Source organism: Streptomyces sp. NPDC059499 (assembly GCF_042749285.1).
Lineage (GTDB): Bacteria > Actinomycetota > Actinomycetes > Streptomycetales > Streptomycetaceae > Streptomyces.
Map to the genome: position 1 here is coordinate 35,632 of NZ_JBHYTT010000008.1, position 109,948 is coordinate 145,579.

General features: G+C 70.2%; 105 protein-coding genes and 2 pseudogenes. 66 read left to right on the forward strand and 41 right to left on the reverse strand.

Annotated features, from left to right (window positions below; translation table 11 throughout):
* Window positions 1-113 precede the first annotated feature (113 nt).
* From ACFW9O_RS19640 to ACFW9O_RS19650, 3 genes are all read right to left on the reverse strand, one after another.
* Window positions 114-1,661 carry an N-acetylmuramoyl-L-alanine amidase gene (locus ACFW9O_RS19640; protein WP_384610872.1) on the reverse strand — a complete coding sequence of 516 codons (1,548 nt, stop codon included), beginning with the start codon at window positions 1,659-1,661 and terminating at the stop codon, window positions 114-116.
* A gap of 192 nt (window positions 1,662-1,853) precedes the next feature.
* On the reverse strand, window positions 1,854-2,585 hold the full coding sequence (locus ACFW9O_RS19645) for a nitroreductase family protein (protein ID WP_351174315.1): 732 nt from the start codon (window positions 2,583-2,585) through the stop codon (window positions 1,854-1,856).
* Between the two features lie 90 nt (window positions 2,586-2,675).
* Window positions 2,676-3,119, reverse strand: coding sequence for a nitroreductase family deazaflavin-dependent oxidoreductase (locus tag ACFW9O_RS19650; protein WP_351174313.1), 444 nt, complete (start codon window positions 3,117-3,119; stop codon window positions 2,676-2,678).
* A 230-nt stretch (window positions 3,120-3,349) separates the two neighbouring features.
* On the opposite strand from ACFW9O_RS19650, the gene ACFW9O_RS19655 reads away from it, so the two are divergent.
* Genes ACFW9O_RS19655 through ACFW9O_RS19665 form a run of 3 tightly spaced genes read left to right on the forward strand, consistent with a single transcriptional unit; the run spans window position 3,350 to window position 5,802 of the window.
* Window positions 3,350-3,583, forward strand: coding sequence for an acyl carrier protein (locus ACFW9O_RS19655; RefSeq protein ID WP_351174311.1), 234 nt, complete (start codon window positions 3,350-3,352; stop codon window positions 3,581-3,583).
* Window positions 3,580-4,854 carry a beta-ketoacyl-[acyl-carrier-protein] synthase family protein gene (locus tag ACFW9O_RS19660; protein ID WP_384610874.1) on the forward strand — a complete coding sequence of 425 codons (1,275 nt, stop codon included), beginning with the start codon at window positions 3,580-3,582 and terminating at the stop codon, window positions 4,852-4,854. Before ACFW9O_RS19655 ends, ACFW9O_RS19660 begins: the two co-directional genes overlap by 4 nt.
* 15 nt (window positions 4,855-4,869) lie before the next feature.
* Window positions 4,870-5,802, forward strand: coding sequence for an alpha/beta fold hydrolase (locus ACFW9O_RS19665; RefSeq protein WP_384610876.1), 933 nt, complete (start codon window positions 4,870-4,872; stop codon window positions 5,800-5,802).
* A 56-nt stretch (window positions 5,803-5,858) separates the two neighbouring features.
* Here ACFW9O_RS19665 and ACFW9O_RS19670 read toward each other — a convergent pair whose 3' ends face one another.
* Window positions 5,859-8,273: an endonuclease/exonuclease/phosphatase family protein gene (locus ACFW9O_RS19670; RefSeq protein WP_384610878.1), complete on the reverse strand. Its 2,415-nt coding sequence runs from the start codon at window positions 8,271-8,273 to the stop codon at window positions 5,859-5,861.
* A gap of 540 nt (window positions 8,274-8,813) precedes the next feature.
* Between ACFW9O_RS19670 and ACFW9O_RS19675 the strand changes: the two genes are divergently transcribed.
* The 8 genes from ACFW9O_RS19675 to ACFW9O_RS19710 all read left to right on the forward strand — a co-directional run bounded on the left by ACFW9O_RS19675 (window position 8,814) and on the right by ACFW9O_RS19710 (window position 19,910).
* On the forward strand, window positions 8,814-10,067 hold the full coding sequence (locus ACFW9O_RS19675; protein WP_384610880.1) for an ROK family protein: 1,254 nt from the start codon (window positions 8,814-8,816) through the stop codon (window positions 10,065-10,067).
* A gap of 299 nt (window positions 10,068-10,366) precedes the next feature.
* Complete coding sequence (locus ACFW9O_RS19680) at window positions 10,367-10,912, forward strand: flavin reductase family protein (RefSeq protein WP_384610882.1); 546 nt, start codon at window positions 10,367-10,369, stop codon at window positions 10,910-10,912.
* 13 nt (window positions 10,913-10,925) lie between these two features.
* Window positions 10,926-11,990, forward strand: a complete 1,065-nt coding sequence (locus tag ACFW9O_RS19685) for an ABC transporter substrate-binding protein (protein WP_384610884.1) — start codon at window positions 10,926-10,928, stop codon at window positions 11,988-11,990.
* Window positions 11,987-12,859 (forward strand): ABC transporter permease, encoded by an 873-nt coding sequence (locus ACFW9O_RS19690; RefSeq protein ID WP_384610885.1) that lies wholly within the window; start codon window positions 11,987-11,989, stop codon window positions 12,857-12,859. Before ACFW9O_RS19685 ends, ACFW9O_RS19690 begins: the two co-directional genes overlap by 4 nt.
* Window positions 12,835-13,602, forward strand: a complete 768-nt coding sequence (locus tag ACFW9O_RS19695; RefSeq protein WP_329206103.1) for an ABC transporter ATP-binding protein — start codon at window positions 12,835-12,837, stop codon at window positions 13,600-13,602. Before ACFW9O_RS19690 ends, ACFW9O_RS19695 begins: the two co-directional genes overlap by 25 nt.
* 19 nt (window positions 13,603-13,621) lie before the next feature.
* Complete coding sequence (locus ACFW9O_RS19700; protein ID WP_384610886.1) at window positions 13,622-14,998, forward strand: LLM class flavin-dependent oxidoreductase; 1,377 nt, start codon at window positions 13,622-13,624, stop codon at window positions 14,996-14,998.
* A complete protein-coding gene (locus ACFW9O_RS19705; RefSeq protein ID WP_384610888.1) occupies window positions 14,995-18,870 on the forward strand; it encodes an ABC transporter ATP-binding protein in 3,876 nt (1,291 codons plus the stop codon). Before ACFW9O_RS19700 ends, ACFW9O_RS19705 begins: the two co-directional genes overlap by 4 nt.
* The gene (locus ACFW9O_RS19710; protein ID WP_384610890.1) at window positions 18,867-19,910 is read left to right on the forward strand and encodes an aldo/keto reductase; all 1,044 of its coding nucleotides are present in this window, start codon (window positions 18,867-18,869) and stop codon (window positions 19,908-19,910) included. Before ACFW9O_RS19705 ends, ACFW9O_RS19710 begins: the two co-directional genes overlap by 4 nt.
* Here ACFW9O_RS19710 and ACFW9O_RS19715 read toward each other — a convergent pair.
* The gene (locus ACFW9O_RS19715) at window positions 19,867-20,295 is read right to left on the reverse strand and encodes a VOC family protein (protein ID WP_351174291.1); all 429 of its coding nucleotides are present in this window, start codon (window positions 20,293-20,295) and stop codon (window positions 19,867-19,869) included. The two genes, ACFW9O_RS19710 and ACFW9O_RS19715, sit on opposite strands and share 44 nt — an antisense overlap.
* Window positions 20,296-20,384: 89 nt before the next feature.
* Here ACFW9O_RS19715 and ACFW9O_RS19720 point away from each other — a divergent pair, with 89 nt between their 5' ends.
* Window positions 20,385-21,875 (forward strand): MFS transporter, encoded by a 1,491-nt coding sequence (locus tag ACFW9O_RS19720; protein WP_384610892.1) that lies wholly within the window; start codon window positions 20,385-20,387, stop codon window positions 21,873-21,875.
* Entirely contained in the window at window positions 21,872-22,900 is a 1,029-nt protein-coding gene (locus ACFW9O_RS19725) for a glutathione S-transferase family protein (RefSeq protein WP_384610894.1), read from the forward strand. Before ACFW9O_RS19720 ends, ACFW9O_RS19725 begins: the two co-directional genes overlap by 4 nt.
* A 7-nt stretch (window positions 22,901-22,907) precedes the next feature.
* On the opposite strand, the gene ACFW9O_RS19730 is transcribed toward ACFW9O_RS19725, so the two are convergent.
* On the reverse strand, window positions 22,908-23,777 hold the full coding sequence (locus tag ACFW9O_RS19730) for a DMT family transporter (protein WP_384610896.1): 870 nt from the start codon (window positions 23,775-23,777) through the stop codon (window positions 22,908-22,910).
* A gap of 105 nt (window positions 23,778-23,882) precedes the next feature.
* Between ACFW9O_RS19730 and ACFW9O_RS19735 the strand changes: the two genes are divergently transcribed.
* Window positions 23,883-25,001: a winged helix DNA-binding domain-containing protein gene (locus tag ACFW9O_RS19735; protein ID WP_384610897.1), complete on the forward strand. Its 1,119-nt coding sequence runs from the start codon at window positions 23,883-23,885 to the stop codon at window positions 24,999-25,001.
* A gap of 27 nt (window positions 25,002-25,028) precedes the next feature.
* Here ACFW9O_RS19735 and ACFW9O_RS19740 read toward each other — a convergent pair whose 3' ends face one another.
* Entirely contained in the window at window positions 25,029-25,847 is an 819-nt protein-coding gene (locus tag ACFW9O_RS19740; protein ID WP_384611289.1) for a response regulator transcription factor, read from the reverse strand.
* A 142-nt stretch (window positions 25,848-25,989) separates the two neighbouring features.
* Here ACFW9O_RS19740 and ACFW9O_RS19745 point away from each other — a divergent pair, with 142 nt between their 5' ends.
* Both ACFW9O_RS19745 and ACFW9O_RS19750 read left to right on the forward strand, forming a co-directional pair.
* Entirely contained in the window at window positions 25,990-27,666 is a 1,677-nt protein-coding gene (locus ACFW9O_RS19745; protein ID WP_384610899.1) for an AMP-binding protein, read from the forward strand.
* Window positions 27,663-29,270: an AMP-binding protein gene (locus ACFW9O_RS19750; RefSeq protein ID WP_384610901.1), complete on the forward strand. Its 1,608-nt coding sequence runs from the start codon at window positions 27,663-27,665 to the stop codon at window positions 29,268-29,270. Before ACFW9O_RS19745 ends, ACFW9O_RS19750 begins: the two co-directional genes overlap by 4 nt.
* 58 nt (window positions 29,271-29,328) lie before the next feature.
* On the opposite strand, the gene ACFW9O_RS19755 is transcribed toward ACFW9O_RS19750, so the two are convergent.
* The 3 genes from ACFW9O_RS19755 to ACFW9O_RS19765 form a co-directional block, all read right to left on the reverse strand.
* Window positions 29,329-29,550, reverse strand: coding sequence for a hypothetical protein (locus tag ACFW9O_RS19755; protein WP_384610902.1), 222 nt, complete (start codon window positions 29,548-29,550; stop codon window positions 29,329-29,331).
* 71 nt (window positions 29,551-29,621) lie between these two features.
* The gene (locus ACFW9O_RS19760; RefSeq protein WP_384610903.1) at window positions 29,622-30,149 is read right to left on the reverse strand and encodes a GNAT family N-acetyltransferase; all 528 of its coding nucleotides are present in this window, start codon (window positions 30,147-30,149) and stop codon (window positions 29,622-29,624) included.
* A 21-nt stretch (window positions 30,150-30,170) separates the two neighbouring features.
* On the reverse strand, window positions 30,171-30,890 hold the full coding sequence (locus ACFW9O_RS19765; RefSeq protein WP_384610904.1) for a hypothetical protein: 720 nt from the start codon (window positions 30,888-30,890) through the stop codon (window positions 30,171-30,173).
* Between the two features lie 241 nt (window positions 30,891-31,131).
* On the opposite strand from ACFW9O_RS19765, the gene gcl reads away from it, so the two are divergent.
* Entirely contained in the window at window positions 31,132-32,916 is a 1,785-nt protein-coding gene (gene gcl / locus ACFW9O_RS19770) for a glyoxylate carboligase (protein WP_384610905.1), read from the forward strand.
* A 79-nt stretch (window positions 32,917-32,995) separates the two neighbouring features.
* Here gcl and ACFW9O_RS19775 read toward each other — a convergent pair whose 3' ends face one another.
* The 9 genes from ACFW9O_RS19775 to ACFW9O_RS19815 all read right to left on the reverse strand — a co-directional run bounded on the left by ACFW9O_RS19775 (window position 32,996) and on the right by ACFW9O_RS19815 (window position 43,832).
* A complete protein-coding gene (locus ACFW9O_RS19775) occupies window positions 32,996-33,754 on the reverse strand; it encodes a hypothetical protein (RefSeq protein ID WP_384610906.1) in 759 nt (252 codons plus the stop codon).
* Window positions 33,755-34,058: 304 nt separating this feature from the next.
* Complete coding sequence (locus tag ACFW9O_RS19780; protein WP_384610908.1) at window positions 34,059-35,516, reverse strand: catalase; 1,458 nt, start codon at window positions 35,514-35,516, stop codon at window positions 34,059-34,061.
* A 186-nt stretch (window positions 35,517-35,702) separates the two neighbouring features.
* Entirely contained in the window at window positions 35,703-36,596 is an 894-nt protein-coding gene (locus ACFW9O_RS19785) for a 2-hydroxy-3-oxopropionate reductase (RefSeq protein WP_351182163.1), read from the reverse strand.
* Window positions 36,597-36,639: 43 nt separating this feature from the next.
* Complete coding sequence (locus ACFW9O_RS19790; RefSeq protein WP_384610910.1) at window positions 36,640-37,473, reverse strand: TIM barrel protein; 834 nt, start codon at window positions 37,471-37,473, stop codon at window positions 36,640-36,642.
* A gap of 156 nt (window positions 37,474-37,629) precedes the next feature.
* Entirely contained in the window at window positions 37,630-39,063 is a 1,434-nt protein-coding gene (locus ACFW9O_RS19795) for a cellulose binding domain-containing protein (protein ID WP_384610911.1), read from the reverse strand.
* Between the two features lie 37 nt (window positions 39,064-39,100).
* Window positions 39,101-40,663, reverse strand: coding sequence for a beta-N-acetylhexosaminidase (locus tag ACFW9O_RS19800; protein WP_384610913.1), 1,563 nt, complete (start codon window positions 40,661-40,663; stop codon window positions 39,101-39,103).
* 51 nt (window positions 40,664-40,714) lie between these two features.
* On the reverse strand, window positions 40,715-41,554 hold the full coding sequence (locus tag ACFW9O_RS19805; RefSeq protein WP_351179824.1) for a carbohydrate ABC transporter permease: 840 nt from the start codon (window positions 41,552-41,554) through the stop codon (window positions 40,715-40,717).
* Complete coding sequence (locus tag ACFW9O_RS19810) at window positions 41,551-42,516, reverse strand: carbohydrate ABC transporter permease (RefSeq protein WP_384610915.1); 966 nt, start codon at window positions 42,514-42,516, stop codon at window positions 41,551-41,553. Before ACFW9O_RS19810 ends, ACFW9O_RS19805 begins: the two co-directional genes overlap by 4 nt.
* Before the next feature lie 50 nt (window positions 42,517-42,566).
* Window positions 42,567-43,832, reverse strand: a complete 1,266-nt coding sequence (locus ACFW9O_RS19815; RefSeq protein WP_384610917.1) for an extracellular solute-binding protein — start codon at window positions 43,830-43,832, stop codon at window positions 42,567-42,569.
* A 248-nt stretch (window positions 43,833-44,080) separates the two neighbouring features.
* Between ACFW9O_RS19815 and ACFW9O_RS19820 the strand changes: the two genes are divergently transcribed.
* From ACFW9O_RS19820 to ACFW9O_RS19855, 8 genes are all read left to right on the forward strand, one after another.
* Window positions 44,081-44,923: a GntR family transcriptional regulator gene (locus ACFW9O_RS19820; protein WP_384610918.1), complete on the forward strand. Its 843-nt coding sequence runs from the start codon at window positions 44,081-44,083 to the stop codon at window positions 44,921-44,923.
* Window positions 44,924-44,993: 70 nt separating this feature from the next.
* Window positions 44,994-45,245, forward strand: coding sequence for a hypothetical protein (locus ACFW9O_RS19825; RefSeq protein ID WP_329206061.1), 252 nt, complete (start codon window positions 44,994-44,996; stop codon window positions 45,243-45,245).
* Between the two features lie 53 nt (window positions 45,246-45,298).
* Complete coding sequence (locus tag ACFW9O_RS19830; protein ID WP_384611290.1) at window positions 45,299-45,619, forward strand: helix-turn-helix domain-containing protein; 321 nt, start codon at window positions 45,299-45,301, stop codon at window positions 45,617-45,619.
* Window positions 45,620-45,785: 166 nt separating this feature from the next.
* Complete coding sequence (gene uraD / locus ACFW9O_RS19835; protein ID WP_384610921.1) at window positions 45,786-46,307, forward strand: 2-oxo-4-hydroxy-4-carboxy-5-ureidoimidazoline decarboxylase; 522 nt, start codon at window positions 45,786-45,788, stop codon at window positions 46,305-46,307.
* A 5-nt stretch (window positions 46,308-46,312) separates the two neighbouring features.
* On the forward strand, window positions 46,313-46,705 hold the full coding sequence (uraH, locus tag ACFW9O_RS19840; RefSeq protein ID WP_384610923.1) for a hydroxyisourate hydrolase: 393 nt from the start codon (window positions 46,313-46,315) through the stop codon (window positions 46,703-46,705).
* 6 nt (window positions 46,706-46,711) lie between these two features.
* A complete protein-coding gene (pucL, locus tag ACFW9O_RS19845) occupies window positions 46,712-47,635 on the forward strand; it encodes a factor-independent urate hydroxylase (protein ID WP_384610925.1) in 924 nt (307 codons plus the stop codon).
* A gap of 158 nt (window positions 47,636-47,793) precedes the next feature.
* Window positions 47,794-49,191, forward strand: a complete 1,398-nt coding sequence (locus ACFW9O_RS19850; protein WP_351179849.1) for an 8-oxoguanine deaminase — start codon at window positions 47,794-47,796, stop codon at window positions 49,189-49,191.
* A gap of 358 nt (window positions 49,192-49,549) precedes the next feature.
* Window positions 49,550-50,965: a nucleobase:cation symporter-2 family protein gene (locus ACFW9O_RS19855; RefSeq protein ID WP_384610927.1), complete on the forward strand. Its 1,416-nt coding sequence runs from the start codon at window positions 49,550-49,552 to the stop codon at window positions 50,963-50,965.
* Between the two features lie 78 nt (window positions 50,966-51,043).
* On the opposite strand, the gene ACFW9O_RS19860 is transcribed toward ACFW9O_RS19855, so the two are convergent.
* Window positions 51,044-51,940, reverse strand: a complete 897-nt coding sequence (locus ACFW9O_RS19860; protein WP_384610929.1) for a chitosanase — start codon at window positions 51,938-51,940, stop codon at window positions 51,044-51,046.
* Between the two features lie 173 nt (window positions 51,941-52,113).
* On the reverse strand, window positions 52,114-52,914 hold the full coding sequence (locus ACFW9O_RS19865; RefSeq protein ID WP_384610931.1) for a chitosanase: 801 nt from the start codon (window positions 52,912-52,914) through the stop codon (window positions 52,114-52,116).
* Window positions 52,915-52,978: 64 nt separating this feature from the next.
* Here ACFW9O_RS19865 and ACFW9O_RS19870 point away from each other — a divergent pair, with 64 nt between their 5' ends.
* Window positions 52,979-53,659, forward strand: a complete 681-nt coding sequence (locus ACFW9O_RS19870) for an alpha/beta fold hydrolase (RefSeq protein ID WP_384610932.1) — start codon at window positions 52,979-52,981, stop codon at window positions 53,657-53,659.
* Between the two features lie 76 nt (window positions 53,660-53,735).
* Here the strand turns inward: ACFW9O_RS19870 and ACFW9O_RS19875 are convergent, their stop codons facing one another.
* On the reverse strand, window positions 53,736-54,344 hold the full coding sequence (locus tag ACFW9O_RS19875; RefSeq protein WP_384610934.1) for a TIGR03086 family metal-binding protein: 609 nt from the start codon (window positions 54,342-54,344) through the stop codon (window positions 53,736-53,738).
* Window positions 54,345-54,472: 128 nt separating this feature from the next.
* Here ACFW9O_RS19875 and ACFW9O_RS19880 point away from each other — a divergent pair, with 128 nt between their 5' ends.
* The 5 genes from ACFW9O_RS19880 to ACFW9O_RS19900 all read left to right on the forward strand — a co-directional run bounded on the left by ACFW9O_RS19880 (window position 54,473) and on the right by ACFW9O_RS19900 (window position 58,794).
* Window positions 54,473-55,465, forward strand: coding sequence for a fibronectin type III domain-containing protein (locus tag ACFW9O_RS19880; RefSeq protein WP_384610936.1), 993 nt, complete (start codon window positions 54,473-54,475; stop codon window positions 55,463-55,465).
* Between the two features lie 102 nt (window positions 55,466-55,567).
* Complete coding sequence (locus ACFW9O_RS19885; protein WP_351179102.1) at window positions 55,568-56,164, forward strand: QsdR family transcriptional regulator; 597 nt, start codon at window positions 55,568-55,570, stop codon at window positions 56,162-56,164.
* A gap of 106 nt (window positions 56,165-56,270) precedes the next feature.
* Entirely contained in the window at window positions 56,271-57,626 is a 1,356-nt protein-coding gene (locus ACFW9O_RS19890) for a hypothetical protein (RefSeq protein WP_384610938.1), read from the forward strand.
* A 128-nt stretch (window positions 57,627-57,754) separates the two neighbouring features.
* Window positions 57,755-58,165 (forward strand): hypothetical protein, encoded by a 411-nt coding sequence (locus tag ACFW9O_RS19895; protein ID WP_384610940.1) that lies wholly within the window; start codon window positions 57,755-57,757, stop codon window positions 58,163-58,165.
* Window positions 58,162-58,794 (forward strand): hypothetical protein, encoded by a 633-nt coding sequence (locus tag ACFW9O_RS19900; protein WP_384610942.1) that lies wholly within the window; start codon window positions 58,162-58,164, stop codon window positions 58,792-58,794. Before ACFW9O_RS19895 ends, ACFW9O_RS19900 begins: the two co-directional genes overlap by 4 nt.
* A 66-nt stretch (window positions 58,795-58,860) precedes the next feature.
* Here the strand turns inward: ACFW9O_RS19900 and ACFW9O_RS19905 are convergent, their stop codons facing one another.
* Entirely contained in the window at window positions 58,861-59,082 is a 222-nt protein-coding gene (locus ACFW9O_RS19905; RefSeq protein WP_384610944.1) for a hypothetical protein, read from the reverse strand.
* 243 nt (window positions 59,083-59,325) lie between these two features.
* On the opposite strand from ACFW9O_RS19905, the gene ACFW9O_RS19910 reads away from it, so the two are divergent.
* Window positions 59,326-59,757, forward strand: a complete 432-nt coding sequence (locus ACFW9O_RS19910) for a hypothetical protein (RefSeq protein WP_384610946.1) — start codon at window positions 59,326-59,328, stop codon at window positions 59,755-59,757.
* A 31-nt stretch (window positions 59,758-59,788) separates the two neighbouring features.
* Here the strand turns inward: ACFW9O_RS19910 and aceB are convergent, their stop codons facing one another.
* Together aceB and ACFW9O_RS19920 are read right to left on the reverse strand one after the other, a co-directional pair.
* On the reverse strand, window positions 59,789-61,408 hold the full coding sequence (gene aceB / locus ACFW9O_RS19915) for a malate synthase A (RefSeq protein ID WP_384610948.1): 1,620 nt from the start codon (window positions 61,406-61,408) through the stop codon (window positions 59,789-59,791).
* A 254-nt stretch (window positions 61,409-61,662) separates the two neighbouring features.
* Complete coding sequence (locus ACFW9O_RS19920; protein WP_351179120.1) at window positions 61,663-62,268, reverse strand: nucleotidyltransferase family protein; 606 nt, start codon at window positions 62,266-62,268, stop codon at window positions 61,663-61,665.
* A 313-nt stretch (window positions 62,269-62,581) separates the two neighbouring features.
* Between ACFW9O_RS19920 and ACFW9O_RS19925 the strand changes: the two genes are divergently transcribed.
* Both ACFW9O_RS19925 and ACFW9O_RS19930 read left to right on the forward strand, forming a co-directional pair.
* Window positions 62,582-63,766: a barstar family protein gene (locus ACFW9O_RS19925; RefSeq protein WP_384610950.1), complete on the forward strand. Its 1,185-nt coding sequence runs from the start codon at window positions 62,582-62,584 to the stop codon at window positions 63,764-63,766.
* A 283-nt stretch (window positions 63,767-64,049) separates the two neighbouring features.
* A pseudogene (locus ACFW9O_RS19930) lies at window positions 64,050-64,314 on the forward strand (HNH endonuclease); the annotation flags it as partial.
* A gap of 340 nt (window positions 64,315-64,654) precedes the next feature.
* On the opposite strand, the gene ACFW9O_RS19935 reads toward ACFW9O_RS19930, so the two are convergent.
* Window positions 64,655-64,831, reverse strand: coding sequence for a hypothetical protein (locus tag ACFW9O_RS19935; RefSeq protein WP_384610952.1), 177 nt, complete (start codon window positions 64,829-64,831; stop codon window positions 64,655-64,657).
* Between the two features lie 128 nt (window positions 64,832-64,959).
* Here ACFW9O_RS19935 and ACFW9O_RS19940 point away from each other — a divergent pair, with 128 nt between their 5' ends.
* Window positions 64,960-65,652, forward strand: a complete 693-nt coding sequence (locus ACFW9O_RS19940; protein WP_384610954.1) for a response regulator transcription factor — start codon at window positions 64,960-64,962, stop codon at window positions 65,650-65,652.
* Window positions 65,649-67,100 (forward strand): ATP-binding protein, encoded by a 1,452-nt coding sequence (locus ACFW9O_RS19945; protein WP_384610956.1) that lies wholly within the window; start codon window positions 65,649-65,651, stop codon window positions 67,098-67,100. The genes ACFW9O_RS19940 and ACFW9O_RS19945 overlap by 4 nt, the downstream gene beginning before the upstream one ends.
* 194 nt (window positions 67,101-67,294) lie before the next feature.
* Here the strand turns inward: ACFW9O_RS19945 and ACFW9O_RS19950 are convergent, their stop codons facing one another.
* From ACFW9O_RS19950 to ACFW9O_RS19960, 3 genes and pseudogenes are all read right to left on the reverse strand, one after another.
* A complete protein-coding gene (locus ACFW9O_RS19950) occupies window positions 67,295-69,445 on the reverse strand; it encodes an MMPL family transporter (protein WP_384610957.1) in 2,151 nt (716 codons plus the stop codon).
* 100 nt (window positions 69,446-69,545) lie between these two features.
* Window positions 69,546-70,413, reverse strand: a pseudogene (locus ACFW9O_RS19955) (transposase).
* Window positions 70,414-70,813: 400 nt separating this feature from the next.
* Window positions 70,814-71,290, reverse strand: coding sequence for a lamin tail domain-containing protein (locus tag ACFW9O_RS19960; RefSeq protein WP_384610959.1), 477 nt, complete (start codon window positions 71,288-71,290; stop codon window positions 70,814-70,816).
* 656 nt (window positions 71,291-71,946) lie between these two features.
* On the opposite strand from ACFW9O_RS19960, the gene ACFW9O_RS19965 reads away from it, so the two are divergent.
* Both ACFW9O_RS19965 and ACFW9O_RS19970 read left to right on the forward strand, forming a co-directional pair.
* Window positions 71,947-72,432: a hypothetical protein gene (locus tag ACFW9O_RS19965; RefSeq protein WP_384610961.1), complete on the forward strand. Its 486-nt coding sequence runs from the start codon at window positions 71,947-71,949 to the stop codon at window positions 72,430-72,432.
* An 881-nt stretch (window positions 72,433-73,313) separates the two neighbouring features.
* A complete protein-coding gene (locus ACFW9O_RS19970) occupies window positions 73,314-73,616 on the forward strand; it encodes a DUF5955 family protein (RefSeq protein ID WP_329214973.1) in 303 nt (100 codons plus the stop codon).
* Between the two features lie 54 nt (window positions 73,617-73,670).
* Here ACFW9O_RS19970 and ACFW9O_RS19975 read toward each other — a convergent pair whose 3' ends face one another.
* Entirely contained in the window at window positions 73,671-74,303 is a 633-nt protein-coding gene (locus ACFW9O_RS19975) for a response regulator (RefSeq protein ID WP_384610962.1), read from the reverse strand.
* Window positions 74,300-75,505 (reverse strand): sensor histidine kinase, encoded by a 1,206-nt coding sequence (locus ACFW9O_RS19980; RefSeq protein WP_384610964.1) that lies wholly within the window; start codon window positions 75,503-75,505, stop codon window positions 74,300-74,302. The genes ACFW9O_RS19975 and ACFW9O_RS19980 overlap by 4 nt, the downstream gene beginning before the upstream one ends.
* Window positions 75,506-75,615: 110 nt before the next feature.
* On the opposite strand from ACFW9O_RS19980, the gene ACFW9O_RS19985 reads away from it, so the two are divergent.
* Both ACFW9O_RS19985 and ACFW9O_RS19990 read left to right on the forward strand, forming a co-directional pair.
* Window positions 75,616-76,695, forward strand: a complete 1,080-nt coding sequence (locus ACFW9O_RS19985; protein WP_384610966.1) for an ABC transporter permease — start codon at window positions 75,616-75,618, stop codon at window positions 76,693-76,695.
* Window positions 76,692-77,372, forward strand: a complete 681-nt coding sequence (locus ACFW9O_RS19990; RefSeq protein WP_384610968.1) for an ABC transporter ATP-binding protein — start codon at window positions 76,692-76,694, stop codon at window positions 77,370-77,372. The genes ACFW9O_RS19985 and ACFW9O_RS19990 overlap by 4 nt, the downstream gene beginning before the upstream one ends.
* Before the next feature lie 29 nt (window positions 77,373-77,401).
* Here the strand turns inward: ACFW9O_RS19990 and ACFW9O_RS19995 are convergent, their stop codons facing one another.
* On the reverse strand, window positions 77,402-78,202 hold the full coding sequence (locus tag ACFW9O_RS19995) for an IclR family transcriptional regulator (RefSeq protein WP_384610970.1): 801 nt from the start codon (window positions 78,200-78,202) through the stop codon (window positions 77,402-77,404).
* A 373-nt stretch (window positions 78,203-78,575) separates the two neighbouring features.
* Between ACFW9O_RS19995 and allB the strand changes: the two genes are divergently transcribed.
* The 3 genes from allB (at window position 78,576) to ACFW9O_RS20010 (ending at window position 81,463) form a co-directional block, all read left to right on the forward strand.
* Window positions 78,576-79,904 (forward strand): allantoinase AllB, encoded by a 1,329-nt coding sequence (gene allB, locus ACFW9O_RS20000; protein ID WP_384611291.1) that lies wholly within the window; start codon window positions 78,576-78,578, stop codon window positions 79,902-79,904.
* 2 nt (window positions 79,905-79,906) lie between these two features.
* Window positions 79,907-81,022, forward strand: a complete 1,116-nt coding sequence (alc, locus tag ACFW9O_RS20005) for an allantoicase (protein ID WP_384610972.1) — start codon at window positions 79,907-79,909, stop codon at window positions 81,020-81,022.
* Between the two features lie 111 nt (window positions 81,023-81,133).
* Window positions 81,134-81,463 carry a putative quinol monooxygenase gene (locus ACFW9O_RS20010; protein ID WP_329214970.1) on the forward strand — a complete coding sequence of 110 codons (330 nt, stop codon included), beginning with the start codon at window positions 81,134-81,136 and terminating at the stop codon, window positions 81,461-81,463.
* A 57-nt stretch (window positions 81,464-81,520) separates the two neighbouring features.
* Here ACFW9O_RS20010 and ACFW9O_RS20015 read toward each other — a convergent pair whose 3' ends face one another.
* From ACFW9O_RS20015 to ACFW9O_RS20035, 5 genes are all read right to left on the reverse strand, one after another.
* A complete protein-coding gene (locus tag ACFW9O_RS20015) occupies window positions 81,521-82,357 on the reverse strand; it encodes an aldo/keto reductase (protein ID WP_351174072.1) in 837 nt (278 codons plus the stop codon).
* Window positions 82,358-82,434: 77 nt separating this feature from the next.
* Complete coding sequence (locus ACFW9O_RS20020) at window positions 82,435-82,878, reverse strand: hypothetical protein (RefSeq protein ID WP_384610973.1); 444 nt, start codon at window positions 82,876-82,878, stop codon at window positions 82,435-82,437.
* Window positions 82,879-82,936: 58 nt separating this feature from the next.
* Window positions 82,937-83,674, reverse strand: coding sequence for an SDR family oxidoreductase (locus ACFW9O_RS20025; RefSeq protein WP_384610974.1), 738 nt, complete (start codon window positions 83,672-83,674; stop codon window positions 82,937-82,939).
* Window positions 83,675-83,932: 258 nt separating this feature from the next.
* Window positions 83,933-84,382 carry a hypothetical protein gene (locus ACFW9O_RS20030; RefSeq protein ID WP_384610976.1) on the reverse strand — a complete coding sequence of 150 codons (450 nt, stop codon included), beginning with the start codon at window positions 84,380-84,382 and terminating at the stop codon, window positions 83,933-83,935.
* A 94-nt stretch (window positions 84,383-84,476) separates the two neighbouring features.
* On the reverse strand, window positions 84,477-85,121 hold the full coding sequence (locus tag ACFW9O_RS20035; RefSeq protein ID WP_384610978.1) for a TetR/AcrR family transcriptional regulator: 645 nt from the start codon (window positions 85,119-85,121) through the stop codon (window positions 84,477-84,479).
* Window positions 85,122-85,346: 225 nt separating this feature from the next.
* On the opposite strand from ACFW9O_RS20035, the gene ACFW9O_RS20040 reads away from it, so the two are divergent.
* Entirely contained in the window at window positions 85,347-86,276 is a 930-nt protein-coding gene (locus tag ACFW9O_RS20040; protein ID WP_384610980.1) for a DMT family transporter, read from the forward strand.
* On the opposite strand, the gene ACFW9O_RS20045 is transcribed toward ACFW9O_RS20040, so the two are convergent.
* A complete protein-coding gene (locus tag ACFW9O_RS20045) occupies window positions 86,266-86,469 on the reverse strand; it encodes a hypothetical protein (RefSeq protein WP_384610982.1) in 204 nt (67 codons plus the stop codon). The two genes, ACFW9O_RS20040 and ACFW9O_RS20045, sit on opposite strands and share 11 nt — an antisense overlap.
* A 145-nt stretch (window positions 86,470-86,614) precedes the next feature.
* Between ACFW9O_RS20045 and ACFW9O_RS20050 the strand changes: the two genes are divergently transcribed.
* The 3 genes from ACFW9O_RS20050 (at window position 86,615) to ACFW9O_RS20060 (ending at window position 89,061) form a co-directional block, all read left to right on the forward strand.
* Complete coding sequence (locus tag ACFW9O_RS20050; RefSeq protein WP_384610984.1) at window positions 86,615-87,835, forward strand: sensor histidine kinase; 1,221 nt, start codon at window positions 86,615-86,617, stop codon at window positions 87,833-87,835.
* A complete protein-coding gene (locus tag ACFW9O_RS20055; RefSeq protein ID WP_384610986.1) occupies window positions 87,832-88,551 on the forward strand; it encodes a response regulator in 720 nt (239 codons plus the stop codon). Before ACFW9O_RS20050 ends, ACFW9O_RS20055 begins: the two co-directional genes overlap by 4 nt.
* Window positions 88,552-88,659: 108 nt before the next feature.
* On the forward strand, window positions 88,660-89,061 hold the full coding sequence (locus tag ACFW9O_RS20060) for a PaaI family thioesterase (RefSeq protein ID WP_384610988.1): 402 nt from the start codon (window positions 88,660-88,662) through the stop codon (window positions 89,059-89,061).
* A 2-nt stretch (window positions 89,062-89,063) separates the two neighbouring features.
* On the opposite strand, the gene ACFW9O_RS20065 is transcribed toward ACFW9O_RS20060, so the two are convergent.
* A complete protein-coding gene (locus tag ACFW9O_RS20065; protein ID WP_351174099.1) occupies window positions 89,064-90,068 on the reverse strand; it encodes a Gfo/Idh/MocA family oxidoreductase in 1,005 nt (334 codons plus the stop codon).
* Between the two features lie 93 nt (window positions 90,069-90,161).
* On the opposite strand from ACFW9O_RS20065, the gene ACFW9O_RS20070 reads away from it, so the two are divergent.
* The 11 genes from ACFW9O_RS20070 to ACFW9O_RS20120 all read left to right on the forward strand — a co-directional run bounded on the left by ACFW9O_RS20070 (window position 90,162) and on the right by ACFW9O_RS20120 (window position 100,878).
* Window positions 90,162-90,923: a GntR family transcriptional regulator gene (locus ACFW9O_RS20070; protein ID WP_351174102.1), complete on the forward strand. Its 762-nt coding sequence runs from the start codon at window positions 90,162-90,164 to the stop codon at window positions 90,921-90,923.
* Window positions 90,924-91,044: 121 nt separating this feature from the next.
* Window positions 91,045-92,043: a sugar ABC transporter substrate-binding protein gene (locus ACFW9O_RS20075; RefSeq protein WP_351174105.1), complete on the forward strand. Its 999-nt coding sequence runs from the start codon at window positions 91,045-91,047 to the stop codon at window positions 92,041-92,043.
* 182 nt (window positions 92,044-92,225) lie between these two features.
* Complete coding sequence (locus tag ACFW9O_RS20080) at window positions 92,226-93,209, forward strand: sugar ABC transporter substrate-binding protein (RefSeq protein ID WP_384610991.1); 984 nt, start codon at window positions 92,226-92,228, stop codon at window positions 93,207-93,209.
* Window positions 93,206-94,258 (forward strand): ABC transporter permease, encoded by a 1,053-nt coding sequence (locus tag ACFW9O_RS20085; RefSeq protein WP_384610993.1) that lies wholly within the window; start codon window positions 93,206-93,208, stop codon window positions 94,256-94,258. The genes ACFW9O_RS20080 and ACFW9O_RS20085 overlap by 4 nt, the downstream gene beginning before the upstream one ends.
* Window positions 94,255-95,115, forward strand: a complete 861-nt coding sequence (locus ACFW9O_RS20090) for an ATP-binding cassette domain-containing protein (RefSeq protein ID WP_384610995.1) — start codon at window positions 94,255-94,257, stop codon at window positions 95,113-95,115. Before ACFW9O_RS20085 ends, ACFW9O_RS20090 begins: the two co-directional genes overlap by 4 nt.
* A 131-nt stretch (window positions 95,116-95,246) precedes the next feature.
* On the forward strand, window positions 95,247-96,413 hold the full coding sequence (locus ACFW9O_RS20095; protein ID WP_383186360.1) for an ROK family glucokinase: 1,167 nt from the start codon (window positions 95,247-95,249) through the stop codon (window positions 96,411-96,413).
* A gap of 76 nt (window positions 96,414-96,489) precedes the next feature.
* Window positions 96,490-97,098, forward strand: coding sequence for a hypothetical protein (locus ACFW9O_RS20100; RefSeq protein WP_351174120.1), 609 nt, complete (start codon window positions 96,490-96,492; stop codon window positions 97,096-97,098).
* A 36-nt stretch (window positions 97,099-97,134) separates the two neighbouring features.
* Window positions 97,135-99,138 carry an alpha/beta fold hydrolase gene (locus tag ACFW9O_RS20105; RefSeq protein WP_384610998.1) on the forward strand — a complete coding sequence of 668 codons (2,004 nt, stop codon included), beginning with the start codon at window positions 97,135-97,137 and terminating at the stop codon, window positions 99,136-99,138.
* 12 nt (window positions 99,139-99,150) lie between these two features.
* Entirely contained in the window at window positions 99,151-99,798 is a 648-nt protein-coding gene (locus ACFW9O_RS20110; RefSeq protein ID WP_384610999.1) for an MBL fold metallo-hydrolase, read from the forward strand.
* Between the two features lie 58 nt (window positions 99,799-99,856).
* The gene (locus ACFW9O_RS20115; RefSeq protein ID WP_384611001.1) at window positions 99,857-100,636 is read left to right on the forward strand and encodes an exodeoxyribonuclease III; all 780 of its coding nucleotides are present in this window, start codon (window positions 99,857-99,859) and stop codon (window positions 100,634-100,636) included.
* 20 nt (window positions 100,637-100,656) lie between these two features.
* Window positions 100,657-100,878, forward strand: a complete 222-nt coding sequence (locus ACFW9O_RS20120) for a hypothetical protein (RefSeq protein WP_351174129.1) — start codon at window positions 100,657-100,659, stop codon at window positions 100,876-100,878.
* A gap of 12 nt (window positions 100,879-100,890) precedes the next feature.
* On the opposite strand, the gene ACFW9O_RS20125 is transcribed toward ACFW9O_RS20120, so the two are convergent.
* Window positions 100,891-101,172, reverse strand: a complete 282-nt coding sequence (locus ACFW9O_RS20125) for a mycoredoxin (RefSeq protein WP_384611003.1) — start codon at window positions 101,170-101,172, stop codon at window positions 100,891-100,893.
* A 125-nt stretch (window positions 101,173-101,297) separates the two neighbouring features.
* Between ACFW9O_RS20125 and ACFW9O_RS20130 the strand changes: the two genes are divergently transcribed.
* The gene (locus ACFW9O_RS20130) at window positions 101,298-102,050 is read left to right on the forward strand and encodes a Clp protease N-terminal domain-containing protein (protein ID WP_384611005.1); all 753 of its coding nucleotides are present in this window, start codon (window positions 101,298-101,300) and stop codon (window positions 102,048-102,050) included.
* Window positions 102,051-102,258: 208 nt separating this feature from the next.
* On the opposite strand, the gene ACFW9O_RS20135 is transcribed toward ACFW9O_RS20130, so the two are convergent.
* Window positions 102,259-103,038 (reverse strand): SDR family NAD(P)-dependent oxidoreductase, encoded by a 780-nt coding sequence (locus tag ACFW9O_RS20135; protein WP_384611007.1) that lies wholly within the window; start codon window positions 103,036-103,038, stop codon window positions 102,259-102,261.
* A gap of 108 nt (window positions 103,039-103,146) precedes the next feature.
* On the opposite strand from ACFW9O_RS20135, the gene ACFW9O_RS20140 reads away from it, so the two are divergent.
* The 7 genes from ACFW9O_RS20140 to ACFW9O_RS20170 form a co-directional block, all read left to right on the forward strand.
* Complete coding sequence (locus ACFW9O_RS20140; RefSeq protein WP_384611008.1) at window positions 103,147-103,608, forward strand: DUF6278 family protein; 462 nt, start codon at window positions 103,147-103,149, stop codon at window positions 103,606-103,608.
* A 101-nt stretch (window positions 103,609-103,709) separates the two neighbouring features.
* Window positions 103,710-104,453, forward strand: a complete 744-nt coding sequence (locus tag ACFW9O_RS20145; RefSeq protein WP_351174141.1) for an amino acid ABC transporter ATP-binding protein — start codon at window positions 103,710-103,712, stop codon at window positions 104,451-104,453.
* A gap of 11 nt (window positions 104,454-104,464) precedes the next feature.
* Window positions 104,465-105,379, forward strand: a complete 915-nt coding sequence (locus tag ACFW9O_RS20150) for a glutamate ABC transporter substrate-binding protein (RefSeq protein ID WP_351174144.1) — start codon at window positions 104,465-104,467, stop codon at window positions 105,377-105,379.
* Window positions 105,380-105,392: 13 nt separating this feature from the next.
* Complete coding sequence (locus ACFW9O_RS20155) at window positions 105,393-106,037, forward strand: amino acid ABC transporter permease (RefSeq protein ID WP_384611010.1); 645 nt, start codon at window positions 105,393-105,395, stop codon at window positions 106,035-106,037.
* Entirely contained in the window at window positions 106,034-106,903 is an 870-nt protein-coding gene (locus tag ACFW9O_RS20160; protein ID WP_384611012.1) for an amino acid ABC transporter permease, read from the forward strand. The genes ACFW9O_RS20155 and ACFW9O_RS20160 overlap by 4 nt, the downstream gene beginning before the upstream one ends.
* Before the next feature lie 855 nt (window positions 106,904-107,758).
* Window positions 107,759-108,286: a hypothetical protein gene (locus ACFW9O_RS20165; protein WP_384611014.1), complete on the forward strand. Its 528-nt coding sequence runs from the start codon at window positions 107,759-107,761 to the stop codon at window positions 108,284-108,286.
* 393 nt (window positions 108,287-108,679) lie between these two features.
* Window positions 108,680-109,948: N-acetylmuramoyl-L-alanine amidase (locus ACFW9O_RS20170; RefSeq protein ID WP_384611016.1), on the forward strand; the 1,269-nt coding region annotated here is incomplete at its 3' end.

A 109,948-nucleotide genomic window follows, 5' to 3' on the forward strand; every position in this document is an offset into this window, starting at 1 on the left:
TTTTTGCTGTTTTTTATGTTTAAACCGAGGCTGTTGGGGGGGTGGGGGGGGGGGGGGCGCGCGCGCCGGGCCCCCCCCCCCCCCCCCGCGGAGGTTGCGGAGGACCGGAGGAATCAGAGCCCGGCCTGCAGTGCCTTCCAAGTGTCGGGGCCCACGCTGCCGTCCGCGTCCAGACCCCTGCCGTCCTGGTAGAGACGCACGGCCGTTTGCATCCCCGAGCCGAAGCTTCCGTCTACGGCGACCGTCGACCCGAGCGCCGCGGTCAGGGCCCGCTGCAGCCGCTTCACGTCAGCGCCGCTCGCACCCTTGCTGAGCGTCGGTGTGGTCCCGGCCGACAGCAGAGCCGTCCACGTCTTCGGGCCGACCGCCCCGTCGGCGGAGAGCTTCCGGGTCGTCTGGAACGCCTTGACGGCGTTCTGCGTGGTCTGTCCGAAGACACTGTTCTCGGCACCCGCGTCGTACCCCTGCTGGTTGAGCAGGTGCTGGACGGCCTTCACCTGGGGACCGGTCGACCCCGACCGCTGGGTCGCGTACGAGGTGAAGTCCAGCTGGACGCCGGCGCTGCTCGCGCCGCCCCCGACCAGCTGCATGTAGTAGGTCCAGTTCCAGTTGACGCCCGGGTCGGTGTGGTCGTTCCCGGGGGCCTCGCTGTGCCCGATGATGTGGGACCGGTCCTTCGGGATCCCGTACCGGTTGCACAGGTACGCGGTCAGCGCCGCCGAGGAGCGGTACATCGAGTCGGTGAACCACGACGCGTCGTCGATGAAGCCCTCGTGCTCGATGCCGAGCGACGAGGCGTTGGCGGTCTTGGCGTGCCAGCCGGTGTCCTTGTCGCGCACCGTCTGGGTGATCTGGCCGTCGGAGGAACGGACCACGTAGTGGGCGCTGACCTGCGAATCGGGGTTCTGGAACCAGCTGATCGTGCCGGCGTACGAGCCCTGCGCGACGTGGATGACCACCTTGTCGATGGTCGCCGTCCGGTTGACCGCGTAGTTGGCGGTACTGGCGGGGACCCACAGCGCCGAGGGGTAGTCGGGGCTCGGGGCGGTCACGCCGGCCGAGGCCAGGGCGCCCTTGTCGGGGGAGACCGGGCGGGAGGTGACCGAGATCCGTTCGCCACCGGGCACCGTCGCCCGCAGCCCCTGGGCGAGGAAGGCGTAGACGTTGTCCGCGTAGAGCGCGGACACGGTGCCCTTCGCCCCGCTGTAGCGGGCGACGGCCGGGTACCAGGCATCGATGTCACGGCGCTCGGCGCCGTCCAGGCCGAGTGCGTCGGCGTGGCTCCGCAGGAGGGCCGCGCCGCCCAGGATGTTGGCCTCGGTGTCCTGGCGCAGATCGGCCGCGGATTCGCCGGTCAGGGCGGAGGCCTTCTCCAGGGAGCGGTTCGTGGGGTTGCTGACGAGGTGCATCACGCCGTAGCCGCCCGCCTGGCTCGGGCGTCCGTCGTGCCCGTCCAGGTGGGTTTCGCCGTAGCCCACGGCGGCGAGCAGGTCGCGCGGTACGCCGAACTTCTCGGCTGCCCGGGTGAAGGCCTGGTTCATGGGATCCGGCGCGGCCGGGGCGGCGGGGGCCGGATGGCCGGCGGCGACGACGGCGGTGACGGTGAGAGCCGCCAGAAAGGCTGCGCGACCCCGGGTGTGGCCGGCGGGGCTTCTGGGCATACCTGCTCCTGGTCTGTGGGGAGAGGACTGACCCCCGGGCCCGGGTGGGGTGGGCCGAGGGCGCGAGCCCGCACAGGCTATCGACGCGATCAGGGCATGACAGCACGGCGCAAGCGTGTCCAAATCCCTTTCACTCCAATGGAGTTGGAGTGATTCCGGCACCCCCGACGGGGGTGCCGGAGCCCCGTGCGGCTACCAGCGGTCCCGGTGGATGACGTCCGCCACCGGGCGGCGCCGGACGGGCCCGAAGTTGCCCTGCGGCCACCCGACGGGAATGGCGGCGAAGGTCTCCATGTCCTCGGGGATCCCGAGCGCCTCCTTCCACTCCTGCTCCAGCATCAGATGCCAGATGGTCAGGTTGGCGGCGAGCCCCAGGGCCCGTGCGGCGAGCAGGATGTTCTGGACGCCGGGATAGACGCACGAGCCCTCGGCGAGTGCCTGGAAGCGCGTCTGCGTGTCCGTCATGTGCGCCAGCCCCGCCGGGCCGAGCGACTCGGCGTAGACCTGGAGGCCCTCGTCGTCGAACTGCGGCTCCGGGAACCGGTAGCAGGGGATGATCAGCGCCGGTGTGTCCGCGAAGTGGTCACGCTGGTACTCGATGGCCGCCACCATCCGGCCGTACGCCGCGTCGTCCATGCCCTTCGGCGCGTACTTGCCCGTGGTCGCCAGGTACGCGTCCACGCAGCGCTTCCACAGGGGCGCCAGACGGGCCATCACCTCGCGGTCGGTGACGACGACGTACTCGTAACACTGCATGTTGCCGCCGCTGGGTCCCCAGACGGCGGCCTGTATGAGCTTCTCGATCGTCTCGTCCGGCACGGCGTCCGGCTTGAGACGGCGCATGGCGCGCATGGTGGACATGGTCGGGAAGAGTGCGGGCCCGTCGAGGGCGGACGCGTCGGACTGAACCGTTTCGAAGGTCATGATCGCGGAGTGTACGCATCAGCAAGCCCTGCAGGGACCCCTGTTGGAGGCCGGCTCGGCCAGGCCGGTCGGCCGGACCGTCCGGGCAGGTCAGCGCCGCCGGAGCCGTACCACGGGGATGTCGCGGCCGGTGCCCTCCTGGTACTGCGCGTACCGGGGGAAGGCCGCCACCAGGCGCGGCCACACCCTGGCCTTCTCCTCGGGCGAGAGGGTCTCGGCGAGTGCGGGGAAGCGCTCCGTGCCGACCCTGAGCTCGACGGCGGGCTCGGACAGCAGGTTCAGGTACCAGAGCGGATGGCTGTCGGAGCCGCCGTTCGATCCCACGATCAGGTAGTCGTCGCCGTCGCGCCCGTACATCAGGACCGTGCGCCGTACCGCCCCGCTGCGCCTGCCCACGCAGTCCAGCAGCAGGCACGGGACGCCGAGCTGGGTGGTGCCCTTGGTCCCGCCGGACGACTCGTACAGCTCTGCCTGCTTGGCCACCCAGTTCGTCGGGCTGAGCCGTACCGGACCGTCGTGCCGCTCCGTCGCCATGACCGCTTCTCCCTCTCGAGGCTCCCTGTGCGCACCCATCGTGTCACCCGTTCCGGCGGCACATCGGATTCGCACACCTGGCCGTCCCCCCTCCTCACGGGGGAACGGGGGCCGGAATCCCGGCCGTGAAGGCGTATAAAGGGTGCCTCCGGAGCAGCCGGCGCCCCCGATGGCCGTCCCCAACCCCACGCGGCCGGCGTCACCGCGTACGAGAGCGGAGGAGCGTCCCCATGAGCACCTCGGAAGAGATCAGCGCCTTGCTCGTCACCACATTCGGAACGGATCCCCTGGCCATCCGGCCGGAGGTGCCCCTCCGTCAACTGCGCCTGGACTCGCTCGCCCTGGAGGAACTCCGGCTCCTCATCGAGGACCGGATGGACATCGATCTCGAGGATGTCGTCCTCTCGTCGCGCGACACCGTGGGCCAACTGGTCGCGGCAGTGCGCAGCAAGGCCGGCGCGTGACGGCCCGGCGGCCGTTCGCGCACACGTCCGCCCGTCCGGGGGCCGAACCGTTCAGTGCCGCTGTCACCGGGATCGGCCTGGTGACCGCCGCCGGTGTCGGGATCGAGGCGGCATGGCGCGGGGTGTGCGACACAAGCGTCGCCCCCTCGGTCATGCACCGGCCCGAACTCGCGGGTCTGCCCTGCGACTTCATGTACTCGATCACGGACCTCGACACCAAGGCCGTACTCGGCGTCGCCGCGCAGCGGCTGATGGACCGCTTCTCGCAGCTCGCGGTGATCGCCGCACGGGAGGCCGTCGCCGACGCCGGACTCGACCCGGCGGTCTGGGACAGCGGCCGGGTCGCCGTCGTCATCGGCTCGGCACACGGAGGGCTGCCCTTCTACGACGCGCAGCACACGACCCTCACCGAGCGCGGCGCGCGACGTGTCTCCCCGAAGCTCGCCCCGCTGTCCGTCGTCAACGGCGCCGCCAGCAGCGTCGCCATGGACCTGGGTGTCCACGGCCCCAGCCAGGCGGTCTCCACGGCCTGTTCCTCCGGCACCGTCGCCATCGGCACCGCCCACCAGATGCTCCGCACCGGAGCCTGCGACATCGTCGTCGCGGGCGGCGCCGAATCGGTCTGCTCCCGGCTGCTCATCGCCAGCGCCTGCCAGATGCGTGCCGTCTCCACCCGCCGTGACGACCCTCAGGCGGCCTGCCGGCCCTTCGACACCCACCGCGACGGCTTCGTCGTCGGCGAGGGCGCGGGACTCCTCGTCCTGGAACGTCCCGAGCACGCACGGGCCCGCGGGGCCACGGTCCGCGCCCGCGTCGCCGGCTACGGGGCATCGAGCGACGCCCACTCCGCCGTCGCCCCCGACCCGGACGGGCTCGGCATCGAACGGGCATTGCGCACCGCCCTGGCCGACGCGGGCCTCGACGCCTCCGACATCGGCCACGCCAACGCCCACGGCACCTCGACCGTCGCCAACGACCTCATCGAGGCGACCATGCTGCGCCGGGTCCTCGGCGAACACCCCCTGGTCACCTCCACCAAGGCGATGACCGGGCACACCCTGGGAGCCGCGGGGGGCATCGAGACCGCGCTGACCGTCCTGGCGCTCCAGCACCAGCTCGTACCGCCGACGGCCAATCTCGACGCACCCGACCCCGCGATCCCCCTCGACGTGGTGAGCAAGGAGGCCAGACGGGGCGCGTTCGACTGCGCGGTCAAGACCTCGCTCGGTTTCGGCGGTCACAACGCGGCGCTCGTCCTCACCAGGGCCTGACGGGAAGGGAGCACCATGCCCGAGGAGATCATCCGGTCCCTGTCCGTCCAAGGGCTGCGGTACGGCTATCGCATCCTGCCCCGTGCCGAACCCGTCCACGGCCCGGGCACCGAACCCGTACTCGTCCTCGGCGGCGCGCTGCAGGGCATGTTCGGCTGGCCGCAGATGGACGAGCACCTCGGCCCCGTGGCCGACGTGGTGACCGCGGACCTGCCCGGCATGGGCGGTGCGGACCCGCTGCCTGCCGGCGACTGTGCGGGCATCCTGCGTGCCGCGGTCACCGGGATCATCGACGACATCGGCGCGCCCCGGGTCAACCTGTTCGGCTTCTCCTACGGCGCGGCCATCGCCTTCGGCTGCGCGCGGCACGACCCCGGCCGCATCGCCCGGCTCGTCCTCGGCGGCGTTCCCGTCCACATCGGCGCCGCCCAGCGGAGTTACTGGCACCGGGCCACGGAGCGGCTGGCCGAGGGTGACGCGGAAGGATTCGCGGAGCTGGCCGCCGACGGCCTCATGTGCCTGGACCCGGACCGTCCGGTGCACCGCAGGGAACTCGCCAGGCGCTACGTACGCCGCTCGTTCCTGCACGCACTCAGCCACTCGCCGCACGCCGCCGACTCGCTGCACCGGGCGCTGGGGGACCGGCCCGACTTCTCCGGGGGACTGACCGGCGTACCGGCCCTGGTCTTCGCCGGGGAGCACGACACGGTGACCTCGCCCCGGCGGCAGCGGGAGTTCGCCGCGACGATCGAGGGGAGCCGCTTCCTCACGTTGCCGGAGTCCGACCACTGGGTGGTACTGGAACGCTCCGACGAGGTCGCCGCACTCGTCACCCGCTTCTTCACCGACGGACCGCAGGACCGACCACCGGGTCCGCCCGCAGCCCGCGCACTTCCGCGTCAGATCCCGGCCCCGGACGGCGCGGCAGCGACCCGCGCGGGCGCCTGAACGGGTTTGCCGAACGGGATCCGGGGACGGCCGGTGCCGGCCGTCCCCGGAGGCGGTCAGTGCTTGTGGCCGCCGTTGCCGTGCACGTCGACCCGCACGATCTGCGGGTCGTGGTCGCTCGCCTGGTCGGCGAACTCCGCGTTGATGTGCACCACGTCGTAGTCGAAGCGGCGGATCGCGGGGCTGGTCAGAATGTGGTCCAGCGTCTGCGAGTTGCCGTCGAACACGTAGCTGTACTGCTCGCTCCTCGGCAGCGTCGTGATCAGTGGCTTGAGTACCTTGCCACCGGTCAGCGCGTCCATCGTCGGCGAGAACGCGAAGTCGTTCAGGTCGCCGAGCGTGATCACCTGCGCCGACTTGTCCGCCTTCAGGAGCGAGCGGACGAAGGTGTTGACCTCCGCCGCCTGCTGGACCCGCTTCGTCTCCGAGCTGCGCACCGGCTCCTGGTAACGCCCGTGCAGGGGCTGGTCGCCGCCCTTGGACGCGAAGTGGTTGCCGATGACGAAGACCGGCTTCCCGCGGAAGCGGAACTCGCCCACCAGGGGCTTGCGGCTGTCGTCCCAGGCGGCGCTCGTCGGGTTGATCCGGCCGGGCGAGACGGAGAGCGTGGCACCCTTCCTGGTCTTCACGGCCGTCACGGCCGTGGTCGCGTCGCCGCCCGCACGGTCCACGAAGTCGACCCGCTGGGGGTTGAAGAGGAAGACGTTGCGGATGTTGCCGCCGGGCTCGCCGCCGTCCTTGCCGTCCTCGGGTGCGACGTAGCGCCACGCGTAGCGCGGTCCGCCCGCGGCGACGATCGCGTCGGTGAACCGCTGCAGTGTCGCGTCGGAGCCGACCGTGCCGTCGTTCGCCGCGCCGTTGTCGTCCTGGATCTCCTCCAGCGACACGACGTCGGGGGAGGCGAGGCTGACCGCGACACCCTCGGCGAGCGTGTCGAACTTGGCCTGCTCGTCGAGCGCGTCGAGGTTCTCCACGTTGTACGTGGCGACGGCGAGCTCCTTGCGCTTCTGCTTCCGTGTCACCTCGCGCCGCAGCCCGTTGTCGGTGAGCGTGCCGAGCTCGGTGGCCTGGAGGTTGTACCCGCCGAACGACGCGTAGTCGATGACGCCCGTGGTGGAGCCGGAGAGCTCGTCGCCCACGTCCGCCACCGGGACCGGCTGCGCGGCGTTCAGCGACATCACCTTGATGCGGCCGGTGTTCTGGTCCTCGTACGAGGCGTAGAGCGTGCCGCCGCGCCGGGTGCGGTTCTCCTCCGGCTTGACGGTCACCCAGACCTCGTCGTACGCGGTCGTCGCCCCCGTCACCCGGGTGTCGGCGATCGTGACGCGGGCACCCTCGACCGACTCGTACAGGTCCAGGGCGTACGTGGCCGGGTCCAGGGCCAGCGCGTCGATCGACCCGCCGCCCGCCGTCGGCACGTACGCGTCGGGCACTGAGTCCGCGTCGAGGACGAGGGGCGCGGGCAGTGCGTTGCCGGAGGACAGGACCGTGGTCTTCGGGGCGGTGAGCTGGGTGAGCGACTGGGTGGTGGAGGACGGGTAGTACTCGGCCACCTTGCCGCTGACCAGCACCGAGTCGCCCACGGCGACGGTGGGGGCGGCGGAGCCGGTGTACACGAACAGGCCCTCGCTCGTACGGGCGTCGGCGTCCGGTGCGTCCTGGATCCAGAAGCCGCGCGAACCGCTGGTCCGTACGCCGGTGACGATGCCGGGAACACCGGTCACCGCCTGGCCGACGAGCGGCGAGACACGGGTCGTGCCCTGGATGTCGTGCACCCGTACGGTGCCGGGCTCGGTCGGTCCGCCGGGCTCTCCGGGGCCGGATCCGCCCGACGTCTCGCCGGCCGCGTTGACCGGCGTCGGGGTGCCCGCGGCCAGGTCCGCCGCGTTGTCGTCGGTGTCCGCGAGGGATGTGCCGCGGGCCACGGAGGCGGTGGCGGAGGTGCCCGTCGCCGGGCCGGTGCCCTCACGTACGACCGCCGAGCCGTAGCCGACGAGGTCCACGATCCGGGTGTCGACGGCACAGTCCGCGGCCGTCTTGCAGGTCAGCGGTGTCGTGCCGGAGACCAGCGCGACGGTGCCGCTCGCAGCGGACATCGCGACCGTACCGGTGGCGTCAGCGGTCGGCAGTGCCACCGTGCCGCCGGTGCCGGCGGCCTGCGCGACGAGGTAGCGGCCACCGGGCGCGACCGCGCCGGACAGCTCGGAGACCTGCCACAGCGAGCCGGCGGACGGGGTGCCCGGCAGGTACTGGACGCTGAAGCCCGACAGGCCGAACGGGCTCGAACCGGCATTGGCCAGCTCGATGAAGTCGCGGGTGAGCGTCGCACCGGAGTTGCCGCCGCCTCCGTACACCTCGGAGATCACGGCGGTGGAGGACGGGGCCGCGAAGGCGGCGGGCAGCGCGGTCACCGAGAGGGTTACGGCGACGGCGCCGGCCAGCAGGGCGGAGCCGGGTCTGGCTATGTGCACGGGAACTGCCCCCAAGTTGTAGTGAGGTGGCAAAAACTATGCGCGTAGACCAGGAGTGACAAGGCATCAAGAGGTTAATTCCTGGAAACGCCCGGGTATGCGGATGCCGCGGCCGTCCGTGTCAAGCGCCGAAACGGTGCCGCCACATGCTCTCAACACCCTTTCAACGTGGCGCAACACGCGTGCAACACACGTTCTTGGACAGTCGTCCCAGCATGCGGGCAGTGGTTTGACCGGCTTACGCCGCTCCGGCTACGTTGCGCGGCATGCAGCGATCCGCACACCTGACGACGCGAGGTCATGTCGACCTGAAGCGCGTGTGCTCCGCGGCGTGTCACCGGGCCTGAACACACGGAGCCCGCGCGAGGCACCCACGGGGACACACTCCCCCTGCCTGCCGCGGGCGCCCCGCCGCACGGGATGAGCGGAATCCGGACCGGACCTGTACCGGCCGGTTCCGCCACGAGGACCCCCCGCACCTTCGCCGGGGCGGGACCGCACCCGTACCGCCCGCTGCCACCGAGGACCTGGAAGACACCTGTGAAGAGTCTGCCTGCGCCCGCCCGCCGCACCGGTCCGCTGCGCCGCTCGGACATTCCCGTGGCCGGAGCCGCCCGCCGTGTCTCCGGCACGGGATCCGTGCTGAGCGCCATCCTCGACCACGGCCCGGTGGCCCGCTCCACCGTCGCCCGCGTCACGGGCCTGTCGCCCGCCTCGGTGACCGGACACGTGGGACACCTCCTGTCCCGCGGTCTGGTCCGTGAGAGGGAGGAGACCACCGGACCACGAGGGCTCGGACGCCCCCACATACCGGTGGAGATCGACACCGGAAGGTTCCTGGTGGCCGGGGCCCATATCGCCGTCGCGCACTCGACGGTCGCCCTGATGGATCTGCGCGGCCGGGTGGTGGCCGAGGACCGCCGGCCGCACCTCAGTACCGAACCCCGCGGGATTCTGGCCGACCTGGCAGCCCGGCTGCCCCGGCTGACGGCCGCTCACGCGGCCGGCCGGACCGTGCTGGCCCTGGGCGTGGCCACCGGCCACCGCGTGGACTCCGCCGCCGGAGTGGTCGTGGAGCACCCCCATCTCGGCTGGCGCGCCGTGCCCGTACGGGAGATCCTGGCCGCCGCCACCGGGCTGCCCGTCCATGTGGACAGCCACTCAAGGGCCTTGGCGCGGGCCGAGCAGATGTTCGGTGAGGTCTCGACACGGGCCAGCACGGTGCTGCTGTTCATCGGCGCGGTCGTCGACGCCGCCTTCGCCACCGCGGGCGAACTGCACCGGGGCCCGCGCTCCGGAGCGGGCAGCGTGGCCCATCTGCCGCTCGGGCCGGGGGGATCGGGCGACGCGGAGCCCTGTAGCTGTGGCCGTACCGGATGCCTCCAGTCCGAGGTCTCCGAGCGTGCCATGATCCGCCGGGCCGCCGAACAGGGCCTGCGCGTCGCGTCGTTCACCGAACTGCTCGACCACGCGATGGCGGGCGAGCCGCGCGCGGTGGCGCTGTTCCGCCGCCGCGCCCGGCTGGTGGGCCGGGCAGCCGCACTGCTGCTGGACATGTTCGACCCGGAGTGTCTGGTGGTGGTCGAGCCCGGAGCGGGCAGGCTGCCGCACTGCCTCGCCGACCTGCGGGCGGAGGTGGCCGAACGCTCCGTCGTGTGCGACGACCCCGAACGCGCGGTGGTGTCGAGCAGCTTCACGGGATCGGTCCTGGCCACCGCGGGTGGCGCGGTCGCGCTCGGCGCGCTGTACACCGACCCGCTGGGGCCGTGGCCCGCACTGCCCGCGGTTTCCTGACGCTCGGCAATACCCGACTTAATTCAGATCGTTGCATTGTTGACCCGCCCTCACCCCGAACGGGAAGATGGATTCATGACCAGCCGACAGCGGAATTCGAGGAACGTGCCCCAGGTGGCACCTTCCTGCCGCGCGGCCGCGCCGGTGAGCGATATCGCCCGGCGTTCCTGTTGTCGCCCCTGTCCGGGTAACCGATAACCCTCAGCTGATTTTCCGGGCGGTCCGCACCACGTGCGTGTCCATTTTCCGCCCGCCTGTTTCGTGCACCCATTTTCCGCCTTTCCGACCGGGGAGAGACGTTGACCGTCACTGTGTCTTCGTATGCCGCTGTCCAATCAACCGAAACCACCGCGCCAGGAATTGCCCCGGAACGCTTCAAGCAGGCATTCCGCAGGTATCCCGCAGGTGTGGTCGTCGTCACCGCCGACGCCGGCCACGGGCCGGTCGGCTTCACCGCGACCTCGCTCACCTCGCTGTCGCTCGCCCCGCCGCTGGTCTCCTTCGGCATCGGGACATCGGCCTCGTCCTGGCCCCACATCGAGCGGGCCGCCACCGCGGTCGTGAACTTCCTCGGTGTCGAACAGGAGGCGCTGGCCACCACGTTCGCGACCAGCGGCATCGACCGCTTCGCCGCGCCGACCCGTTGGAGCCGGCTGGCGGGCGGTGAGCCCGTGCTCGACGGCGTGACCGGCTGGCTGCGGCTCACCGTCCAGCACATCGTCCCGGCCGGCGACCACCGCATCGTCGTCGCCCGGGTCGAGGAGTCCTGGCTCGACGAGGGGCGCAGCCCGCTGCTGTTCCACGACGGCTCCTACCACTCCATCCGCCCCACGCACGATCACTGATCAGGAATTCACCATGACACGCAAAGAAACACAGCGGATCCTTGCCCGCCGGTCCTTCCTCGCGCTGGGGGTCGGAACCGTTCTGAGCCTCGCCGCCTGCTCTCCGCAGACCAAGGCCGTGGCCGGTGCGGAACCGGCCGGCGCCCTGCCTTCGGGAGATCCGCCGCCCGGAACGAAACTGACCGTCGCGGTCCGTACGGCTCGACTCCAGCTGGAGCCGGCCGGGCTCGCGAAAGAACTGAACTTCACCGTTACGGAATGGCCGAACCTCTCCGCCGGGCCCGACATCATCCAGGGATTCCGCGCGAAATCGATCGACCTGGCCACCAACGCGGGGATCCCGCCGATCCAGGCGCACGCCATCGGTGTCGGAGCGAAGATCGTCGGGGTGCAGGTCCGTAAGAAGCCGACGTACGTCTTCGCCACGGCACCCGGATCGTCCATCAGGAAGGTGGAGGACTTCCGGGGCAAGAAGATCGGGTTCTCCCAGGGGCAGGCCCAGGGCGTGGTCGTCCTGCGCGCACTGAAGGCGGCGGGTCTCAGCAACAGCGACGTCGAGCTCGTCGCCCTGCCCAGCACCCAGTTCCTGACCGCCCTGCAGTCCAAGCAGGTGGACGTGGCCCCGCTGGGCGAGCCGACCATCACCAAGTACCTCAGCCAGTACGCCAAGGACGGCGCCCGCGGGGTGAAGACGGAGGTCGTGGACCTGCTGACCGTGCTCTGGGCGCCGAACGAGGTCCTCAACGACCCGGCCAAGGCGGCGGCGGTGCGCAGCTTCGTACCGCTGTGGGCGCGGGGCCAGGTATGGGCGTGGGAGAACAGCGACGAGTGGATCGACACGTACTACGTGAAGGACCAGGGCGTCACCAAGGAGGACGGCAAGCGCATCGTCGCCTCCCTCAACAAGCCGCACTTCCCGGCGAACTGGGACGAGGCCATCGCCTGGGAGCAGGAGACCGCGGACCTGCTGGCCGAGGGCGGCTTCGTACCCGAGCAGAAGGCGTCCGAGCTGTTCGACCGCCGCTTCGAAGGGCTGGCGGCCGCGGCCGTGGCCGCCGAGTACCGGGAGGGGTCATGACGGATCTGCTGGCCAAGGCACGCGAGGCCCGGCCGCAGGCCGTGGAGGCTCCACGGGCCGCCACGGAGGCCGCGCCCGCATCCCGCGGCACCCGGCGGCGGCTCGGCCCCGGCCGGTCCCTGCCCTTCGGGCGGCTGATCGGGCCCGTGCTGCTCGTCGCCGCCTGGTGGGCGGCGTCCGCATCCGGCTATCTCGATCCCCGCATCCTGTCCTCGCCCGGCACCGTGCTCGCCACCGCGGGCGACCTGGTCTCCACCGGCCGGCTCCAGGACAACGTCCTGATCTCGCTCCAGCGCGCCGGACTCGGCCTGTTCTTCGGGGTGTCGGCCGGCGTGATCCTGGCCGTGGCGGCCGGACTGAGCCGCAGCGGTGAGTACCTGCTGGACGGCCCGCTCCAGATCAAGCGGGCGATCCCGTCCCTGGCCATGCTCCCGCTGCTGATCCTCTGGCTCGGCATCGGCGAGCAGATGAAGGTCACCGTGATCGCGCTCGGCGTCGCGGTGAACATGTACATCAACACGTACGCCTCGCTGACCGGCATCGACAGCAAGTACGTGGAACTCGCCGAGGGACTCGACCTGGGCCGCTGGCAGTTCATCCGCAAGGTCGTCGCCCCGGGCTCGCTCCCCGGCTTCTTCGTCGGCCTGCGCCTCGGAGTCACCTCGTCTTGGCTCGGCCTCATCGTGGTCGAGCAGATCAACGCCACCAGCGGTATCGGCTACATGATGTTCCAGGCCCAGCAGTACGCCCAGTCCGACGTGATCATCGTGGGGCTGGTGGCCTACGGGATCTTCGGCTTCGCCTCCGACGCGGCGGTACGCGCAGTCGAAAGGAGGGTCCTGTCATGGCGACGCACACTGGCGGGCTGACGGAGGTCCTGCCCGGCACCGAGGGCGAGCGGCCCGCGGTACGCACGACGGGGCTGGTACGCAGGTTCGGCGACCGGGTCGTCCTGAAGGACCTCGACCTGACCGTGGCGCCGGGGGAGTTCACCGCGCTCCTCGGCCGCAGCGGCTCCGGCAAGTCCACCCTGCTCCGGGCCGTGGCCCGCCTCGACCACACGGTGGAGGGTTCCGGTGAACTCCTCGTACCCGAGCGGGTGTCCCTCTCCTTCCAGGACTCACGCCTGCTGCCCTGGCTGCGTGTGCTCGACAACGTCATCCTCGGTCTGCGCGGCCCGAAGGCCCGCGAGCGGGGTCTGACCGCGCTGGCCGAGGTCGGCCTCGAAGGCCGCGACCGCTCCTGGCCCCACGAGCTGTCGGGCGGCGAACAGCAGCGCGCCGCCCTGGCCCGGGCGCTGGTCCGTGACCCCGAACTCCTGCTGGCGGACGAGCCGTTCGGAGCTCTGGACGCGCTGACGCGGATCAAGATGCACGGCCTGCTGCGCGAACTGTACGAACGCCACCGCCCCGCGGTCCTCCTGGTGACCCACGACGTCGACGAGGCCGTCGAACTGGCCGAGCGGGTGCTGGTACTCGAGGACGGCCGGATCTCGGTGGACCTCAGGATCGACCTGCCGTCCCCGCGCTCCCGTCGCGACCCGCGCTTCCAGGAGTACCGCGACACGCTGCTCGGCGCCCTCGGTGTGGCGCAGCCCCAGCTCACGAACTGACTTCCGAGGAGAAGACACGATGCCGCGCAAGCAGCTCCATCTGAACGCCTTCCTGATGTCCACCGGCCACCACGAGGCGTCCTGGCGGCTCCCCGAGAGTCATGCCGCAGCCAACTCCGACCTGGAGCACTACAAGAACCTCGCCCGCATCGCCGAACGCGGCCTCCTGGACTCGCTGTTCCTCGCCGACGGTCCCGTCCTCATGGGTGACCCCGGCCGCCGGCCCGCCGCCAAGCTGGAACCCACCGTCCTGCTCACCGCCCTCGCCGGGGTCACCGAGCGCATCGGCCTGATCGCCACCGCCTCCACCAGCTACAACGAGCCGTACAACCTGGCCCGCCGCTTCGCCTCGCTGGACCACGTCTCGGGCGGCCGGGCCGGCTGGAACATCGTCACCACCGCCGGTGCCGACGCGGCTCGCAACTTCGGTCTCGACGACACACCCCTGCACCGCGACCGCTACCGGCGCGCGGTCGAGTTCGTCGAGGTGTCCACGAAGCTCTGGGACAGCTGGGCGGACGACGCGGTCGTGGCCGACAAGGAGGCCGGGGTCCACGCCCTGGCCGACCGGGTACGCAGCATCGGTCACACCGGCGAGTTCTTCCGGGTCGACGGCCCTCTCAACGTCGAACGGCCCCCGCAGGGTTACCCGTTGCTCGTGCAGGCGGGTTCCAGCGAGGACGGCAAGGACTTCGCGGCCCGCTACGCGGAGGCGGTGTTCACCGCGCAGCAGACCCTCGAGGAGGGCATCGCCTTCTACAAGGACGTCAAGCAGCGCACCGAGGCGCTGGGCCGTAACCCCGACGGCATCAAGATCCTTCCCGGCATCGTCCCGGTCATCGGTGACACCGAGGCCGAGGCGCTGGAACTGGACGCCGAACTCGACCGGCTCATCGTCCCGGAGTACGCCAAGCGCCAGCTGGCCAGGACGCTGAAGCTCGACCCGGCCGAGCTGCACCTCGACAGGGAGCTTCCGGACGGCCTTCCCGACGAGGACGAGATCGAGGGGGCCAAGAGCCGCTACACGCTCGTCGTGGAGCTCGCCAGGCGGGAGAGGCTGACCGTACGTCAGCTCATCGGCCGGCTCGGCGGCGGGCGCGGCCACCGCACCTTCGCCGGAACGGCCGAGCAGGTCGCTGACACCATCGAGCACTGGTACGACAGCGGGGCTGCCGACGGGTTCAACATCATGCCCGCCGTGCTCCCCTCCGGTCTGGAGGTCTTCGTGGACCGGGTCGTCCCCATCCTCCAGGAGCGGGGTCTGTTCCGCACCGAGTACACCGGCGCCACCCTGCGCGAGCACTACGGTCTGCCGCGCCCCGTCAACCGGCTGTTCGACACCGTCGACACCTCCGAGGGCCACACCGGCATCGGCCTCGCGGCGGCGGCCCGGTGACCGACTGTCCGCCACCGCAGACCGGCACGTCCGCGCCGCAGACCGAAACGTCTCCGCGACCGGACCTGTCCCCGCAGCCGCCGCCCGGCTGGGCCCGGCGGCTGCTGGGGTACTGCCTGCGCCACCGCACCGACCTGCTCCTCGCGTTCGGAGCGGCCCTGGTCGCGGCCGTCGCCACCGCCACCCTGCCCCTCGTCCTGCGCCATGTCGTGGACGGGGTGGCAGGGGGCACCACCGGGTCGCTCCTCCCCTGGACCGTCCTGCTCGCCGGCCTCGGCGCGATCCGCTTCGCGGCGAGCTTCACCCGCCGCTACCGCTCCGGCCGGCTTTCCCTCGGCGTCCAGTACGACCTGCGCAACGACGCCTTCGCCGCACTGCTGCGGCTCGGCGGCGCCCAGCAGGACGACCTGCGCACCGGGCAGGTCGTCAGCCGGTCCATCTCCGACATCACCCTGATCCAGACGCTCCTGCAGTTCCTGCCCAACCTCACGGGCAACGTCCTGATGTTCCTCTGCTCCGTGATCTTCATGGCGGTGCTCTCGCCGCTGCTGACCGTGGTCGCCCTGGTCGTCGGACCGCTGCTCTACCTCATCGCCCTGCGCAGCCGACGCGACCTGTTCCCCGCCAACTGGCACGCCCAGCAGGAGGCCGCCGAAGTCGCCTCCGCCGTGGAGGCCACCGTCACAGGCGTCCGCGTGGTCAAGGGCTTCGGCCAGGAGAAGCGGGAACTGAACGGCCTCGAGGAGCGCGCCCGCACCCTGTTCGCCTCCCGCCTGCGGGTCGTCCGCTTCACCAGCCGCTACAACCCCGCCCTCCAGGCGGTGCCCGCACTCGGACAGGTCGCCGTGCTCGCCCTCGGCGGCTGGATGGCCCTCCACGGCCGGATCTCTCTGGGCACCTTCCTCGCCTTCACCACCTACCTCGGCTCCTTCGTCACCCCCGTACGCCAGGTGGCGACGCTGCTCACCGTCTGGCAGCAGGCACGAGCCGGAGCCGAACGCGTTCTGGAGGTCGTCGACGAAGCACCGGTGATCACCGACGCCCCCGGCGCCCGCGACCTCCCCGACCGGCCACCGGCCCTCTCCTGGCAGGACGTCACCTTCGGCTACGGGGACGGCGCCCCGCTGCTGGACGGCTTCACCCTCGACGTGGAACCGGGCGAGACCCTCGCCCTGATCGGCTCCGCCGGCTCCGGCAAGTCCACCGCGGCCGCCCTGCTGCCCCGGTTCTACGACGTGCCGTCCGGATCCGTACGGGTGGGCGGCACCGACGTCACCGAACTGACCCTGGCCTCGCTGCGCTCCCGTATCGGCTTCGTCTTCGAGGAAAGCCTGCTGCTCTCGGACACCGTGCGCGCCAACATCGCGTACGGCGTCCCGGACGCCACCGACGAGCAGATTCGCCGGGCCGCCCGGACCGCCCGCGCCGACGAGTTCATCGAGCGGCTGCCCCACGGCTACGACACCGTCGTCGGCGAACAGGGGCTCACCCTCTCCGGCGGCCAGCGCCAGCGCCTCGCCCTGGCCCGCGCCCTGGTCGGCGACCCCGCCGTACTCGTACTCGACGACGCCACCTCCGCCATCGACGCCCGGGTCGAGGCCGAGATCCACGCGGGCCTCCACGAGGCAACCCGTCGCCGCACCACCCTGATCGTCGCGCACCGCAGATCGACCCTGGAGCTCGCCGACCGGATCGCCGTGCTGGACGGCGGCCGGATCACGGACACCGGCACCCTGGACGAACTCCGCTCGCGTTCGGCCCTGTTCCGTACGCTGCTGTCGACTGCCGAGAGCCCGCAGGCTTCGGAGCAGGCGGCCGACGCACCCGCGGGCCCCGTGGCCGGCGGGGTCACCGCGCACCTGTGGCACCGTGCCGAAAGCGCCGACACCGCCACCGAGGAAGGCACCGCGGTGCGGGCCGCCCAGGCCCTCGCCGAAGCGGCGGCCACCTCAGGACCCGGCAGGGGCGGCCCCGGCGGCGGAGTGCTCGGCTCCGCCCCGCCGAGCGCCGAACTGATGGCGGGCCTCGCCAGGCTGCCCCTGCCCGCCGCCGACCCGAAGGTGCCCACCGCACAGGCGGTCGCCGCCGACCCCGACTTCCACCTGGGCACCCTGCTGCGGCCCTTCCGGCTGCCGCTGCTGCTGGGGCTGCTCCTCGTCGCCCTGGACGCCGCAGCACAGATCGCGGTGCCCGTCCTCGTACGGCACGGGGTGGACCACGGCGTGGCACGCCAGGCCGGAGGCGTGCTGCTGGCCGCCGCCGCGGCGGCCGCGCTCGTGGTGGCCGTGAACTGGCTGATCGGAGTCGCCCAGGTCCGTACGACGGGGCGTACCGGGGAACGCCTCCTCTACACCCTTCGTGTGAAGACCTTCGCGCAGCTCCAGCGCCTCGGCCTCGACTACTACGAGCGGGAGCTCGGCGGCCGGATCATGACCAGGATGACCACCGACGTGGACGCCCTGTCGAACTTCCTGCAGACCGGGCTGATCACCGCCGTCGTCAGTCTGCTGACCATCCTCGGCGTCCTCGTCGCGCTCCTCGTCATCGACGCGGGCCTGGCCGTCGTCCTGCTCGTCGCGCTTCCCGTACTGATCGGCGCGACCGCACTGTTCCGCCACCACTCCGTCCCCGCCTACCGGGAGGCCAGGGAGCGCATCAGCGCCGTCAACGCCTGCCTCCAGGAGAACGTCACCGCCATCCGCGTCACCCAGGCGTTCGGGCGTGAACAGCGCAACGCACGCGACTTCGCGGAACTGGCCTGGTCCTTCCGCACCTCGAGACTGCGCGCCCAGCGCTACATGGGCACCTTCTTCCCCTTCGTCGAATTCCTCGGCACCCTCTCCACCGCGGCCGTGCTCGTGATCGGTGCGGGACAGGTCAGGGCGGGTGAGCTGAGCGCGGGAACCCTCATCGCGTTCCTGCTCTACGTCGAACTGTTCTTCTCACCGATCCAGCAGCTCTCCCAGGTGTTCGACGGCTACCAGCAGGCCGTCATCGGCCTCGGCCGGCTGCGCAGCCTGATGCGGACCCCGGCCGGCACCCCGCCGGCCGAGAGCCCCCGGCCCGTCCGGGAACTGCGGGGGGACGTCGAATTCGACGGGGTCTCCTTCGGATACGCGGGCGGCGGCGGCCAGGAGGTGCTGCACGGGCTCTCCCTGCGCATCGCCCCGGGTGAGAGCGTCGCCCTGGTCGGCGCCACCGGCGCCGGGAAGTCGACGGTCGTCAAGCTCCTTGCCCGGTTCTACGACCCGACGGCCGGCACGGTACGCGTCGACGGCCAGGACCTGCGCGACCTCGATCTGCCCGGCTTCCGCCGCAGGCTCGGCATCGTCCCGCAGGAGGCACACCTCTTCAGCGGCACCGTCCGCGACGCCATCGCCTACGGGCGCCCCGACGCCACCGACGCCGAGGTGGAGGCGGCGGCGCGCACGGTCGGCGCGCACGAGATGGTCGCAGGGCTGCGGCTCGGATACCTCCAGCAGGTGGGGGAGCGGGGCCGGGGCCTGTCCGCCGGGCAGCGACAACTCCTCGCGCTGGCACGCGCCGAGCTCGTCGACCCCGACATCCTGCTGCTCGACGAGGCCACCGCCTCGCTGGACCTGGCGACCGAGCGCCGTGTCGTGGCGGCGACGGAAGCACTGGCCAGGCGGCGGACCACCGTGGTCGTCGCCCACCGGCTGACGACCGCCGCACGGGCCGACCGGGTCGTCGTCATCGACGCCGGAACCGTCGTCGAGTCGGGCACGCACACCGAACTGCTCGCCGCGCGCGGCGCCTACCACCGCCTCTGGGAAGCCTTCCGGCAGACCGGGAACCCCGCACCGGCGGACCACCTCACCACCGATGAACTCGTCAAGGAGAACGCAGGATGACCGAATACCGCACCCTCGGACGCACCGGCGTCCAGGTAAGCCCGCTGGCCCTGGGCACCATGATGTTCGGCGCCCGTGGCAACACCGACCACGACGACAGCGTCCGGATCATCCACCACGCCCTGGACTCGGGCATCAACTTCGTCGACACCGCCGACGTGTACTCCGCCGGTGAGTCCGAAACCATCGTGGGCAAGGCACTGGCCGGCGGGCGACGCGACAACGTGGTGCTCGCCACCAAGTTCCACGGCAGCCTCGGCGAGGACCCCAACGAGCGTGGGAACAGCCGCCGTTGGATCATCCGCGAAGTCGAGAACAGCCTGCGCCGGCTCGGCACCGACTGGATCGACCTCTACCAGGTGCACCGCCCCGAACCGGACACGGACTTCGACGAGACCCTCGGCGCCCTCTCCGACCTGGTGCACCAGGGCAAGATCCGCTACATCGGCACGTCCACCTTCGAGCCCTCCGCGATCGTCGAGGGCCAGTGGCTCGCCGAGCGCCGGGGCCGCGAACGCGTCGTCGCCGAACAGCCCCCGTACTCCCTGCTCGCCCGGGGCATCGAGCGAGAGGTACTGCCCGTCGTCCAGCGGTACGGACTCGGAGTCCTGTCCTGGAGCCCGCTGGCCGGCGGTTGGCTCTCCGGCCGCTACCGCACGGGCGCCGTGCAGCCCGCCTCCAGCCGCGCCGCACGCCAGGCCGCCCGCTTCGACATCACCGCGCCGGAGAACGCCGCCAAGCTGGCCGCCACCGAAGCCCTGGCCGAGCTCGCCGAAGAGGCCGGACTCACCCTCGTACAGCTCGCCCTGGCCTTCGTCCTGGAGCACCCGGCCGTCACCTCGGCGATCATCGGCCCGCGCACGTTCGAGCAGCTGGACAGCCAGCTGGGCGCGGACAAGGTGAGGCTCAGCCGGGACGTCCTCGACCGGATCGACGAGATCGTCCCGCCCGGCACCAACCTGTCCGCCCGCGACTCCGGTTACGTCCCGGCCGTGCTCACCGAGTCCTCGCTGCGGCGCCGTTCGGAGCTTCGGGCCTGAAGGAGGGATAGACGGCCAGCGAGAAGGAGTGACCGGCCGGATCCGTGTAGACGCGGACGTCGCGGGGACCGCTGTTGCTGTCCTTCGTGTCCACGGGCCGGGCGCCGAGGCCTATCGCCTCGCGCTCGGCCTCGTCCATGTCCCCCTCGTCGACCAGGATGCGCAGGTGCGCCTGCTGCGAGTCCTCGGGGCGGGGCCAGCTGGGGGGCGCGTACCCGTGGTCGCGGCGGACGGCCAGATGGACACCCGCGTTGCCGACGATCTCGACGAAGTCCGGATCGCTTCCGACCCGCGCCTCCGCGTCCAGCAGAGCGGCGTAGAACCCGGCGAGATCCATGGGCTCGGCACAGTCCAGGACCAGAACACTCGTTTTCCCGACAGTCATGTCCCGCGAATACCCCCGGAAGGGCGGAACACGCCGGACGCCACCGACGGGTCCGCCGGAATCAGGGACCGCCGCCTAGGGTGCGAATCATGGCAGAGAGCGTGGTGCACCGGGACCCTGGCTCTCCCGGACCTTCCGATCCCCGTCGCTGGCGCGCCCTCGCCGTCTGCCTGGTGGCGGGCTTCATGACGCTCCTCGACGTGTCCATCGTCAACGTGGCGCTGCCGTCCATCAAGGAGGGCCTCGACACCCCGGAGTCCGACCTCCAGTGGGTCCTGTCCGGTTACGCGCTGGCGTTCGGGCTCGTCCTCATCCCCGGCGGACGGCTCGGCGACGCCCGGGGGCGGCGCACGATGTTCATGTGGGGCCTCACCCTGTTCACCCTGGCCTCCGCCGCCTGCGGGGCCGCCCAGTCCAGCCTCTGGCTCGTCATCGCCCGGCTGCTCCAGGGCGCGGCGGGCGGGCTGCTCTCGCCGCAGATCTCCGCCCTGATCCAGCAGATGTTCTCGGGCCGCGAACGGGGCCGGGCCTTCGGCATGTTCGGCACCGTCGTCGGCATCTCCACCGCCGTCGGCCCGCTCCTGGGCGGGCTGCTGATCCAGGGGGCCGGGGCGCAGGACGGCTGGCGCTGGGTGTTCTACGTCAATCTGCCGATCGGAGCCGTCTGCCTCCTGCTGGCCCACCGGCTACTCCCGGACACCCCGTCCGCGGGCCGGGTCGGGCCGCGCGACCTCGACCCGGTCGGGGTGCTGCTGCTGGGCGCGGGCGTACTGGCCCTGCTGCTGCCGTTCGTCCAGGAGCAGCAGTGGCCGGGCAACGAGAAATGGCTGCTCGTCGTGGTCGCCCTGATCCTGCTGACCGCCTTCGTCGGCTGGGAGTCCCGCTGTACGAGGAAGGGCGTCCAGCCCGTTCTGGACCTCGCGCTCTTCCGGCTCAGGTCCTTCTGGCTGGGCTGCCTGATGATCCTGCTGTACTTCGCGGGCTTCACCTCGATCTTCTTCATCAGCACCCTGTACCTGCAGTCGGGCCTGGGTTACAACGCGCTGGAGGCGGGCCTCGCGATCACCCCGTTCGCGCTCGGCGCGGGTGGTGCGGCGACCATCGGCGGCCGGCTCGTCGGCCGGTTCGGCCGGCCCCTGATCGTCGTCGGACTGATCATGGTGGCCGTCGGGCTCGGCCTCACCGCACTGGCCGCGCACCTGGTGCCGGGCCGGGGCGCCGGACTCGCGATGGCGGCGCCCCTGCTGCTGGCCGGACTCGGCAGCGGACTCGTCATCGCCCCCAACCAGACGCTGACCCTCTCCCAGGTGCCGGTGCAGAACGCGGGCAGTGCCGGGGGAACCCTCCAGACCAGCCAGCGGGTCGGATCGGCCATCGGGATCGCCGCGGTGGGTTCGGTCTTCTTCGCCCAGCTCGGTCCCGGCCGCTGGGCGGACGCGCTGGACCACGGGCTGGTCGTCTCCGTGCTCTTCGTCCTGGCCGCGCTGGTCGTGGCCCTGGCCGATGTGGGGGCGGGCCGGCGGGGCAGAAGACAGCAGGAGACATCCCGAGCCCCCGACCCGCAGAGGGAAACACGATGAGCGACGAGGAAGCAGGGCCCGGCGGAAACACCTCGTACGGCCACAAGCCCTTCAAGCGGTCGCGCAGCCACTTCGCCGACCGCGTCACCGCGGACGGCCGTGACGGCTGGCCCGTCGAGGCGGGCCGCTACCGGCTCGTCGTCAGCAGGGCCTGCCCCTGGGCGAGCCGCGCACTCGTCTCACGGCGATTGCTCGGGCTGGAGGGCGCCCTCTCGCTGGCCGTCGCCGACCCCATCCAGGACGACCGCAGCTGGCGCTTCACCCTGGACGAAGGCGGCCGCGACCCGGTGCTCGGCATCCGCTACCTCAGCGAGGCGTACGACGCGCGGGAGCAGGGGTACCCCGGCGGGGTCAGCGTCCCCGCGATCGTCGACGTACCGAGCGGCAGGCTCGTCACCAACGACTACCAGCGGATCACGCTGGACCTGGCCACCGAATGGACGGCGCTGCACCGCCCCGGCGCCCCCGACCTCTACCCGGAATCGCTGCGGGAAGAGATCGACGAGGTGATGGAAGGCATCTACCGCGACGTCAACAACGGCGTCTACCGGGCCGGATTCGCCGACGGCCAGCACGCGTACGAGGCCGCGTACATCGATGTCTTCCGCCGTCTGGACAACGTCTCGGAGCGGCTCGCCGGCCGGCGCTACCTCGTCGGCGACACCCTCACCGAGGCGGACATCCGGCTCTTCACCACCCTCGTGCGGTTCGACGCCGTCTACCACGGACATTTCAAGTGCAACCGCTCGAAGCTGGCCGAGGACCCCGTCCTCTGGGCGTACGTCCGCGATCTGTACCAGACCCCGGGCTTCGGCGACACCGTCGACTTCGACCACATCAAGCAGCACTACTACCGCGTGCACACGGGCATCAACCCGACCGGCATCGTGCCGCTCGGCCCCGACCTGTCCGGCTGGCTGACCCCGCACCACCGGGAGCAGCTGGGCGGCCGCCCGTTCGGCGACGGCACCCCGCCGGACCCGGTGCCGCCCGGCGAGGAGGTACCGGCCGGGGGCCGCCCCTGACCCGCCCTCACTCCACGCGCGGCGCGGGGGCGGGGTTCGCCGAGGCCAGCGGGGAACGGGCCAGCACCACACAGCCCACGGCGATCAGCGCCACACCGGCCAGCTGCGGCAGCAGCCACCAGCCGGTGCGCAGGACCTCGCCGAACAGCGTCACCCCGTACGTGATGCTGATCAGCGCGTCCCCGAGCGTCAGCATCGGCTGTACGGCCGCCAGACTGCCGGCGTGCAGCGCGTTCTGGAGGAGGAACAGCGCTCCCACTCCGGCCGCAGCCGTGGCGTACAGCTGCCAGGCCGTCAGCAGGGCGGTCACACCCCCTTCGTCCAGCTGCGCCATGGCGTCCTTCATCAGGGCCGCCGTCAGCGCGTACCCGCATGCCGCCGCCAGCCCCAGCAGCGCGGCCCTCGCGTTGCCGCCGGTACCGAGCGCGGCGGCGATCAGTGCGGCCTCGAAGAGGCCGGTGACCACCAGGGCCGGGATCCAGTCCTCGCCCGGCACACTGTCATGGCCACCGACCGGCGCGGCGGCGGCCATGCCCACGGCCAGCCCCAGCGTCACGGCGGCCACCCCGTACCAGACGGTCCGCGACACCCGGACCCGCATGACGACCCCGGCGAGCAGCAGCGTCGCGGGCAGCTCGATCACGAAGATCGGCTGGACCACGGCGATCGGCCCGGTGGCCAGCGCGACCGCCTGGCAGACGGCGGCGACGATCACCAGGGCGATCCCGCACAGCCACACCTTCTGACGCAGCAGATGCCCTATCAGCGACAGGCGCATGGCCTCGTCGGCGGGCACGTTCAGGGCGGCGCGGCGCTGGAGTACCGAGGCGGCACCGTTGCTGAGTGCTGTCAGAACGGCGAAGAGGACACTGATCACGGGCACCATCATGAGGGCGCGGGGCCCCCGGTCCGCGGTGCCGCCGCCCGGCACGTGTGTCGGACTCGACCGCCGGTGTACACCCTGCCGCGTAGCGTGCGGTCCATGGTCGCGAAAAATGCCCCCGTGCTCTCCAGCCGCGCGCTCAACCGGGCAACCCTGGAGCGCCAGTTGCTCCTCCGGCGTACCGCCCTGCCGGCGAAGGACGCGGTCACCCGCCTGGTGGGGCTGCAGGCGCAGAACACCCGACCGCCGTACTTCCAGCTCTTCGCCCGGCTCGAAGGATTCGATCCCGCCGAGCTCTCCGCGCTCATGGAGTCCCGCGAGGTGGTCAGGATCGTCACCCTGCGCTCCACCATCCACACGCACACCGCCGACGACGCCCTGACGCTGCGTCCCCTGGTCCAGCCGGCCCGCGACCGGGAACTGAAGGTATTCCGGCGCGGACTCACCGGGGTGGACCTGGACCGGCTCGCCTCCTTCGCCAAGGAGCTCGTCGAGGAACGGCCCCGCACGATGAAGGAGCTGCGGGAGGAGCTGACGGTGCACTGGCCGGACGCCGACCCGCCGTCCCTGTCGGTGGCCGCCCGCTGCCTGCTGCCGCTCGTCCAGGTCACCCCGCGCGGAATGTGGGGACGCAGCGGACAGGTCGCACTGACCACGGTCGAGCACTGGCTCGGCAGGGCCACGCAGCCGGCCGCCGCGCCCGACGGGACCGTGCTGCGCTACCTCGGCGCCTTCGGACCGGCCTCCGTGAAGGACATGCAGATGTGGGCGGGCCTCACCCGGCTGCGCGAGGTCTTCGAACGGCTGCGACCCCAGCTGGTCACCTTCCGCGACGAACACGGCGTCGAGCTCTTCGACCTGCCGGACGCCCCGCGTCCCGGCCCGGACGTACCGGCGCCGCCCCGCTTCCTGCCCGAGTTCGACAACGTACTGCTCGGCCACGCCGACCGGACACGGATCGTCCCGCCTGCGTACAAGGGGCGCAACGGCGTCGGCAACCAGGCCTACGGAACGGTCCTGGTGGACGGTTTCCTGGCCGCGATCTGGCGCCTCGACGAAACGGCCGACGACGCGACGGTCACCGTCCAGCCCCTCGGCAGACTCGGCCGGGCGCAACGCGAGGAGATCACGCAGGAGGCCGTGGACCTCATGGCGGTGATGTCGCGGGCAGGCGCGTACGACGTAAGGTTCGCCCCGTTCGTCGACTTCGGCGACTGAGCGCGCCAGTCGGTGCGGCCGGGAGCTCTACGGCAGCAGCCCTGCCCGGCGCGCGGCCACCACCGCCTCCAGCCGGGTGTGCGCCCCCAGCTTCCGCATCGCGGAGCGCAGATACCCCTTCACGGTCTCCGGCCGCAGTCCCAGCCGTTCGGCCGCCGCCGCGTTCGTCGCCCCCGCCGCCACACAGGCGATCACATCCGTCTCGCGCGGCGCCAGCCTCACCTGCCGGGCCGCCGGGTGCCGGTTGGCCCCCGCAGCCGAAGCGAGCCGCCCGCACACCACGAGGAGCTCGTCGCGCAGGGCCGGGTCGACGATCCTCGGCGCCAGGGCCCGCAGCTCGCGATGCGCCTCGCGGACGTCCTCCCAGGTGCCGTGATCCGCGTGCGGACCGGTCATCTGCTCCAGGGCCGTCGCCAGGAGCTCCTGCACCTCGTCCCGCACGGCCAGCGCCTGCTCCACGTCACGGGCCGCCGACACCGCCGCGTCGAACGTGCGGTCGCCGAGCGTGAGCGGCTCGCGCAGCGCCCCGTACAGCACGCCCCGCACCTTGCGGCGTACGACGACGGGCACCGCGACGACCGAGCGCAGACCCTCCGCCGCGACAGCGGTGTCGTACTCGTGGCTGATGTGGCGCGAGGAGGCGTAGTCGGTCACCGCGCACGGCCGCGACAGCGCGATCGCCTTGCCGCCGAGCCCGCTGCCCGCGGAGATGACGAGCCCGCGCAACGCGCCCGTCTGCGCCCCGTTCAGCTCGGCGATCCGTGCGTGGCGCGGGTCGGACAGCAGCCCGCCGAAGACCACCGGCAGCCCGCTCGTGCGGCGCAGCCTCAGCAGAGCCGCCTGCATCTCCGTCGCCTCGGCCGGTTGTGGCACGCCGATGTCTCTCCGCCCCGTGGGGTCCTGCCCGCACCACCCCCGTTCGGGGGTGGTGAGATCCGGGTCACTGTTCACATGATGTTAGAGGACGGGTCCGCAACGAGGAGGGCACATGCCGGCAACCAGCGCGACGGAGACGTTCCGGGCCGCTCGGGACTTTCTGCTGGAACACCGCGAGGACTACGCGAAGGCCTACGCCGGCTTCGCATGGCCCAGGCCGGCCCGCTTCAACTGGGCGCTGGACTGGTTCGACGTCATCGCCGAGAACAACGAACGGACCGCCCTGCACATCGTGGAGGAGGACGGCCGGCGCACCGAGGTGTCCTTCGCCCGGATGGCCGCCCGCTCCAACCGGGCCGCGAACTGGCTGCGTGCCCAGGGGGTACGGGAGGGCGACCGGATCCTGGTCATGCTCGGCAACCAGACCGAGCTGTGGGAGACCGCCCTCGCCGCGATGAAGCTGCGCGCCGTCGTCATCCCGGCGACCCCGCTGCTCGGCCCCGTCGACCTGCGCGACCGGGTCGAGCGCGGCAAGGTCCGTCACGTTCTCGTACGGTCCGAGGACACGCCGAAGTTCGACGAGGTGCCCGGCGACTACACCCGGATCACCGTCGGCGAGGACGTGGCGGGCTGGCTCCCGTACAGCGGGGCCGACGCGGCGCCCGACACCTACACCGCCGACCGTGAGACCGACGCCGACGAACCGCTGATGCTGTACTTCACCTCCGGTACGACAGCGAGCCCCAAGCTGGTCGAGCACACCCACGTCTCGTACCCGGTCGGCCACTTGTCGACGATGTACTGGATCGGTCTCAAGCCCGGCGACGTGCACCTCAACATCTCCTCGCCCGGCTGGGCCAAGCACGCCTGGTCGAACCTCTTCGCGCCCTGGAGCGCCGAGGCCACCGTCTTCATCTTCAACTACACGCGCTTCGACGCGGCCCGGCTGATGGCGGAGATGGACCGCTCCGCGGTGACCAGCTTCTGTGCGCCGCCGACCGTGTGGCGGATGCTCATCCAGGCCGACCTCGCACAGCTGAGGACGCCGCCGCGCGAGGTCGTCGCGGCCGGCGAGCCGCTCAACCCCGAGGTCATCGAGACCGTCAGGCGCGCCTGGGGCGTCACCATCCGGGACGGCTTCGGCCAGACGGAGACCGCCGTCCAGGTGGCGAACACGCCTGGCCAGCGGCTGAAAACCGGCTCGATGGGACGCCCGAGCCCCGGCTTCGAGGTGGAGCTGCTCGACCCGGTCTCCGGACGGGCGGGCGTGGCCGAGGGCGAGATCGCCCTCGTCCTGTCGGCCGCCCCCGTCGGCCTGATGACCGGCTACCACGGCGACCCCGAACGTACGGCCGAGGCCATGGCGGGCGGCTACTACCGCACCGGGGACATCGGCGCCCGGGACGAGGACGGCTACATCACGTACGTGGGCCGCGCCGACGACGTGTTCAAGGCCTCCGACTACAAGATCTCGCCGTTCGAGCTGGAGAGCGCCCTGCTGGAGCACGAAGCGGTGGCCGAGGCCGCGGTCGTGCCCGCACCCGACCCCGTGCGCCTCGCCGTACCCAAGGCGTACGTCGTACTCGCCGAGGGCTGGGAGCCCGGCCCGGAAACGGCGAAGGTGCTGTTCGAGCACTCCCGGGCGGTCCTCGCCCCGTACAAGCGCATCCGTCGGCTGGAGTTCGCAGAGCTGCCCAAGACCGTTTCCGGCAAGATCCGCCGGATCGAACTGCGGGAGCGTACGGCCCAGGGCGCGGGCACCGAGTTCGATGAAGGGGACCTGCGATGAGCGAGCTGTCCTACGCGCACGGCACCGGCGGTACCGCACTGCTCGGCGACACCATTGGCCGCAACCTCGACCGGGCGGTCGACGCCTTCCCGGAGCGCGAGGCCCTGGTCGACGTGGTGTCCGGGCGCCGCTGGACGTACGCCGAATTCGGCGCCGCCGTCCAGGAACTGGCCCGCGGACTGATGGCGTCCGGGGTGTCCAAGGGCGACCGGGTCGGCATCTGGGCGGTCAACTGCCCGGAATGGGTGCTCGTCCAGTACGCGACGGCCCGCATCGGTGCCGTCATGGTCAACATCAACCCGGCCTACCGCGCACACGAGTTGGAGTACGTGCTCCACCAGGCCGGGATCTCCCTGCTGATCGCGTCGCTCGCCCACCGCACCAGCGACTACCGCGCCCTCGTCGGCCAGGTCCGCGCCAACTGCCCGGACCTGCGCGCGGTCCACTACATCGGCGACCCGACCTGGGACGAACTGACGGCTGCGTCGGCAACCGTGACGTCAGAGCAACTCGCGCTCCGTGAAGCTGAGTTGTCCTGTGACGACCCGATCAACATCCAGTACACCTCGGGTACCACCGGCTTCCCGAAGGGGGCCACGCTCTCCCACCACAACATCCTGAACAACGGCTACTTCGTGGGGGAGACGGTCGGCTACACCGAAGCGGACCGGGTCTGTCTGCCGGTCCCCTTCTACCACTGCTTCGGCATGGTCATGGGGAACCTGGGCATCACCTCGCACGGCGCCTGCATCGTGATCCCGGCCCCGTCCTTCGAGCCCGCCGCCGTGCTCTCGGCCGTCCAGCAGGAGCGCTGCACCTCCCTCTACGGCGTCCCCACCATGTTCATCGCGGAGCTGAACCTCCCCGGCTTCGCCGACTACGACCTCTCCTCGCTCCGCACCGGCATCATGGCCGGATCGCCGTGCCCGGTCGAGGTGATGAAACGGGTCGTCGCCGAGATGCACATGGACGAGGTGTCGATCTGCTACGGGATGACGGAGACCTCGCCGGTCTCCACCCAGACGCGCCGGGACGACGACCTGGAGCGCCGTACCGGGACCGTCGGCCGGGTGCTGCCGCATGTGGAGGTCAAGGTGATCGACCCGGTGACGGGCGTGACCCTGCCGCGCGGAGGGCCCGGTGAACTGTGCACCCGCGGGTACGGCGTGATGCTCGGCTACTGGGACCAGCCGGAGCGGACCGCGGAGGTGATCGACGCGGGGCGCTGGATGCACACCGGGGACCTCGCGGTGATGCGGGAGGACGGATACGTCCAGATCGTCGGCCGGATCAAGGACATGATCATCCGCGGCGGTGAGAACGTGTACCCGCGGGAGATCGAGGAGTTCCTCTACGGTCATCCGAAGATCGCCGACGTTCAGGTGGTCGGGGTGCCGGACGCCACGTACGGCGAGGAGATCCTGGCCTGCGTCATCCCCCGCGACCCGGCCGATCCGCCGACGCTGGACGAGGTGACGGCGTACTGCCGTGAGCAGTTGGCGCACTACAAGATCCCGCGTCGGCTGCAGATCCTGGAGACCTTCCCGATGACGGTCAGCGGGAAGGTCCGGAAGGTCGAACTGCGGGAGAACTACGGCGCGTAGGGCACCGCTTGGACGGTGCGCGTCGCGCACGGCGCCGGGTGGGGCGGTAGGGCAGGGGTCAGGCGGCTTCGATGACGTCGCAGTCGATGCCCTTGGTCGCGGCCGCCCACTCGATCAGAAGCACCTCGTACGTCGCCGACTCCACGGACGACCAGTCCTGGCCCGCGCGGGCGTCCACGAGTGCGCGAATCGCCTCGTTCGCCTCGACGGCGGACGGGTGGGTGGGCTGGGTCGCGAAAACAGGGGTGGAGTGAGGTGAAAGCCGAGGAGTTAAGACCATGCCTTCACTGTACGTCCCCATACTGACAACGGTCCGAACATATGAGGCTCGCGGGGCACACGTGACCGAAATCATTTCGATGTCACGGTGGGGAGATCGCGGCGCATGCAGACCCTCGGCCAGCGGTCCAGGCCGTGTTCGGCTTCCTGCGACCTGATCCCGCGGAGCCCGTCGCCGAGCTCGTCGTCCGCCAGTGTCCGAAAACCGAGGCGCGCGTAGTATGGCGCGTTCCACGGAACCTCGGCGAAGGTCGTCAGGGTGAGTGCGGTCAGTCCCTCCGCCTCGGCCCAGCCGGCGAGATGGTCGATGAGGGCGCGTCCGACACCCCGGCGGGCGGCTGCCGGATCGACGGAGATCTGCTCGATGTGGGCGGCGCCGTCCACGCGGTCGGCGATCAGGTACCCGACCGGGAGGTCCGAGGTCTCGTCCGCGGAGACCCAGCAGCGTCCGTCGCGGCGGTAGTTCTCCAACAGGGCGAGCGGCGGCGGCTCGTCATCGGCGACGGCCGGCATGCCGACCTCGCGGAACGGCTCGCCCGCGGCGCTCTCGATGTCCTGGAGCAGCGGGAGTTCCGGGCGCCGGGCCGGGCGGATGCGCATGGGCCCCAGTATGACGGGTGGTCAGGGTCCCGTGCTGATGAGTTCGTCCGCGGGGCTGTTCACCGGCTGCGGTGTCCCCGTGAGGTCCATGACGAAGAGCGGGATGGCGAGACCGTCGGCGCGTGAGCGGGCGTCCTCCGCGTATCCGGCCAGGGAGAAGAGCACGCCCGACACCGAGGCGTTGAGGGCGTTGAGCCAGAGGCACTCGACATCGCGCAGAACGGTCGGCCGGGTGGTGGAGTCGACCTGCGCGATGAGCCCGGACGCACGGAGGTCGATCCGGGACGCGGGGCGCACCTCGGGCTGGACGACCTCGCGGTAGCCCAGCCACTTCAGATAGAGCGCGGCGGCGCTCACCGCGTCGCGCGCGGTGCGGATCACCATCGGCCGGAACGAGGGGCGCGGGTGCGCGGCCGTGCGCGGCAGCGGGATGTGGGTGGGTCCGGACGGCCGGGCCGCGGCGGGTGGTGTGCCGTGCGGGGTCACCGGGCGCACGGGTATCCGCAGCACGGTGCCGCAGGGGCAGCACAGCTCGGGATGCGGCCACTGGTCGCGCCGCCCGCAGGCGGAGCAGCGCACGCTCACCCAGTCGTCGTTCCAGGTGCGGTGGGTGATGGGTTCGACCGGTGCGCCCCGCATCAGCGGCGGGGCCGTCGGGGAGCCGCACGGGCACGGGTAGACGGGCGGGATGTACGCGTGGTCCCGGCCGCAGGCCGGGCAGTGCACCGGTAAGGACTCCACCGTCCGCCCCCTCCTGCCGTCATGGTCGCGGCGACTGCGCTCCGTACCCCCATGGTCTACCAGGAGCGAGGTCCTGGGGGAGGAGGTTGGCGCACTTCGTCCCGGCGTCCTCCCTTGACGACCGTACGACTCCGTCCTAGATTGATTCCACATAGCAGAACAGAACTTCCGTAATGCGGAATTGGTGCTCTCAGGTGGCGCGACAGAGCCCGAATCCACCAGGTCCGAGCAGGAGCACTCAATGCCTCGTATGACCGCTGCCCGAGCGGCAGTTGAGATTCTCAAGCGCGAAGGCGTCAGTAACGCGTTCGGTGTGCCGGGTGCGGCGATCAACCCGTTCTACGCGGCACTCAAGGCGTCCGGCGGGGTGCACCACACCCTCGCCCGCCACGTCGAGGGCGCCTCCCACATGGCCGAGGGCTACACCCGGGCGGCGGCCGGCAACATCGGTGTCTGCATCGGTACGTCCGGTCCGGCCGGCACCGACATGATCACCGGCCTCTACTCCGCCATCGCCGATTCCGTCCCGATCCTCTGCATCACCGGCCAGGCCCCCACGGCGGTGCTCCACAAGGAGGACTTCCAGGCCGTCGACATCGCGTCGATCGCCAAGCCGGTCACCAAGGCGGCCACGACCGTCCTGGAGGCCGCCCAGGTCCCCGGCGTCTTCCAGCAGGCCTTCCACCTGATGCGCACCGGCCGTCCCGGCCCGGTCCTCATCGACCTGCCCATCGACGTGCAGCTCACCGAGATCGAGTTCGACCCCGACCTGTACGAGCCGCTGCCGGTCCACAAGCCCGCCGCGACCCGCAAGCAGATCGAGCGCGCGGTCGAGATGCTCAACGCCTCCGAGCGTCCGCTGCTCGTCGCGGGCGGCGGGATCATCAACGCCGACGCCGCCGAACTCCTGGTGGAGTTCGCCGAGCTGACCGGTGTCCCGGTCGTGCCGACCCTGATGGGCTGGGGCATCCTCGCCGACGACCACGAGCTGAACGCGGGCATGGTCGGCCTGCAGACCTCGCACCGCTACGGCAACGCGAACTTCCTGGAGTCCGACTTCGTCCTCGGCATCGGCAACCGGTGGGCCAACCGCCACACCGGCAAGCTGGACGTCTACACCCGCGGCCGGACGTTCGTCCACGTCGACATCGAGCCCACCCAACTGGGCAAGATCTTCGCCCCGGACCTCGGTATCGCCTCCGACGCCAAGGCCGCCCTGGAGCTCTTCGTCGAGGTGGCGCGCGAGCTGAAGGCCGCCGGCACCCTGAAGGACCGGTCGGCGTGGGCGGCGTCCACGCAGGAGCGGCGGGCCACGCTGCAGCGCCGCACCCACTTCGACAACGTGCCGCTGAAGCCCCAGCGGGTGTACGAGGAGATGAACAGGGCCTTCGGGCCCGAGACCCGGTACGTGACGACGATCGGCCTCTCCCAGATCGCGGGCGCGCAGATGCTGCACGTCTACCGGCCGCGCCACTGGATCAACTGCGGCCAGGCAGGGCCGCTGGGCTGGACGATCCCGGCCGCGCTGGGCGTCGCCACGGCCGACCCGGAAGGATCGGTCGTCGCACTCTCCGGCGACTACGACTTCCAGTTCATGCTGGAGGAGCTCGCCGTCGGCGCGCAGCACCACATCCCGTACGTCCATGTGCTGGTGAACAACTCCTACCTGGGGCTCATCCGCCAGGCGCAGCGCAACTTCGACATCGACTTCCAGGTCAACCTGGAGTTCGAGAACATCAACTCCCCGGAGCTGGGCGTCTACGGCGTCGACCACGTCAAGGTCGTCGAGGGCCTCGGCTGCAAGGCGATCCGGGTCACCGAGCCGGACCAGCTGCTGCCCGCGTTCGAGGAGGCGAAGAAGCTGGCCGCGGAGTTCCGGGTGCCGGTGGTCGTCGAGGCGATCCTGGAACGCGTCACGAACATCTCGATGAGCGGGACGGACATCGCGTCGGTCAACGAGTTCGAGGACGTGGCGACGGAGCCCGGCCACGCGCCGACGTCGATCCGTGCGCTGACGGTTTCCTGACCACCCGGCCCGCCCGTCCGGAGCTCCGGCCCCGGGATTCCCGACCCTGTCGGTGAGTCCCGGGGCCGGCATGGTGTTTCTAGCCGTCCTTGAAAACCACGTGGTAATCAGAGGCCGAAATCCTCAGCTCGAACACCATCCCGTACCGCTTGCGCATGTCCGCGACCGTTCCCGCTGCCGGCTCACGCAGGCACCGTGTGACAGGCGGATCGCCCTTCGCGCACCGCCCCCTCTCCCCGACCAGTGTCTGCGGGCTGCTGCGCAGGGTGTCCCAGGACAGGTCCTGCGGAGGGGCGAAGAGGTGGGCCGGTTCCGGGGTGTTCGGGCCCGTCGGGTTCGCGCCGTGTCCCCGGTAGTAGTCGACGAGGCGTCCGCGGTAGTCGTCCCGGCCGAACGGGATCGGGCCCGGGGGAGACGCGGATACGTCATGGGAGCCGGCGGTGAGGACACCTTCCAGGACGTCGCCGATCCGCTTCGGGTCGGCGCCGTAGTAGGCGGTGATGTCCATGGAGCAGCGGATCCTGTACCGGTCGTCGCCGGACTGGAAGAACCACTCCTTCTCCGCCCCGCCGATGCACGTGTCGTTCACAGCGACCAGCCCGAGGGTGAGAGGGGTGTCCGTGTCGTAGGCGCGCACTGCGGTCCGGAGATGCCGCTCGGCCACGTTCCGGTCCTCTCGCGCCTGCGTTCCGGCCGCCAGTTCGCGCACCTCTTCGGGACTCGTGGCGCGGTACTCGGCGGAGCAGGCGGGGACGGCGAGGACGAGGAGGAGGCCGAGGAGGCCTCTGACGGCGCCGCGCGGGCCGGACGGGGCGGGCCGCACCCGCGTCGTAGTCATGGGGCCATCCTCGGTGCGCCGTCGGCGGTGTCCCATCCGTACGCGTACTCAGATGACTCGCCCGGAGGCGCCAAAAAGGGGCGCTGCGCACGGAGTCGTCCGTGCGCAGCGCCCCTGTGAACAGGGGGCCGCGGCGGCGGTGACCGGTCCGGTGGCCCGGCTTCTTCAGGTCAGAAGCCGGGCCGTCCGGGCCTTCGCCACCGCACTGGCGTCGTCCGCCGCCGCGGCCTCGTCCTGCCCGCACGCGCACGACCCCTCATCCGAGTGTGCGCGGCACGGGCAGGGCCCATGGGGGAGGGAGGGCTCAGTCCTCGCGCAGGGCGCGGACCGCCTCCTCCACACGGGTGCCGTAGTCGGCATCCGCGGCATGGAAGTGGGCCAGGTTCTTCTCGATCACGTCGTCACGGGTGACCTGGGAGAGGCCGCCGGCGATGTTGGCGACCAGACGGTCCTTCTCGTCCGCCGACATCAGCCGGTAGAGCTCACCCGCCTGGAAGAAGTCGTCGTCCTTCGTGTGGGCCGGCGCCTCGTGCGTACCCGTCCAGCCGTGGACGGCGAACGGGGCGGCCAGGGCCGCGCCGGTCTCCGCGGGACCGGAGTACGAGTTGGGCTCGTAGTTCTTGTCCTGGCGCGAGCCGTAGCGCGTCGCGTGCAGTCCGTCGCGGCCGTAGTTGTCGACGACGGCCGCCTTCGGCGCGTTGACCGGCAGCTGGGTGTGGTTGATGCCCAGCCGGTAACGGTGCGCGTCGGCGTACGCGAACAGCCGGCCCTGCAGCATTTTGTCCGGCGACGGGCCGATGCCCGGCACGAAGTTGTTCGGGGAGAACGCGGCCTGCTCGACCTCGGCGAACACGTTGTCCGGGTTGCGGTCGAGGACCAGGCGGCCCACCCGCTGCAGCGGATAGTCGCAGTGCGGCCACACCTTGGTGACGTCGAACGGGTTGAAGCGGTAGTCGGCGGCCTCCGCGGCCGGCATGACCTGCACGTGCAGCGTCCACGACGGGTTGACCCCGCGCTCGATGGCCTGGAGCAGATCCGTCTGGTGCGAGGCGGCGTCCTTGCCGGCGAGCTCGGCGCCCTGGTCGGCGGAGAGGGAGCGCACGCCCTGGTTCGTCTTGAAGTGGTACTTCACGAAGAAGGCCTCGCCCGCCGCGTTCGTCCACTGGTAGGTGTGCGAGCCGTAGCCGTTCATGTGGCGGTACGAGGCGGGGATGCCGCGGTCACCCATCAGCCAGGTGATCTGGTGCGTCGCCTCGGGGGAGTGCGCCCAGAAGTCCCAGACGTTGTCCGGCTCCTGGCGGCCCGTGAACGGGTCGCGCTTCTGGGAGTGGATGAAGTCGGGGAACTTGATCGGGTCCTTGATGAAGAACACCGGGGTGTTGTTGCCGACGAGGTCGTAATTGCCCTCGTCCGTATAGAACTTGAGGGCGAACCCCCGCGGGTCGCGTACGGCGTCCGCGCCGCCGAGGGAGTCGGCGACCGTCGAGAACCGGATGAACGTCTCGGTGCGTCGGCCCACCTCGGAGAGGAAGTCGGCGCGGGTGAAGCCGGTGACGTCGTCCGTCACCTCGAAGTAGCCGTACGCGCCGGAGCCGCGGGCGTGGACGACGCGCTCCGGGATGCGCTCGCGGTTGAAGCGCGCGAGCTTCTCCAGCAGGTGCTGGTCCTGGAGGAGGATCGGCCCACCGGCGCCGGCCGTGGCGGAGTTCTGGTTGTCGGCGACCGGGGCGCCTGACTCGGTCGTGAGCACACGCTTCGACATGGAGACCTTCCGTACTGGGGCTGCTGACGGCCCCAGGAGCGTAGATTCGCCGGGAACGGAACGTCAACAGTTTGTTGAAATTGGAGGAGATGGTTCCGGGCCGCGGCGGCGCCTGGGCGCGACAGGACAGGTGTCAGCGCCACCGCGACCCGGAGTTTCGGGGGCCCTCTGGCGGGGCCGGGGGTGTCAGACCTGGGAGCCGGAGAGGCGCTCGACGGCTCGCAGCAGCGCCGAGTGGTCCAGGCCGCCGTCGCCCTGTGCGCGCAGCGAGGCGACCAGTTGGGCCACGACCGCGCCGACGGGCAGGGCGGCACCCACGTTGCGGGCGGCGTCCGTGACGATGCCCATGTCCTTGTGGTGCAGGTCGATCCGGAAGCCCGGAGCGAAGTCCCGCTTGAGGAAGTTGTCCTTCTTGCGGGTCAGGACGGTCGAACCGGCGAGCCCGCCGTTCAGGACGTCGAGGGCCGCGGCCAGGTCGACGCCGGACTTCTCCAGGAAGACCACGGCCTCGGCGCACGCCTGGATGTTGACCGCGACGATGAGCTGGTTGGCGGCCTTCACCGTCTGGCCGGAGCCGTGCGGTCCGCACAGCACGATCGTCCTGCCCAGGGAGTTCAGGAGGGGCTGCGCGGCGTCGAAGTCGGTCTGCTCGCCGCCGACCATGATGGACAGCACGGCCTCGATCGCACCGGCCTCACCACCGGAGACAGGGGCGTCCAGTACGCGGATGTCCTTGGCCTTCGCGTTCTTCGCCAGGTCCACGGAGGTCTGCGGCGTGATCGAGGACATGTCGATCAGCAGGGCGCCGGGCCGCGCGTTCTCCAGGATGCCGTCGGGGCCGTACGCGATGGCCTCGACCTGCGGCGACGCGGGGACCATCGTGATGACGACGTCGGCGTCGCGCACCGCGTCCGCGATCGAGCCGGCACCCTTGCCGCCCGCCGCGACCAGCCGGTCGATCTTGTCCTGCTCCAGGGTGTAGCCGGTGACGTCGTAACCGGCCTCGATCAGGTTCTCGGACATGGGCGAGCCCATGATGCCGAGCCCGATCCACGCGACCTTGGGGAGGTTGTTGCTCATGAGGGTGCCTTCCGATAAGCGTGTGTACGAGAGGGTCGGGGCCTCAGGGCCGGGCCGCGGCCGGGAGCCAGTCGAAGGACTCCGCGCTCGGCCGGTCGCCGGGCTTGTACTCCAGGCCGACCCGGCCCTCGTAGCCGGCCTGCGCCAGCTCGTCGAGGAGCTGCTCCAGCGGGAGCGATCCGGTGCCCGGGGCGCCGCGCCCCGGGTTGTCGGCGATCTGGACGTGACCGGTCTTGGCTGCGTAAGCCTTTATCACCTGGCTGAGGTCCTCGCCGTTCATCGACAGGTGGTAGAGGTCCAGCAGGAAAGCGGCGTTCCTCAGCCCCGTCGCCTCGTTGACCCGGTCGATGACCTCGATCGCCGCCGGTGCGCTCACCAGCGGGTAGAGCGGCGACTCCGGCTTGTTGAGGGTCTCGATCAGGAGGGTGGCCCCGATTCCGTCGGCCGCGCGGGCGGCGGCGGTCAGGTTCTCCAGGGCGAGCGCGTCCTGTGCGGCCGGGTCGACGCCTTCGACGCGGTTGCCGTACAGCGCGTTGAGCGCCCGGCAGCCGACCGAGGCGGCGAATTCGGCCGCCACCGCGATGTTGGCGCGGAAGCGGTCCGACTCCGCGCCGGGCACGGACAGTGCGCCGCGGTCGGGGCCGGGCAGCTGCCCCGCGTAGAAGTTCAGCCCCACCAGCTGCGTGCCGGCGTCGTCGAGCGCCCCCTTCAGGGCGTCGAGCTCGGCCTGCGCCGGGGTGGGGGTCTCCGTCCAGGGCCACCAGAGCTCGACCGCGGTGAAGCCCGCGGCGGCGGCCGCCGCGGGGCGCTCCAGGAGCGGGAGTTCGGTGAAGAGGATCGAGAGGTTCACATCGAAGCGCTGGTCCGAGTAACCCATAGTGCGCTCCTTCCGTATTGCGGAAGTTAGTTTCTGCTTAACGGAAGATTGCCCGGAAGGTGGCGGGGCTGTCAAGAGGCGTCCTGGCTTCCGGACATGCCGAAGCGGGGTGGAGGCCACCCGCCTCCACCCCGCCACCGGGTCACACAGGCCGGGTCAGCCGGCCGGCACCGTGTCCTGGAAGGTCGTGCCCGCCGCCCGGTACTGGCCCACCAGCGCGGACACCTGGGCCGGGGACAGGACCTGGTCCTTCACGTGCAGGACGTAGTCCACCTGCTGGTCGTAGGACCGGGGAGTGGTGCTGCTCTGGCCCGCCAGGTCGATCAGCCACTGGTTGAAGTTGATCGACATCGGCCGCTCGGGCAGATACGCCGCCCCGTGCGTGCCGAAGTGCTGCCCGTCGACGTAGTACGTGATGGCGCTGTTGTCGATGGTCACCACCAGGTCGTGCCAGCCCGCATAGCTCTGGCGTGCCTCGCTGTGCTGGTTGACGGCCTCCCACGGGTCGGGGCGGTAGGTCTCCCACGAGGTCGTGTAGAGGATGTTGGCCGGCTCGCCCCAGCCGCCGTTGGGCAGGTACTCGAAGTCGTACTCCGCGTAGTCGTCCGCCATCGGGGCCTTCAGGTCGTTGATGGTGAAGAACGTCTGGACGAGGTGGTCGCCGTCGGGCCCGGACCGGGGGGCGTCGCTGAACTTCACCCGGGCCGCATAGGTGCCGTTACGGAACTTCGTGGCCTGCGTGAGGATCTCCGTGTGCTCCGTCGATGCGCCGGTACCGGCCGTCGACGTCTCCAGGTTCATCACCGAATTGCCGCTCTGACTGCTGAAGGTGACGTTCTCGGGAGCCCACACGGCACCGGGCACCCCCGGACCGCCGGAGTTGGAGCGGACGCTCCAGCCGTGCGCCGCGATGCCCGGGTCCGTGTGGCCGCTGTAGTTGAAGTCGTCGAACAGCCTGGGCCCGTCGGCCGGCGGGTCGGTCGGGGGATCCGTCGGATCGGTCGGGCCGTTGCCGCCGGGAGCCTCGCCCCAGGCCGTGACGCCGCCCAGCTGGGCGGTGATCTTCGGCCAGTCGCCGTACGTGGTCCGCCCGGCGCCGAAGGAGTAGTCGTCGCTCTGCCGCAGCGACTGCCAGTCCGCCCGGTGGAAGCGCAGCTGCATGTCCCCGGTGTCCGCTCCGGGGGCCAGCGAGCCCGCTCCAGAGGTGAACGCGATCTCCAGGTAGCGGTCGGCGTCGGCCGTCGGGTTCGCGAGCGTCCCGAACGTACCCGTGATGTTCCCGCAGCCCTTCACCGCCCAGGAACACGCGAACCGGTAGGCCGTCGAGGCCGAATCGGACTTGAAGTAGTACCGCACCTTGACGTTGCTGAGCGGCACGCTCGTACTGCCGGTGTTGCGCACCTTCAGCCAGGGTTCGCTCTGGTCGGCCGTCGCCCCTGACGCACTCGTGCGGTACTGGACGACGAGCCCGTCGGCGGCGGCAGCGGCGCCGGCGGTCGAGGGCAGGGCGGCGAGGGCGGTACAGCCCAGCGCCACGGTGACGGCGGCAGCCGCGGCCGAACGGATCCGGCTCCTGTCGATCTTCCTCATGGGATGTTCCTCTCCGGAACAGTGGTGGGGGATTGAGCTACCGAGGGGATGGCGCTGTACCTGCGGAGGCGGTCATGAGGGACCGCGGGGTGAGGGGGTGGTAGGGGACACCGAGGGCGTCCAGCCGCGCGGTGTGGTGGCGAAGGCGCTCGACGAACCCCGGCCAGTCACTGCCGCTGCCGGACCAGGCGCGGTCGGCCAGGGCGCACAGGCGGGGGTAGGTGAGGTACTCGATCCGGTCCGGCGTCCGCACGTACTCGGTCCACAACTGCGCCTGGGTGCCCAGGATCAGCTCGGCCTCGCCGGCCTCCCAGTCCTCCGGAACCGGCTCGTTCCCGTACACCGTGTGCAGAGGGACGGGAGCCCCCGGCTGCGTGGGCGGCTCGCCCGGATCCGTGGACTGGGCGTAGTCGAGGTACGTGGCACGGTGGTGCGCGCTCACCACCCGGTGGCCGCGGCGGGCGGCGGCGCGGGCGTGGTCCGGGTCGCGCCAGGTCATCACCGTGAAGTCGAGGGGGAGTTCGGTGCCGGTCTCGGCCCAGCCGGTGGGCCTGCGCCCACGCTCCACGAGGAACGACCCGATCCTGCCCATGAACCAGCCGTGCAGCGCCCCGGGGCCGGGGAGACCCTCGGCCGCCGCCCGCTCACGGGCCGCGGGGCTGTTCTCCCATTCGGTGGTCGGGCACTCCTCGCCGCCGATGTGGATGTACGGGGAGGGGAAGACGTCCATGACCTCCTCCAGCACGGTCCGGCAGAAGTCGAAGACCTGCTCGTGGACGCCCAGCACGGTGTCGCAGACGCCCCATCGGGTCCAGACGTCGAGGCTCCGGCCCGGGTGGTTGCCCAGCTCGGGGTAGGCGGCGAGGGCCGCGCGCACATGACCGGGCATCTCGATCTCGGGTACGACCGTCACCCCGCGGGCCGCGGCATGGTCGACCAGGTCCCGCAGCTCCTGCTTGGTGTACGCCCCCGAGTGCGGGACGCCGTCCGACAGGGACTGGGCCCGGTGGCTCCCCACCGAGGTCAGCCGCGGGAAGGCGTCCACCGGCATGCGCCAGCCCTGGTCGTCCGTGAGGTGCAGATGGAGCGTGTTCAGCTTGTGGAAGGCCAGGAGGTCGACGTACCGGTGCAGATACGAGACGGGCTGGAAGTGCCGGGCCACATCGAGCATCGCGCCGCGCCAGGGGTGGCGCGGCACGTCACTGATCTCGACGCACGGCAGCTCCCAGGACTCCGCCCGCACACCGCCCGAAAGGGCTTCGGGAGGCAGCAGCTGACGGACCGTCTGAACGCCGCGGAGCAGACCCGTCGGCCGGGCGGCGCGCAGCAGGAGCGCCTGTGGTCCGACGGTGAGGCCGTACCCCTCGTCGCCGAGACCGCCGAGCTGCGGGTCGAGCGCCAGGACGATCCGGCCGTCGGCCGCCGGTGCGAGCGGGAGGCCGGTGGCGGGGCCCACGAGCGTACGCAGCAGCTCGGCCGCCGCTTCCGCACCCGGCTGGGCACGGACACAGGTGCCGGCGTCGAGGACGAAGCGGCCGGGGCGGGGCGAGACCTTGCGGGGCCGGGGTACGAGGGAGAGCTCGGGGCGTGATGCGGGCATGGGGGCCTCCGGAATCGGATCTCGGGCGGTTCGCGGGTACGGCGAGCGGGGTCAGCCCTTGACGGCGCCGGCCGCGAAGCCGGAGGTGACGTGGCGCTGGAGGAGCAGGAAGATGACCAGCGCGGGCAGGGCGAAGAGCGTGGAGGCGGCCATGGTGGCGCCCCAGTCCGTGCCGAAGGTGTTCTGGAAGGACGACAGCCAGACCGGCAGGGTGCGGTTGTCCTGCTGTTTGATGATCAGGAAGTTGGCGTACGCGAACTCGTTCCAGGCGGTGATGAAGCCGAAGAGCGAGGTGGCCATCAGGCCGGGAGCGAGCAGGGGCATGGCCACCCGCCAGAAGGCACCGGTCCGGGTGCAGCCGTCGACCTGCGCCGCCTCCTCCAGCTCGGGCGGAATGGTCGCGATGAAGCCCCGCAGCACCACGATCGTGAACGGCAGCGTGATCATGAAGTAGACCAGGGTCAGCGTCGGGAGCCGGTCGAGCATGTCCGTGTCGCGGGAGATGATGTAGATGGGGATGATCAGCGACTCCCAGGGCGCCATCTGGGCGATGAAGACCAGGAGCATGAACTGCCGCCGGCCCTTCCACCTCATCCTGGCCACGGCGAACGCTGACCCCAGCGCCACGACCAGCGCCAGAAGCACCGCGCCGAGCGTGACCAGGATGCTGTTGCGCCAGAACAGCTCGAACCCGTCGGCCTGCACGGCCCGGCGGAAGTGGTCCAGCGTCCAGGTGTACGGAACGAGCTGAGGGTCGGCCGACTGGATGTCCCGTGACGGCTTGAAGGCCGTCGAGATCATCCAGTACACCGGGAAGAGGCAGACGACGACGGTCACCACAGCGGCGGCGTTCAGCGGGATCCGCCGGATCCGGGGGCGTAGCAGGGTCATCGGAGTTCGTCCTCCTGGCGGAACATCTGGCGGAAGTAGAGGACGAGCACCCCGGACATCAGCACCACGGTGACCATCGAAGCGGCGGACCCCAGGTCGTAGCGCTGGCTGGAGAGCGCCGTCTGGACCGCGTACACGGGCAGGATCGTGGTGGAGTCGCCGGGACCGCCGCGGGTCATCACCCAGATCTGGACGAACGCCTTGAACGTCCAGATCACTTCCAGGGAGAAGACCAGCATGAAGATCGGCCGAAGCATCGGGAAGGTGACCGAGCGGAAGATCCGGACGCCGGACGCACCGTCCAGCCGGGCCGACTCGTACAGCTCGGCCGGGACGGTGGTGAGTGCCGAGTAGAGGGTGATCGCCGCGAACGGCACGGACTGCCAGACGATCAGTACGACCAGGATCACGAAGGCGGCCGTACCGTTCGCGAACCACGGGTAGCGGTCGAAGGAACCGAAGCCCAGCGAGGTCAACGACCAGTTGACGATGCCGAATTCGGAGTGGAACAGCCACTGGAAGACCGTGGTGGCCGCGACCACCGGCATGGCCCAGGCGAGCACCAGCGCACAGAGCACCGCCGTGCGCCCCGCCCGGCCGAGCCGCTCCGTCATCAGCGCGACCAGGGTGGAGATGACCATGATCAGTACGACGTTGACGGCCATGAAGACGAAGGTGCGGCCGACCACCTCCCAGAACCGCGGGTCGGACAGCAGCGTCCGGTAGTTCCGCAGTCCGACGAACTCCGCGTCCCCACTGATCAGCTGGCGGAGACGGAAGTCCTGCAGGGAGATCAGCACGGCCCGCGCGAGCGGGTACACGAGCAGGTAGAGCATGCCGCCGATCGCGGGGGCGATCAGGGCGTACGGCCAGAGGTTGCGCGAGGGGCGGGGCCGCCGCCCCGGCGGTGCTCCCGCGGGATGATGGACGTGTGGTGCGGTCCGTTCACGGACGACCGGCACGGCAGGCCTCCTTTCGGTGAGGGGAAGGGCGGGCGGAAGCGGGGACGGGATCAGGAGCCGGCGTTCATGGCCCTGGTGATGTCGGCCGAGGCCTTGGCGGCCTCCTCCGCGGCGTTCCTGCCGGTGAGGACCGCGGTCATGTAGTCCTTGATCGGGTTCTCGGCCTCCACCGCTGCCCAGCCGGGGGTGTTGGGCGTCGCGTGGCCGTTCGCCGCGCCGACCGCCATCGCGGAGGCACCTGGGTCACCGGCCACGGACGAGGCCAGCGTGGTCCGGTTGGGCACATAGCTCATGGCCACGGCGAGCTTCTTCTGCCAGGCGTCGCCCGTGAGTTCCTTGATGAACGTCAGTGCCTCGTCGGGATGACCGGCCGCGGCGGGCACGACCAGATCGGATCCTCCGGTGAACACCGCGCCCGGAGTGCCGGCCGTCTTGCCCGGGATCGGGAAGAAGCCGAGCTTGCCCTTGAGTTCGGGGTTGTTCTCCATGACCACGTTCGCCCCGCCCGGCGTGGAGATCACCTGGGCCACCTGCCCCTGAGCCATCACCTCGGCCTGCGGCGGATCGTCCTCGTCGGAGTCCTTGGGGCCCTTGCCGAGGGCCTGGAGCTGTGCGTAGAACTCCATGCCGCGCAGCGCCTCGGGCGAGTCCAGCGCGCCCTTCCAGCTGCCGCCGGACTCGGTGGCGAAGTCGCCGCCCTCGTCCCAGATGAAACCGCCCAGCGCGTACCAGAGCTGGCCGGGCAGATAAATGCCCTGTGTACCTCCCTTGTTGAGCTTGGTCGTGGCAGCGATCCACTGTTCGCGTGTGGTGATGGAGGCGGCGTCGATCCCGGCCTTCTCGAACAGGTCGGTGCGGTAGATGACGACACGGTTGGCCGCGTAGTACGGGATGCCGTACTGCTTCCCCTTGTACGAGCCGGGCTCGGCCAGGCCCTTCAGCCAGTCCTTGCCGTTCAGCTCGTCCTTCTTGTCGCTGAGGTCGAGCAGCCCGCCGCTCTCGGCGAACTGCGCCACCTGGGTGTTGCCCGCCTCGATCACGTCCGGGGCGTCGTTGCTGGCCAGTGCGGCGGTGATCTTCTGCCCGATGCCGTCCCACTCCTGGATCTGGACCTTGACCTTGATCTCCGGGTGCTGGGCCTCGAAGCCCTTGACGAACTCCTTCTGGAACGCGGCCGAGACGCTGTCACGCATCAGCCATACGTCGACCGTCGTCACACCCCCGGCCTCGTCGGCGCCGTCCGAGGAGGAACTACAGGCACTGAGTGCGGCGGCCATCACCAGCGCGGAACCACATGCGAGCAAGCGGTACTTCACGGTTCACCTCAACGAGAACGAGACCTGACCACCTGACCAGTGAAGCCCACTGGACAGCTCACCTCTTGATGGTGGATGAAGGTGGCATAGACCAATGGGGCCGTCAACCCCTTGTGTACAAAGGGCCCTTGGAGATCTTTGAGTGCTGGAGACCTCCACCCTCATCGCGAAGGGCGGCTACACTGCCCTGACCAGTAACCACCAGTTGGTCAACTGGTAAGGAAACCTGACGTCAGGAGGGTGAAGGCATGGCAGACGACGTACCGGGGACGGTGCTCAAACGGGAGCGGGCCCGCGACGCCGTCCTCGAGCTCATCGAGTCACGCAGGCCGGGGGACGCCATTCCCTCCGAGCGCGCCCTCTGCACCCTGCTCGGCGTGTCCAGGCCCACGGTGCGCGCCGCGATCGACGAGCTGGTGGCCGCCGGACTCCTGGTCCGCGAACACGGCCGCGGCATGTTCGTCGCACCCGAGAAGATCACCCAGGAGCTCGTCTCCGCCGACCTCGCCCTGGGCGTCCCGCAGGCGGCCGGAGCGTGGTCGAGCCGCCTGCTGGAGTTCACCACCCTCCAGGCCGGCGCCCGGGTAGGCCGCAAACTCCGGATGTCGCCCGCCGAGGACATCGTGTACGTCGCCCGGCTGCGCCTCGTCGACGGAGCGCCGATGGCCATCGAGCACCTGCACATCAGGGCGGCACTCGTCCCGGGCCTCTCCGCCCAGGAGCTGGAGAACGGCGACCTGTACGAGCATCTGCGCGACACCCACCACGTGCACGTCCACGAGGCGGTCCAGGCCATCGAGCCCACCGTCGTCACCCGGGCGGAGGCACGGCTCCTGGAGGTTCCGGAGCTGTCCCCGGCGCTCCTCTTCGAGCGGCTGACCTCGGACACCGGCGGCCGGCCCGTGGAGTACGTCCACTCGCTCTACCGGGGCGACCGGTACCGGATCGTCTCCCGGCTCGCGCTCGGTCCCGCGGCTGCCGCCGCGGGGCTGGTCAGGGACGGGCACCACCCCGGGATCCCGCCCGGCGACTTCGCGCACGGCGACCCGATCACCTCCTCCACCCGGGGGGACATCCAGTCGGGCTCCTGACCGCCGTGCCATAGGGTCGGGAGCCAGCCGTGCGAGCCGACGACCGCGGCGGCGACATGAGGGAGGCACTGTGCGCTTGAGGGTGGAATTCACCACCGAGCCCTTCGATCTCGACGAGGCGCCCGCCCACGCGGTGGTGGCCCGCGAGGTGATCCGGACGGCCGAACTGGACTCGGTGGACGTCGGCCCGTTCGGCAACACGGCCGAGGGCGGCGCCGACCAGGTCCTCACCGCCGTGGACTCCCTGCTGCGCAAGGCGCTGGCCTCGGGTGCCACCCGGGTGTCGCTCCAGGTCAACGTGATCGGGGAGGACACCCCGTGACCGGACAGGGGGAGCACCCCCTGGTCGCCGCGGTGAAGCCGCTCGTGGACGCCATGGGCGCCGAGCTGCTGGGGCCCGAGCAGGCGCAGGCCGACGACGTGGTGCTCGCCTGGGAGGGGGAGGACGTCATAGCCGTGCGGCTCCCGCAGCTCTCCGACTCGCTCGACCACATCCTGGCCGGAATGGAGCGGCGGCACGGGATGCCGCTCGCCGACCTGGACCGCAAGACCAAACAGCGGATCGTCCGGACTCTGGAGGCACGCGGTGCCTTCGCCGTGAGGCACGGCGTGGAGACCGTGGCGGGCGCCCTGGGCGTCAGCCGCTTCACCGTCTACAACTACCTCAACCGCGAGAACGGCGCCAAGAGTGAGTAGTTGACCCGGAGGTGGGCCGAGCGCACCGAGAGCCGCTGTCCGGATGCCGGGACGGCGGCTCTCCGCGTTCGTGGAATTTCAACAAACTGTTGACGTGATGTTGTGAAAGGCGTTAGCTATCCGCAGCCCGTACAACGCACAGCGAAAAACAGCCACGGAGGCTCCCGTGACTTCGAGCTCCACACCGGGCCTCGCCCGGTTCAACACCCTGGCGGCCGCAGAGGCCGCTGCCGAGCTGCACGAGGTGTGCGCCAGCGCGGCATGGGGGAGCGCGGTTCTCGCCCACCGGCCGTACGCCACCGCGGAAGCCCTGTTCTCCACGAGCGACGCCGCCACGGCCGAGCTCTCCCCGGATGACCTGGCCGAAGCGATGGCGGGCCATCCGCCGATCGGCCGCCCGAAGCCCGGGGATCCGGCCTCCGCCCGTGAACAGCGGGGGATGGCCGGAGCGTCCGAGGAGCTCAGGACCGAGATGCTCGAACTGAACCTGGCCTACCAGGAGCGGTTCGGCCACGTCTTCCTGATCTGCGCCACCGGAGCCACCGGTGAGCAGATGCGCGACGCGGTGAAGTCCCGGATCGGGAACTCGCCCGAGCAGGAGCGCGGACACGTGCGCACCGAACTGGGCAAGATCAACCGTATCCGGCTGACCCGCCTCGTACAGGAAACCCCGGAACAAGGAGTGTGACGGTCTTGAGCACCGACACCACCGCATCGGTGTCCACCCACATCCTGGACACCAGCATCGGCCGCCCCGCCGCGGCAGTCACCGTCTCGCTCGCCGCCCGCAGCGGCGGCGACGCGCAGTACGTGACGCTCGGCGGATCCGCGACCGACGCGGACGGGCGCTGCAAGGACCTGCCGGCCCTGCCGGAAGGCACCACCCACGTACGGCTCGTCTTCGACACCGAGTCGTACTTCACCAGCCAGAAGCAAGCCGAGGCGCAGCAGGACGCCCCCCGCGTAAGGGACAGCGGTGCGTTCTTCCCGGAGGTGGCGATCGCATTCGCCGTCACACCGGGCGAGCACTATCACGTACCGCTGCTGCTCAACCCGTTCGGCTACTCCGTTTACCGAGGGAGCTAGCAGACAATGCCCACGATTCTCGGCCAGAACCAGTACGGCAAAGCAGAGAACCGCGTCGTCAGGATCACGCGGGACGGCGACACCCACCACATCAAGGACCTCAACGTCTCGGTCGCCCTCTCCGGCGACATGGACGACGTCCACTACTCCGGTTCCAACGCGAACGTCCTGCCGACCGACACCACCAAGAACACGGTGTACGCGTTCGCCAAGGAGCACGGCATCGAGTCCGCCGAGCAGTTCGGCATCCACCTCGCCCGGCACTTCGTGACCTCCCAGGAGCCGATCAGGACGGCGCGGATCCGGATCCAGGAGTACGCCTGGGAGCGCATCGCGACCTCGGACGGCAACTCCAGGTTCATCGGCGCCGACGAGGTCAACCACTCCTTCGCCCGCAAGGGCCAGGAACTGCGCACCACCCAGATCACCTTCGACGGCGAGCACTGGGAGGTCATCTCCGGTCTCAAGGACCTCACCGTCATGAACTCGACCAACTCGGAGTTCTGGGGCTACGTCAAGGACAGGTACACGACGCTCAAGGAGGCGTACGACCGCGTCCTGTGCACCGACGTGTCGGCCGCCTGGCGTTACAACTGGACCAGCGACGACGAGCGCATGCCCAACTGGGAGAAGTCGTACGAGCAGGCCAAGAAGCACATGCTGCAGGCCTTCGCCGAGACGTACTCCCTCTCGCTCCAGCAGACCCTCTACCAGATGGGTTCGCGGGTCATCAACAGCCGCAGCGAGATCGACGAGATCCGCTTCTCGCTGCCGAACAACCACCACTTCCTGGTGGACCTGGAGCCGTTCGGCCTCAAGAACGACAACGAGGTCTACTTCGCCGCCGACCGGCCGTACGGCCTCATCGAGGCGACGGTGCTCCGGGACGGCGTCGAGCCGAAGATCCCCGTCGACATGACCAACCTCTGACACAGCGCACCGAGCCGGCCTCCCGCCCGCCCCGCAGCCAGGCGGGTGGCCGGACGTCCTCTTCACACCTCGGCACCCATGGCGTCAACGCTGTGGCACTCAAATCCTCCTAGGGTCCTGCCGTGCCCACATCGCCAGAGACAGAAGAAGGAAGCACCATGGCAGCTTCGGCGGATCCCAGGCCCACACAGCGCATCGTCATCGAGAACTGTTCGATCGCGACCGTCGACGCCCACGACACCGAGTACGCCTCGGGTCATGTCGTCGTGGCGGGCAACCGCATCGAATCCGTCGGTGCGGGCAAGGCGCCCGAGGGCCTCACCGATGTCGTACGACGCATCGACGGCACCGGCCACCTCGTCACACCCGGGCTGGTCAACACCCACCACCACTTCTACCAGTGGATCACCCGTGGGCTCGCGACCGACCACAACCTCTTCGACTGGCTGGTCGCCCTGTACCCGACGTGGGCGCGCATCGACGAGCGGATGGCTGGCGTGGCCGCGCAGGGCTCGCTCGCCATGATGGCCCGCGGCGGTGTCACCACCGCGATGGACCACCACTACGTCTACCCGCAGGGCGCCGGCGACCTGTCCGGCGCGATCATCGGCGCCGCCCGCGACATGGGCGTGCGGTTCACCCTCGCCCGCGGCTCCATGGACCGCAGCGAGAAGGACGGCGGACTGCCGCCGGACTTCGCGGTCGAGACGCTCGAAGGTGCCCTCGCCGCCACCGAGGCGACCATCGACGCACACCACGACGCCTCGTTCGACGCGATGACCCGCATCGCCGTCGCGCCCTGCTCGCCCTTCTCCGTGTCGACCGAACTCCTCAGGCAGGGAGCTGAGTTGGCTCGCCGACGCGGGGTGCGACTGCACACGCACGGATCGGAGACCGTCGAGGAGGAGCAGTTCTGCAAGGAACTGTTCGGCATGGGCCCCACCGACTACTTCGAGTCGACGGGCTGGCTCGGTGACGACGTGTGGATGGCGCACTGCGTCCACATGAACGACTCCGACATCGCCGCGTTCGCCCGCACCGGCACCGGCGTCGCGCACTGCCCGTCCTCCAACGCCCGCCTCGCCGCAGGCATCGCCCGGGTCCCCGACATGCTCGCCGCGGGCGTCCCGGTCGGTCTCGGTGTCGACGGCACCGCGTCCAACGAGTCCGGCGAACTCCACACCGAACTGCGCAACGCCCTCCTCATCAACCGTCTCGGCGCCCACCGCGAGAAGGCACTCAACGCCCGCCAGGCACTGCGCCTGGGGACGTACGGCGGCGCACAGGTCCTCGGCCGGGCCGAGGAGATCGGCTCCCTGGAGGCCGGCAAGCTCGCCGACCTCGTCCTGTGGAAGCTCGACACCCTCGCGCACGCCTCCATCGCCGACCCGGTGACCGCACTCGTCTTCGGCGCCGCGGCACCCGTCACCCTCTCCCTCGTCAACGGCAGAACCGTCGTCGAGGACAACCACCTCACCACGGTGGACGAGGACGCCATCGCCCGCGCGACCCGCGACGAGGCCAGGCGCCTGGCGCAGATCGCCGCCGGAGCCTGACGCTCCGCCGAGGAGCCCGAGGCTCCGCCGTGGGGATCTGACGCTCCGCCGCGGGAGCCCGACGCTCCGCCGCGGGAGTCCGACGCTCCGCCGCGGGAGTCCGACGCTCCGCCGCGGGAGTCCGACGCTCCGCATCCTCCCCCGACTGGCCGGCCGAGGGGGACGGCCCTGGGCCGGCCGCCGTGGCCCCGAACCGGGTCCACGGCAGCCGTTGCGGGGGCGCGTACCCATACGTACGCGCCCTCGCACCGGTGACGAAAGCTGCCGCATCAGCTGCACGACCTGCACCAACGCACCACTCAGCACCACCTCCCTGACACCCGCGTCCCCGACGCGTACCCGACCGGAGGAAGCCGCCGTGGCAGCTACGCCCAGGTTTCGCACAGAGATATCCGAAGGAACCGACCGGAAACACCCGGTCGACGAGACACTCCCCCCACTGAAGATGTTCACCAGCGGTCTGCAGCACGTGGCCGCGATGTACGCGGGTGTCGTGGCCCCGCCGATGATCGTGGGACCCGCCGTAGGCCTCACCGCGAAGGAGACCGCCTTCCTGATGGGGGCGAGCCTCTTCACCGCGGGCATCGCCACCCTCCTGCAGACCCTGGGCTTCTGGCGCATCGGCGCCCGGCTGCCGTTCGTCAACGGGGTCTCGTTCGCGGGGGTCACCCCGATGATCGCGATCGGCAAGGACCGGGGGCACGACGGCATCGCCGTCATCTTCGGCGCGATCATCGTCGCCAGCCTCCTCGGCTTCCTGCTCGCCCCGTACTTCTGCAAACTCGTCCGGTTCTTCCCGCCCGTCGTCACCGGCACCGTCATCACCCTGATCGGCGTCTCGCTGCTGCCGGTCGCCTTCAACTGGTCCCAGGGCGGCAACGCGGGCGCCGACGACTACGGTTCGACGACCAACATCACGATGGCCGCCGTCACCCTCGTGATCGTGCTCGCCCTGCGCAAACTCCTGCGCGGCTTCCTCCAGCAGATCGCGATCCTGCTCGGCCTGGTCATCGGCACGCTGATCGCGATCCCGGTCGGCATCACCGACTTCGGGACCCTGGGGGACGCCGACCTGGTCGGCTTCCCGACGCCGTTCCACTTCGGTGCCCCGCAGTTCGAGATCGCCGCCATCGTCTCGATGTGCATCGTGATGCTGGTCTGCATGACCGAGTCCACCGCGGACATGCTGGCCCTCGGCAAGATCGTCGGACGTCCTGCGGACGAGCGGACCATCGAGGGCGGTCTGCGGGCCGACACACTGGGCAGTGCCGTCAGCCCGCTCTTCAACGGCTTCATGTGCAGCGCGTTCGCCCAGAACATCGGGCTGGTCGCCATGACCAAGGTCCGCAGCCGCTTCGTCGTCGCCGCCGGCGGAGTGATCCTGGTGGTGCTCGGACTGGTCCCGGTCGCCGCGTCCGTCATCGCCCTCGTACCGCTGCCCGTGCTGGGCGGCGCCGGCATCGTCCTCTTCGGCTCGGTCGCCGCGAGCGGCATCCAGACGCTGGCCGCCGCGGCCCTGGAGAAGGGCGAGAACGCGCTGATCGTCGCGACCGCCGTGGGCATCGGCCTGATCCCGATCGCCGCGCCGGACTTCTACCACGCCTTCCCCGAGGACCTGCTCGTCGTCCTCGACTCCGGCATCTCCACGGGCTGTGTCGTGGCGATCCTGTTGAACCTGGCCTTCAACCACCTGGGCCGGAAGCCGGAGGGCGCCGAGGAGGCCGCCGAAAGCGAACCGTCGAAGGATCCGGTGGCCCTGCCCGTCGCCCACTGACCGGACGGCCGGTGCACCCCAGGCGCGTACGACGGACCCTTGCGGGAACCGCCGTACGCGCCTGGGGTGTTGGCGGGATCAGCCGATGTGGAAGCTGTCGCCGTACACGTGCCAGTCCAGCGGCGGATCCAGATTCAGATTGCCGTTCCGCAGGAACACACGCTGGGCGGTGTCCACCCGGCTGGTGTCCGAGTGGGCTTCCTCCTGCTTCATCGCCCAGACCCGCGCGTCCAGGAACGCGTCGAGGTAGGCCACTTCGTCGCCGCCCTGGGACGGCGGCCGTGCCCGCTCCAGAGCCATACGGCGGATGGAGCCGAAGCTCGTGCTGTCGCTGCCGCCGCCGTGCATGACGATGGCGTCGTAGTACGCGAACTGGCCCAGCGTGCCGAGGCCGTCGGACTTGCCCTGGCTCACCGCCGGATCGAAGTACACCCGGTCCCGCTCGTCGTTCTGTGCCTGTTCGAAGGCGGGGTCGGACGCCGCCTCGGCCCAGTCCCCGGTGAAGCCGGGGTCGAGCCCCTCGTGCGAGTCGGAGCCGTCCACCGCGCGCAGGGCGGGCAGGTACTTCGCGAGCACGTTGCCCGGCTCGCGCTCCGTGTACAGCTCGACCAGACCGAGCATGTCGCCGGTGCCGGAGCAGAATCCGATGATGCCGGCGGTGTAGCCGCGGCCGTCGCCGATGTCCTCGATGTAGCCGTACTGGGCCTTCCAGTCCAGTGAGGAGTTCTCCGCGCTGGACACCAACTGCATGGCGATGTCCTTCTTCGCAGGGTCGTCGAGCCCGGTCGCGGCGGCCTCCAGGTGTTGCGCGGCCGACGGCGTGGGGGCGCCGGCCTGAGCGGTGAACGGAATCGCGGTGAGCGTCAGCCCGAGGGCCACTGCGGCGAGACCGAAGGGTCGGGTGAGATGGGAGAGACGCAGGAGACGAGTGAGACGGGTGGTGCGACGTGCGGTGCCATTGTGGGGGTAGTGCACCAGTCCTCCAAACGGGAGTTCGTCGTTCCGGTGTTCTGTTAGGAAGCTTTCCTATCAGGTGGTTGAGCCTGCGGTACAGACCCCGGACACGGATGCGTGGGATTCCTTTTCCGTATACGCAAGAGCCCCGCACCGCGTGCAGACACGCGGTGCGGGGTCCGGAAAGGTGACGCTCAGTAGTCGATACGGTAGCTCTCGCCGTAGACCTTCCACCGCAGGGGCGACTCCAGCTGAAGCTTTCCTTCGCGCACGAACACGCGTTGGGCGGTCTCCACGCGGCTGGTGTCGCTGTGGGAGGGCTCCTTACGGATCGCGGCCACCCGGGCATCGAGGAAGGCGTTGAGATAGGCCTCCTCGTCCCCTCCGGCAGAGGGCGGCTCGGCAGCCGCGACGGCCTGGGCGCGCATCGTGCGGAAGCCGACCGTGCCCACCGCGTCCTCGTAACCGTGCATCACGAAGGCGTCGTAGTAGATGAACTGGCCCAGGGCGCCGAGTCCGTCCTCCTCGCCCTGGTCGACCGCGGGATCGAAGTAGGAACGGTCACGCTCCGTGTTCTGTGCGGCCCGGAACGCCGGGTCCGACGCGGCCTTCGCCCAGGCTTCCGTGAACGGTGCGCCGAGCCCCGCGTGCGAATCGCTGCCCTTCACCGCGCGCAGTGCCGGCAGGAAGCGTTCGAGCGTGTTTCCGGGGCGCGCCGCCCCGTAGCGTTCGACGACCTTCAGCATGTCGCCGGTGCCGGAGCAGAATCCGATGATGCCGGCGGTGTAGCCGCGGCCGTCGCCGATGTCCTCGATGTAGCCGTACTGGGCCTTCCAGTCCAGTGAGGAGTTCTCCGCGCTGGACACCAGCTGCATGGCGACGTCCTTCGTGGCGGGGTCGTCGAGACCCTTCTCCGGGGCGGCGGCGTCCGGACCGGAGCAGCCCGACAGGGCGAGGGCCACGGCAACGGCGAGGGCGCGACATAGGTGCTTCACGCGACAAGCCTGCCAGGCAGGGATCCCGGACCGGACCGCGGCCGACGGCTGTAGCGTGCGAGGCATGGACGATCGGTCTGTTGTGGATGTCGGCGATGTGCGGCTGGCGTACCGGACCTGGGGCGACCCCTTCGGCTCACCGGTGGTGCTGCTGCACGGCCTCGGCGGCTCCGCCGCGAGCTGGGACCCGACGGCACGGCTGCTGGGCGAGGAGTGGCGGGTGTACGCCCTCGACATGCGCGGGCACGGCGAGAGCGACTGGCCCGACGCGTACGCACTCGATCAGATGCGGGACGACGTCCTCGGCTTCCTCGACGAGTGCGACCTCGACCGGGTGGGCGTCGTGGGCCACTCGATGGGCGGAGTCGTCGCCTATCTGCTCGCCGAGGAGCACGCCGACCGGGTCGAGCGGCTGGTGCTGGTGGAGACCCCGCCGCCGTTCGCGGGGCAGGAGCCGGGAGATCGCCCCACCGGCCCCGTGGACTACGACGAGAACGTGGTCGCGGCCGTCAGGGCGCAGATCGCCGCGCCCGACCCGCGGTGGGAGGAGGAGCTGGGGCAGATCGTCGCACCGACGCTGATGATCGCCGGCGGGCCGGAAAGCGGGATGCCGCAGGAACGTCTTCCGGACATGGCCTCCCTCATCCCCGACTGCCGGCTGATCACGCTGGGCGGCGGACACCAGGTGCACCAGCGGTACGCGGACGAGGTGGCTCACCGGATCACCGAGTTCTTCACCAGCTGAGCCGTCCCGGACTCCCGCCCTGTGTCCCGGACTTCCGCCTTCCGTCCCGGACGTCGCCTTCCGCCCCGGACTCCCGTCAGTCGCCCGGCTTCCAGTCGGGCCGACGACCGCTCAGTGCGATCACGCGGTCGAGCAGCGGTGCGTCCGCCGGGACGGGGACCGGCGGGCCGAAGATCGCGTCAGGGCCGGACCTGTCGTCGTCCCCGGGCGCGAGCAGCGCCTCCGACGAGCGCAGGCTCGCCTCGTCCGCCCGGAATTCCTGACCGGTCGACCGGGCCAGGTCCCAGCCGTGCACGAGCAGCTCGTTCGACACGACCATGGCGGCCACCGGGCCGGGCAGGTCCACCCCGCCGGCCTGGGTCATGCCCTCCAGCGCCGCCGGAGCGCGCCACGCCTCGACGAGCTCGTCCAGCAGGGGAGGCAACGACTTCCGCCAGTCGTCGGGGAGGACCGGCAGCGCCTGGCCCGGTGGGGTGCCCGTCGTCGGCCCCAGGTCCTTGCGCGCCGCGTCACGGAAGGCGACGGACAGCCCGAACACATGGGCGAGCAGCTCACGCACCGAATAGTCCGGGCAGGGCGTGGGTCCCGAGAGCTGACGGTCGTCGACGGAGCTGATCAGTTCGCCGATCTGCCCGGCTGCCGGTTCGAGATCGAGGGCGGGTGCGTTCCCGCTGAGCGTATCCATACTCCTCAGACTGCTCCGGCGCCCGGAACTCATCGCACTCATCGCAGGACATTGCGGAACGTTCTGATCCACGCCCTTGTGGACACCCCCACCTGCATGGCATACAGGTCTGGACCAATTGCTGCCGGATGGAAGGCATCACCGTGCAACGCCCCCACGCACGCACCGCGTTGGCCTGCTCCGCCGCTCTGCTCCTCGCCTCTCTCACCGCCTGCGCGGGCGCCGCGGAAGCGGACACCCAGAAACCGACGGCACCCGAGGGGGTGACCGCGCAGGCGGGCAGTGCCACATCCGTCCACGTCATGTGGGACCGGGCCACGGACAACAAGAAGATCACCGGCTACGAGGTCTACCGCGAAGGGAAGAAGGCGGCATCCGTCCCGGCCGCCAAGCAGATGACCGACATCGTCGGCCTGACCCCGGCCACCGCCTACACCTTCACCGTCCGCGCCCGTGACGGCAGCGGAAACCTGTCCGCGCCGAGCGCGGCCGTCCCCGTCACCACCCCCGCTCCCACCCCTGCCGACGAGGAGCCCCCGACTCGCCCGGTGAAGCTGCGCGGCAAGGCCGACGGCAGCCGAACGGCCACCCTCTCCTGGGGTGCCGCCACGGACAACGTGGGCGTCACCGCGTACGACGTCTACCAGGAGGACGCCAGGATCCACACCGTGCCGGGCACGCAGACGACGGCCCGGCTCACGGGACTGCGCCCCGGCACGGTCTACACCTTCACCGTGCGGGCCAGGGACGCCGCCGACAGGTCCTCACCCGACAGCAACGCGCTCGACCTGACCACCGCGTCCGCCCCCGGAGCCCCCGCGAGCACAGCACCCACCGGGCTGCGGACCAGGACGACCGCCGGGAGCAAGGAGTTCCTGGTCGACCTCTCCTGGGACCAGCCGGACACCGGCGGCACGATCCCGGCGTACGAGCTGTACCTGAACGGGAAGCTGACCACCACCATCGTCTGGGGCGGCACCCCGCCCGCAGGCCGCGCGACGTACCGGCTCACCCTCAGCGATCCGCCCGGCACGCGGTACTCGCTCAAGATCCGGCCCAAACTGCCCGACGGGACCTGGGGCGACTTCTCGGCCCAGCGCACGGTCGTGCTCACCGGCTGAAGGTGCCGCCCGGTCGGGGGCGCCCGGCGGCGCGCGCGGTAAGGTACCGGCCGCCGCCCCGGGGCCGCTCGGGGCGCCGGCCCAGGAGGAGGCGAGCCTGCCATGCCGGGTGCGGCACCTGCCCGACGCGTGGTGAGCCGGGGCCATGTCGTGCACAGCGCCTGCCGGTACTTCCTGCGGCACGGCACGGTGGACATGGAAGCGCTCGCCCAGGACCTCGCGATCAGCCGGGCGACGCTCTACCGCGTGGTGGGCAGCCGGGACGGCCTCCTTGCCGACGTGCTGTGGCAGTTGGCGGACCACCTGCTGGACCGGGCGCGGCGCCGGCGCACCAGTGCGGGCGTGGACGGAGTCCTGGAGATCACCCGGTACTTCGTCACGTCCCTGCGTGGCTCCGCCCCCTTCCGGGACTTTCTCCGTGCCGAGCCCGAGACCGCCAGGCGTCTGCTGACGGGCGGTGGCGTGCACCGGCAGGCCGTACTGGCCCAGCGGGGCATCCTGCTGGAGGAGTCGGGGGAGAGCGGACCGCTCTGGCCTGCGGCCGGCATCGACGAGCTGGCCTACCTGTACGTCCGGGTGGTCGAATCCGCCCTGTACGCCGAGCTGCTGAGCAGCCGCCGGCTCGACCCCGCCCTGGCCGAACGCACTGCCCGTGCCGTACTCCACCAAACTCTCCGCACCGCGCCGGGCCGGATCTGAGACCGCGGTCTCACGCTCGCGCCGCCGACTGGTGGGCTGTCGACGCCGGTCGTATTTTCCGACTCCGACGGCACAACGACCCCGCACACGCCACTCGGAGGAGATCATGACCGGTTCCTTACCGGCCCGGACCGTCCTGCTCGCCGCGTTCCTGGTCCTCGCAGGGACGCTCGCCGCCCTGACGACCCCGACGCGGTCCGCGGCCGCACCGCGCACCACGGCCAACCCGGTGATCTTCGTCCACGGCCAGCAGGGTTCGGCGCAGCAATGGCAGTCCCAGGCCAAGCGGTTCTCCGGCAACGGCTACCGCGACGATCTGTTGTACGTCCACGAGTACGACACCTCCATCACCACCGACGACCACGCGATCGCCGGGCTGGAGGCACTGGTCGACTCCGTCCGGGCACGCACCGGAGCGGCGCAGGTCGACATCCTGGCGCACTCGCGGGGCACGAGGGTCGTGCACGCCTACCTCTCCGTGCCGGAACGGGCGGCGGAGGTCGCCAAGTACGTCAATCTGGACGGCCGTACGGCAACCGCGCCTCCCGGCGGGGTGCCCACGCTCGCCATCTGGAGCAGTCTCCAGCCGAACGGATCGATCGGCGGAGCGGTCAACGTCCACGAGCCGCAGGCGGGACACACGGAGAGCGCCACATCCGCCGAAAGCTTCGCGCACATCTACGAGTTCCTCCGCGGCAGGCCACCGCTCACCACTCGCGTGCTGCCCGAACTGCCCGGACTCGTGAAGATCGCCGGCCGCGTCGTGCACTTCCCGCAGAATGCGGGGCTCCAAGGCCGCCTCGAGGTCTGGAGGCTGGACCACGCCACGGGAGCCCGTGCCGGGCACCTGCCGCAGCACATCGTGCGGGTGGGCGCCGACGGCGGCTTCGGCCCGCTCGCCGTCAACGGGCGCGGACACTACGAACTGGCCCTCATCCGCAGCGGTGAGCGCACCAGCCACTTCTACTTCGAACCGTTCGAACGCAGCGACCGCTTCCTACGGCTCCTCGTCTCCCCGCCCGGCGGTGTCGCGGACGACATGGACGCCTGCCCCGGTCACACCGCGCTCACCATCGTCCGCGCCCGCGAGTGGCGGTCGGGCACGGCGGAGGACGACCGGCTCCGCATCGCCGGAACGGACGTGCTCAACCCGGCTGTCGCTCCCCAACTGCGGCAGATCCTCGGTATGTTCGCGTTCGACAAGGACTGCGACCGCGCGAGCCACCTCGACGCGCCCCTCCCGCCCTTCGACCGGGTCCCGTTCCTCACGGCCACCGACCTCTACCTCCCGGCAGACGCCCGGGCCGGCGGAACGATCCCCGTCACCCAGACGATGCGCGGGACCGGCGGGGCGGACGCCACCATCGCGGTGCCCAACTGGCCCTCGGACGAGCACGCGGTGTCGCTCCTGTTCAGGGACTACGCGGACATCCCGTCCGGCGGGATCGCCGGGCCGCGCTGAGCCGGAGACCGTACGCGCGGCCGCTCTGCTCCCGGACCGCCCGGGAGCAGAGCAGCCGGTTTCCGGGCCGCGGCTCGACCGGTGATACTCCCCCTCGGAGACAGTCCGGTCCCTGTGGGGAGGAAGACATGAAGCGCAACGAGCGGGCAAGGCAGGTCCTCGGGAGATTCGGGGATGTGGTGTGGTTCAGGTCACCGGTGGACCGCCACCCCGTCCACGGCTACCGTCAGGTCGCGTTCGTCGGGTGGCGTTTTGCCGAGCCTCACGAAGAGCTGAAGGAAGTATTCGAATCAGCAGTGCGGGAAGCGCCGGACAAGGTCGAGTGGACCTTCAGGTCGGTAAGGAACTGGATGATCGTTCCCACTCGTCTGATTCAAGAGGCCGGACCGAACGCTCAGAATTTCAACGAAGCGATGAATGCAATCCGGGAACGTGACCAGGAGTTCTGTGCAGCAACAGCCGTAGATCTTGAAGGGATCTTCCAGGTGTTGTCGGACAGCTCTGCAAGGGAGGGCGCTCCTGATGAGAAGGGAAAATGACCCGTCACCCAGAAGTCTCTGAAGTATCGCTGGCACGCGAAATCTTTGGCCCGCTCGGGGGGATCGTAGAAATCGGAGCTGTGGTCGACGCAGGGGCGGGTGCAGCACTGGCTCGGATTTCGGTGGGCGACTTCACTGCTCGCAACAAGCCCGAGTTGACTCATATTCTGCGGACGGTGCAGGAGGTCGGAAGTTTCCGTCCCTCGACCATGGATCTCGTGGACGAGCTCGGCTGGCACGCTGATCACGAGATAACCGCTGCTTCCCTTCTGCTGTGGTCCGGTGGAATCGAAGAGTATTCCCCGCACCTCGGCAGTCCTCAGGCGGTGCGGCGCATGGCCGGTGCAGGTGCCGACCTTCAATTGGTGCACTTCAGTCACGCATTGGTAGGAGCGGCCGTGGCCCTGGGCAAACCCGCCGCCGCATCATCCGAACCGATCGTCGAGACCATGCGCCGTGCTGCGAGATTGGCCGGCTCGGATGCACCTCGGGCGGCCTGGGACGTCTACCGAATGTGGCGTGCTTCCCTGCTTCCTGCGGTACTGATGCCGGCAGCCGCATCCCCGCATTCTGTAAGAATCGGCTACAGGTCGTTCGCCCACGCTCTTGAACAACTGCTTTCGGCCTGAAGGAGGCATGGGTATGTGGCAGATGATTGATGACGGAGAGAGCGAGTATCTTCGACCTTGATTGGTTCAGTAAACATGATCGAGCCCAGCAGGTTGCAGATCTACGAGGTTGAGCGCTCCAGTGACCTGGAAGGAGTCTGCGTCGTCAGATGCGTCAGTGGGGTCGTCAGGTGTGGGCAGATCTTCGTGCCCGAGGGTATTACCGAGAAGTTGGCTCCTGATTTTCACCTCACCCTTGTCGAGATCGAGCGATACGGTGAAAATGTAGACTTCTTCGATCCGCCACATTCGGCCAGAGTCTATTTTTCCGGAGGGTCAGTAGGGCATTTGATCCGGGGATCGATGCTGACTGGAACTGCTTCCTGATAGTCGCGAGCACCCACGGTCGACCGGTGCGCGCTGTATTTCCGGCGACGGTCCGAGACCGCTTCCGGAGCGAGTCAACTCCGTGCGGGGGTTCGCCGACCGTCGGTCAGGCGGGCCGCGCTGAGCGCATGCGCCTCCTCGACTCCCGGGTGATAGGTTTCGAACGTGTTCAACTATGGAGCGCGGTCGGTCGATCCGGGCGGCCGCTCCTCGGTGTGCCGTGACGAGAGGCCCGCAGCGATGAGCCGTACCAGCCGTCCCCGTACCGCCCGGACCGTGGCGCTCGTGTATGTCGTCGCCATGGTCGTGGGCGGGTTGGTCATGGGGGCCCAGGGCCCCTCGCACGAGGGGCCGTTGCTGGTCTGGTTGTCGCAGCCCGGGCTGAACTTCCTGTACGTCTTCGTCCTCATGCCGCTCACCGTGGTGTTCGGTGACCTCGGCGGGGGTGGGGGCGACGCCGGTCCGTACAGCCTGGCTCTCTCGTGCGGGCTCGGGGCGGCCGTGAACGTCCTGCTCGTCCGGGCCGTGGTGTGCTGCGCGCGCATGGTCGCCGCCGACCTGCCCGTATGCCGGAAGCGCCGTACCCCGGCGCGGTGACACGCGGGGTACGGCGCTTGCGGGGATTGCGTCAGCGCAGCTGCTCGTACGCCGGCAGGGTCAGGAAGTCCGCGTAGTCCTGGTCCAGGGAAACCTGGAGCAGCAGGTCGTGGGCCTGCTGCCACTTGCCCGACGCGAACGCCTCGTCGCCGACTTCCGCGCGGATCGCGGCCAGTTCCTCGGCGGCGACCTTGCGGGCCAGGTCCGCGGTGGCGTGTTCGCCGTTCTCGAAGACCACGTCCGCGTTGATCCACTGCCAGATCTGCGAGCGCGAGATCTCCGCGGTGGCCGCGTCCTCCATCAGGTTGAAGATGGCGACCGCGCCCATACCGCGCAGCCACGCCTCGATGTAACGGATGCCGACCGCGACGGCGTTGTGCAGGCCGTCGTACGTGGGCTTCGCGTCCAGGGTGTCGATGGCGATCAGGTCGCCCGCCGCCACCGTGACGTCCTCGCGCAGCCGGTCCTTCTGGTTCGGCTTCTCGCCGAGGACCGCGTCGAACGAGGCCATGGCGATCGGGACGAGGTCGGGGTGCGCGACCCAGGAGCCGTCGAAGCCGTCGTTCGCCTCGCGGTCCTTGTCCGCCTTGACCTTCTCGAAGGCGACCTTGTTGACCTCGGCGTCGCGCCGGGAGGGGATGAAGGCGGCCATGCCGCCGATGGCGTGCGCGCCGCGCTTGTGGCAGGTGCGGACCAGGAGTTCGGTGTAAGCGCGCATGAACGGGGCGGTCATGGTGACGAGGTTGCGGTCCGGCAGGACGAACTTCGAGCCGCCGTCGCGGAAGTTCTTGACGATGGAGAAGAGGTAGTCCCAGCGGCCCGCGTTCAGCCCGGAGGCGTGGTCGCGCAGCTCGTAGAGGATCTCCTCCATCTCGTACGCGGCGGTGATCGTCTCGATCAGGACGGTCGCGCGGACCGTTCCCCGGGGGATGCCGACGTAGTCCTGGGCGAAGACGAAGATGTCGTTCCAGAGGCGGGCCTCCAGGTGCGACTCCGTCTTCGGGAGGTAGAAGTACGGACCCTTGCCGAGGTCGATCAGCCGCTGCGCGTTGTGGAAGAAGTAGAGGCCGAAGTCGACCAGCGCGCCGGGCACCGGGGTGCCGTCCAGCTGGAGGTGGCGCTCGTTCAGGTGCCAGCCGCGCGGGCGCGTGACGACGGTCGCGAGCTCCCCGGCGGGCTTGAGGGCGTACGACTTTCCGGACTTCGGGTCGGTGAAGTCGATGTTCCGGGTGTACGCGTCGATCAGATTGAGCTGGCCGGTGATCACGTTCTCCCACGTGGGGGCGGACGCGTCCTCGAAGTCGGCGAGCCAGACCTTGGCGCCCGAGTTCAGGGCGTTGATGGTCATCTTGCGGTCGGTCGGACCGGTGATCTCCACCCGGCGGTCGTCCAGCGCGGCCGGGGCCGGGGCGACCTTCCAGGTGTCGTCCACGCGGATCGCTTCCGTCTCCGGCAGGAAGTCCAGCGTGGAGGTGCGGGCGATCTCGGCGCGGCGCTCGCCGCGGCGGGCGAGCAGCTCGTCACGCCGGGGCGTGAACTGCCGGTGCAGCTCCGCCACGAACGCGAGAGCCGCATCGGTCAGGACCTCGTCCTGCCTCGGCAGGGGCTCGGCATCGACGATGGCCAGCGGGGACGGCGCTGGTGCGGACATGAGCTGTCACTCCTTCAGCGGGTGGTGCGGGCGGCGGCCCGCGGCTGCCGGGTCGCCTGGGACGGCACTGCGTGCCATGGCTCCGGGATGCGGCCGCGGGTGCCGCCCGGGTGCGGAAGTGGTACTCCGCGCTCTGATCAGTGGATATTAGTTTCCTCATGGTGGAAGTTCAATGGTTTGTTGATATCGAGATTCTCCGGGTCGACAGAAGTCGGGAGGAGACGGCGCACCGTGCCAGGGCGGGTACCCTCCGTTCACTCCAGGTGCCCCAGATCCTCCGCGGTGTCGATGTCGTACGCCTGAGCCACATCGGAACACTCGACGAGCGAGATCGCATCGCGGTGCGCTTTCAGATACGCCCGCGCACCCTGGTCGCCGACCGCGGCTTCCCCGACGTCCGCCCACCGCTCGGCACCGAACATCACCGGATGGCCCCGCTGCCCGTCGTACATCGCCGCGACGAGGCTCATCCGGGACCGGTACGCCGACCGCACCCGCGCCACCGCCTCGGCGCCGATACCCGGCTGGTCGACCAGCAGGACCAGCGCCGCGTCCGCGTCCGAACCGGTGAGCGCATCGAGCCCCGCACGCAGCGAGGAGCCCATGCCGTCCTCCCAGCCGGGGTTCACGGTCACCGTGCACCTGGAGAGGTCCGCCCGTTCCCGTGCCTCGTCGGCCGAGGCGCCCAGCACTACATGGACCGGGCCGCACCCCCCGTTGCGCAGCGCCCGGACCGCGTGCTCGACCAGGGGGCGCCCGCGGTGTTCCAGCAGGGCCTTCGGCCGGCCGCCGAGCCTGCGGCCGCCACCTGCGGCGAGCAGTACCCCGGCGACCACGGGGATCCTTTGTTTGTCAGCCATGCGCTCTGGATACCACTGCTCCGGGCCCTGAGCAGACACGGCATCCCCATCCGTCACTCCCGCGCGACCGCCCTGATCCAGCTTGCCGAGGAGATACGCCGGCGGTCCTGGCCCCGCTCCTGGGGCTCCACGTCATCACCGCGCCGCAGTGGCGCCGCCTAGCCGCAACCGACTGGACCGCCTACCTCCAGGCACGCCAACAGGCCATCGGCAGACCTCGTCAGAACACGAGCTGGCTGGCTCTTCCGGCGGGCCGGGGAACGTTGCTCCGTATCGTTGACCCGCCAAGTCGGTTCAACTGTTCGGAGGCTTCGTGCGGGTCGAGGACCATGCCACGTGGGACCACATCTTTCCGGTCAGATACCTCCTGACCCGCCAGAACGCTGACCTTGAGAGCGTCTTCTGGGGGCGGTGCGCCGATGTCGAGGGACTGTTCGCCGACCCGGTACCGCCGCCACGTGAACTCCTGACTCTGCGCGGGTGCACGCCCGCAGGCCCATGGCACGATGTGCTCGCCATTCCCTACGAGGCCACGCGGTCTCTGGGCAACCTGGCCGTCGACATCTCAGATGAGAAGGGCCCCCAGTTCGCGTGGACCCTGGTGGACACGGTCGTCATCTCGCACTCGCCCAACGCGACCGATCCGGACCTCGTCGACATCGTCGTCGGCACTGGCGTGATCGAACACAGCGAGGTCCGGCCCAGCGCAGGCCCTCGCATCATGCCTGCCGTTCCGCGCTTTGCAGTAGCAGAAGAGGACTACAGGGGCGGGCCTATCGGCGAATGCCACAGCATCGACGGTCTCCTCTCCCCGCGCAAGCTACGCCCAGACATCCCCTTGCAGCTCATTGGGTGCGAGCCCGGCGAGCGACTGCTCGCTGCCCTGCGCAACCCGCAAGCCTGGACCCAGGAATGGGGGGCACTGGTGGCACTGGACCGGTTCGGGCGGGAGATGGGGGCGCATGGGGTCCGTCTGGAGATTGCCGAGGTCAGTGCATCCGTGCTGGGCGGGTCCCTGGTCGACATCACGCTCGCCGACGGCGGGGACGACGATCGACCTTCGCTGGGTGCTCGACGCATCTGGGAAACCTGGTACCGGGGCTTCCCGACGATGCCCAACCAGTGGGCCTCACTGGACACGCGGGGCCGAGCTGAGTGGCTCGACCTGATACGCCCTCATCCAGGCAGCGAGCCGGACTGCACGGGGGGAACCCATCACCTTGAGGGGCGATTCATCACTGACAGGCCGGGCTTCTATTGCGCGCTGGGCGAAGCACTCATCGGTCCCGGCCGCTGGTTCGGACGAGGGCTCGACGATCTCACTGACTGCCTGGGCGGCCAACGCGGCGTCATCGGGCCCCTCACCTTGATCTGGCACGACGCCGACATTGCTCGCCATGCATTGAACTTCGCCCTCGAACACGGCGGAAAGCTCACCTACTTCGAGGAAGCCGTGCAACTCCTCGAGAACCACGGCGTCACCGTCGTTCTCCGGTGAATCCACCGACTGGTTCTGTTCACGAGTTCCGGTTCTGGCAACTTCTGCGATGTCAGCTGTCACGCCGGTCTCCGGACGATGCCGTGGCCGGGGCCTTGCAGGTCAGACGAATGGAGTGGTTCCCGGAGGAGACGCTCCTGCTCCGCTTCACAGGAGTTGTGCCAGAACCCGCTCTCGTGAACAGAGCCAACCGACCACCTGGTGAAGACAACCCGTACCATTCTGATGGCGCGACTGAACCAGCCAAACGAATAGCGCCGGGTTCGAATGACGCTCCCCGCCAGCTGGTGCCTCGGTCTGGACGCAGCCCGGCGTGAGGCCTATGCGAACGATCAGGGCGCGGCGGCTTCGTCGGTCGCGGTGACGGCTCGTACGAACAGGCAGAAGTCTGATCAGGATCCGGCCGAGTGGCTACCCGGCCCCGGAGGTGCAGTGCCGGTACGTGGGGGAGTTGGGTAGCCACCAAGCTCCGTTGGCAACTGGCCGCGGACGCCGCCGAACTCGAGGTGCTGCAGGTATTCGCCGACGGCCCCTGCGAGGAAACCGTTCGTCTCCTACACCCCCGCCCATCGTCTCGGCCTGTGCGGTGATCTCGCGTTCCCGCTCCTCCAGCCGCCCCAGCACCGCGCCGAGCGTCAGCTTCCCGTCGGACATGCGGTGCGCCAGGCCGGTGTGGTCGCCCCGGTCGGCCGACGCAGTGTCACCGCGGTCATCGCCCGCTCCACCCGCCACTGCGAACTGCGGGGCAGATGCTCGTAGTCGCGTACCAGCCTGCAGTGCAGCATCAAGATCCCACAGGCGCGCGTTCCATGACCCACCGCTTGGCCTGGGGAACGAACCCGGTCTGCGCGGGATTGGGCTCCATGACCTCCACCCCGATGCCCACCTTCACCCGTGCGCGACGACGGCGTTCTTGAAGCCCTGGTCGACCAGGGTCTTCTCCACGGCGTCGGTGGCGACCATGTCCAACAGCGCGATCCCGACGGTGTTCCGGTGCGCCGGCGCGGAGAATCTACTGTCTGGTTGTCGGGTGCGGTGCTGGTCATCTGATCCTCCCCTGCTCATGAGCCGAAGTAGGTTCCCTTTCTTAGGCATCCGTAAGAGCGCGGTCCCCAGCGACGCTCTAATCCTGGCCTCAGGTTGATCGGAGACAATGAGCGGCAAAAACATGGACTGGAAGGGGGCGGGCCGGCGTGCGGATCATGATCGCGGATGATGACGTGGCCATCCGGGATTCGCTGGAGCGGGTGCTCCAGGTCGAGGGTTACGACACGAGCACCGTCGCCAACGGTCTCGCCGTGCTCGACGGGGTCGGTGGGGCCAGCGGTGACACGCTGGATCTGCTGCTCCTCGACGTGATGATGCCCCGCCTCGGCGGGTTGGAGACCTGCCGGCGGTTGCGGGCCGCGGGTCGGGATCTGCCGGTGCTGATGCTGACCGCCCGTGACCAGGTCTCCGACCGGGTCGCGGGGCTGGACGCGGGCGCCGACGACTACCTGCCCAAGCCGTTCGCCACCGAGGAGTTGCTGGCCCGGGTGCGGGCCCTGCTGCGCCGGCGCACGCCGACCGACGAGGAGTCGCAGATTCTGTCGTTCGCCGACGTCCGGCTCGATCCCGACAGGTTCGAGGCGTGGCGGGGCGGGCGGCCGCTGCGCCTGACCCGGACCGAGTTCTCCCTCCTGCAGGTCCTCATGCGCAACGCGACCCGGGTCTTGACCCGCGACGCGCTGTTCGAGGCGATCTGGGGCTTCGGCATGAGCTCCACCGCCAACAACCTCCAGGTATACGTGAGCTACCTGCGCCGCAAGATGGAGGCCGAGGGTGAGCCGCGATTGATCTACACGCTGCGCGGCCTGGGATACACGTTGCGGGAGACTCCTCCGTGAGCAGGCCCGCCGGCCGGGAACCGCGCCGGCTGACTCGATGGTGGCGCCGGCGGTCCCTGCGGACCAGGCTGACGGTGATCGCGGCGACGGCCATCGCGGTCAGCGTGTTCGTAGCCTTCCAGGTGGCCAGCGAGCTACTGGACTGGGAGCTGAAGGACACCGCCGAGAATCAGCTACGCGCCGACTCCCGCATCCTGGCGACGAACGCGGAGCGCACCGGTCTGGCGCAGGTCCAGCTACCGCCGTATCCCGGATCCGGTCGGCTGGTGCGGGTCATCCTGCCCGACGGCTCGATCCGGACGCCGGCCGGTCAACCCGCGCTGCCCCCGGTCAGCGAGCACGCCGGGCGCGTGGCTCAGGGCGTGTCGGCCGACCTGATGGAGTCGAACGACAGCGACGACGACGGCTACCTCATCCACACGCTGCGGGCGGGCGACGGCGCGGTCCAGGTGGCCCGCGTCGTCGACGACAGCCCGATCAACCGGTTCGGGTTGGGCATGCTGCTGATCGGGCTGCTCTGCGTGGTCGGCGGCGCCCTTGTCGGGCGGACCGTGGCGCGGACCGGGCTGGCGCCGATCGACCGGCTGACCGCCGCCGCGGTACGTGTCGCGCGCACCCAGGATCTCGACGCCGACATCCCGGATGAGGGCGGTGGGGAGATCCGGCGGCTGATCCAGTCGATCAACGACATGCTCGCCGCGCTCCGGAACTCCCGGCGGGCCCAGCGGCTGCTCGCCGAGGACGCCGCCCACGAGCTCAAGACCCCGCTCACCAGCCTGCGCCTCAACGTCGAACTGCTGATCCGGCTCGATCGGCGCGGCACCCTGGACAGCGCGCTGCCGGCGGAGAGCCGGACCCGGCTGCTCAACGATCTCGGCGCCCAGGTAGCCGAGTTGAGCACCCTTGCCGCCGAGCTGACCGACCTGGCGCGCGGTGACATCAGCGACGAGAGCACCGAGGTGCTCGACCTCGCCGACGTGGTGGGGGCCGCCGCGACCCGGGCGCGTTCCCGCGCGCCCGACATCGAGGTCACGCTCGACGTGACCTCCGTGTGGGTGAGCGGGCGTCCCGCTGCGCTCGAGCGGGCGGTGCTCAACCTCATCGACAACGCCGGCAAATGGACCCCCGCGGACCAGCCGGTCCAGGTCCGGCTCCGTGCCGAGGGCGCGTCGGCGGTGCTTGAGGTCGACGACGCCGGGCCGGGCATCGACGCCGCCGACGTACCGCGGGTGTTCGACCGGTTCTACCGTGCCGACAGCGCCCGGGCGTTGCCGGGATCCGGTCTGGGGCTGTCGATCGTGCAGCGGGTCGTCGACGCCCACGGCGGGCGGGCCACCGTCGCCCGCTCCGCACGCGGTGGCGCGCTGCTTCGGGTCGACCTTCCGGCCGCGGCCCCGCCCGCCCCGATCGCGCGGCTCACCGCCGGAGAGGACACCGAGGTGCGCTGACCCGCCCCGGCGGCGCGGCGCAGGACAAGGGACGGCGGCCCTCGGGCATGGCCCTGCGCGGCTCACCGTCGGGGCAGGACACCGCGATGCGCCGACCCCAGCCCCGGCGCGTGGCGCAGGACAAGCGGCCGCGGGCCCATGAATATCCGGGACGGGCCTGGGGCCCGTCCCGGAACTCGTCCGTGCCGCCGCGCTCACCGTTGCAGCGCGGGCTCCTCGTCGTCGGCGAGCGGCCGTTGACCGTCCAGCAGCTCCGCCGCTGGACGGGACAGCCGGCTCGGCCACCACATCCGCCGGCCGATCAGCAAGGTGAGGGCGGGCACCAGGACCGACCGCACCAGCAGGGCGTCGAGCAGCACGCCGAAGGCCACCAGGAACCCGACCTCGATCAGCATCACCAGCGGAAGTGTGACGAGGACCGCGAACGTGGCCGCCAGGACCAGGCCTGCCGAGGTGATGACGCCACCGGTGGCCGAGAGGGCTTTGAGCATGCCCTCTCTGGTGCCGAGACGCACGGTCTCCTCCCGGGCACGGCTGGCCAGGAAGATGTTGTAGTCGACGCCCAGCGCCACCAGGAACAGGAATGCCAGCAGCGGCACCGAATAGTCGACACCCTTGAACCCGAGGATCGTGTCGAAGACGAACACACTGCCGCCGAAGGCTGCGGCGAATGAGACGATCACGGTGGACATCAGGACCAGCGGGGCCACGATCGCGCGCAGCAGCAGCCCGAGGACGATCAGGACGACGGCGAGCACCAGCGGGATCACCAGCTTCTCGTCGCGCTTGGTGGTCACCTCGGTGTCCAGGTTCTCCGCACTCGGCCCGCCGACGATCGCCTCCGCCCCGCTCACCGCGTGCACGACGGTGCGCACCCGCTTGATCGTGTCGTACTCTGCGACGGTGTCCGGCGCGTCCTTCGGGAACACGGAGATGTTGGCCCAGCCACCGCTGGTCTGCTCCGGGATGGCCAGGGCCACACCGCGAGTCTCCCTGACGATGTCGAGCACCCGCTCCTGGTACGCCGGCCGCGTGAAGATCGTCATCGGCTGGCCGCCGAGCTCCGGAAAGTGCTGGCGGAAAACGGTGAAGCCGGTGACCGACTCCGGCGCGGACAGGAACTGGTCCTGCTCCCGCAGGGCGCCGGTGTTGCCCGCCAGCCCGAGGGCGAGCACGCCGAGGACTCCGAGCGAGCCGAGCGTCGCCACCCACCGGCGGCGGCTGATGGCGGTGCCGAGCCGCCCCCACAGCCCCGGCTTCGCCTCCACGGTCGTGCTGAACCGCGGGATGGCCGGCCAGAAGATCCGCCTGCCGAACACCACGAGCACCGCCGGGAACAGTGTCAGCATGGCCACCAGCGCGCACAGGATGCCGGCCGCACCGATCGGGCCCAACCCGCTGGTGCTGTTCAGGTCCGCGACGAGCAGGCAGAGCAGGCCGGCGACCACGGTGGCCGCGGACGCGACGATGGCCGGTGCCGCGCCGCGTAGTGCGTGGACCATCGCGACCCGGACGTTCTCATGGTGGTGCAGTGCCTCCCGATATCGAGCGATGAGCAACAGCGCGTAGTCCGTGCCGACGCCGAATACCAAAATCGTCAGCAGCGCCGAGTTCTGGTCGTTGACCACGATGCCGAAGCCCTTGACGAGCAGGTAGACGGTCCCCATCGCGGTCAGTGCGGCCGCGCCAACGGCCACCAGCGGGATGATCCACAACACCGGGCTGCGGTAGGTGAGGATGAGCAGGAGCGTGACGACGGCGATGGTGGTGAGGAGGACCTGCACGTCGATACCGTCGAAGACGGCATCCATGTCGCCGTCTATCGCGCCCGGGCCGGTCACGTCGAGTTCCAGGCCTGAGGGGCGGTCCTTCGCGGCGTCACGCAACGGGCCGACGATGTCCTCCGGTGCGCCGTAGGCCGTGCTCACCTCGAGGGTGAACATCATCGCCTTGCGGTCGGTGGAAGGGCTCGTCGGTGAGCCCTCGTCGTCCTCGTCGGCCGCCGCCGTCGCCTTCGGCGGGTACCGCTTGGCAAGGGTGTCGTAGTGGCGCTCGACCGTCGCGCGGTCGGCGTCGGTCATGCCGCCGGCGCGGTGGTACACGAAGACGAACGTGTTGTTCTCACCGCCGGGGAGACTGTCGTCCAGCACCGCCACCTTGGTGGACTCGGCACTGGCCGGCATGGTGTCTACGGCGCTGTCGGTGGTGACCGAGCTCAACTTTCCGCTCAACGGCACCATGCCCGCCGCCAGCACCAGCCACAAGCCAATCACCAACCATGGCACCCACCGGCCTGCCAACCGACCGGCCGGCGCTTCCCCGGACGGCGCTGCGTTGACTGCCATCACTAGCCTCCTACATACGGGTTGCATCGCTTGTCTGGACGCCTACTTCCTACCGAGCGAACCTGAGGCGACTGTTAGAGGGCTTGCTGCGGGTGGCCGCTCACGCGCCGCGCCAGGCCAGGGCGGAGGTGCCCGTCAGCCGACGGGCCATCACGTCGCTCAGCGCCCAGTACACCCGTGACTCGGCCGAGGCCGGGCGGTGTTCGTAGTCGCGGACCAGCCTGCGGTGGAGCATCAAGATCCCGTTGGTCTGCTCGACTCTCCAGCGGATCGGTTGCGGAACGAAGCCACGGTCGGCCGGGTTGCGCTCACCAATCTCCACCGCGATGCCCAGGCCGGCGCCGTGGTCAACCACGGTCTTCTTGCATCCCTGATCCACCAGGGCCTTCGTCACCGTGGAGGTGCCGGCGGCGACCTTGTCCAGCAGCGCGGTGCCGAAGGCGTTGTCGTGTACGGAGGCGGCCGGCACCACCACAGCGACCACCAGGCCCAGCACGTCAACGGCCAGTCCACGCTTGCGGCCCGGCACCTTCTTCGAGGCGTCCCGCCCGGTCGTGGCCGCGGGCACTCCGGCGGCGGCATGGAGACTCTGCGTGTCGAGCACCACCCGGCTCGGGTCGGCTAACCGTCCCCGGCCTTCACGCACCTGCCGGCGCAGCAGGTCGTGGATGACCTCGTCAGTGCCATCGTCGTGCCACTTATAGAAGTAGTTCTTCACCGCGCCGGGCGGTGGCAGGTCGTGCGGCAGGTAATCCCACTGACTGGTACAGGAGCGCGTTGACGATCTGGCGCATCTCATATCTGCCCTGATGGCCGCTGACGGAGGGGTGCTTGGCCTTCCATCCAGTGGTCACCGGCTCGATCAGTGCACAGCGTTCGTCGGACAAGTCGCTCTTGTAGGCCTGCGTTCGCTCACCCTGCGACTTGCTGCGCGACCACGGCGTGGAAGACGTCGACGTGGTGGGCATCGCCACCGACCACTGCGCGCGACCGCGCTGGACGCCGTCAAGGCCGGGTTCCGCGCCCGCGTACTTCTCAACCACTCGGTCGGCGTGGCCCCGGACACGACAGCCTCGACACTGGAGGACTTCCGCCAGGCAGGAGTCGCCGTCTCCGGGCAGACACCCGCACCGCGATAGATGGCCCAACGAACAGCGGATGCCGGCGGGTGGAGTTCGACCGGTCACCGTCGTGCTCGGTCCCGGCTGCGGCCGTGGTCGGCATGACGGCCGAACTGCCCGCACCGGACGGACGGTGCGGGCAGTTGATGATGAGGATGGATCCCGGCTCCGGCGGGCCACTTACCTGCTCTCACCCCTCGTGGGGCCCAGCAGGCAGGAGTCGGCTTTCAGCCCGCCGTGCCGTTGATCAGCGGCGGTGGTGGTGGCGGCCTCCCCAGGACTCGGTGTCGACGGTGCGGCCGCGGTCGTTGCGCAGGACGGCGGTGTCGGAGTAGTTGTCCCAGACGTAGGAGCGGCGGTCCTGGAAGAGGTCGGTGCGGGTGTCGCGGCCGATGCCGGTGTGGATGCGGACGGTGGCGCGTCCGGCGAGGCGGACGTTGTCGAAGCGGTAGCGGTTACCGTCCTCGTTGCGCAGGGTCCAGCCGTCCAGGTTGACCGCGCGGCGGCTCTGGTTGGTGATCTCGACCCACTCGGCGTTCAGCGACCGGTTGCTGTGGTTGTCACGGCCCGGGCTGTCGGCCTGCACATCACTGATCACGACGCGGGGGCCGTGGCGGTGGCGGTCGCCGTCGTCGGCGGAAGCCGGCAGCGCGACGGCTGAGACAACGGCACCGGCCGCGAGAACGGTAGCGGCTGCGCGGCGGGCGGTCGAAGAAGCAGACATAGGTGATGTCCCCTCAGTCACAATGCCCCGGGCCCGGTTCAAGGCCCCAGGGTCGGTACGAGTTCCCGACCCGTCCTGGGCCGAGAACACACACTCTGCGGCCCCGACCGGCGCCTCGGCAGACCGAACCGACCCCGGTAACCAATTACGGATATTTCCGTAACCATCGCCTGTATCGGTCAACCGATTGATATCTGCATGAACTCGACATTCGGTGCGAGCTACACCCACCCGGCAATGATTGGCAGCAACCGCTTACGCACCCCCGGCGCACCACCGGTCCACTTGCGGGCGCGTGACCCCCCGGACGCCGGTCAATCGGTAACAAGCGGTCTCCGCTGATTCTCGAACACGTATCACGTGGTCGCGCACACGTGCGAACTGGCATTGGCCACCGTTCAAGCGCTCCGACGCCAAGTCCGGGTGAGCTCGTAGTTGGGGTGCCGGTAGGAACGCTGTCACCGGCCGATTGGTTCGGCTTGAGTGAGTCTGTCTGCGGCGTCCTACCCTCCTCGCAATCTTGCAGGTCAGCGGCATGTTTTTGTCCCAGGCGTTCCATCTCCCGTCCCACCCTTGTGGAGCCTGCGTCCGTGGGGCCACTGTCTGGATCTCCGAACGGCAAGGCGTACGAACACGATCAAGGAATTGGGGTTGTCATGCGCAAAAAATCTCGCCTGAATCGGGCGGCCGGTGCAACCGCCGCCGTTGTCCTCATGGCGTCCGGAATGGTCGTCGCGGGGGCACCCACCGCCTCCGCGGACAACTGTGGCGGTCCCGGTGACTACTTGTGCGGCGCGGTGAAGAACAGGACCGGCCGGACGATGAACTACACGACCAATCTCGGCGCCGGCAGCGGCTGGTGTCAGGTGTGGAACTGGGACGGTGGCACCGGGAACAACTCCAAGCGCGCCTCATGTGACCAGAAGTCGATCGGCAACGGGACCGTGGGCGGCAACGGCACCAACGTCGACGTCGACGCCTTCACGTTCAACGGTTACGGCTACCACGAGCGGTTCTATCGGACTGGCACGTGGCACTGGCGGACGGCAGGCACCTGGACGAAGGTGAGTAGCGGGCAGATCGCCGACTGCGGCATCGGCGACAACAACGAGATCTGGTGCACGGTGCTCTGGCAGGTCTGAGGCTGCCCGTGATGAGGGCGGCGGCCAGGCCTGTGCCGCCGCCGCCTTCATCCGCACTGACCGCGAGAAACAGCACCGCTTCCCACGGAGGGCCTGTCCGACTTGCCCTGCTCAAGCTGTCGTCACGGAGGGTGGTGTGCGGGCCGCGGTGTTGAAGGAAGGACGGCATCCGACAAGCCGCAACTGAACGGTCGGCAGCGTCGACCTGCAAGCCGATGAAGCCCGGCGCAGGTCGTAGTAGCGGGGCACTTCCAGCCCGAAGGTGAACAGCCGCTCCAGCGAGGGGAGCCTGCCAGTGTCTACCCGATCGGCTGGGCGAAGCCCTTCGACCGCGTTGCCGTCGGTCATCTCCACGGACACGGCGTGCAACTGCGTGTTGATGGGGCCAAAGACGGTGCGGCAGATGTTGCCCTCCCCGCTTGACGGGCGAGCGGAAGCACCTTGTCAGTGAGGCGATCCCGTGCCGCCCAAGCCCGGCCGATCCGCGCTTCGGCGACAACCGTGACGAGCTCAAGGACCCCGCGGACGGCAGCGGTCTGCGACGTGGTGAGCGAACGGGCAAGGTCATCCCCGGCAGTCTGCGCGACGTCGGCGGCGTCACCTTCCTGCCCAGGCTGCGCCAGCAGTGGTTGGCCCAGGTTCCCCTTCGCGGCCGCGATGCGCAGCGGGCCGTCGGCGGCTTCGGCTGCTCGCAGGGCCCGGTCGCACTGGCGAATTGGAGGGCACCCTCAGGGAGTACCCTCATTTTCCGGCCGCGGAGTGGCGCACGCCACCTTTGATGGCGTTAACTTACGGACGGCCCCGGGCACTTGACCGCCGCCAGGGACCTGGTCGGGACACCGGCACAGATACGTGCGAGGGGGAGTGCTTTGTTGCGAAGCGTGGGGCAGAAGCGGTTGACCGGCAGTGATGAGGACCCGAGGGTCGCGGAGTTGCGTACGGCCGTTTCGCGGCTCCGCCGTGAACTGGCCGGACACCCCGTGGAGTTCCCCGACCGCGGAATCGCCGAGGACGAGCTGGCCGCGCTGGACGCCATGGCGGTCAGCGGAACGCCCGAGATTCCCCGGCTGCGCCGTTCCCTCCTGCTGGTTGCGGGGGCGATCGGATCGGTCAGCGCACTCGCTCCCGGCCTGCGGGACGTAAGGATCGCCGTGGACCTCTTCGGGGAGCCGCCCCGCCCGTGAGGGCAGCGCGACGGGCCGGGTCCGCCGCCGCGCCCGTGGGGGAAACGCGCCAGGTCAGCGGCGGATCAGACGGCGTGCGGTCGCCGCGGCGACCGCCGAGGTGCGGGAGTCGACGCCGAGCTTGGCGTAGATGTGCACCAGATGGGACTTCACCGTCGCCTGGCTCAGGAAGAGCCGCTTGCTGATCTGCTGGTTCGACAGGCCCTCGCCGACCAGCTGGAGCACTTCGAGCTCACGTTTGGTCAGGGCCTGGGCAGGGGTCCGCATCCGGTCCATCAGGCGGTGCGCGACCGCCGGTGCGAGCGCCGAACGGCCGGCAGCCGCCGTACGCACCGCTGCCGCCAGCTCCGTCGGCGGGGCGTCCTTCAGCAGGTAGCCGCCGGCCCCCGCTTCGACCGCGGCCAGAATGTCCGCGTCCGACTCGTACGTGGTGAGAATCAGCACCCGGGGAGCGCCCGCCACCGCGGTGATCGCGGCCGTGGCCTCCGCGCCGTGCATCCCCGTACCGAACTGCAGGTCCATCAGGACGACGTCGAACCGCCCGGTCGTCGCGAGTGCGACGGCCTCCTCCGCCGTGGTCGCCTCGGCGACGACCCGGAAGTCCGGCTCGGTGTCCAGGAGGGCGCGCAGGCCTGCCCGGACCACCGGGTGGTCGTCGGCGAGCAGCAGCCGGATCGGGTCGGTCATGCGGCGGCGCCCTTCGGCTCGGAAGCCGGCAGCGGCAGCGTGACGGCGACGGCCGTACCCTGCTCCGGCGCCGACTCCACGCTCAGGGTGCCGCCCAGCGAGCGGGCCCGCGCGCGCATGGCGGGCAGCCCGAAGCCCCCGCTCTCCGTGCCGCCCGGCCCCCCACCCACCGCCGGGTCGAAGCCCTTCCCGTCGTCCACGACGTCCAGGGCCACCGTTGTCCCCATGAAGCTGAGGGTGATCTCCGTCCGCCGCGCACCCGAGTGGCGCACCGCGTTGGCCAGCGCCGACTGGGCGGTACGGAGCAACGCCACCTCGTACGGAGTGGGCAGCTCCACCGGCGTACCGCTGACAGCGAACTGCACGGTGAGGTCCGGTGTCGAGGTACGCGACGAGAGACGGGCGAGGGCCGCGGCCAGCGAACCGTGCTCCAGGTCCGGCGGGCTCAGGGCGCGTACGAAGCGCCTGGCCTCGGCCAGATTGTCCTGCGCCGCCTCACGGGCCCGGCGGACGTGTGCGGTGGCCGGAGCATCGTCGGGCAGCGTGCGTTCGGCCGCCCGCAGGAGCAGCTGGATGCTGGACAGGCCCTGGGCGAGGGTGTCGTGGATCTCGCGGGCCAGCCGCTCCCGTTCGGCCAGGGTGCCCGCGGTGCGTTCGGCGTCGGCGAGCTCCGCCCGGGTGGAAACGAGCTCGTGGATCAGCTCGCGGCGTCGCTCGCTCTCCCGGAACAGCGCGTCGTACCCGAGCACGGTCGCCACGGCCACCGCCGCACCGAGCAGCGGCCCGATGAAGGCGCCGGGCGTGACGGCATCGCCGTGCAGGACGAAGCTGGTGATCGCAGCCGCCGCCGTGGCCGCCACGGCGGGCAGGCCCCACCGCGCCGGGAGCAGGTGCAGCTGCAGGAAGTAGAGCGGGAAGGCCACCCACAGGGCATCGGACGACAGCGCGAGCAGGGCGAGCCAGACCGCGCCCAGAGCGGCGAGCCACACGGCGGCGGCGCGGGTCCGCGACTGTACGGCGGGGGCCGACGCACCCGCCGCGTACAGCGCGGCCATCACCCCCGCCACGACGACGACGGCCGTGGAGTGCGTCGTGCCGTCACTCACCGCGCGGGCCGCGGCCAGTGCCAGCAGCCCCATCAGCAGCGCGTGCAGGCAGAGCCGCAGCGCGGCGGTGACGGGGGTGTGCGAACGCGAATCCATGGTTGTTCCAGCCTAGGCGCACCGGACGCGCGGCCGGTCAATCGAAAGGTTGATGTCCACCCCCTCCGGCGCGCGATGTTTCCCGAGGTGCGCGGCCCGAGTCTGGAGTCATGTTCGTTGCATGGAGAGACCTACGGTTCGCCAGGGGCCGGTTCGCCCTCATGGGCACGGTGGTGGTGCTGATCACGCTGCTCGTGGGCCTGCTGTCCGGTCTCACGGCCGGCCTGGCCAGGGAGAACACCTCGGCCGTCACAGGGCTGAAAGCCGATCGTCTCGCGTTCGCCGCCCCGCCGGACGGCCAGTCGGAGTCGTTCACGAATTCGACCGTCGAGAAGAGCGCCTGGGATGCCTGGGCCGGCCTGCCCGGGGTCACCGCCGCCGAGCCGCTCGGGATCCGGACACTGAACGCGGGGACGGCCGACGGCGACAGGACGGCTGCGGTCTCGGCGTTCGGAGCCGAACCGCACGGCGGCCTCGCACCGCGCGGTGTGGGGACCGGCCGGGCCGTGCTCTCCGAGAAGGCCGCGGCCGACCTGGGAGCCGGGATCGGTGACACGGTCCTGCTCGGCGCCGCAGAAGTGACCGTGGACGCGGTCCGGGGCAACGCCTCGTACAGCCATACGCCGGTGGTGTGGACATCCCTCGCAGACTGGCAGCGCATCGGTGGCACAGGCGATCAGGCCACCGTCGTCGCCCTGACCACGGCCCCCGGCGCCGATCTGGCGGCCGGTGACGAGGCGGCGGGCACGAGCACCCTGACCCTCGAAGGCTCCCTCGCGGCCATCGGTTCGTATCAGGCAGAGAACGGCTCGCTCCAGCTGATGCGCGCCGCCCTCTTCGCCATCTCCGCGCTGGTCACCGGCGCCTTCTTCACCGTCTGGACGATCCAGCGCAGCGGCGACGTCGCCGTGCTCAAGGCCCTGGGAGCCTCCACCCCGTACCTGCTGCGGGACGCGCTCGGGCAGGCCGTGGTGATGCTCGTTGTCGGTACGGGAACGGGCACCGCGCTCACCGCGGGCATCGGTGCGCTGGTCGGGGGCCCGGGCGGCACCGTGCCGTTCGTCCTCGACGCGTCGACCGTCCTCGTACCCGCCGCGGTGATGACCGCCCTCGGTGTTCTCGGGGCCGCCCTGTCCATCCGGCGGATCACCGCCGTCGACCCGCTCACCGCACTCGGGAGTGTCCGATGACCCTCGTCCTCAGTGATGTCACCCTGACCTACCCCGACGGTGATGCCCGACTCACAGCGCTCGACCGGGTCTCACTGGACGTCGCCGCGGGCTCGCTGACGGCGGTCGTCGGACCGTCCGGGTCCGGCAAGTCCAGCCTGCTCGCGGTGGCGGCCACGCTCGTCACCCCGGACCGGGGACGCGTCGTCGTCGCCGGTACGGAGACCGCCGGGCTCAGCCGCGCGGACAGGGCGGAACTGCGCCGGGAGCGCATCGGCATCGTCTTCCAGCAGCCCAACCTGCTGCCGTCCCTGACCGCCGCGGAGCAGCTGCAGGTCATGGCCCACCTGTCGCGTGGCTCGGCGCGGGCAGCACGGCGCCGGGCACTGGAGCTGCTGGACGCGGTGGGCCTCGCGGACAGGGCCGACCGCAGACCGCACCAGCTGTCCGGTGGTCAGCGTCAGCGGGTCAACATCGCACGGGCCCTGATGAACGAGCCTGCGGTGCTGCTCGTCGACGAACCGACCAGCGCGCTCGACCACGAACGGGGCGCGGCGGTCCTCGACCTGCTGATCGGGCTGACCCGGCAACGGTCGACGGCGACGGTGATGGTCACCCACGACCGGGCCCACCTGCACCGGGCGGACGGGACGGTGGCGATGGGGGACGGCTGTCTGTCGGTGCCGTCGCGGGTCTGACCCCAGGGGCCGTCACGGCCCCTGGGGGTTCAGGCCGTCGAGCCGTTGCTGGCCAGGGCCTCGGAGAGTTCCTTCGAGATCTGCTGGAGGATCGGCACGATCCGCTCCGTCGCCGCCTCCGTCACCCGTCCCGCCGGACCCGAGATGGAGATGGCGGCCGAGGTGGGGGAGTTGGGTACGGACACCGCGAGGCAGCGGACCCCGATCTCCTGCTCGTTGTCGTCCACCGCGTAGCCCGCCCTGCGCACCTGTTCGAGCGCGTCGAGGAAGCCGTCCGGCGTGGTGATCGTCTTCTCGGTGGCCGCGGGCATTCCGGTACGGGCCAGCAGCGCCCGGACCTCGTCGGCGGGCGTGTTCGCGAGCAGGGCCTTGCCCACCCCCGTGGAGTGCGGGAGCACCCGCCGGCCCACCTCGGTGAACATGCGCATCGAGTGCTTCGAGGGCACCTGCGCGACGTAGACGATCTCGTCCCCGTCGAGCAGCGCCATGTTCGCCGTCTCGCCGGTCTCCTCGACCAGGCGCTGGAGATACGGGCGCGCCCAGGTGCCCAGCAGCCGTGACGCGGACTCGCCGAGCCTGATCAGCCGCGGGCCCAGCGCGTAACGGCGGTTGGGCTGCTGGCGTACGTAGCCGCACGCGACCAGCGTGCGTACCAGCCGGTGGATGGTCGGCAGCGGAAGGCCACTGCTCGCGGAGAGTTCGCTGAGTCCGACCTCGCCCCCGGCATCCGCCATGCGCTCCAGCAGATCGAAAGCGCGCTCGAGAGACTGCACCCCGCCACTGGGACCGGCGGGCTTGGAGTCGGATGTGCTGGCGTGGGACGGCGGCACGTCAACGGTCCTTTCGAAGCGGAGGCAAGGCAGCAGCCTACCGGGCTGTTCCCGATCGGCCCACTGCTCCGGGTGCGGCGTCCTTGCCGGTCAGAACCTGTTCTGTCCCGGTGTCGACGGTCCGGACCCGGGTCTGTCCGGAGTGCGGTGGTGCCACTCCTGGTTCATTCTACGTTCCGCATGACGAAATTAGACTTCTACTTTGTGGAATCCTTCAAGCGGTGCCGTTCTGCGGGCCGCCGGTGGCCCGTTCGGCGCCCTGCGGGGAAGGTGAGGTCTTGACGGGGTGCTTTCCCGAGTGAAGACTCCTTCAACAATTCGTTGAAATCCTGAGTGAGGAGCACGGGTGCCCGGTGCGGACGTGAAGGCGGACATGAAACTGGTACTGCGCTCGACGCGCGTCGTCACCCCCGAGGGGACCCGCGCGGCCGCGGTCGTCGTCGCCGGCGGGACGATCGAGGCGGTCCTGCCCCATGACACCGAGGTGCCCGACGGGGCCCGGACCGAGGACTTCGGCGACGACGTACTGCTGCCCGGCCTCGTCGACACCCACGTCCATGTGAACGACCCCGGCCGCACCGAGTGGGAAGGCTTCTGGACCGCCACCCGGGCAGCCGCGGCAGGCGGCATCACCACCCTGCTGGACATGCCGCTCAACTCCCTCCCGCCGACCACCACCGTCCAGCACCTGCGTACCAAGCAGCAGGTGGCGGCGCCCAAGGCGCACGTCGACACCGGCTTCTGGGGCGGCGCGATCCCGTCGAACACGAAGGATCTGCGTCCGCTGTACGAGGCCGGGATCTTCGGCTTCAAGTGCTTCCTCTCGCCCTCCGGGGTCGAGGAGTTCCCCGAGCTGGACCAGGAGCAACTGGCCCGCTCCATGGCCGAGATCGCCGGCTTCGGCGGACTCCTGATCGTGCACGCCGAGGATCCGCACCACCTGGCGTCCGCACCGCAGCGCAGCGGCCCGGCCTACGCCGACTTCCTCGCCTCCCGGCCGCGCGACGCCGAGAACACCGCCATCGAGGGCCTCATCGCCCACGCCGAGCGGCTGAACGCCCGCGTCCACGTCCTGCACCTCTCCTCCAGTGACGCCCTGCCGCTGATCGCCGCCGCCAAGCGCCGGGGCGTACGCGTCACCGTCGAGTCCTGCCCGCACTTCCTCACCCTCACGGCAGAGGAAGTCCCGGACGGCGCGACGGAGTTCAAGTGCTGCCCGCCCATCAGGGAGGCCGCCAACCAGGACGCCCTGTGGGCGGGACTCGCGGACGGGACCATCGACTGCATCGTCTCCGACCACTCGCCCTGCACCACCGACCTCAAGACACCTGACTTCGCCTCCGCGTGGGGCGGCATCTCCTCCCTCCAGCTGGGCCTCCCCGCCATCTGGACCGAGGCGCGCAGGCGTGGCCACACGCTCGACGACGTCGCCCGCTGGATGTCCGCCGCCCCCGCCGCGCTCGCCGGTCTCACCCGCAAGGGCGCCATCGAGGCCGGGCACGACGCGGACTTCGCGGTCCTCGCCCCCGACGAGACCTTCACCGTCGACCCGGCCGAACTCTTCCACCGCAACCAGGTCACCGCCTACGCGGGCCGGACACTGTACGGCGTCGTCAGGTCGACATGGCTGCGCGGGCAGCGGATCGCGGCCGACGGCGTACTCGGCGAACCCACCGGCCGCCTCCTCGAAAGGAACCACTGACCATGACGGCGACACCCCACTTCACCGGCGACGCGAGCCCGTACGGAGGTGGCGACCCGTACGCCGACTACCGGACCGCGGGCTTTCCCTTCACCCATCTCGTGGACCTCGCGGACCGCCGGCTCGGCGCCGGGGTGATCGCCGCCAACGACGAGTTCTTCGCCGAGCGCGAGAACCTGCTGAAGCCGGAGCCCGCCGAGTTCGACCCGGAGCGCTTCGGCCACAAGGGCAAGATCATGGACGGCTGGGAGACCCGCCGCCGACGCGGTACGGGTGCCGCCGAGCCGCACCCCACCGACGAGGACCACGACTGGGCCCTCGTACGCCTCGGAGCGCCTGGGATCGTGCGCGGACTCGTCGTCGACACCGCCCACTTCCGAGGCAACTACCCGCAGTCGGTCTCCGTCGAAGCGACCTCGGTGCCCGGCTCCCCGTCGCCCGAGGACCTCCTCGCACCCGACGTGAAGTGGACAACTCTCGTGCCCCGTACGGCTGTCGGCGGCCACGCCGCCAACGGCTTCACGGTCGACGCCGGGCAGCGCTTCACCCACCTCAGGGTCAACCAGCACCCGGACGGCGGCATAGCCCGGCTGAGGGTCCACGGCGAGGTGGCCCCCGACCCCGCCTGGCTGTCCGCCCTCGGTACGTTCGACCTCGTGGCCCTGGAGAACGGCGGCCAGGTCGAGGACGCCTCCGACCGCTTCTACTCCCCGGCCACGAACACCATCGCCCCGGGCCGCTCCCGCAAGATGGACGACGGCTGGGAGACGCGGCGCAGGCGGGACAAGGGCAACGACTGGATCCGCTACCGGCTGGCGGCGCAGTCGGAGATCCGGGCCGTCGAGATCGACACCGCCTACCTCAAGGGCAACGCGGCGGGCTGGGCGACCCTTTCGATGCGCGACGGGAGCGGCGGCGACTGGACCGAGATCCTGCCCCGCACCCGGCTGCAGCCCGACACGAACCACCGCTTCGTCCTTCCGGAGCCCGCGCTCGGCACGCACGTCCGGATCGATATCTTCCCGGACGGCGGGATCTCCAGGCTGCGGCTCTTCGGCTCACTGACCGCGCAAGGAGCGGACCTGCTGGCCGCCCGTCACGAGGAGCTGGGCGGGTAGGAACCGCAGGGCCGTCGGCGGCACACGGGTGTGCCGGGCATGCCCTGATTGAAGGCATATGGGACCCTGGTCGACGCCCGCACCGCGGCACGCCGTCGACCAGGAGTCGCCATGATCTTCATCGCCGTCAGGTTCACCGTCCGTACCGCCGAGCGTGACAACTGGCTCCCCGCGGTCGACGACTTCACCCTCGCCACCCGTCAGGAGCCGGGCAACCTCTTCTTCGAGTGGTCGTACAGTGTCGAGAACCCGGACCAGTTCGTCCTGCTCGAAGCCTTCGCCTCGCAGGAGGCGGGCGTGGCGCATGTGAACTCGCAGCACTTCAAGGCGGCGATCGAGACGATGTCCGGGCTCGTCTCCGAGGTCCCGGAGATCATCAACGTCGAGGTGCCGGGCGACGACTGGTCCCGCATGTCGGAGGTCACCCCGCGCAACCGCTGACCCGCCGGGGCGCCCGTCCGTCGCCGGCGGCGACCGTTCGCGGTACCCGGGCCGACGTCAGAACTCCTCGTGCGACTCGGGGTCGCCGCCGAAGCGATGCTGCGGCCGGCCCCCGATCCGTGACAGCTCCTCGGGCGTCAACTCGAACCCGAACAGGTCCAGGTTCTCGCGCTGCCTCCCGGGATCGGCCGACTTCGGGATCGGTACCGCACCGAGCTGGGTGTGCCACCGGAGCACGACCTGGCCCGGTGTCACCCCGTGCGCCCCGGCGGCAGCCACGACCTCCGGAGCCTCGAGCACCTTGCGCCCCCGGGCCAGCGGGCTCCAGCTCTCCGTGACGATGCCCTTCGCGGCGTGCACCGCCCGCAACTCCTCCTGCGGCAGCAGGGGGTGCATCTCGATCTGGTTCACTGCGGGCAGCACGCCCGTCTCCTGCTCCAGTCTGGCCAGATGGGCCGCGGTGAAGTTGGAGACGCCGATGGAACGTACGAGCCCTTCCTCGCGGAGCTTGATCATCGCCTTCCAGGTGTCCACGTACCTGCCGACGCCGGGGAGGGGCCAGTGGATGAGGTACAGGTCGACGTACTCCAGCCCGAGATTGCCCCGGGACTCCTCGAAGGAGGCCAGCGTCTCCTCGTACCCGTGATGCCGGCCGGGCACCTTGGTCGTCACGAAGACGTCCTCGCGCGGTACGCCACTGCGGGCGATCCCCCGTCCGGTGCCGGTCTCGTTGCGGTAGTTCAGAGCGGTGTCCACGAGGCGGTAGCCGAGGCCCAGTGCCCCGGCGACCGCCTGCTCGGCCGCCTCGTCGTCGAGCGGCCAGGTGCCGAGCCCCACCGCGGGAACGGAGCGGCCGTCGTTGAGGGTGTGGACCGGGATCGGGGTCTGGCTCATGGTCTCCCACTTCGTTCGCTGTCGTCCCGGCCAGCGTAGGACCGGCGGCGACACGCGGCAGCGCGGCGCGGCCCCGGTCAGCAGAGGTCGTTGTGCCACCCGCCGTCCTCCAGGACCCAGGTGGACGTCTCGTCGAATCTCGGCTCACCGACGCCGTAGGTCACTTGTGCGGTGTCCTTCGTGACCCTGCCCGCGATCAGTCGCCGCAGGGTGTACGTCGTTCCGAGCTGCCGGGCAGTCGCCGTCGCCCGCTCGGGGAGTCCGGCGAAGAACTCCTCCGTCCACTCGTCCCGGCACGTCGCGGAGAGGAGCCGGTAGGCGGCGGCGGTGTCGGGCTCGTAGTAGGCCTTCACGTAGGCGCGTACGGACGATTCCAGCGCCGCCGTGTCCGCCGGCGGGCTGGTGGGTGCCGAAGCGGGCGCCGGCGGGCGCTGCCCGGGCGAAGTCGCCGCCCCATGCGTGCATGCGCTGAGTGCCAACAGTGCGCAGACTCCGGCGGTGGTGGTGAGTACGGCTCGCATGGAGCCATCCCACCCCACCCCCGTGCGAGCCGCGGCCGAAGTGTTCGATCCGTGACGATCAGGCCGCGTGGCCGCCGTCCACCACCACCTCGGTCCCGGTGATGTACGCGGCTTCGGCGCTCGCCAAGTAGGCGATCAGGGAGGCCACTTCGTCCGTCGTGCCGAACCTGTCCAGTGCGGTGGCGGACCGCTGTCCGGCGGCGAACGGGCCGGACGCCGGGTTGAGGTCGGTGTCCACCGGGCCCGGCTGGACGATGTTCACCGTGATGCCGCGCGGGCCGAGCTCGCGGGCCAGCGGCTTGGTGAGGCCGGCCAGGGCGGACTTGCTCATGGCGTAGAGCGTGCCGCCGGGCCCGCCCGCGTGCCTGCTCAGCGCGGTGCCGAGCGAGATGATGCGTCCGCCGTCCGCCATCCGTCCCGCCGCCGCCCGGCAGGCCAGGAACACGGCGCGCACGTTGACGGCGAGTACGCGGTCCACATCGGCCGGGGTCAGGTCCGCGATGGGGCCGAGGACACCGATTCCCGCATTGTTGACGAGGATGTCGAGCCGCCCCCACGTGTCCGCCGCCTCGTGCACGGCCGCTTCTGCCGCGCCGGCGTCGGCCGCGTCCGAGTGGAGGGCGACCGCACGGCGCCCGTACCCCTCTATCCGGCGGACGACGGCCTCGGCGGCCTCCTTGTCACGGACGTACGTCAGTGCCACGTCGACTCCGTCCCGGGCGAGGCGGAGAGCGGCCGCCGCACCGATGCCGCGGCTTCCGCCCGTCACGAGCGCGGTCCTGTTGGTGCTGTTCATCGCGCACTTCCCTGTCTGCCGGTGCTGCCGCGCCCGTTCGGTGGCGGCATGAACAAGGAAAGCCCTTCGGGGGTCCGCGAACCGGCGGGAAACGGACACCGAGCCCGGGGTGCGCGCCGGGCTCAAGGGGTGGACGGCGGGCAGCCGACGGCCCTCGAGCCGACCGGTGCCCGGACCATCGTGAGCGCATCGCGATCCGTACCTACCGGCCGCGGGCCACCGTCCTCACGGCCCCGGGGCGAGGTCCACGACGCCTTCTCAGCTCCAGGGTTCGGCGCCGGTCAGTATGCGTTCCGCGCAGGCCCAGACCGGGGCCAGTTCAGGACCGGCGGCCGGTCCGGAGGATGCGGCAGCCACGGTCTCCCGGAGGGCTGAGCGCATCACGCCCCGCCCCCGGAACGCCCGGACGACGCGCATGTGGTCCGGCCGGGCGACGAACTTCATCAGGGAGGCCTCGTCGGCCCAGACCGTGACCGAGCCCGAGCGGTTCAGTCGGAGGCCTTTGTCCATCCAGAGCCGGATGGCGACCGCCCCGGGCGTCAGCGGCCAGCTGCGCCGCAGCCGCATGCCCTCGGCGGCGACGGCAGGAGTGCCCCACGCGCGGTGGGTGACGAATTCGGTGACGCTGACGACGAGGGCCGCGCGGGGGCCGGTGCCGGGCGCAGCCGGACCGTAGCTCCAGGACGTCTTCAAGATGCCGTTCGGCATGGCGGGCCCCTCCGTCGAGGTGGACGGGCCGGGCTTGTGCCCGGGCCTCACGCCGACCGTATAACTAAACGAACGGTCGTGCACCTATATCCGTTCAGGGAGCCGCCGGCAGCAGGGACGGGTCGGTGGCGGCCGCTTGCAGCCGCCCCAGGATGGCCCGGGCCGCCTTGGTGTAGCCGGGGGTGTTGTCGTGCAGTACGGATTCGGCGTTGGCCAGTTCCATGAACGCGATGAGCTCGAAGGCCAGTTGCGAGACGTCCGTGCCGGCCTCGAGTTCACCCCGCACCCTGGCCTCCTCGATGGTCTCCTCCACGAAGGTGACCCAGCCCGTCTGCGTGGAGGCCAGCGCGTCGTGGACCTTGCCCTCCCGTGAGTCGAACTCGGCGATGGTCGCGTAGAAGAAGCAACCACCGCTGAACACCCGGCGCTGCGAATAGGAGAGCCAGCTCTCGCACATGCGCCAGACGCGCCCCAGTCCGGGCGGTGCCGCCCTGGTCGGAGTCAGCACGTGCTCGACGAAGACGGTCACGGCGGCGCGCACGGTGGCGAGCTGCAGTTCCTCCTTGGAGCCGAACAGGGCGAACACACCGCTCTTGCTCAGCTTCAGTTCCGTGGCCAGCCGACCGAGCGACAGGCCCTCCAGTCCCTCGCTCGAGGCGACGTGGACCGCGCGCCCCAGCACCAGCTGCCTGGTCTGGTTCCCCCGCTCGACCCGTCCGTCCAGCCGCGCTCCACCCATGTGCCAACTCCGTGTGTCCGAGCGTCCCAGGACCGACATCCTAGGAGGAGCCGGCACCACCGTAGGACCGGTTCCACCGGTGACGACCCCTGCGAACAGGTGGCCGACTCACCCCGTGGACAGAGGTTTTCGAGGGGGCCGCCGTTCGATACGGTGATCGCTCCGCGTGTGAGCCGGCGAAGTCTCCACATCGTTTCCCGCTGTGGAGAACCAGGAGAAGCCGACATGTCCTCCGTCGCCCTGCCCGCCTTCGCCCCGCCCCGCCGCGCGTGGGCCACCGATCTGCCCGTGCTGCTCGTCGCCTTCGTCTGGGGCGCCAGCTACCTCGCGGCCAAGGGCATCACCACCACGCACACCGTGATCGCCGTCCTCGTGCTCCGCTTCGCCATCGTGCTGCCGGTCCTCGCCGTGGCCGGCCGGCGCAAGCTGCGGGCGCTGAGTGCGCGGCAGTGGCGGGGTGCCGGGCTGCTGGGGCTGGCACTCAGCGTGATCTTCCTGCTGGAGACGTACGGCGTCGTGCACACCTCGGCCACCAACGCCGGGCTCATCATCAGCCTCACCATGATCTTCACGCCGCTCGCCGAGGCCGCGGTCACCCGGATCCGGCCGCCCAGGGCCTTTCTCGCCGCAGCCGGCCTCTCCGTCGCCGGTGTGGTGCTCCTGACCCAGGGCGGCGGATTCACCAGCCCCTCGGCGGGCGACTTCCTGATGCTGCTCGCTGCCCTCGCCCGTACCGTCCACGTCCTCGCCATGGCCCGCATCGAAGCGGTCCAGGAGGCGGACTCGCTGTCGCTGACCACCGTGCAGCTCGGCAGTGCGGTCGCCGTCTTCGCCGTGCTGGCCGCGGTTCCCGGGACGGGCCCCGCCCCCTGGACGGTGGCGGCGGACTTCGGCGCCGCCGAGTGGGCCGGGCTGGTCTTCCTCTCCGTCTTCTGCACGCTCTTCGCGTTCTTCGTGCAGGCATGGTCCGTACGCCGCACCTCGCCGTCCCGGGTCAGCCTGCTGCTCGGTACGGAACCGCTCTGGGCGGCAGCGGTGGGTATCTCCCTCGGCGGCGAACGGCTGGGGATCCTCGGAGGGCTGGGCGCGGTGCTCGTCCTGGTGGGAACCGCCTGGGGGCGCCGCAGCGTGGACAGGCCGTCGGCTACGACCTGATGCTGTCCGCCGCGATCATGACCGCCCCGCCGGTCACCACCAGCACGATGCTGACGAAGAGCCCGTAGTCGTCGAGGAAGTCCAGCCGGGCCGCCACCGCCCACAGACGGAACCACCCCGTCCACTCGTGGAGCAGCCCGGCGGCTCCCTGGACGAACACGATGAACCCGGCCGTCTCCACGAATTTCTTCATGATCCGAGCCTGTCGCGCACGGCCCGGTCACGGCATCGGCCACCGGTCGTGCGGGCCCCGCCGAAAGTCTGGGATCGTGCGACTTTGGTCTCTGCCCGGGCCGCAACAGGCCTGCGGCGGGTCCGGCCTGCGTAGCTTTGTCGATATGACGCGCACGGAGTACCGCTGGCTGCTGCCCTCGGCGCTGGCCGACCACGAGCTGTCCGGCGGCGACCGGGGCCGGTCGCGCCGGACCGTACGGGACTGGCTCGACGACATCACGGCCTTCCTGTGCGCGGCCTTCATCGGGGTGCTCGCCCTCGCCGCGATCGACGCGGACCACACCACCCCGGACGGGGTCGTCTTCGTCGACTCCCTGGTCGGGGCCGCGGCCTGCTGCGCCCTGTGGCTCCGGCGCCGTTGGCCCGTCGGGCTCGCGGTGTCGCTCACCGTCGTCGGCATCGTGGAACCCGTCGCGGCCGGAGCGCTGCTCATCGCCCTGTTCAGCCTGGCCGTGCACCGGCCGTTCAAACCGGTGGCGATCGTCGGCGCGGGCGCTCTCGCCGTGGCCCCCCTGCAGCCCCTGCTGCGGCCCGACCCGGCCACCTCCTTCATCGCCTCCACGATCATCGGGGTGCTGCTGGTCCTGCTGGTGGTCAGCTGGGGCATGGTCGTACGGTCACGGCGCCAGCTCGTGGTCACCCTGCGCGAACGGGCGCGCCGGGCGGAGGCCGAGGCGGCGCTCCGGGCCGAACAGGCCCAACGGCTGGCCCGTGAGGCCATCGCCCGCGAGATGCACGACGTCCTCGCCCACCGGCTGACCCTGCTCAGCGTCCACGCGGGCGCCCTTGAGTTCCGGCCCGACGCGCCCCCCGCCGAGGTCGGCAGGGCCGCCGGAGTCATCCGGGACAGCGCCCACGAGGCGCTCCAGGACCTCCGCGAGATCATCGGCGTCCTGCGCGGCCCCGGGGAGGGCGACGAGGGCAACCGGCCGCAGCCCACGCTCGTCACCCTGGACGCGTTGGTCGAGGAGTCGGTCGCGGCCGGGGCGAAGGTCACCCTGGACAACCGCGTCGCCGACCCGGCCCGGGCGCCCGCGGCCACCGGGCGCACCGTCTACCGCATCGCACAGGAAGCCCTCACCAACGCCCGCAAGCACGCACCGGGTGCCCCGGTCACCGTGACCGTGACCGGCGGCCCGGGCGACGGGCTCACGATCGAGGTCCACAACCCCGCTCCCACCGCACACTTCGAGAGGGTCCCCGGATCGGGCCAGGGGCTCATCGGCCTCACCGAGCGCGCCACCCTGGCGGGTGGCCGCCTGGAGCACGGATCCGGGGCCGACGGCGGATTCGGCGTCCGGGCCTGGCTACCGTGGCCCGCATGAACACCCCCACGCCCGCACCGCCACCGGTCCGGCTGCTCATCGTCGACGACGACCCGCTCGTACGGGCCGGGCTCACCCTGATGCTCGGCGGAGCCGACGGCATCGACATCGTGGGGGAGGGCGCCGACGGGACCGAGGTCGAGGGCCTGGTCGACCGGCTGCGCCCCGATGTGGTGCTGATGGACATCCGGATGCCGGTCATGGACGGGCTGGCCGCGACCGAGGCGCTGCGGCTCAGGCCCGAGGCCCCCGAGGTCGTCGTCCTCACCACCTTCCACGCCGACGAGCAGGTGCTGCGGGCCATCCGCGCGGGGGCGGCAGGTTTTGTCCTGAAGGACACCCCGCCCGCCCAGATCGTCGAGGCGGTCCGGCGCGTCGCAGCCGGCGAGCCCGTCCTCTCACCCGCCGTCACCCGCCGCCTCATGGCCCATGCCGCGGGTGGTGCGGCGGACGACCGGCCGGCCCGTGCGGCCCGCGCGCGGCAACGGTTGTCCGAGCTCGCGGACCGCGAACGGGACGTGGCGGTCGCGGTCGGGCGCGGCAGTTCCAACGCGGAGATCGCCGCCGCCCTCTACCTGAGTGTGGCCACGGTGAAGACGCACGTCTCCCGGATCCTCGCCCGACTCGGGCTCAACAACCGTGTCCAGATCGCGCTGCTGGTCCACGACGCGGGCCTGCTGGACGAGGACGGCCCGCCCGACGGCGGCCTACGCTGACCGAGCGCGACCGGCTGCCGGGGATGCTGATCCGGGAGGTCCGTAGTCTGCCCGTGACCTGGTAGGAACGGAATCGGGAGAAGCACCGTGACGGAACCATCTCTGCGGATGGCACAGAGGATCCTCGACAGCCAGCCCTTCAGCGGGCTCGTCGGTGCGCGGATCACGGAGTTCGGGGACGGGGCCGCCACCCTCGAGATCGACGTCCGCGAGGACCTGAAGCAGCAGAACGGGTACCTCCACGGAGGTGTGCTGGCCTACGCGGCCGACAACTCGATCACTTTCGCGGCCGGGACGACGCTCGGCCCCGCCGTGCTCACGGGCGGCTTCTCCATCCAGTACGTCCGTCCCGCGGCCGGCCGCACCCTCGTCGCCAGGGCCGCCGTCGCGCACACCGGCCGCAGACAGGCCGTCGTGCGCTGCGAGTTGTACACCGTGGACGACGAGGGTGCCGAAGCGCTGTGCGCGGTGGCCCAGGGAACGGTTCTCCCGACCGGGCCGGCAGTCTGACGTCAGGCCCCGGCCAGCTCGGCCGTCGCCACCGGGCGGCGCTCGCGGCGCGACAGTTCGCAGGCCTCGGCGATGCGCAGGGCGTGCAACGCCTCCCGGCCGTCGCAGGGGTTCGCCAGTTCACCGCGGACGACGCGTACGAACGCGTCCAGCTCGGCCTCGTACGCCGGGGCGAACCGCTCCAGGAAGCCCGGCCACGGCTTGTCCGGAGCCGCGGGACCCTGCGGTTCGGCCGACGTGAGCGGCGTACGGTCGTCGAGGCCCACCGTGATCTGGTCCTGCTCGCCGGCGAGTTCCATCCGTACGTCGTACCCGGCCCCGTTGCACCGGGTCGCGGTGGCCGAGGCGAGTGTCCCGTCGTCCAGGGTCAGCAGGGCGGCCGCCGTGTCCACGTCGCCCGCCGCCCGGAACATCGGGTGCCCGGCATCCGACCCGGTGGCGTACACCTCCGTCACCTCACGGCCCGTCACCCAGCGCAGGATGTCGAAGTCGTGCACGAGGCAGTCCCTGAACAGCCCCCCGGAGAGCGGCAGATACGCGGCGGGCGGCGGAGCGGGGTCGGCGGTCGTCGCCCGTACGGTGTGCAGCCGGCCCAGGGCGCCGCTGCGCACGGCCGCGCGTGCCGCGGCGTAGCCCGGGTCGAACCGCCGCATGAAACCGAGCTGGAGCACACTGCCCGCACGGTCGACCTCGCGCAGAGCGCCCAGTGTCCCCGGGAGGTCCAGCGCGATCGGCTTCTCGCAGAAGGCGGGCAGACCCGCCCGTGCCACCCGGCCGATGAGCTCCGCGTGCGCGGAGGTGGCCGAGGCGATCACCACGGCGTCCACCCCCGCGCCGAGGACGTCGGCCGCGGAGGCGACGGCCGTGGCGCCCGTCCGGTCCGCGACCTGTGCGGCGCGGGCCGCGTCGGGATCCGTCACCACCAGGGATTCGACCCGGGGATGGCGTGCCAGGACGCCCGCGTGGAAGGAGCCGATCCGGCCGGTGCCGATGAGTCCGATGCGCATGGACCCAACGTGCCGCCCGCCGGGTGCCCTGTCAACTATATGTCCTGACAAATCGAGGGGTGCTGTGGTGCGGGACGGGGTACGCTCCCTGCCGTGTCCAAACCCACCGCCGACTCCGCCGCTCTGGGGCTGGGCGTGGACCGCACCAGCCCCGTCCCGCTCTACTACCAGCTGGCCCAGCAGCTGGAGGCGGCGATCGAGCAGGGCCGGCTCACACCCGGCAGCCTCCTCGGCAACGAGCTGGAACTCGCCGCACGGCTCGGCCTGTCCAGGCCCACCGTCCGCCAGGCCATCCAGTCGCTCGTGGACAAGGGGCTGATGGTGCGCCGCAGGGGCGTGGGCACCCAGGTCGTCCACAGCCGGATCAGGCGCCCGCTCGAACTGAGCAGCCTCTACGACGATCTGGAGGCGGCCGGTCAGCACCCCGCGACCCGGGTCCTGCGCAACACCGTCGAGGCGGCGACGGCCGAGGTCGCCGCGGCGCTCGGTGTCGAGGAGGGCAGCGACGTCCACCTCGTGGAACGGCTGCGGTACGCGCACGACGAGCCCATGGCCCTCCTGCGCAACCACCTGCCGCCGGACCTGCTCGACCTCACCACCGAGCGGCTGGAGTCGACGGGGCTCTACCGGATGATGCGCCTCTCGGGAATCACGCTGCACAGCGCCCGCCAGTCCGTCGGGGCGCGCGCCGCGACGGCGGAGGAGGCGAAGCGGCTCACGGAGGCCGAAGGAGCACCGCTGCTGACGATGGAGCGGACCACCTTCGACGACGGAGGCAGGGCGGTCGAGTTCGGCTCCCACGTCTACCGTGCCTCGCGGTACGCGTTCGAATTCCAGCTGCTGGTACGGCCCTGAGCGCACTTCCCCGTCCAGCTTTTGAGTAAGAATGTTCGGACAAACTCTTGACGTGATCATGTAAGGCCGCTAGAACTCCCCCAGCCGCACTCGGGCGGCCGGGAGAGAAGGCGGGCCAACGATGCGCACGACTCGCACGGCAGCAGTCCTGATCGCCGTATGCGCCCTCGCGGTCGCCGGATGCAGCGGCTCCGGCGGAAAGGACTCCGAGGCCGGCTCCGGGGACGGCGCCCCGAAAGGCCCCCGCGGTGTCTCCACCCCGGAGATGAGGATCGCGATGGTCACGCACTCGGGCGAGGGCGACACCTTCTGGGACATCGTCCGCAAGGGCGCCGAACAGGCCGCGGCCAAGGACAACGTCGAGTTCCTCTACTCGGCGAACAAGGAGGGCAAGGAGCAGGCCCAGCTCGTCCAGGCAGCCATCGACCAGAAGGTCGACGGCATCGTCGTCACCCTCGCCAAACCGGAAGCCGTCCGGGACGTGGTGGCGAAGGCGGTGAAAGCCGGCATTCCCGTCGTCACCATCAACTCGGGCGCGCAGCACTCCCAGGCGGTCGGCGCCCTGAGCCACATCGGGCAGGACGAGGCGGTGGCGGGCCAGGCGGTCGGCGAGGAACTCAACGGACGCGGCCGGAAGAAGGCCCTGTGCGTCATCCACGAACAGGGCAACGTGTCCCTCGAGGAGCGCTGCGCAGGCGTGAAGAAGACGTTCGGCGGCACGGTGGAGAACCTCGGCGTCGAAGGCACCAACATGCCCGCCGCCACCTCCTCCATCGAAGCGAAGCTGCAGGCGGACAAGGGCATCGACACGATCGTCACCCTCGGCGCCCCCTTCGCCGCCGCCTCGGTCAAGGCCAGGGCGGGGGCCCGGAGCACGGCCGAGATCGACACCTTCGACCTCAACGCCGAGGTCGTCAAGCAGCTGAAGGCGCAGGAGATCGGCTTCGCCGTCGACCAGCAGCCCTACCTCCAGGGGTACCTCGCCGTCGACGAACTCTGGCTCAACCGGTCCAACGGAAACGTCATCGGCGGCGGGAAGCCCGTACTCACCGGCCCCGCGATCGTCACCGCCGACGACGTACCGCTGCTCGAGAAGTACACCGCTCGCGGAACCCGATGACGCGCCGGGCCGTGGCCACGCCGAATCGCCGCCGAGCCCCTGCCGAGCGACGGCGGCACCGGCTCGGGGATACTTGGGCGGCCGGGCCGGGAGTCCACTCTCCCCGGCTCCACCAGGCAGCACAGCGAGCAGCACAAGAAGGGCACGGCGTCGTGGCAAGGGTTCGGACAGGGGTACGTGCGATGGGTGCCGTGCTGGCAGCGGTCCTGGGAGCCTCCCTCATGGGATGCAGCAGCACCGGTGGCAAGCGGGCGGAGGAGCGCGCTGCCGAGGAGGCCGCCGAGGGCCGGTCCGCGGTGAACACGCCCCGCTGGACCTTCGCCATGGTCACCCACTCGGGCGACGGCGACACCTTCTGGGACATCGTCCAGAAGGGCGCCGAGCAGGCCGCCGTCAAGGACAACATCAACTTCCTCTACTCGCACAACGACGAGGCGCAGCAGCAGGCCGAGCTCGTCCAGACCGCGATCGACAAGGGCGTCGACGGGCTGATCGTCTCGCTGGCCAAGCCCGACGCGATGAAGGCCGTCGTCGCCAAGGCCACCGAGGCCGGCATCCCCGTGATCACGGTGAACTCGGGCTCCGCCGAGTCCAAGGCCTTCGGCGCCCTGACCCACATCGGGCAGGACGAGGCGATCGCGGGCGAGGCCGTCGGCGACGAGCTCGACAAGCGGGGCCGCAAGAAGGCGCTCTGCGTCCTGCACGAACAGGGCAACGTCGGCCACGAGCAGCGCTGCGGCGGAGCGAAGGAGAGCTTCGACGGCACGATGCAGAACCTGTACGTCGACGGCACCAACATGCCCGACGTCCAGGCCTCCATCGAGGCGAAGCTCGACGCCGACAAGAGCATCGACGCGGTCGTCACCCTCGGCGCCCCCTTTGCCGCGGCCGCGGTCAAGGCGAAGCAGACCGCGGGCAGCAAGGCCGAGATCGACACCTTCGACCTGAACGCCAGTGTCGCCACAGGCCTGCAGAACAAGACCCTCGGCTTCGCCGTCGACCAGCAGCCCTACCTCCAGGGGTACGAGGCCGTCGACCTGCTCTGGCTCTACCGCTACAACCGCAATGTGCTCGGCGGAGGCCTGCCCGTCCTGACCGGGCCGCAGATCATCACCGCCGACGACGCCGACGAGCTCGCCGAGTACACGAAGCGGGGGACCCGATGACAGCGACCGGGCAACCGGCGGCCCCGGAGAAGACCGACGAACGGCTGCTGCGCACCTCACCGCTGCGCAGGCTCCTCGGCCGCCCCGAGCTCGGCTCCGTCGTCGGCGCCGTGGCCGTCTTCCTCTTCTTCGCGATCGTCGCCGACAACTTCCTGCAGATGTCCAGCTTCGGCACGGTGCTGTACGCGGCGTCCACCATCGGGATCATGGCGGCGCCGGTGGCGCTCCTGATGATCGGCGGCGAGTTCGACCTCTCCGCCGGTGTGATGGTGACCAGCTCCGCGCTGATCTCGTCGATGTTCAGCTACCAGATGACCGCCAACGTCTGGGTCGGCGTCTTCGTGTCGCTGCTGGTCACCCTGTGCTTCGGCGCGTTCAACGGCTTCATGCTGACCCGCACCAAACTGCCCAGCTTCATCATCACGCTCGGCACGTTCCTCATGCTGACCGGCCTCAACCTCGGCTTCACCAAGCTGATCAGCGACACCGTGTCGACCAAGGCGATCGGCGACATGGAGGGCTTCGACTCGGCCCGCAAGGTCTTCGCCTCCCACCTCACCATCGGCGACATCGAGCTCAAGGTCACCATCCTGTGGTGGGTGGTGATCGTCGCCGTCGCCACCTGGATCCTGCTCCGCACCCGCTTCGGGAACTGGATCTTCGCCGTCGGCGGCGAGGCCGACGCGGCGCGCGCAGTCGGCGTACCGGTGATCCGTACGAAGGTCGGGCTCTACCTCGGGGTCGCCTTCGCCGCCTGGGTCTCCGGACAGCACCTGCTGTTCTCCTACGACGTGGTGCAGTCGGGCGAGGGCGTCGGCAACGAACTGACGTACATCATCGCGGCCGTCATCGGCGGCTGCCTGATCACCGGCGGCTACGGGTCCGCGATCGGGTCCGCGGTCGGCGCGATCATCTTCGGCATGACCAGCAAGGGCATCGTGTACGCGGAGTGGAACCCCGACTGGTTCAAGTTCTTCCTGGGGGCGATGCTGCTCCTGGCCACCCTGCTCAACGCATGGGTACGCAAGCGCGCGGAGGCGACGAAATGACGGCCCCCCAGGATCCGGCTCCCCGGGACTCGGCCCGGCGGGCGCTCGTCGCGCTCGAGCACGTCAGCAAGTTCTACGGCAACATCAAGGCCCTGGAGAACGTCTCGCTGGAGGTCCACTCGGGCGAGATCTCCTGCGTCCTCGGGGACAACGGCGCGGGCAAGTCCACCCTCATCAAGATCATCGCGGGACTGCACCGGCACGACTCCGGGACGTTCCTGATCGACGGCGAGGAGACCACGCTCGCCAACCCGCGCGACGCCCTGGACCGGGGCATCGCCACCGTCTACCAGGACCTCGCCGTCGTCCCGCTGATGCCGGTCTGGCGCAACTTCTTCCTCGGCTCGGAGCCGACGAAGGGCGCCGGCCCGTTCAGGCGCCTCGACGTGGAGCTGATGCGCACGACGACCCGCGCGGAGCTGTTGCGCATGGGCATCGACCTGCGGGACGTCGACCAGCCGATCGGCACCCTGTCCGGCGGTGAGCGCCAGTGCGTGGCCATCGCCCGCGCCGTGTACTTCGGCGCCAAGGTCCTCGTCCTGGACGAGCCCACCGCGGCGCTCGGGGTCAAGCAGTCCGGTGTCGTGCTGAAGTACGTCGCGGCCGCCCGGGACGCCGGGCTCGGCGTGGTTCTCATCACGCACAACCCGCACCACGCCTACCTCGTGGGCGACCGTTTCGTCCTGCTCAAGCGCGGCGCGATGTCCGGCAGCCACACCCGGGACAGCGTCACGCTCGACGAACTGACCCGTCAGATGGCCGGTGGCAGCGAGCTGGAGGAGCTCAGCCACGAGCTCGAGCGGGCCCCCGCGCCGGACCGCATCGGCGGCCGTCCGGTCGGCGACGACACCCCGTAGACGTCCCTGATGTTCCCCGCCCCCGGGCCGTCCACCGGTCACGGGGGCGTGGGAATGGCAGAATCGAGCACGGCGGGCACCGTCCGCCGCCGGAAGAACGACCAGCCGGCCCCCCGACCTGCGCAGGGACGATGAGCACGTACCGCGACTTCGCACACCGCGGCTCCGCCCGCGCCACCGTCCTGCGGACCGTAGGAACCCGGGAGCGGCGCTCGCACCTCACAGCGCCCCGTGTCCCCACCGTCGGCATCGACATCGGGGGTACGAAGGTGATGGCCGGCGTCGTCGACGCGGACGGCAACATCCTGGAGACCCTGCGTACCGAGACGCCGGACAAGTCCAAGAGCCCCAAGGTCGTCGAGGACACCATCGTCGAACTGGTCCTGGACCTCTCCGACCGGCACGACGTGCACGCCGTCGGCATCGGCGCGGCGGGCTGGGTCGACGCCGACCGCTCCAAGGTGCTGTTCGCCCCGCACCTGGCCTGGCGCGACGAACCCCTCCGGGACGCCATCGCCTCCCGCCTCGTGGTCCCCGTCATGGTCGACAACGACGCCAACACGGCGGCGTGGGCGGAGTGGCGCTTCGGCGCCGGCCGCGGCGAGGACCATCTGGTCATGATCACGCTCGGCACCGGCATCGGCGGCGCGATCCTGGAGGACGGGCACGTCAAGCGCGGCAAGTACGGCGTCGCGGGTGAGTTCGGGCACATGCAGGTGGTGCCCGGCGGGCACCGCTGCCCGTGCGGGAACCGCGGCTGCTGGGAGCAGTACAGCTCGGGCAACGCGCTGGTGCGCGAGGCCAGGGAACTGGCCGCGGCGGACTCCCCGGTGGCACACGGAATCATCGAGCGGGTCAAGGGCAACATCCCCGACATCACCGGGCCGCTCATCACCGAACTGGCCCGCGAGGGCGACGCGATGTGCGTCGAGCTCCTCCAGGACATCGGCCAGTGGCTGGGTGTCGGCATCGCCAACCTCGCGGCCGCCCTGGACCCGTCCTGCTTCGTCATCGGCGGCGGTGTGAGCGCGGCCGACGACCTCCTGATCGGCCCGGCCAGGGACGCCTTCAAACGCCACCTCACCGGCCGCGGATACCGTCCCGAGGCCCGGATCGCGAAGGCACAGCTCGGCCCGGAGGCGGGTATGGTCGGCGCCGCGGACCTGGCACGCCTGGTCGCCCGCAGATTCCGCCGGACCAACCGCCGGCGCGTCGAGCGGTACGAGCGGTACGCGCAGTTCTACGACCAGGCGGCGAGCACCATCCGCAACTCGCGGAGCACCCGCGCCGCCGACTGATCAGCGGCACTTCCGGCCACCCGCACTCCGCCCGTGCTCCGCAACTCCGCACCGTAGCTTCGAGGGACCACCGACCATGACCGCAGCCGAGCACCGCGCCGTGCCGCGCCAGTCCCCTTCTTCCGGATCTTCGGATTCCGGCGGTGACGGGACTCCTCCGCCGGACCGGCGCCGGGTGATCCGCCGACGGCTGATCACCCTGACGATCATCGTGCTGCTGATCGGCATCCCGGCCGGCTATCTGGTGATCTCCGCCGGCCAGAGCCGGCGCTCGGGCAAGGACAAGGAGGCCGAGGCCGCCGCGCAGGGACTGCGCGAGAGCTGGCCGTCCGGCATGCAGCGCCGGATCTTCGAGCTGCCGATCCCCGGCAATGCGATCGGGGTCCAGTACTACGAGACGAACAACTGGAAGGCCAGCCGGATGTACGTGAAGTTCCGTACGACATCCGCGGGGCTCGACCGGTTCCTGAGCGGCGTCGGGACCGGACGCGCGGCGCTGGAGACCGGCAAGGTCACCATCGCCGAACGCGACGTCAAGATCACCGGCTGGTACTTCGGGCCGGGCGTCGACTGGGCGGGAACCGTCCACAAGAACAAGGACCCGCGCCCCACGCAGGACATCACCGTCAACATGACGGATCCGGCCGCCCCGGTCGTCTACGTCGTGTCTGCGGCGACCCCCTGACGGGGAGCGGCCGGGCTGCTCATTACCCTGGAGCGAGTGAGTGAAGTGAGCGAGACGACCCCGCAGCCCGCCCAAGCCCCCCACCCCCCGCAACCGCAGCCCCCGCACCCCGTGGAACCAGCACAGGACGACCGGAGTCGGCAGCCCGGCCCCGCGCACGAACCGGTGCCGCAGCCCCCGCACCGGGACGGCCTGCCGCAGACGGCCGCACAGCCGGTGCAGGGCGAGCCGGTCCAGCGGATCCCGCAGGCGATACCCGGGCAGCAGTACGCAGGCACGGCGACGGCGCACGGGGAGGCCGTCCCGCCGCAGCACCCCGATACGCCACAGGGCCCGCGGCACGCGGAGCAGGGCCGGTCCGTCGAGACCACTCAGCCGCTCTCGGCGGAGCAGCTCGCACCCCTGCAGCTGCTCCGGCCGCTCCAGCAGTACCCGGGGGCCCCGGCGGAGGCACAGTCACCCCAGGCGCCGCAGCTTGGCGCGCCTCCGCAGTACCCCGGGCCGTCGCAGGGGCAGCAGCGCCCGGAGCCGTCGCGGCAGCAGGGGTTCGCGCAGGCACCGCTGCACCCCGGGCCGGCGCAGACAACGCACAGCGCCCCGCAGCACACGCAGCCGCCGCACGGCCCGCAGATCCCGGAGCCCCAGGGCCGGCCGATCCCGCAGCCGCAGGGCCCGCAGCCCCAGAGCCGCCCGATCCCGCAGCCCCAGGGCCCGCAGCCGCAGGGCCCGCAGCCCCAGGGCCGGCCCATCCCGCAGCCCCAGGCCTCGCAGGCGGGTCAGCTGCTCCAGTACCGCTTCGACGGGCCGGACGACGCACCTGTCCTCGTCATCGGTCCCTCTCTCGGAACGACCTGGCACATGTGGGACCGCCAGGTACCTGAGCTCTCGCAGCACTGGAGAATCTTCCGGTACGACCTGCCCGGGCACGGCGGAGCTCCCGCCCACTCCGCGGTGGCCGTCACCGACCTCGCCGACCGTCTGCTCGCCACGCTGGACAGCGTGGGCGTCCAGCGCTTCGGATACGCGGGCTGTTCCATCGGCGGCGCCGTGGGCGCCGACCTCGCGCTGCGCCACCCGCACAGGGTCGCTTCGCTCGTGCTGGTCGCGGCCTCGCCCCGCTTCGGCACCGCCGACGAATTCCGGCAGCGTGGCGTGATCGTCCGCAGCAACGGACTGGAGCCGATCGCCCGCACCGCCCCGGAGCGCTGGTTCACCCCCCACTTCGCCGCCGCCCAGCCGGCCATCGTCGAGTGGGCCGTCCAGATGGTGCGCACCACCGACCCCGGTTGCTACATCGCCTCCTGCGAGGCCCTGGCCTCCTTCGACATCCGTACGGAACTCTCCCGGATCGGCGTCCCGACCCTCGTCCTGGTCGGCGCCGAGGACAAGGTCACCGGACCCGCTGAGGCACGTACCCTCGTCGCCGGCATCCCGGACGCCCGGCTCGCCCTCGTCCCCGGAGCCTCCCACCTGGCCCCCGTCGAGCAGCCCGGTGCCGTCACCGATCTGCTCCTCATGCACTTCTCCACGACCTGGCAGGACACCCTGGCCTCGATCCCGGTACCGGCCGGGCCGGGGCTCACCGCTCCGTTCGTGCCCGTGGTGCCCGTCGCGGAGATCGGATCCGGGGCCGCACCCGAAGCGGCCACCATGGGGCGGCCGGACCGGTACGACAGCGGGATGAAGATCCGTCGCGAGGTGCTCGGCGACGCCCACGTGGATGCTGCCACGGCGGCGTCGGACGCCTTCACCGACGACTTCGAGGAGCTCGTCACCCGCTACGCCTGGGGCGAGATCTGGAACCGTGAAGGTCTCGACCGCAGGGCCCGCAGTTGCGTCACGCTCACCGCGGTGGTCGGCTCCGGCCATCTGGAGACCCTCGCGCAGCACGTGAGGGCGGCGCTGCGCAACGGACTCACCCCCGTCGAGATCAAGGAGGTGCTGCTGCAGACGGCCGTCTACTGCGGCATCCCGGCGGCCGGCGCCGCGTTCGCCATCGCGCAGTCCGTGATCCAGGAGGAAACCACACCTCCCGCGTAGCAGGATGTGCGTATGAACGCACCTTCTCTCACCCTCACGAAGCACGCGCACTCCTGCATCCGACTGGAGCGACAGGGCCAGGCGCTCGTCATCGACCCCGGCGGCTTCTCGGAGGACGACGCCGCCGTCGGTGCCGACGCGATCCTGGTGACGCACGAGCACCCGGACCACTTCGACGAGGCCCGGGTGCGGGCGGGTCTGGAGTCCAACCCGGCCGCGCAGGTGTGGACCCTGCGCAGCGTGGCCGGGCAGCTCTCCGCCGCGTTCCCCGGGCGCGTCCACACGGTCGGCCACGGCGACACGTTCACCGCCGCCGGGTTCGACGTACAGGTGCACGGAGAGCTGCACGCGGTGATTCACCCGGACATCCCGAGGGTCACCAACATCGGCTTCCTGGTGGGCGGTTCGGTTTTCCACCCGGGCGACGCCCTGACCGTTCCGGACCACCCCGTGGACACGCTGATGCTGCCGGTGATGGCCCCCTGGAGCAAGATCTCGGAGGTCATCGACTACGTACGTGAGGTGAAGCCGCGGCGCGCGATCGACATCCATGACGCCCTGCTCACCGATCTTGCCCGCCCGATCTACGACCGGCAGATCGGCGGCCTGGGCGGAGCCGATCACGGCCGGCTGACTCCGGGCGACACGACCCGGCTCTGACCCGCCGGGAGCGGGGGACCGCGGTACGACTGTCAGTGGGAGCGGATAGGTTTACTGCATGCGCATTGCCACCTGGAACGTCAATTCGATCACCGCCCGGCTCCCGAGGCTGCTGGCCTGGCTGGAGAGCACCGGCACGGACGTGCTGTGCATCCAGGAGACCAAGTGCACGGCCGAGCAGTTCCCCGCCGAAGCGCTGCGCGAACTGGGCTACGAGTCCGCGGTGAACGCCACGGGCCGGTGGAACGGGGTGGCGCTGGTCTCCCGGGTGGGCCTCCAGGACGTGGTGACGGGCCTGCCCGACGGGCCCGCCTACGAAGGCGTGCAGGAGCCGAGGGCGATCTCCGCGACGTGCGGTCCGGTCCGCGTCTGGTCGGTCTACGTCCCCAACGGCCGCGAGGTCGCGCACGATCACTACGCGTACAAGCTGAGCTGGTTCGAGGCCCTGCAGAAGGCGGTCGCCGAGGACGCCGCGGGGACCCTGCCGTTCGCCGTCCTCGGTGACTTCAACGTCGCGCCGACGGACGAGGACGTCTGGGACCCGGCGCTTTTCGAGGGGGCCACCCATGTGACCCCCGCCGAGCGCGCCGCGCTGGCCACGCTCCGCGAGGAGGGGCTGTCGGACGTGATGCCCCGACCGCTCAAGTACGACCGTCCGTACACCTTCTGGGACTACCGCGAGCTGCGCTTCCCGAAGAACAGGGGCATGCGCATCGACCTCGTCTACGGCAACGCCCCGTTCACGGCGGCCGTCAAGGACAGCTACGTCGACCGCGAGGAGCGCAAGGGGAAGGGCGCGTCCGATCACGCCCCGGTGGTCGTGGACCTCGACCTCTGAGCGCCGGGCGGGGGAGTCCGGTGAACGAACGCGAGGGCCGCGACTGGACGGCCATGACCCCCGCGGACTTCGATCCCGACGCCCCACTCCTGCTGGACGTGGGCACCGGCCCCGTCGTCATCCCGGCCGAGCCGGCCGAGTGCGGTACGCCGCCGCTGTTCGGGGTGGAGAAACCCGCACCGCGCGCCGCGCGCACCGACAGGCGGCCGGTCGCCCCGGTGACCCAGGAAGGCCTTTTCTGAGGGACCGGCGGGTCAGCCGCCTTTCGTGGGCAGCAGGTGCGGGGCGTGCTCGGTGACGGCACGCACCACCTCGCGCGTGGACGGGTTCACCATCGCGTGCCCAGCCACCCGGACCGTCGGCACGGTCTCGTTGCCGTCCGCGACCGAGCGCACGAAGGCGGCGGCCTCCGGGTCCCTCCAGATGTTCACCTCGGTGTAGGTCAGCCCCGAGAAGCGCAGCCGCAGCCGCAGTTTCATGCAGAACGGGCAGCCGGGCCGCCAGTAGACGACCATGCCGTCGCGGTCCCCGGTCATCGAATGCCCTTCCGTTCACGTCCGTTGCTCCGACTCAGCCAACCCCGCGGCGTGCGCAGAGGCAAGGGCCCCAGGCTGTCAACCATCGGTTGACACCCTTCTTGTTGTCAACCTAGGGTTGCCCCATGACGAAGCCACTCGGGCCCAACCCTCCCATCCGTCTCGACGACCTCATCGAGGCGATCAAGAAGACCCACGCCGACGCACTGGAGCAGCTCTCCGGAGCAGTCGTCGCCGCGGATCACCTCGGCGAGATCGCCGACCACCTCATCGGCCACTTCGTCGATCAGGCGCGGCGCTCGGGTGCCTCGTGGACAGACATCGGCAGGAGCATGGGCGTCACCCGGCAGGCCGCCCAGAAGAGGTTCGTGGCCAAGAAGTCCGACGAGACGGCGGACCTGGACCCGAGTCAGGGATTCGGGCGGTTCACCGAGCAGGCCCGGAACGTCGCGGTGGGCGCGCACAACGAGGCCCACGCGGCCCGCAACGACGAGGTGCGCACCGAGCACCTGGTCCTCGGGCTCCTCGGGGATCCCGACACCCTCGCCGCCCGAGTGATCACGGGGCAGGGCGTGTCACCGGCCGCGGTCCGCGAGGCCGTGGTCCTCGCCCTGCCGGCGGCGGCCGAGGAGGTCCCCGAGCTCATCCCGTACGACGCGGGAGCGCGCAAGGTCCTGGAGCTGACGTTCCGGGAGGCACTGCGGCTGGGCCACGACTACGTGGGGACGGAGCACATCCTGCTGGCCCTGCTGGAGTTCGAGGGCGGCTCGGGCGTCCTCACGGGGCTGGGCATCGACAAGGAGGCGGCGACGGCGTCCATCGCCGCGGAGACCGCCGCCGGGGAAAAAGATGCGGCGGCCGGGGGCACCGACAACTAGGGTGAGGTCGTCGAGCGCCCGGTGCGCAGGCAACGGATACTTCTTTCTGCAAAAAAGAGGACCCAGGTTCGAATCCTGGCGGTCCGGCTCCGGCCGGGCTGTGGTGCAGCGGCCAAGCATCTTGTCTCCGTCGCCGACTCCGATCTCGGGCGCCCGTACGCCTTGATGCCGCCCCCACCGGGGGCGGCATCGCGCGTTTCCGTACCGGTCAGTGGACGGAGAATCCGCCGTCCACGAAGATCGACTGCCCGGTGACGTACGACGAGGCCGCACTCGCCAGGAACACCGCGGCACCGGCGAAGTCCTCGGCCAGGCCGTTGCGGCCGACCATGGTGCGGGCGGCCAGTGCCGCCACCTTTCCGGGATCGGACGACAGCCGCCGGTTGAGCGGCGTCATGACGAAGCCGGGCACCAGGGTGTTGGACGTGACGCCGCGCGGGGACCATGCCTCGGCCTCCGAGCGGGCCAGCGACTCCAGCGCACCCTTGGAGACCCCGTAGGCACCGCTCTGCACGAACGCCCTGTGCGCCTGCTGCGACGTGATGTGGATGATCCGCCCGTAACCCCGCTCCGCCATGCCCGGTCCGTACCGCCGGCCCAGCAGATGAGGCGCCTTGAGGTTCAGCGCCATCGTGGTGTCCCACACGTCCTCGTCGAGCTCGTCCATCGGCGGCCGCAGATTGATCCCTGCGCAGTTGACGAGAATGTCCGGCTCACCGAACACGGCCGCCGCCTCGTCGCCCGCCGTGCGCACACCCTCGCTCGTCCCCAGATCCGCGCTCACCCACGCGGCCCGGCAGCCGTCCGCCGTGAGCTCGTCGGCGGTCCGCTGCAACTCCGACTCCCTGCGCGCCACGATCACGACGCTCGCACCCGCGTGTGCGAGCGCCCCGGTGATCGCCCTGCCGATGCCCGAACTTCCGCCGGTCACCACGGCGACCCGGCCGTCCAGGGAGAAGAGTTCGGAGAGATAGTTCTGCGATGTCATATCCGCAGCTTAGGTAGGTTGCCCGGGGCAACTCCGTCCCGGGTCCCGAATCAGGAACAGTCGCGCGCCCTGCGGCGCGGAACAGGCCCGAGGTGGGATCCTAGTGGTATGAACATCCCTTTCCTGGACAACTGGCGTAAGCGTCAGGGCGGTACGCAGGGGGTGGCTCTCGCGGCTGCCGTCCGAACCGATCCGGACGGCATCGCCGAACTGTTCGCAGAATGCGAGCTGCTGCGTGCCCGGGCAGGGCAGGCCGGACTCGAACTCGACGACAGTCCCGCCTCGTTGTCCGCGCTCGACCAGCTCCCGCCGCTGTGGCGCGACGACCCGGAGGAGCTGCCCTGGCTGGGCAACGACGCGGGCCTGTACCTGGGCACCGTTCTGGTGCGCACCGTCCCCGGCGCCGCGTGGGACATCCTGGCCGGCGGCCGGCCGGTCGTGCGCCTGGCCTCGGGCCGGGAGATCGACGTCGTCGCGGCAGGTCTGGACTGGGCGATGTCGGGTAGCCCGGAGCTCTCCGAGATGTACGCGGAGTCTGCGGAGATCGGCCCAGGGCCCAAAGCGCGATAAGCAGCCTTATGCGCTATTGGTGCGTGTCGGGCGAGAAGTCCGTTGCGGGCCTGCATAGTTTGCGCTGACCTCGACACAGCGATAAGTGGGTAGGGCAGCGTATGGCCGTCGATCCGTTGATCGAGCTGCGGGACGTACACAAGTATTTCGGAGAGTTGCACGTTCTGCAGAACATCAATCTCACCGTCGGCCGCGGGGAGGTGGTGGTGGTCATCGGCCCTTCCGGATCAGGCAAATCAACGCTCTGTCGGACCATCAACAGACTCGAGACGATCGAGTCCGGCTACATCGCCATCGACGGGACCCCCCTTCCCGAGGAGGGGAAGGGGCTTGCTCAGCTCAGGGCCGAAGTCGGCATGGTCTTCCAGTCGTTCAACCTGTTCGCGCACAAGACCGTGCTGGACAACGTCTCGCTCGCCCAGATCAAGGTCCGCAAGCGCAAGAAGGACGAGGCCGACCAGCGGTCCCGTGAACTGCTGGAGCGGGTCGGGCTCGCCTCGCAGGCCGACAAGCTCCCCGCGCAGCTCTCCGGCGGCCAGCAGCAGCGCGTGGCCATCGCCCGCGCGCTGGCGATGGATCCCAAGGCGCTCCTCTTCGACGAGCCCACCTCGGCGCTCGACCCGGAGATGATCAACGAAGTGCTCGAGGTCATGCGGCAACTCGCCCGCGAGGGCATGACCATGGTGGTCGTCACGCACGAGATGGGGTTCGCCCGGTCGGCGGCCAACCGCGTGGTGTTCATGTCCGAAGGCTGCGTCATCGAGGACCGCACACCGGAGGACTTCTTCACCGCCCCGGAGAGCGACCGCGCCAAGGACTTCCTGTCCAAGATCCTCAAGCACTGACAGGGGGCACCGTGTTGCGTACGAGAAACCTCGCGGCCGCGCTGGCCTGCCTCCTGCTCGCCGTGCTCGTCGCCGGATGCGGCCGGGAGGGCAGCCCGCCGGTCAAGGGACCGAAGGCCGGGGCGCTGCCCCAGTACACGGTCGACAAGGGTTTCGAGCTGCCCGAGTCCAAGACCTGGACGAAGGCCAAGAAGCGTGGATACCTGGTCGTCGGAGCCAAGGAGGACCAGCCCTATCTCGGCGAGAAGGATCCGGCCACCGGCATCTTCTCCGGCTTCGACATCGAGATCGCCCGCATGATGGCTGCGTCCCTCGGCTTCGAACCGGACACGATCCGCTTCCGGACCATCGCCTCCGCCAACCGTGAGACGGCACTCCAGAACGGGCAGATCGACTACTACGTCGGCACCTACACGATCAACGACATGCGCAAGAAGCTCGTCGGCTTCGCGGGGCCGTACTACATGGCCGGGCAGGGGCTGCTGGTGCGCACCGACGAGAACGACATCAACGGGCCGCAGGACCTGGCGGGCAAGACCGTCTGCTCGGCCGCCGGATCCACCCCGTACCAGCGCATCGCCGCCGACTACCCGAAGGCGGACCTCGTCGCCTACGACACGTACTCGATCTGCGTCGACAACCTCCTGACCTACCAGGTCGACGTCGTCACCACCGACGACGCCATCCTGCTGGGCTTCGCGGCCAAGGCCCCGGACGAGATGAAGGTCGTCGGCAAGCCCTTCTCCGAGGAGCCCTACGGCATCGGCGTCCCGCGCAGCGACAACGCGCTGCGGTTCGCCCTCAACGACGCCCTCGAAGAGAACGAGAAGAACGGCAACTGGAAGAAGGCCTTCGAGGCGACGCTGGGCCTGTCCGGGGTGCCCGCGCCGACACCTCCGCCCATCGACAACTATCCGGCGAACTGAGGGGCCGGCCACCATGGATGTACTCACAGAGAACTTCTCCCTCTACGGCGAGGGCTTCCTCGGCACCGTCGAGCTCACCGTCTACGCCTCGATCCTGGCGCTCGTACTCGGCTTCCTCATGGCGTCCTTCCGGGTCGCGCCCGTCGGCTCGCTCCGGGTGATCGGCACCGTCTGGGTGACGGTGCTCCGCAACACCCCGCTGACGCTGCTCTTCTTCGCCGTCCTGCTGGGGCTGCCGCGCTTCGGGCTGGTGCTGCCGTTCCAGGTCTTCGCGGTCCTCGCCCTCGGCTGCTACACCTCGGCCTTCATCTGCGAGGCGCTGCGCTCCGGCATCAACACCGTGCCCACGGGACAGGGTGAGGCGTCCCGCAGCCTCGGCATGTCCTTCGGCCAGACGCTCGGCAGCGTCGTGCTGCCGCAGGCCTTCCGTTCGGTGATCCCGCCGATCGGATCGACGCTCATCGCCCTCGCCAAGAACTCGGCGATCGCCGGCGCGTTCAGCGTCACCGAACTGCTCGGTGTGTACAAGCCCCTCAACGAACTCGGCTACAGCATCATCTGGACCTTCGTCTGGATCGCCGTCGGCTACCTGATCATCACCCTGACCATCAGTGCGCTCTTCAACGTGATGGAGAAGCGCTGGGGAGTCGCCCGATGACCCACTCCACCGTCTCCGCGACCGCCCTCTACGACATTCCGGGGCCGGTCACCCGCAAGAGGCACTTCACCTACGGAGTCCTCTCGACGATCGTGATCCTGGCGCTGGTCGGCTGGGTGCTGTACCTGCTCTTCGACACCGACCAGTTCACCAGCGAGAAGTGGCGGCCCTTCACGTACAAGGGCATTCAGGAGCTGCTGCTCCGCGGGCTCGGCAACACCCTCAAGGCGTTCGCGTACGCGGCGGTGCTCTCCCTGGCGCTCGGGGCGGTGCTCGCCGTCGGGCGGCTGTCCGTGCACCGCCCGGTGCGCTGGGTCTCGACGTTGCTGGTCGAGTTCTTCCGGGCCATGCCCGTCCTGGTGATGATCTTCTTCATCTTCGTCGCGCTGAAGGTGCAGCCGCTGCCCGCGCTCGTTGCCGGACTGACGCTGTACAACGGATCCGTGCTCGCCGAGGTCTTCCGTACCGGAATCAACTCGGTCGACCGGGGCCAGCGGGAGGCGGGGTACGCCCTCGGCATGCGCAAGACACAGGTCACCACCTTCGTCCTGGCCCCGCAGGCCGTGCGCGCCATGCTGTCGACCATCATCAGCCAGCTGGTGGTGGCCCTGAAGGACACCTCGCTCGGCTATCTGATCACCTACGAGGAGTTCCTCCACGCGGGCAAGCTGATCGCCTCGAACCTCGACTACGGGCTCCCTTTCATCCCCGTGGTGATGGTGATCTCGCCCATCTACATCGGGATGTGCATGCTGCTCTCCTGGTTCGCCAACTGGGTGGCCGGACGGGAGCGCCGCAACCCGAAGACCAAGGCGGTGGGCGTGACCCCCACCGAACCGGGGACGTTCCTGCCGGGCGCGAAGTAACCGACAGCCGCCCCACGGGCGGGCCGGAAAGGGCAGTGCCCGCCCGGCAGCAGCCGGTGATCACTCCTCGCACAAGCGGAACCGGGGCAGTCCCCGGTTCCGCGCCGGCGGGGGGAAGGTCAGCTGTGTGCCGGTCGGATCGCGCTCGACGCGGAGCGGATCGACGGAGTCGATCATCAGGGCGGGCCCGTGTCCGTCCGTGGAACCTATAGGGGGCGTTGCCGACCAGCATGCCGAGGCCGAGCGGGCCCACGTCGCGGAGGCAGGCGACGAGGGTGCCGCTCCGCTTGGTGCCGGTGGCCGTGAACGGACTGACAGCCGGATGCCATCGGGCTTCGGTGGGCACCCGTCCCCGTACGCCCGGGAGTTGACCAACTCCAGCAGCAGCGCGAGCGGAAACGCTACGGCTTCCACCGGCGAAGGCCGCAGCAGAGCTGTTCGCGAACTCCTCGAAGGCGACGACGCCTTCGCGACACCAGCCGATGACCTATTTCCGCCGGGCAGAAAGGCGGGCCTGGGAAATCGACCTGGCCGAGACCGCATACCCCCTGGTCCCTGTGCGTCGGAGGTTCCGAACATCTCACCGCTGCCGCCCCGGGATGCCTGCAACCCGGGCTTTTGAGCTGTGCCGCAAGTGCCTGTCTGTGCAAACACCCGGGTGCGAGTATGTCCGGCAACGCAATAAGCGGAGAGGCACTGAAGGACCCGAAACGTACACGCACGTAGGGGGATCGACCAGTCTTCCGCGGCCTTCTCCACCGCGCGGCCGTACGCGTCGGCGGTCCTTTCCGGAGAAAGGGACGACGCTCACAGGCAGTCGGAGTTACAACAACGGATCGGACAAGGACAATGCTCATGCGTTTCAAGTCTGCGGTTCTCTCGCTCGGCATCGCCGCGGTGTGTACGGGGCTCGCCGCTTCCCCGGCCACCGCCTACGTCAACACCGACCTCTCGAAAATGGTGTGGACCCGGGACACCGGCCAGTGCTTGAACACCTGTGTCCTCGAGGACTGGGCGAACGACCTCTCCGGCACCTTCTTCAAGCGTGATGTCGGCGGCACAGCCCTCAAGATGCACATATACAAGGGCAGCACGACCGTCGCCCAAGTCGAATTCCACCCGTACGACGATGTGCTGTGGGTCTACGACGGCGCCAACGACGGCGACACGATCTACGTCCGCCTGAAGTGGGACGAAGGCCCGTTCACGAACGCCGTCGACGCGAAGTACTGGGCGCCGGGCGCCTCGACGGTGATCGACTCCAACAAGGTTCAGCTCGCCCCTGACGACGACATCGACGAGGGTACCGAGGTGCAGCTCCGCATCTACGACGACAAGGCGCTGACCGACCCGATTACCGGGTGGTACACCGTCGTTGCCTGACTCTCGGGACGGCCGTGCAGGAAAGCGGTCGGAGCACCGAGGCTTCATGGCCGACCGTCAGCTGAGGCCGGCGGCCGGTCTGCGAGGGAGCTTCGATGGCCCGGTCGAGACGGGCGACCTCCTTGGAGTTGCCAGGACGGCCTCAAGCCCGGCGTCGAGTCCGTCGGCCGACTCGGCAGGGGTTCTGGTCAGGCCGACCTCGCTGAAGTGCACACGGAGCATGTCGTACTCCCCCGATGAGCTCACCTTTTGCGGTCAGCCGCAACAGCATGGCCGAGCGCCCGCCGCCGGGCAATCCTGAGTCTCCCGGAGCATGAAAGCGCTTCGACTCAGGCAAGGCCCCACGCGTCTTGAGGTACCGGCCGACCCACCCCTGGAAGGAAAGCCCACATCATGCCGATACATCTTCGCCCTCGATCGGATTGGGCGCAGTACGTCACCGCAGATCCACGAATCGCCTTGCTCGCGGCGACTCTAGGAAAAGCGGCAGTCGTGATGCGTGCCGAAACTCCGACGGCGAACGAAAACCTGTGGGAGCCGTGGACAGGCGGTGTATTCATTCACCACAGAGGAGAGGGCACGTTCCGGCCCGACTCGGAACGCGACTGCCAGGTGGAAATAGCAAAGGCTTGGGCGAGCGGCTATTTCGATGTTGATGACATTCACTACAACTTCCTGGTATGCCCGCACGGGGAAATCTACGAAGGCCGAGGATACCGGCGAGCCGAGGCCAATGCTCGCGGCCATGTGAACGGTATCGGGCGAAACACCGGCTTCTATTCGATATGTGGTCTCCTTCGCTCGGAGGACAACCCGACCCAGGCCATGCGGGATTCGATCAAGAACCTGATCTGGCATCTCCGGACCGAGACCTTGGCGAGCCTGGCGGCGGGAAGCCTCCTGGTGCCCCACTCCCTGGGCTACGACACGGAGTGTCCCGGAAACCTCACTTCGTATGCGAAGGCGGGCTCTTCGATGGATCCCGGCATGCCCACGGCCGGGAAGGAGACCAACGGGCTGCAGATCATTTCACGCGGCCAGTGGGGAGCTCGTCCACCTCGCGACGAGGACTTCGCCTCGCCGTCGCAGCGCACAGGATTCGCCGTGCACTATTCGGCCGGTCCGACGTCCCAGACTCCCCGGGCCATCCAGAACTACCACATGGACGGCAACGGGTGGTGGGACATCGGTTACAACTTCCTGGTGGACCGCTCCGGCCGAATATTCGAGGGGCGAGGCTGGATGACTGTCGGCGCACATGCGACGGGCTACAACACGAGCCACTTCGGTGTGTGCTTCATCGGACGGGACGGCGACGCGACCCAGACCGCCAAGAACTCCATCCGCAGCCTCTACCACGCCGCGAACGGATACGCGGGAAAGGCGCTCACCAGGACGTACCACAGCGCGATCGGCTCCACGGCCTGCCCCGGCAACGATCTCCGGACCTGGGTGCGGAACGGCATGCCGGGAACCACGTACCCCATCGTCGGCGGGCAGCCGGTATACAACGGTGAACCCCCGAGCGACGGCTCGGCCGGCGGCCTGACCAGCGTCCGTTCCATCGCCGCGCAGCAGCGTGCCGTCAACGGCCTGGGCCACACGCCGCAGTTGGACGTCGACGGTACTTTCGGACCGCTGACCAACGCCGGAGTGAAGTGG

Coding starts and splice junctions, on each gene's coding strand:
- ACFW9O_RS19850 (WP_351179849.1), top strand. CDS start 47,794: ATGGCAGCTTCGGCGGATCCCAGGCCCACACAGCGCATCGTCATCGAG.
- ACFW9O_RS20065 (WP_351174099.1), bottom strand. CDS start 90,068: ATGCGCATCGGACTCATCGGCACCGGCCGGATCGGCTCCTTCCACGCG.
- ACFW9O_RS19905 (WP_384610944.1), bottom strand. CDS start 59,082: ATGTGGCGGATCGAAGAAGTCTACATTTTCACCGTATCGCTCGATCTC.
- aceB (WP_384610948.1), bottom strand. CDS start 61,408: ATGTCCGCACCAGCGCCGTCCCCGCTGGCCATCGTCGATGCCGAGCCC.
- ACFW9O_RS19710 (WP_384610890.1), top strand. CDS start 18,867: ATGACCGAATACCGCACCCTCGGACGCACCGGCGTCCAGGTAAGCCCG.
- ACFW9O_RS20155 (WP_384611010.1), top strand. CDS start 105,393: ATGGATGTACTCACAGAGAACTTCTCCCTCTACGGCGAGGGCTTCCTC.
- ACFW9O_RS19715 (WP_351174291.1), bottom strand. CDS start 20,295: ATGACTGTCGGGAAAACGAGTGTTCTGGTCCTGGACTGTGCCGAGCCC.
- ACFW9O_RS20130 (WP_384611005.1), top strand. CDS start 101,298: ATGACGAAGCCACTCGGGCCCAACCCTCCCATCCGTCTCGACGACCTC.
- ACFW9O_RS19965 (WP_384610961.1), top strand. CDS start 71,947: ATGCGCAAAAAATCTCGCCTGAATCGGGCGGCCGGTGCAACCGCCGCC.
- ACFW9O_RS20025 (WP_384610974.1), bottom strand. CDS start 83,674: ATGAACAGCACCAACAGGACCGCGCTCGTGACGGGCGGAAGCCGCGGC.
- ACFW9O_RS20010 (WP_329214970.1), top strand. CDS start 81,134: ATGATCTTCATCGCCGTCAGGTTCACCGTCCGTACCGCCGAGCGTGAC.
- ACFW9O_RS20060 (WP_384610988.1), top strand. CDS start 88,660: ATGGCACAGAGGATCCTCGACAGCCAGCCCTTCAGCGGGCTCGTCGGT.
- ACFW9O_RS19875 (WP_384610934.1), bottom strand. CDS start 54,344: ATGGATACGCTCAGCGGGAACGCACCCGCCCTCGATCTCGAACCGGCA.
- ACFW9O_RS20035 (WP_384610978.1), bottom strand. CDS start 85,121: ATGGGTGGAGCGCGGCTGGACGGACGGGTCGAGCGGGGGAACCAGACC.
- ACFW9O_RS19830 (WP_384611290.1), top strand. CDS start 45,299: ATGGGCGCCGAGCTGCTGGGGCCCGAGCAGGCGCAGGCCGACGACGTG.
- ACFW9O_RS20115 (WP_384611001.1), top strand. CDS start 99,857: ATGCGCATTGCCACCTGGAACGTCAATTCGATCACCGCCCGGCTCCCG.
- ACFW9O_RS19760 (WP_384610903.1), bottom strand. CDS start 30,149: ATGCGCATCCGCCCGGCCCGGCGCCCGGAACTCCCGCTGCTCCAGGAC.
- ACFW9O_RS19690 (WP_384610885.1), top strand. CDS start 11,987: ATGACGGATCTGCTGGCCAAGGCACGCGAGGCCCGGCCGCAGGCCGTG.
- ACFW9O_RS19745 (WP_384610899.1), top strand. CDS start 25,990: ATGCCGGCAACCAGCGCGACGGAGACGTTCCGGGCCGCTCGGGACTTT.
- ACFW9O_RS20140 (WP_384611008.1), top strand. CDS start 103,147: ATGAACATCCCTTTCCTGGACAACTGGCGTAAGCGTCAGGGCGGTACG.
- ACFW9O_RS20145 (WP_351174141.1), top strand. CDS start 103,710: ATGGCCGTCGATCCGTTGATCGAGCTGCGGGACGTACACAAGTATTTC.
- ACFW9O_RS19640 (WP_384610872.1), bottom strand. CDS start 1,661: ATGCCCAGAAGCCCCGCCGGCCACACCCGGGGTCGCGCAGCCTTTCTG.
- ACFW9O_RS19805 (WP_351179824.1), bottom strand. CDS start 41,554: ATGACCCTGCTACGCCCCCGGATCCGGCGGATCCCGCTGAACGCCGCC.
- ACFW9O_RS19990 (WP_384610968.1), top strand. CDS start 76,692: ATGACCCTCGTCCTCAGTGATGTCACCCTGACCTACCCCGACGGTGAT.
- ACFW9O_RS19895 (WP_384610940.1), top strand. CDS start 57,755: ATGAAGCGCAACGAGCGGGCAAGGCAGGTCCTCGGGAGATTCGGGGAT.
- pucL (WP_384610925.1), top strand. CDS start 46,712: ATGCCCACGATTCTCGGCCAGAACCAGTACGGCAAAGCAGAGAACCGC.
- ACFW9O_RS19790 (WP_384610910.1), bottom strand. CDS start 37,473: ATGGGTTACTCGGACCAGCGCTTCGATGTGAACCTCTCGATCCTCTTC.
- gcl (WP_384610905.1), top strand. CDS start 31,132: ATGCCTCGTATGACCGCTGCCCGAGCGGCAGTTGAGATTCTCAAGCGC.
- ACFW9O_RS19960 (WP_384610959.1), bottom strand. CDS start 71,290: ATGTCTGCTTCTTCGACCGCCCGCCGCGCAGCCGCTACCGTTCTCGCG.
- ACFW9O_RS20110 (WP_384610999.1), top strand. CDS start 99,151: ATGAACGCACCTTCTCTCACCCTCACGAAGCACGCGCACTCCTGCATC.
- ACFW9O_RS20030 (WP_384610976.1), bottom strand. CDS start 84,382: ATGCCGAACGGCATCTTGAAGACGTCCTGGAGCTACGGTCCGGCTGCG.
- ACFW9O_RS19795 (WP_384610911.1), bottom strand. CDS start 39,063: ATGAGGAAGATCGACAGGAGCCGGATCCGTTCGGCCGCGGCTGCCGCC.
- ACFW9O_RS19735 (WP_384610897.1), top strand. CDS start 23,883: ATGGTCGCGAAAAATGCCCCCGTGCTCTCCAGCCGCGCGCTCAACCGG.
- allB (WP_384611291.1), top strand. CDS start 78,576: ATGAAACTGGTACTGCGCTCGACGCGCGTCGTCACCCCCGAGGGGACC.
- ACFW9O_RS19785 (WP_351182163.1), bottom strand. CDS start 36,596: ATGAGCAACAACCTCCCCAAGGTCGCGTGGATCGGGCTCGGCATCATG.
- ACFW9O_RS20015 (WP_351174072.1), bottom strand. CDS start 82,357: ATGAGCCAGACCCCGATCCCGGTCCACACCCTCAACGACGGCCGCTCC.
- ACFW9O_RS19935 (WP_384610952.1), bottom strand. CDS start 64,831: ATGAGCAGGGGAGGATCAGATGACCAGCACCGCACCCGACAACCAGAC.
- ACFW9O_RS20085 (WP_384610993.1), top strand. CDS start 93,206: ATGACAGCGACCGGGCAACCGGCGGCCCCGGAGAAGACCGACGAACGG.
- ACFW9O_RS19800 (WP_384610913.1), bottom strand. CDS start 40,663: ATGCCCGCATCACGCCCCGAGCTCTCCCTCGTACCCCGGCCCCGCAAG.
- ACFW9O_RS19700 (WP_384610886.1), top strand. CDS start 13,622: ATGCCGCGCAAGCAGCTCCATCTGAACGCCTTCCTGATGTCCACCGGC.
- ACFW9O_RS19645 (WP_351174315.1), bottom strand. CDS start 2,585: ATGACCTTCGAAACGGTTCAGTCCGACGCGTCCGCCCTCGACGGGCCC.
- ACFW9O_RS19980 (WP_384610964.1), bottom strand. CDS start 75,505: ATGGATTCGCGTTCGCACACCCCCGTCACCGCCGCGCTGCGGCTCTGC.
- ACFW9O_RS19695 (WP_329206103.1), top strand. CDS start 12,835: ATGGCGACGCACACTGGCGGGCTGACGGAGGTCCTGCCCGGCACCGAG.
- ACFW9O_RS19880 (WP_384610936.1), top strand. CDS start 54,473: ATGGAAGGCATCACCGTGCAACGCCCCCACGCACGCACCGCGTTGGCC.
- ACFW9O_RS20095 (WP_383186360.1), top strand. CDS start 95,247: ATGAGCACGTACCGCGACTTCGCACACCGCGGCTCCGCCCGCGCCACC.
- ACFW9O_RS19665 (WP_384610876.1), top strand. CDS start 4,870: ATGCCCGAGGAGATCATCCGGTCCCTGTCCGTCCAAGGGCTGCGGTAC.
- ACFW9O_RS19720 (WP_384610892.1), top strand. CDS start 20,385: ATGGCAGAGAGCGTGGTGCACCGGGACCCTGGCTCTCCCGGACCTTCC.
- ACFW9O_RS19685 (WP_384610884.1), top strand. CDS start 10,926: ATGACACGCAAAGAAACACAGCGGATCCTTGCCCGCCGGTCCTTCCTC.
- ACFW9O_RS19655 (WP_351174311.1), top strand. CDS start 3,350: ATGAGCACCTCGGAAGAGATCAGCGCCTTGCTCGTCACCACATTCGGA.
- ACFW9O_RS19975 (WP_384610962.1), bottom strand. CDS start 74,303: ATGACCGACCCGATCCGGCTGCTGCTCGCCGACGACCACCCGGTGGTC.
- ACFW9O_RS20135 (WP_384611007.1), bottom strand. CDS start 103,038: ATGACATCGCAGAACTATCTCTCCGAACTCTTCTCCCTGGACGGCCGG.
- ACFW9O_RS19870 (WP_384610932.1), top strand. CDS start 52,979: ATGGACGATCGGTCTGTTGTGGATGTCGGCGATGTGCGGCTGGCGTAC.
- ACFW9O_RS20040 (WP_384610980.1), top strand. CDS start 85,347: ATGTCCTCCGTCGCCCTGCCCGCCTTCGCCCCGCCCCGCCGCGCGTGG.
- ACFW9O_RS19950 (WP_384610957.1), bottom strand. CDS start 69,445: ATGGCAGTCAACGCAGCGCCGTCCGGGGAAGCGCCGGCCGGTCGGTTG.
- ACFW9O_RS19985 (WP_384610966.1), top strand. CDS start 75,616: ATGTTCGTTGCATGGAGAGACCTACGGTTCGCCAGGGGCCGGTTCGCC.
- ACFW9O_RS20055 (WP_384610986.1), top strand. CDS start 87,832: ATGAACACCCCCACGCCCGCACCGCCACCGGTCCGGCTGCTCATCGTC.
- ACFW9O_RS19885 (WP_351179102.1), top strand. CDS start 55,568: ATGCCGGGTGCGGCACCTGCCCGACGCGTGGTGAGCCGGGGCCATGTC.
- ACFW9O_RS19775 (WP_384610906.1), bottom strand. CDS start 33,754: ATGACTACGACGCGGGTGCGGCCCGCCCCGTCCGGCCCGCGCGGCGCC.
- ACFW9O_RS20075 (WP_351174105.1), top strand. CDS start 91,045: ATGCGCACGACTCGCACGGCAGCAGTCCTGATCGCCGTATGCGCCCTC.
- ACFW9O_RS19780 (WP_384610908.1), bottom strand. CDS start 35,516: ATGTCGAAGCGTGTGCTCACGACCGAGTCAGGCGCCCCGGTCGCCGAC.
- ACFW9O_RS20090 (WP_384610995.1), top strand. CDS start 94,255: ATGACGGCCCCCCAGGATCCGGCTCCCCGGGACTCGGCCCGGCGGGCG.
- ACFW9O_RS19890 (WP_384610938.1), top strand. CDS start 56,271: ATGACCGGTTCCTTACCGGCCCGGACCGTCCTGCTCGCCGCGTTCCTG.
- ACFW9O_RS19650 (WP_351174313.1), bottom strand. CDS start 3,119: ATGGCGACGGAGCGGCACGACGGTCCGGTACGGCTCAGCCCGACGAAC.
- ACFW9O_RS19755 (WP_384610902.1), bottom strand. CDS start 29,550: ATGGTCTTAACTCCTCGGCTTTCACCTCACTCCACCCCTGTTTTCGCG.
- ACFW9O_RS20045 (WP_384610982.1), bottom strand. CDS start 86,469: ATGAAGAAATTCGTGGAGACGGCCGGGTTCATCGTGTTCGTCCAGGGA.
- ACFW9O_RS19820 (WP_384610918.1), top strand. CDS start 44,081: ATGGCAGACGACGTACCGGGGACGGTGCTCAAACGGGAGCGGGCCCGC.
- ACFW9O_RS20050 (WP_384610984.1), top strand. CDS start 86,615: ATGACGCGCACGGAGTACCGCTGGCTGCTGCCCTCGGCGCTGGCCGAC.
- alc (WP_384610972.1), top strand. CDS start 79,907: ATGACGGCGACACCCCACTTCACCGGCGACGCGAGCCCGTACGGAGGT.
- ACFW9O_RS20080 (WP_384610991.1), top strand. CDS start 92,226: ATGGGTGCCGTGCTGGCAGCGGTCCTGGGAGCCTCCCTCATGGGATGC.
- ACFW9O_RS19740 (WP_384611289.1), bottom strand. CDS start 25,847: ATGCAGGCGGCTCTGCTGAGGCTGCGCCGCACGAGCGGGCTGCCGGTG.
- ACFW9O_RS19920 (WP_351179120.1), bottom strand. CDS start 62,268: ATGGCTGACAAACAAAGGATCCCCGTGGTCGCCGGGGTACTGCTCGCC.
- ACFW9O_RS19725 (WP_384610894.1), top strand. CDS start 21,872: ATGAGCGACGAGGAAGCAGGGCCCGGCGGAAACACCTCGTACGGCCAC.
- ACFW9O_RS20100 (WP_351174120.1), top strand. CDS start 96,490: ATGACCGCAGCCGAGCACCGCGCCGTGCCGCGCCAGTCCCCTTCTTCC.
- ACFW9O_RS19750 (WP_384610901.1), top strand. CDS start 27,663: ATGAGCGAGCTGTCCTACGCGCACGGCACCGGCGGTACCGCACTGCTC.
- ACFW9O_RS20160 (WP_384611012.1), top strand. CDS start 106,034: ATGACCCACTCCACCGTCTCCGCGACCGCCCTCTACGACATTCCGGGG.
- ACFW9O_RS20125 (WP_384611003.1), bottom strand. CDS start 101,172: ATGACCGGGGACCGCGACGGCATGGTCGTCTACTGGCGGCCCGGCTGC.
- ACFW9O_RS20020 (WP_384610973.1), bottom strand. CDS start 82,878: ATGCGAGCCGTACTCACCACCACCGCCGGAGTCTGCGCACTGTTGGCA.
- ACFW9O_RS19900 (WP_384610942.1), top strand. CDS start 58,162: ATGACCCGTCACCCAGAAGTCTCTGAAGTATCGCTGGCACGCGAAATC.
- ACFW9O_RS20165 (WP_384611014.1), top strand. CDS start 107,759: ATGCGTTTCAAGTCTGCGGTTCTCTCGCTCGGCATCGCCGCGGTGTGT.